The sequence below is a fragment of the Gemmatimonadaceae bacterium genome (genome assembly GCA_030647905.1).
GTDB lineage: Bacteria > Gemmatimonadota > Gemmatimonadetes > Gemmatimonadales > Gemmatimonadaceae > UBA4720.
Genome location: JAUSJA010000030.1, coordinates 57672 through 153703 on the forward strand (window position 1 = coordinate 57672; position 96032 = coordinate 153703).

Here is a 96032-nt window from a genome sequence, read left to right on the forward strand (position 1 = left end):
CGGCCGACGATCGCGGCGTCGCGTGGGACGATGCGCGCATCGCGATAGACTGGCCCGAGTCGAACCCGATCATCTCTCCGAAAGACGCGCGCTTCGCCGGGCTGTCGGACGATCGCACCGATCTTCCGCGCTATTCCTGATGCGCGTGATGATCACCGGCGCCAGCGGTATGACCGGATCCGAGCTCGCCCGGCAGGCCGTAGCCAATGGATGGGAAAGTTCGGCGTTCACGCACCGTGAGCTCGACATCGGAGACGATGCCGCCGTCTCCGAGGCCGTGGCGGCGGCGCAGCCGGACGTCATCATCAACGCGGCTGCGTTCACGGGAGTGGACGCCGCGGAGTCGGCCCGTGCCGAAGCGATGCGGGTGAACCGCGACGGGCCGGCGAATCTCGCGCGGTCGGCAAGGAAATCCGGCGCGACGATGATTCACATCTCGACCGACTACGTGTTCGACGGTACCTCTTCCCGCCCCTGCCTCCCTTCGGATCCGGTGCATCCCACCGGCGTGTACGGGGAGTCGAAGCTGGCCGGTGAGATCGCCGTGCGCGACGCATGCGAGCGCCACGCCATCGTGCGCACGTCCTGGGTGTACAGCCACGACGGTCGGAACTTCGTTCGCACGATGCTGCAGGCAGGCGCGGAGAAGCGGGAGTTACGAGTGGTGAACGACCAGCACGGATCGCCGACCGCGGCGGCGGATCTCGCGTCGGCGCTTCTGCGTGCGGCCGAGCGGGTGCACGCTTTCCCGGCGCTTGGCGGCACGTATCACTTCAGCAACGCAGGAATCACGACATGGTATGAATTCGCGAAGGCCATCTTCGAGCTGCGGGGCGGCGACGCGCCGCGCATCGTTCCGATCGCCACTTCCGATTACCCCACCGCCGCGCGCAGGCCGGCCTATTCCGCGCTCGATACCACCTCATTCCGCGAAACCTTCGACGTGACTCCCCGGCACTGGAGAGATGCACTGATTGAGACGCTGGAGAAGCTGAATTGAGCGATATCACGCACGCGCCGCGTTCTGTTCTCGTCACAGGTGGCGCCGGGTTCATCGGCGCGAATTTCGTCGAGCACATCCTTGAGAACGATTCGCAGATTCGAGTGACAACGCTCGACTCGCTGACGTACGCCGGCTCACTGGACAATCTGCGGAACGCGATCTCCGATCCGCGACACGCGTTCATCGAAGGGGACATCACCGACGCGGCGCTCGTCAACCGGCTCATCGCCGACAACTCGATAGATACGATCGTGCATTTCGCGGCCGAGTCGCACGTTGACCGCTCGATAACCGGCCCGGCCGCGTTCATCAGCACCAACATCGTCGGTACGTTTACGCTTCTCGAGGCCGCGCGGGCAGCGTGGCTGGCCGACTCGGCGCGAAAGGACGTGCGCTTTCACCACGTATCCACAGACGAGGTATTTGGCAGTCTCGCGGAGTCCGATTCACCCTTCAGCGAGACGACGCCGTATTCGCCGAACTCTCCCTATTCCGCGACCAAAGCCGGCTCCGATCATCTCGTGCGGGCGTATCATCACACGTACGGGCTGCCGGTGACGATCACCAATTGCTCGAACAACTACGGCCCGTACCAGCACGCCGAGAAGTTCATCCCCACCGTGATCCGCTCGGCGCTGGCGGAGAAGCCGATTCCGATCTATGGCGCGGGACTCAACATCCGCGACTGGCTGTACGTGAAGGACCACTGCGCTGCGATTGATGCGGTGGTCAGGCGTGGCCGCGAGGGAGAGACGTATCTCATCGGCGGCAGGAGCGAGCGGCGCAACAAGGACATTGCCCGCGAGATCTGCGGCATCCTCGACGAGCGATCTCCAAGGGCGCACGGAAGCTACGCGGAGCTGCTGACGTCGGTGACCGACCGGTTGGGCCACGATTTCAGATACGCCATCAACAGCGCGCTGATCGAATCCGAGCTGGGCTGGTTGCCAGGCGAGACGTTCGACAGCGGAATCCGCAAGACAGTGGACTGGTACGTGGCGAACCCGTCGCACCTGGAGCGGCACGGGTAGGATGGCATCGTCCCAGGCGCTTGCGCTTTCGATCGTTCTCATCGCGTGGGCAGCGTGCATGCGTGCGCTCTGCGGCACGTGGCTGCAGCCGGGAGCGTTCTTCGCGCTGTGGTGGTGCTTCGCGGGAATCCTGCCGCTCGTGTTCGCCCCCAACGAGGCAGTCGGCCCCAACGCGATGCTCTGGCTGATCGCCGCGAGCATCGCCGTCAGCGCGGGCGGCGTGGCCGGCAATGGCGGCTTCAGGACTCGAAGAATCGCATCGCCTGCACCCGCTACCGATCGCGAGCTTCGAATCTTCGGAATCGTCCTCGTTATCTCGGTGGTGCTGGGGATCGGGTCGAACGTCGCATTCATCGCGGCGTCTTCCATTCCGCTGTCCGACGTGCTCGACATCGAGAAGCTCGTCGTCGTCTCCAACTCGCTTTACGTGCAGCGGGCGGCCGATGCGGGAGCTCCTCCACCGCCCATGCTCGCCCAGGCGTTGCTGCCGTTTGTGTATCTCGCGCCGGCAGTCGGCGGAATCCTGTTCGAGCTGCGACGGGAAAAGGGATGGAAGCTTCTCGCGCTGTCGTCCTACCTGCCGGCGATCGCCGTGACAGTGCTCCAGACTACGAAGGCGGCCGTGCTTTTCGCCATCGTCCTCTGGCTTTCGGGCTATTTCGCGACGCGACTTCGTTTCGGCAAGCTCGCCGTATTCACGAAGGGGCACCTGCTGTTCGCGACCCTGGTCGGCGGAGTTCTCACGACCTTCTTCTTCGCCGTGGGTCTGGCGCGAATGGCGTCAACGGACGTCTCGCTCCTTAACGTCGTGATGCTCAAGCTGCTCACGTCGGCGTTCGGGCATATGACTGTTTTTTCGCAATGGCTCGCGGAGTATTGGTCGCAGCCGTTCGCTCCTTCGCTTGGCAAGGTCACTTTCGCGGGACCGCTCGAGATGCTCGGATTCGGCCAGCGGATACCGGGACTCTTCGATTCCATTGTGGATCTCGTCGCCGGAGAGTCGAGCAACATTTACACCGCCTTCAGGCCGCTCATTCAGGATTTCACGATCCCCGGCGCGCTTGCCACTCTTACGCTGCTCGGATTCGTCGGCGGGATCGGCTTCAGGAGCGTCGCGGCCGGGCGCTGGAGCGCCGTACCCCTGCTTCTCGTGGCATATGTGACGATCTTCTGGACGCCGATCACGTGGTTCTGGATCTACAACAGCTTGACGGCGACAGTCGTTGCTGTTGGATTGATTGTGATTTTCATACGATTGTTGCGGGGCACGCGGGCCGTGCCGATCACCAGGGAGAGAATTGTCAGCACAACTTAAGGAGCCGTACCTGGAGGAAGGGATGGACGCGCTCAACCTTTTGACGCCCCTGCTGGAAAAGCGGCGCCAGATCGTCGTGGGCGCAATTCTGATCAGCCTCGCGGTCGGCGGCATCGCCGCACTGATGCCGCGGAAATACAAGGCGGAGCTGTCGCTGGTGCCGGTAGTGAACAACAAGTCCTCCACCGCGCTGGGAGGAATCGCGGCGCTGGCCGGCGCGACCCTGAACACCGGGTATCAGCTCACACCCGCCCGCATGGTCGAGCTGCTCAAGTCGCGCACGGTCCTGGCCGGTGTCGGTGACTCGCGAGTGAATCCGAACGCAAGCGAGACCGTCATAGACCGCTTCCTCGGCGAGAAATACACGCGCAATGACGAGGAGGAAATCGAGAAGCACCTCGAGCGCGTGCTGACGGTGATAACGAACAAGGAGACGGGCACCATCACTGTCTCGGTGGCGTACAAGGACAGCGCTCTCGCCCGGATCATCGCGTCCCGCGTCGTGGACAGCGCGAGTCAGATCTTCGTCCGCACGTCGAAGGCCCAGGCCCAGCAGCTGCGGATCGCGCAGGAAGGCCGGGTCGAGGCGGCGCTCACTCAGCTCGCGCGCGCCGAGCAGCGGCTCCGCGATTTCAACTTCTCCAACCGGGCCGTACCCAACTTCTCCACGGCGAGCATGGAGCGCGAGCGACTGATCCGCGACAGGAGTCTCGCCGAGCAGGTTTATGCGCAAGCGGCGACGGACAGGGAGTCTGCCTACGCGCGGGAGCTGGAGGCCACTCCGACTGTAGTCGTGCAGGATCCCCTGCCCGCGCTTCTGCCGAAGGTGAGAAAGCGGATCATCATGAAGACCGCAGTCGCAATCGTCGGCAGCTTCATCCTGATCTCGTTCGTGGTGCTGATCGCTGACGTTACCACGCGACGGCTCGCGCGGCCCGATTCGGCATCCGACCGTTTCCGCCGCGCCGTCTCTACGCTACCACGTCTGAAGCGCCGATCGCCGACGGCGTAACGCTACCTTCGTCTCAATCCGTCCCACGCCGCGCCGGCGTACCGCCGCGCGACATCCGCGTCATACTGGTCACGCCGCACCCATGCGACGGCGCGGCGAACGCCGAACATCGCGAGGAGACTCGCACAGAATGCGGCGTAGGCAACGGGACTCCGACCGGTTCGGAAGAAATAGAGAGCGCCCTTGAGGTACTCCGGATAAAGGTTGCGCGATCCGTCGCGAACCGTTTGGCTCCCGTAGTGGATCACGCTCGCCTCGGGATAGTAGACGACCTTCCATCCGTTCTCGTGGAACCGGCGGTGCCACTCAGTTTCCTCTCCGCCGACGATTGCCACTTCGACCATCGGCCCGACCTGCCGCACCGCTTTCATTCGCATCGCTACGCACGCGCCCCGGAGAGTATCCACTTCGACCGTGCGGTCGTGCGCCCAGTAGCGGGACGAGCCTTCCTTCGACCGGAGTATGGGCGCGAGACGCCCGAGGATCGAATCGGTGAACGGCAGCTCGCGGAGACCGGAATGCGCGAGCAGGATCTGCGGCATGGATGGAAATCCGTACGTGGACGGCTGGAGGGACCCGTCAGGATTCAGCAGGCGCGGGCTGGCGACGCCAACGCGCGAATTCTCCGGCCTGTCGAGGAATTCCGTCACGAGGCGGATGGCGTCGGGAAGGATCAGGAGGTCGTCGTTCAGCAGCCAGACATACCGCGCCCGGGAGACCCTCAGCACGCGATTATGATTGGCCGCAAACCCTTTCGGTGTCTCGTTATCGAGCACCGTCGCCTCCGGGTAGCGCGCGCGAAGGCGCCCGGCCAGTCCACTGCCGGGGGTGTTGCAGGTCACTGTCACGCTCCATGCGTAGCGCGACCCCTTCATCGTCTTCGTCAGCGATTCGAGGCAACCGAACAGCATCTCCTCGTTGGAGCCGCTCACGATCGAGAATTCGATGTCCTTATCCCGCGATCCCATTGCTTCCAACGTCGGCCCCCGATAGCCTACCCCACGAAATGCACTCGGTCTCGATTCTAATCCCATGTTATCACGAACGGAACTTCATCCGTGCTTGTCTCGACTCAGTCAGAGCCTTCGAGATGCCTGACGGAGCGACGCTCGAGGTTCTCGTTCTGGACGGGATGTCCACCGACGGGACGCGCGAGATCGTTTCGAGTATCGAACAATCGGATTCGCGCATAAGAATGGTGGATAATCCGAGCCGCACACAGTCCGCTGCCCTGAACCTCGGAGTATCGATCGCCACGGGCGACTACGTGATGCGGCTCGACGCGCATTCAGTATATCCGCCCGATTATCTCGCGCTGACGCTGGAGACGGCGATCAGAACCGGCGCCGACAATACCGGCGGGGTGGTCGTCACGCTGCGCCGCGGGGAGGGTTACCAGTCGGCGCTCGTGCAGGCGATCACCACGCACAAGTTCGGCGTCGGCGACTCCGGCTTCAGGACAAACGCGGCCGAGGGGGAGGCGGACACTGTTCCCTACGGCTGCTTCAAGCGGGACGTGTTCGCCAAGGTCGGTCTGTTCGACGAGCGGCTTATCCGCGCCCAGGACTACGAGATGAACCGGCGGATAATCGCCGCTGGCGGAACTGTGTGGATGAATCCATGGATACAGGTCCGATACTTCCAGCAGCCGGACCTCGCGTCCTTCATCCGCAAGCAGGTCGTCTACGAGGCGCCGTATAACGCGTATCTCTGGTATCTCGCGCCTTACGCGTTTACCCCCCGGCACGCCATCACCGGAGTCTTTGCCGCAGGGGTGATCGCTGGTCTGGCCATTTCGCCCTTTTCGACGTTCGTGCGCTGGACTTTCGCGGCCGTCATGACGCTCTATCTGCTTCTGGCGATTCTTTCGGGCGTCCAGCAGGCAGTGAGGTACCGCGAGCCGCGCCATGTGATCTTCGCTCCCGTCGCCTTCTTTCTCTATCATTTTCTGCACGGGACCGGCGTTCTGATCGGGCTCGCCCGGCTGGCGACGGGCACGGCTCCAGTCCAGGGAAAGCCCGAGCCGTGGCCCGGCGCGGGCCGGTTTCGGGCCTGGCCGTGACTGCCAATGGCGGCACCCCTCTCCCGGCCCGATCCCGCCAGCCGTGGATCGCTGCCGCAAAGGCACTGGCACTCGGTGGCAAAATCGGGATAAATTGTACGCTGACAACCAGTTGGCGAACTCAGCACGATTCTCGTGGAGGCCAGCAGGCACTCCCCGTAATCTGACTCGTACCTGCGTATGACTTCCCCCGCCTCGACGTCGATGTCCGTACCGTTCTTCCGGTATCCGCATCTCTTCGCCCAGCAACGCGAAGAGATTTTGAGCGCGATGACGGCAGTCATGGATCGTGGCGCGTTCATTCTTCAGAGCGACCTCGTCGAGTTCGAGACGGCGATCGCCAACTTTACCGGGGCAAAGCACGCTCTCGGTGTTGCCAATGGGACCGATGCGCTGATCATCGCTCTCCGGGCGGCTGGAGTCGGGCCCGGCGACGAGGTCATAGTCCCCTCGCACACCTACGTCGCCTCGGCGGCCTCGATCCACTTCGCCGGCGCAACGCCTGTTCTCGTGGAATGCGGCGCCGACCACATGATGGATCCGGAGTCGGTCGCGGCGGCCGTCACCTCTCGCACGCGCGCGATCATGCCTGTGCAGCTGAACGGCCGCACCTGCGACATGGACGCTCTTCAGGCGATCGCAGACCGGCACGGACTCCTCATCATCGAGGACGCGGCGCAGGCGATCGGATCGAAGTTCAAGGGCCGGAACGCCGGCACCTTTGGCATCGCGGCAGCGATCAGTCTCTATCCCGCAAAGATCCTCGGCTGCTTCGGCGACGGAGGCGTCCTTCTCACCAATGACGCCGACATGGCGCGGAAGATGTCGCTGCTGAGAGATCATGGCCGCGACGAGACCGGTCTTGTCGTCACATGGGGGCTCAACTCGCGGCTCGACAATCTCCAGGCGGCTGTACTGAACGTGAAGCTTCCGCAGCTCGACGCCGAGATCGAGCGCCGCCGGCAGATCGCGCGCCTGTACCGCGAAGGACTGCAGGATATCGAAGACATTGTGCTCCCGCCGGGACCGGACAACGATCCCGACCACTTCGATGTCTATCAGAACTACGAGATAGAGTCCGGCAGGCGCGACGACCTGCGCGCGCAGCTGGAGAAGGGCGGCATCCGCACCATCATCCAGTGGGCCGGCAAGCCGGTGCATCATTTCGAAGGGCTCGGCCTTACCGGCTTCAAGCTCCCCTTCACCGACCGTCTTTTCACCCGCTGCTTCCTGCTCCCGATGAACACCTCGCTCAGCGATGACGAGGTCGCATACATCTGCGAGCGAATCCGGAAATTCCATGCGGGCTAGCGTGGAGCCAGGGGTGTATCGGAACGCTTCATCCCTTGGCAATCTTGCGGATGCGGACCGTTATCACGAGCCGCTTTCCATTGACGCCGACGACACGACTGCGTTGCTGAACGGGCTTCAGCGGATGATTCTGATCCGCGTCGTCGAGGAAAAAATCGGCGACATGGTTTCGCAGGGCGTAGTGAAATGCCCCTGCCATCTGGCGATCGGACAGGAAGCGCCGGCCGTTGGCGTCGCCGGATACGTGCGCAAGGGCGACCGTGTGTTCGGTGCGCATCGCTCGCACGGCCACTTCCTTGCGCTCGGCGGCTCGCCACACGGGCTGCTCGCTGAAGTCCAGGGCAAGGACACCGGCGTGTCGCGCGGCATGGGTGGCTCGATGCACCTGATTGACATCCCCAACGGGCTCTTTGGAACCGTGCCGATCGTCGGCGCGACGATTCCGATCGCGGTAGGCGCGGGAATCGCGGCGAAGATGGACGGGAACGGCGACATGGCAGTCTCGTTCTTCGGTGACGGCGCGACGGAGGAAGGCGCATTCCACGAGTCCATGAACCTCGCGGCGACGATGAAAGTGCCGGTGCTGTTCGTGTGCGAGAACAACTTCTTCTCGAGCCACCTGCACATCAACCTGCGCCAGCCCGACACGTCCGTCTGCAGGTACGCCGAAGCCCACCGCGTGGGCTGGGCGCGCGCCGATGGAAACGATCTCGCCGCCGTGCGCGCGGTAACGAAGGAAGCGGTGGAAGCCATTCGCGCCGGCGAAGGTCCGCGGTTCCTCGAGCTCGTCACGTACCGCTGGAGAGGACACGTAGGGCACCGCGAGGACGAAGACGTGGGCGTGAAGCGCAAGGACGATCTTGCCGCATGGAAGCTGCGCGATCCCATCAGCCGCCTCGCCGTAGCACTCGAATCTCTCGGGGCCCTCGACCGCCAGCAGCTCAAGCGCTACTGGACCGATGCGCACTCGGTGGTCGAGGAGGCGTGGGCAGCGGCCACACACGACGGCTATCCGCCGGCGAAGGCACTTCTCAGCCGCGTTTACAGCGGGACCATGGCACGCAAGCATTGAAACAGGCACCAGTAACCACAGGGTACGGAGCCGCGATCCGCGACGGCTTCGAGTATCTCCTCGCAAATCATCCATCGGTGTTCACCATCGGCCAGGGGTTGTGGAGCCCCTGGTACGTCGGCAACTCGATGACGGACCTCGACAGCCAGTTCGGACGCGAGCGCGTGATTGACACGCCCGTCTCCGAGCTGGGATGCACGGGTGCGGCGCTGGGCGCGGCACTGTGTGGCTACCGTCCGGTGGTCATTCACCCGCGCGTGGACTTCATGCTGCTGGCGGTGGACCAGATCGTCTCGCAGGCGGCGAAGTGGCGCTCGATGTTCGGCGGCCAGGTGTGCGCGCCGATCACCGTGCGCGCGATCATCAACCGCGGCGGCGAGCAGGGCGCGCAGCATTCGCAGTCGCTGCAGTCGTGGTTCGCCCACATCCCCGGCCTGCGGGTGGTGATGCCTTCCACTCCCACTGACGCGCGCGATCTCCTCATCGCGAGCGTGCTTTCGGACGATCCCGTTCTCTACCTCGACGACCGCTGGCTGTACGGGCTCGAAGAGGAGCTGCCGCCGATCGAGGAGAGGAATCTCGCGCTCGAGGGTCCGCGCCTCACGCGCACGGGCCAGGATCTCACGCTCGTCGGCTGCAGCTACAGCGCGCATCTCTGCCGCGAGGCGGCGGCACGACTCAGCGCCAACGGCATCGAGTGCGACGTGATAGACATCCGCGTTCTGAATCCGCTCGACGCGACGCTGCTCATCAAGTCGGCGAAGAAGACCGGACGCGTGCTCGCCGTGGATGGCGACTGGAGAAGCTGCGGAATGGCGGCCGAGGTGATCGCGTCAATCGTGGAGGCGGTGGATCCGCGGGTGATGCGTGCCGCGCCGCGCCGGGTGACGCTGCCAGATGCCCCAGCGCCCACGAGTAGTCCGCTCGAGCGCAGTTATTATCCCACGGTGGATTACATCGTACAGCGCGGCCTCGCGCTCGTCGGAGCGCAGCAAGAAACTTTCGAATGAAGCGTCTGCTGGACATCGTCGCGGCGGCACTGGGGCTCCTCGTCCTGTCGCCGCTGCTGGCAATTCTTTGCTTCGCCATCTGGCTTCAGGACTATCACTCGCCGTTCTACATCGCGAGCCGGATCGGCCGCGGCGAGCGCCCGTTCCGCATGGTGAAGCTGCGCTCGATGGTGATCCGCGCAGATCGCACGGGAGTGGACTCCACCGCCGGCGACGACCCGCGCATCACTTCGCTCGGCAGATTCATCCGGCGATTCAAACTCGACGAGATTCCGCAGTTGTGGAACGTGCTCGGCGGAAGCATGTCGCTGGTGGGTCCGCGGCCGAACGTCGAGCGCGAGACGGTACTCTACACGCCCGACGAGAAGCGACTGTTGAGCTCGCGCCCGGGCATCACCGACCTCGCTTCGATCGTCTTCGCCGACGAGAGCGAGATCCTGCAGGGCAGCGCGGACCCGGACCTCAGGTACAATCAGGTCATCCGCCCCTGGAAGTCGCGCCTCGGGCTTCTGTACGTTGACGCGCCGCCGAGTGTCGCGCGGGACCTCCGGGTGATCGCGCTGACCGTGCGCGGCGCGCTCGACCGTGGCGCGGCGCTCCGTGGCGTGCACCATATCGCGGCCGCCATTGGAGCCGATCCCGGACTACTGGAGATCATCACACGCCGGCACCCGCTTCCGGCCGGTGCGCCGCCGGGCGCGAGCGAGATCGTTCAGAGCCGGGCCGTCGTCGCGTAACGAGACCCGGCCGAGTAGTGAGTCAAATCCCCTGGCCGGCAAAATCGTCGCGCGGGCGCGCGACGATCTGCCCGCTCAGGATTTCCGGAGCACGGTAGTCATCTGTCCGACAGCCGGCGGGATCAGCGCCTGCACCGCGAAGTACAGCGACGGCGCATACCGCGACAGCGCACGGCCGAGTGGCGGGACGAGCGCTCCCTTCTCTCTCGCCACCACGCTGGTCGCGCCGCCGACGTCGAACAGCTTGGCGATGCGCCTCTTCGACATCGCCTTGTACACGTCGCTGCCGGGTTTGGAGTAGCGCCAGTCCACCAGCATCAGGTAGCCGCCGGGTTTCGTCACTCGCACCATCTCGCGGGCGATGCGGCTGGCCATGTCATCCGACGGAATCAAAACGAACATCGTTGACTCGAAGACGATGTCGAAGTCGCCGGCGCCGTAGCTCATCGCGTCGCCGCTCTCGCATCTCAGGTCGGCGAGCGGAAGAGCTCGCCTCGCCTGCTCGATCCGCTCCGTGCTGATGTCCACTCCCGACATCTGCTGCTGCGTGAAGCCGAGTCGAAGGAACTGGATGAGGCCGGCACCGGTTCCGCAGCCGACGTCGAGTATGCGCGCCGACTCGCGTTCGAGATCCATCCGCCGCAGCGCGCGTATGTTCGCCCTGTCGAAGGCGAACGTCTGGAAGGTTACTTCCGGATTGCCGAGGAGGTCGTTGCGGTCCGCCTTGTGCTCTTCATAGTATCGGCTGTACACGCCGTCACTTGGTGGAGCAAAAGTCGTCCGCAGCCGCGTTCGTCGTGAGCCGCGTTGGATTGCTTCCGTCCGCATTCATGATCCAGATGTCGTTGCTGCCGCCGCGGTTGCTCATGAAGCAGATCTGGCGCCCGTTGGAGCTCCACGCGGGACGACCGTCGGACGCGGGATTTTTCGTGAGGTTCACCTGGTTGGTGCCCTCGTACGGCAGATCGTGGAAGTCCATCGTGTAGATCTCGAAGTTGCCGTCGCGGAAGCTCGTGAACGCGATCCTGGTTCCGTCGGGCGACCACGCGGGCGACTGGTCGGCACCGCCCGCGGTGGTGTAGCGATACACCACGTTGGTGTGGTTCACCAGGACGTAGATGTCGTCGTTCACCGAGTTCCGGTTGGCCTGAAAAGCGATATATCGCCCGTCGGGTGACCACGTGGGATACGTGTCGGTCGCGAAATGGTCGGTGAGCCGAGTCACGTTGTTGCCTTCGTTGCTCATCACAAACAGCTCGAACTGCCCCAGCCGGTTGCTCGAGAACACGACCCTCAATCCGTCAGGAGACCACGCCGCGTTTTCGTCTGTGGACGGATCGTTCGTCAGATTCCTCAGCCCGGTCCCATCCGGGTTCATAACCTCGATGTCCATATTCCCGCTGCGATTGGACTGGAACAGAACGAAGCGTCCGTCGGGAGACCAGGCCGGATGCGTGTCCTGCGCGCCGTTGGTCGTCAGACGCGTTTGATTCGTTCCGTCCGAATTCATCGAGTAGATCTCGTCGTTCCCGTCGCCATTGGAGACGAAGAGAATCTTCGGCTCCATCTGCCGCAGCGACGGGCCGGTGGACTCGATGCAGCTTCCAATGGTGACCGCGACGAGGATCCACCCGGCGGCTTTGTACGCACGTCTCATTGAATCCATGCTCCTCGCGACGCCTACCATCCCAGCATGCTCATCGTTACGGACAGATAGTGGCTCGACCTGTCGCCGATGGCCGACGCGTCCGACCCGCACCCACTGGTGCGCTGAAAGAACGTGTTGTATCTCGTCAGCTTGGAGTAGTCGGCCTGCAAGCGGAAGAATCTCGTTCCGAACCCCGCGCGGGCCCCCGGGTAGACGGTGACGTCGTGAAAGCAGCGGTGCGGATTGTTCTTGGCGAAGAACGCGTCGTTGTTGAATCGCGTCCGGCCGAAGTTCGCTCCGAGAGCAAAACCTCCGCGCAGGTAATCTGCCGCGAACCACTGGCCCGAAGAGCCCGGCCCTATTCCGGCGCCGAGCATCTGCCCTTCGTTCGTGTATCCCTGTATCACCGCTCGACTGGTGTAGAACGATCCGTTCGGCCTGAACCTGTAAGTCGTGCTCTGCTCGACGTTCGTGAACTCGCTCTGGATGCGGAACCGTGCGGGCCCATTTCCAATCGGCCTGACCCACTGCAGTCCCGAGGTGTAACCGCGGCTGTGCATGGGCTCGAGCAGGAAGTCACGAATGGATTTCGGCATCTCTGCGCGTGCCCACTCGATATAGGTCTCGAGCCCGTAGCTCGGAAGCACCCAATGGGCGAACACGGAGAGAATCTGATCCGGTCCGGGCGTGAAGGTCGAATCGGTGACCGGAAGCGCATTGGGATGGCCGACGCTCGACAGAAAGTTGAAGGCCTTCGCGGCAACGCCGCTGTACCCGTCGACCGGAGCGAATACGGAGCGCGAGAATCCGAGTGTCAATCCGGAAGCCGGCGAGTGCTTCCAGATCAGGGAGATTGCGCTGATCGAGCGGACGTCGTTCGTGATGTCCTTGTCGAAATAATCCGACTCGTGGAGTCCACCGACGATCCACCGGCCCTCGAACTGGCCGATCGCGCTCCGCAGAGGGCGCGCGGTCCTCAGAAAAGCGTGAGGAAAGCCGGCGGCGTTATCGCTGAAGATGATCGGATTCCGGATCGCCGGGCCCCACCACTCGTTCTCGCTTGCGGCGCCGGCCTGGAACGCGCCGAACGATGCCGTCACCGACGATTGCCCCGGATGAATCCTGCTTATCGCCGAGCCGCCGAAGCGATACGGCAGATCGATCGAGTACGGAACGACGTTGAATGGCGACGAGAAGCCGCTCCGCGACGCGGGAATTGGCCTGGCGTACCGGAGATCGGTCGGGTCAATCGAAAGATTGTGGTTGGACGAATAGACGAACTCGGGAATCGCCACGACGCGCACAGGCCCGAACGTCGCGGTGAAACCAGCCATCACTCTCCCGTTGTAACCCTTCCCCGCCCACAGGGCCCCGTCGTTCTGGCCGAACGGCAGATCGCTGTTCGTCACTGATGTGATGCGCGGAAGCACGATACTGAACGAGCGCGGCACAAGCCCCGACGCGCGCGGATCGGTGAGCGACGACGTGGACCGCAGGAACAGGCCCTGATACGGAGCGTGGCCTTGCAGCTCAGCGAGACGCAGCCGGTCCACGGAATCGCCGCTCACCGTCACGACCACCTCTGTGAACGGGGCAATCACGGGCGCTGGAGCCGACACTGTCGGGGCAGCACCTGGCTCACGCTGCGATGCGGCAGTCCCGGCAACGCCCAACATGAGGACCGCAGGCAGCAGATAAGAAAGACGCTCGAATGGACGCATTAAATGATGACGTTTCGATGTGATGACTCGTGCGGCACGCGGAGCGATCGGAGACCCGGCACGCTTGCTCCGTACAGTTCGCGAGCGTAAATATAGTGTCTCCGCACGGGTACGCGCCGCGCCGATCTGTATTGACGGCGGATCCTGCAATTCTCTCGTCAGACTGCCAGTGATGAATAAAGATTGTCCCGCGGCCCTCCGTCGAATGGTCATCGCCGCGGTCGTCATGACTGCGGCACTAACCGGCACAAACGCTTCGGCCCAGACGCTGGGCGGGCGGAGTGAGGTCTACGCCGGCAGCGAGCTCGAGAGCTACCTGCGATATCTGCAGACTCTGGGCAAATCGCAGCCCACAGTCTGGAGCCTTCGCGGACTCTCGCCGTCGGAGATCGACGCCCTCGCTCCCATCGATTCGGCGCATCCGTGGTCGGCCAGATACGATTTTGGCAAGCAGACACGCACCGGTCTTCAGGTGGATTACGTCCGGCCGACCGTGGGCTTCGTCCTCAATTCCTCATACCCGTTCGGCGGAAATGATGGGCCGGTATGGGCGGGCAAGGGAGTGACGAGCTGGGCCCAGACCGGCGTTTCCGCACGCTGGGGGCCTTTCTCGGCGAAGCTCGCGCCGATCGCATTCCGTGCCGGGAACCAGTCATTCGCGCTGATGGCGAACGGACAAGTCGGGAATCTCATATTCGCCGACGGGCAGCTCCCGGGTGAGATAGACCGGCCGCAGCGGTTCGGAAACGCTCCCTATGCGCGCATTGATCCAGGCGAGAGCACACTCAGGGTGGACGTGGCCGGCATCGCCGCGGGTATATCCACGGCGAGCAACTGGTGGGGACCGACGGTCGAGTTTCCATACATACTCGGCAACAACTCGGGCGGGTTCCCCAGCGCATTCGTCGGAACCTCCAAGCCAGCCAACATCGGAATCGGCCATGCTCACGGCCGCGTGGTCTACGGGTATCTGGACCAGTCCCCGTATTCATCTGTCACCGGCAAGGATTACTTCGAGAGCTACCTCTCACCTGGCAAGAGGAGATTCATGGCGGGGCTCGTTGGAATCCTGCAGATCAGGGGTGCCCCCGGCCTTGAAATCGGCGGAATGCGGTTCTTCCATTCCGCGATGGACAGCAGCGGAATCACATCAAAAGACATATCGCTTCCATGGCAGAATCTGCTGAAATCGCGCATCAAGCCCGAGGATACCACCGTTTTCGGCGACGACCGAAGCCTTCGTGAGAATCAGCTGGCATCCATCTTCTTTCGCTGGGCGCCTCCCGGTAACGGACTCGACTTTTACGGCGAATACGGTCGCGAGGACTTCAGCGCCAACATCCACGATTTTCTCCTCGAGCCCGATCATTCTTCGACGGTCAATCTCGGATTCAGAAAAGCGTGGATGAAGAGCGGAGGGACGATGAACGCGGCTCGTGCCGAATTTTTCTCGTACGAAGCGCCCGCCGGTACTCGAACGAGAAGCGAGGGACTGATCTACCTGCATCAGCCGTTAAGGCAGGGCCACACCTACAGAGGCCAGATGCTCGGCGCCAATACTGGTGCCGGCAGCGGGTCGGCTCAACTGTTCGCGCTGGAGCGCTACACGACCGGCGGACGCATCAAGGGATTCTTCTCCCGCGTCACACAGCGCGAGGTTTCCGTCCGCGAGGAGCCGTATTCCAGCGGTCCAGCGCTCAAGAAACCCGAAGACGTGCAGTTCTCCCTTGGGACTGAGCTCGCCCGCTTCATCGGACCGTTCGACGTCACCGGCCGACTCGTGTTGACGTCAGAGGCAAACCGCTACTTCGCAAGCGACAAGTCGAACGCGAACTTCGTCCTGATCGTCAGGCAGGGATTCTAGGCGCCCGCATCGGCTGTCACGGCTGAGAACCGGAGAAATCCGCGCGTTCCGGCGTTGCGCGACTCGAGCATGCGCTGCCTGAGGAACGCCAGAACGATTCCCACGAGCAGTCCCACCGCCAGGCCGAGCAGCGTCTGTCGCGCCGCCTCGCGCCGCTGCGGCTCGGCGGGAAGATCGGCTGATTCGACGACGCTCAACTCGGTGGGGTCTCTCGCTTCCTCGATCTTCGCCTGCTCCAGCGACTCCGACAGCGCCGTGTAGACCTGCTGCTGCGCCACGACTTCGCGCGTCAGACGGTCGTGCTCGAGCCTGAGCTGAGGTGAGTTCTCGTACTCGCGATTCACGCTGAGAAAGTCCCTCGCCGCGGACTCCGCCTGGTGCAGCCTCGCCCGTGCATCCCCCACGAGGCCCTCGATGAACTTGCGCTCATCCACCGCTTGCCGGTGCCGTCGCGCGATGGAATACTCGTTGACCTCGACGAGAATGTTGGCCGCGATCTGCTGCGCCAGGAGCGGATCGACTGCCTGCACAGAGAGCCCGACGATGCCGCTGCGCGAGTAGATGTTCGACGATACGTCGGGAGCGAGCCGCTCCGCCGCGAGCACGGCGGCGACATCGGGATTCTTTTCCTCGATGCCGTAGATCTCGGCGAGAGTACGCTTCCGCCCCCGGCTGTCGGACGTCAGGTACGTTTCTTTTGCGGCAGCAACGAGGATCGTCCTCGCCGGCACGAGATCGGAGTAGAACACGATGGACTGCGAGAACTCGGCAGCCGCCGCGATGTTGATGCCGAACGCGCCGGCGCCACCGCCGATCTGCGCCGGCGCCCGGCTGCCTTTCACTACGAACGATGCGCGCGACAGGTACAGACTCGCCTGCGACGCGGCGAGCACGCCGAAGACCGCCATGCCGGCAAGAGCGCAGAGAGCGACGAGTCGCCTGTGGCTCAGGACTATGCTTAGAAACGCGAGTAGCGACGTCTCTTCGCGCGGGCCCTCGACATTCCCTGCCCTGGGAACCATCGGTGGCATGCGGGAGGTCTCGTGGCCTCCCGGCACGTCAGCGGACCCCACGCTCAATTGCGCGACTGCGCATGCATCGGCCGGATCCGCTCGACCGACATGTAGATGATGCTGAGAAGAATTGCCCCCGCGGCGATCGCGATCAGGAACAACGTCGGACGGAGCCATGCGACGATCGCAAGCACGGCGAGCGCGAGGTTGATGATCAATATCGTCGTGCTCACCTGCGCGTGGCTGCGGCCGGCCTGCACCATCCTCTGGTACGCGTGACTGTGGTGCGCATGATACCAGCGCTCGCCATGCGCGATGCGGCGGCAAAGCGTCACTGTCGCGTCGAACACGAACGCGCCGAGCAGCAGCACCCAGATCAGGAGCGGCACAGCCCCAGCGTTCTCCGAGGCGACCGCAAGCACCGCGAACAGGTAGCCGAGCATGCCGCTTCCGACGTCGCCCATGAACAGCTTCGCCGGGGCCCAGTTGAACGGAAGAAATCCGGCGCTCGCCGCGGCGATGAGGAACGACACCGTCGCCAGCCCGACCTGGCCCATCGCCATCAGGATCATTCCGCCGATCACGCCAGTGCTGATCGCTTCTCCCGCGGCGAGCCCGTCAATTCCGTCCACGAAATTGTAGAGGTTTATCGCCCACACGATCCCTATTACGCCGAGTATCGTTCCGAAGAGCCCGAGGTTCACGCTTGCGAATCCGATACTGAGAGACGGGAATCCACCGAGCCAGTACATCGCCCAGCCGGCGGAAAGAAATTGAACGGCGAATCGCGTGAGTGCCGGCAGATCGCGGTGATCGTCCACCCATCCGACTGTCGCGATCATCGCTCCACCGCCGGACAGCGCTATCGCCAGATTCCAGTCAATCCAGCCAAGCATGGCGGCAATGATGATTCCTCCGAGCGCCGTCACGGCGATCGCGAGTCCTCCGCCCCGCGGCGTCGGCGAGGAGTGGGAGCTCCGCTCGTTAGGAATGTCGAGGAGTCTGTCGAGGGCATACAAACGAACGCGGCTCGCCAGCAGCCAGCTCAGGATCGCCGCCGCGACGACGAATACGAGTCGCTGAACCATTATCTGATCACCTCCGAACGGGATCTGAACCATTCTGCGGTAAGGAGCATTCCCCTCTCTAATGATATTGGCGGTTTATAGCCGGTGGTCTCCCGGAGTCGGGAAGTGTCGACGAAGAGAGAGCCGAGCACCGCCGTAAGGGAATCACCTGTAAGATGGAACGGCGGAAATCGGGAGAGCAAGCCCCCGCTTCCGGCGACCGCCCGGAGCATCGCCCGGGGGAACGGAAAGAGCCTCGCCGGCCGGCCAAGCGCCCGCGCGATATGCCTGATGAGCTCGGGCGTGGAAACGTCCTGTTCGTCACTCACGTACACCGTCTCCCCGGCCGCCGCGGGGCTCGTCATCAGGCCGCGGATGGCGGCGACGGCATTGTCCACGTAGGCGAAGCTGCGGCGGTTCCTCACCGAGCGGAGTGGCAACGGGAGGCCGCGGTCCACCACGCGGAACAGCAGCCCCATGTTCGCCTTCATACCCGGCCCGTAGACGTTCGGCAGGCGCAGTATCGGTGCGCGAAGACCCTCACGCACGCCGACGACCCGCACCAGCCGCTCCGCCTCGAGCTTGCTCTCGCCGTAGGCGTCCACTGGCTGCGGTGGCGTGTCCGAAGTCAGCACCCGATCGCTCTGATCGGCGACCGCCTTCACCGAGCTGATGAAAACGAAGGTTCCAACGCCGGCAGCCACGGCCTCCTTCAGGAGCAGCGCGGTGCCATCCACGTTGATCCTGCTGCACTCGGAACCCGGATCGCCTATCCCCTCGGCCTTCGCATGCACCCTCGCGGCGAGATGGACGACGGTCGAGACGCCGGACAGCGCCGCGCGCAGCGCATCCCGGTCGGTGATATCGGCGGCGATGGCCGTCTCGACTCCGGGCACGTTCATCCCCGTCGCCGAGCGCGTGATGCCCCTGACGCGCACTTCATCGCGCGCGAGACTCTCGCACAGGCGCCGGCCGATGAAACCGCTGGCGCCGGTAACCGCGACGACTCCGGAGCCGAACCTCACTGCCGGGACCGTCATACGTTGCGCTCCAGCACATCGCACAGCCGGCCGACCGACTCCGCTTTCCCACCGCGACTGAGCATCACTTCGCGCGCCAGGCGGCCCTTGGCGCGCAGCTCCGCCGGCGGCATCGCCGCTATCTCGCGCAATACTCTCTCTGCGCCATCCACGTCCCCATGACGGACGTGCCATCCGATGTCGTTCCCGACGAGAATATCCGCGACATGATTCTCGGCCGGGCCGACGAGAAGGATCGGCCGGGCGACGGCCATCGCACCATACACCTTGCTCGGATGAACGATGCCGGGAATTGCGTCACCGACCGTGACGATGTGCACGTCGGCCGCGGCGAGCGAGTGGCGCAGCTCGCTCAGCGGCTGATATGGAAGCGACATGACGTTCGCGCCGCCCATCTCCCCGACTTCCCGCTTCCCCACTCCGCCGCCGATGAACATGAAGAGCAGCCGGGGATCGTCGGCGACGCGCCTTGCCGCATGGAGAATCGTGGTGACGGGATTGGAAGGCCCATGATTCCCGCTGTACATGAGGACGATGCGCCCTTCCGGTACGTGCGCTCTCCGGAACGGGTTCGCCTCGTGGGAGACGACTTCGGGCGGATCCTCGGCGGGCCACGGCGGGAGCACCGTCAGCTTGTCGCTCACGTTGCGCTTGCGATTGATGCGCTCGGCCATGAACCGGTCCAGCACGACGACGTCATCAGCGCGTCCGAGAATCCGCCGGTTGAGCCAGTTGAAGCCCCGCACACTGGCGGAAGTCGGCCGCGCCATGCCGAGAACCACTGTCTGATCCGGATTGACATCCATCACCCAGTACTTCACCCGCGCTCTCTTCAATGCTCCGATAGCGAGTGCACCGAGCGATGCCATCGGCGGGCACGTACTCACGACGACTGCGTCCACCCGTCCTGCCGAGAGACTTCTCGCAACTGCCTGCGCGACGAATGCCAGGCCGCCGACGACCCGGATGAGGATGGAGCTCTTGCCGAAACTCGCCAATGGGATTCTCCGCACGTCCACGCCGCGCACCATCTCGCGTCGCGGATATGTGGCGGAGGGATCGTCATACCCGCGGCTCGACGTATATACGATCACGCGATTGCCGCGCCGCGCCAGCTCTTCCGCGGCGTCGGCAAGGTGCTGGCCGACGGCGGCGGGATCCGGCACATAGACCTGTGATATGAAAACGAAGGTCCTGGGCTTGCCGGTCACGATGCGACTGCGGAGTAAACGCCGAGAGTCTCGCTTGCTGCTCGATCCCAGGAGAACCCCCGCGCGTTCTCGTAGCCCTTGGCGCGAAGACGGCTGCGCAGATCCACATCCAGCAGAGATCGCATGAGGGCAGCGGCCATGTCGTCCACCGAGTGCGGATCGAACAGGACGGCCCCTTCGCCGGCGACCTCCGGAAGTGCGCCCGCCGAGGAGCATGCGACCGGCACACCGGCGTGCTGGGCGTCGAGAATCGGAAGACCGAACCCCTCGTAGAGCGACGGGAACGCGAAGAGCGACGCGTTGTGCATGAGCGTCTCGACGTCGCTGTCGGGCAGATAGCCGGTGAAGTGAACGCGGTCGTCTCCCGCCGCCTCGATGTCCGCGCGAACCCCGGCTCTCTCGGGTAGGTGGCCGACGAGCACGAGCGCGTGCGGCACCGACGACGAAATGCGCGCGAAGGCCGCGATCAGTCCTCTGATGTTCTTGTGGGCGCTCAGACTGCTGAACGCCAGGATGTACGGCCGCGAAATGTTGCGGACGACGTCCACCGCCACCCCCGCCCTCGCCGGCATCGCTCCCACTTCCCTGCCGGCGCAGTGAATGACGGTCACCTTGTCTTCCGGCACTCCCATGTGCCGGATGATCTCGCCCCGCGAGAATTCGGAGATCGTGATGACACGGTTGGCGCGATTGACGGCCTTCTCCACGAAGAACTGAAAAGCCCGCCGCCCGATCGCCGTGCGCCGCCCCTTGTGCCCCAGGTAGTTGACGTCGTGCACCGTGACCACCTGCGGGCCGCGCGCCGCCAGTGGCGCGACGTAGCCGAGCGAGTGGATGACGTCGGGACTCTCACGGAAAAGCTGGAGTGGCAGGACGGCCTGCTCCCAGCTGTAGCGGAAGGCGCGCTTCATCGCTACGACGGGACACACGATTCGGCGAAAGTTTGGCGCGGGCGTGATGTCGAGATCCGCCGCCTCTCTGCTGACGAACACGGCATACTCGTTGTCCTCGTCCTGTCGCGCCAGCGCGTGTATGAGCGAGCGCGCGTATGTCTCGGTACCGCCGACGACACCGGGAATCAGATACAGCACGTTCAGAGCTATCAGCATCGTTCAGAAGTGGGGCAGCATCGCCGGCTCGGTGCCGGAAGGCCGCGGCGCCGAGGGCCACATGGCCTGGGCGCGCCTCGGAGCCCATCTGAGCCTCGAGACGAAGCGCATCAGGGCGTATGCTCCGCCCACGACGACCAAGGCGTACAAGGTCCCGCCGAAGTCGCCGCGATTGAAGTCCACGACCAGCGAGAAGGAGACGAAGTAGAGGCCGGAGTGCGTATCCGCGTTTCGCACAAGCTTCACCATGAGAAGCGAAAGGATCGAGAACACAATGAAAGGTCCGACCCACGAGAAGTTGAGAAACGCCTCAGTGACCGGCGTGTACGCGAATCCCATGAGCCCGGTAGTGCCGAACGCATCACGCATGAACTGCAGCGACAGGCTTTCCGGCTTGGCCGGCCATATGGCGCGGGGAACGAACAGTCCGGGTGCCGCGAGATAGGTGAAGCCCCACCGGAGCGGACGCTCGACGTTCACGTAATGCATGAGCGTGAAGATCGGAGACACGAACTCGCTGTTAGTGACGATCAGCTCGATGGGGTTGGTCCGCGCGAGAATGGAAGGATCCTGAAGCACCTGTCTCACGATTCCGATAGCCGTGAACGCCGCAAACGCGATGAACCCTATGACGACCGTTCCAAGCCGGATCACAGCATGGCGTCGCGTTGCGATCATCGCGGCGAGAAACACGAACATCGGCAGGAAATCGCGGCGATTCCCCATCGCGAGCTGGAACACCACGAAGAAGAGAACGGAGGCGACGAGCGCTATCCGCGCGCTCTTCGTGAGGCGGCTCCATCCGGCGAACATGAACATCACGAAGCCGTTCACCACGAACATGGACACCACCCACAACTGCGTTCCGAGAAATCGAACCTGGGAGCGGTCTATCGTGAGAGAGAGCCTGACTCCAAGCACCACGGCGTATGCACCGATGAACCCGAATGCGAGCAGGATCATGGCGGCGTTGCCGAAGGAAGGCCGGATGCGGGCGAAGACTGCCCTCGGGATGTCGTGCCACGGCTGCCGGTACCACCACTGCACCAGGTTGAATCCGAGAAATCCGGTGCCGTACATGAATGCGGCGCCGGCGATTCCCGTCCCCAGCCCGCTCAACCCCAGGAGCACCACCAGCGGGAGCGTGCCGCCATACAGGAAGAAGAAGATGACGAAGAAAAGCCGAATGTCCTGGAAGACCCACTTCCCGTCGTACAAACGAAGCAGAGCAAGCGACAGCGCGAACTGACCGAGGAGGAAGTAGGTCGCCGCGGCGAACATCGTTCCGAGTACAAGCTCGGTGAGCGCCGCGAGATGAAGCGCGGCGACCGCGCCAAGCAGAACGCCGGCGGTGGTGGGGAAGCGCGGCGACATCGGGGGGGCTGCGTCAGCCACTGTAGCTCGACCGGAATCTGCTGCGCGCAATCCGCCTGATCTGTGCCGCCTGCCGGCGCATGTAGTAGCGGATCGTCCACGCGGTGGCGCTGCCGCGCAGTCCATGCGCGCGCTTGAGGTAAGGCCAGTGCTTGTTCACCAGATATCTCGTGTTGCGCCACGCGAGGTACTCGAACCACAGGCGGTTGACTCTCTGCCCGCCAACCGCCGAGATGGGGCCTCTCAGGTGGAAACACACAGTGCTCGGCGAGAAATAGACCTTCTCGCCTGCTGCGTTTGCCGCGAGATAGAAATCCGTCTCCTCGCGCCATGAGTTGCCGGAGTACCAGGTGTCGAACCTTACCGACGAGAAAACGTCGCGACGGATGAGTGCGATCGAATGGACGTACGGCGCCCTGACCGGCGCGCCTACACGCTCGGAGAACTGCGCGTCCATCGCGTCGAGATCGAATACGTCGGCCGCATCCTTCACCGGCGACGGCGGATCCATGAGACAGCTTTCGTCGAACTCCCCGGGCACGCGCGCAGTCACTATCCTGCCGGCGATGATGGACGCGCCGAGCTCCCGCGCCTCGCGAAGCAGCGTCGAGCAGTAGTCGCCCGACAGCCAGACGTCATCCTCGCCGAACAGAACCCACTCTGTGCGCGCTGCCGCAATGCCAGCCATGCGCGACGCCGGCTGGCCCAGCTGCGATTCGTGGCGGATCACGTCCACGGGCACAGGCGAGCTTTTCGCCAGCTCACGAACCCTGTCGCTCGTTCCGTCGCTCGAGCCGTCGTCAATCACGACGATCCGCGCGACATCGGGGTGCACGAGGTACGACGGCCAGACGGCCTCGAGCGCTCTCACCCGGTTGAAGGTGGGAATGAGGATCGTGACAGACGGAGTCACGGGGTGCGCTCCGTCCGGGCGGCGCTCGCCGCGCGTGAGGCGTCCAGGCCCTTGTATCCTTCCCACCCGCCGCGCACAACGTTGACCGGGATTCGCGGGTCCATCTTGGCGAGACCCACCACACCCATCGCCGCGGCGTGCAGTAGCAGGCGCGTGGCGTATCGCAGCTGCCACAGGGGCTCGTCGCCGATCGCCTTCCACACGAACAGCACGCGCGACCGCTCGCGCTCGCGCATCTGCGCGTGGAGCGGCGGCCTGTTGATCGAGTTCGGATAGTGCTCGATCGCCACCTTCACCGACGAGATCGTTTTCCATCCCGATCTCGCGACGCGGTGCGCGACGTCCACGTCCTCGTGCCAGAAGCTGCCAAGCGCTTCGTCGAACCCTCCGACGTCGTTGATCGCGGACCGGCGGAACGACATATTGCATCCGCTGAGCCAGGCCGCGGGCTGGTCCTCGACCGGGTGACTCGCAGGACCGACGTTGAATCCGCCCCAGTCAATGCGATACCGGTCGGAGGTCAGCCCAAGCATGCGGTAAACCGCGTTGCGCGCCGGATTGTAGTGGCCAGGATGGTCCACGAATCCACCCACGCCGCCAATCTCCGGATCGTCGTAGAACGGGATCATCGAGCCAACCCACGTCTTCGGAAGACGCACGTCGTCGTCGAGAAAGGCGACGATATCCCCACGCGCCATCCGCAGCCCGGTATTGCGCGCGCACGACGTGCCGAGCCCTTCGTCGAATTCGGCAATCTGGAGCGTGAGCCGGCCGCCGAATCGCTCGCGGAGACGCTGCGCCGCGCCCGCCGGGTGCGCCTGAAGCACCAGGATCACCTCGAACGGACGCTCCGTCGCCTGCGCGGCGAGGTCCTCGATACAAAGCTCGAGCGCATCGCTTCGCTTGTACGAGGCAACAATGACGGAGAGGTCGAAATGCATGTAGGCGGCTATGAGCCTTTGAGCGCCCGCCAGTGACCGAGGAGGCCCACCCGGTCCAGCCAGCGGCGTGCGGTGTTACGGGGAATATCGTACAAATTTACCTGCCATACCCCCCTCAGTCGAGGAATCAGCGGGAACCGCCGGCGGATGACATCCTTCCGCTCCCGGCAGGAGCGCATGAACTGGTCTTCGCTCAGTCCGCCCATCCGCATTCTCGAGACGACGACGTCCACGAACCTCGTGGTCACCGGCGCGGCGAAGCAGCGCACTATGTGATCGTAGTCGCCGGCGATGGCATAGCCGGTGTCGAATTTCCCGATCGCATCGAACACCTTGCGCCTCACGAATGTCGCTGGGTGGCACAGCGTCTGGAGCGCGAGATCGTCGAGATCCACCCGGCGGCCGACTACCGCCGAGATGCTGTCATCGGCCAGCAGCATCTTCCCGTAAACCAGATCCTCTCCCCCGCTCTGGGAGATCACTCTCTCGATCGCTTCGGGCGAATAGAGGTGGTCGTCGGAATTGGCGAACAGAATGTAGGACTCGGGATCGCGCACCAGCTCGACGCCCTTGTTCATCGCGTCGTAAATCCCGGTATCCGGCTCGCTTACCCAGTAACCGATGGTCCCGTCGTAGCGGCGGAGAATGTCCAGCGTTCCATCGGTCGAGCCGCCATCCACGACGATGTGCTCGATGGCTTCGTACGTCTGCACCGCGACCGCCTGAATGGTCTGCTCGATGTATTTCGCGCCGTTGAGCACGACCGTCACGATGGACACGAGCGGGCACTCGACGGATCCGATGATCCGCTCACCGCGCAGGCGGCGTCCACCTTCAGTACAAGACATCAGCGGAATCGGAGAGCCAGTCATCCCGGAGAGCAAACCGTCGCCAGTGCTCGTCGCGGAGAAGGCGCGAGTCGTAGCGCGCGCGGTTGCGATGGTAGAACACGCGCGCCAGATCGACACGCCATTGGGTGTTCCCCGCGAGCCGGCGGGCGGCCGCCTTCAGCGCGGTGAGCCCCGCCAGCGCTGTGTGGGCGACGATTCGCTTCGCGAGCCGCCCCTTCCCCGGATGAATCGCGCGATAGTCGGTGTAGCTGTCGCAGTACCCCCGATCGGCCATGCGGCTGTTGAGATACCCCTGCGTCATGCGCGAGGCGGGTATCATGTGATGCGTGACGGCGGCGCCCACGTACGCGAATCTATAGCCGAGCTTGCGGATCTTGATGTTCAGTCCGGTCTCGTTGTCTCCGGTGAATGTTCCGGCGTTCGTGTCGGGATTGAAGCCGCCCGCCCGCACGAAGACGTCGCGCAGCACCGCCTGGTGACAGCTGAACACGCCCGGGTCGTCGTCGGAGACGATCAGAGACTCGCCCATGTCGTTGAGACTGAGGAGAGCATTCCTGCAGTGCTCGAGCACCCACACTGGCGGCTCCGTGTCCCATCGCGGCAGGACGCGCCCGGTGACTGACGCAACCTTGGGATCGGCGGCGAATCCCTCCACGATCCGCGTCAGAAGGTCGCGGTCTGCCAGCATGTCATCGTCAGTAAAATACAGAACCGCCCCCAACGCTGCCATCGCTCCGCTGTTGCGCGCGAAGTGAGCCCCCCGTCTCGGCTCCCGAAGAGGCCGCACGCGCCGGTCGCTCCCGGCAAGCCCGTAAATCACACTCCACGTGTCGTCCGTGGATTCGTTGTCCACGAGGATAAGCTCCCACCGCTCCGCGGGATACGACTGCGCGCGAAACGTCTCCACGGTCTGGCGCAGGAGCTCCGACCGGTTGTAGGTCGGAATGATCACCGAGATGAAGGGATGCTCTCCGCTCACGTGAGCGCCTCGACGATCTGCCGAAAGCGTTCCCGAAACTGCGGCGGGCCCCACCGCGCCGCATGCTCGCGACCGCGCCGCCCAAGCTCCGCGCAGAGGTCGTCGTCGGTCCACAGGCGCACGAGGTAATCGTGAATCTCATCCGCCGACGACGGATCGAAGAGGAGCGCGGCATTGCCGACCTGATCGGGAATCCCATAGATACGCGACGTGGCGACGGGACAGCCGAGGGCAAAGGCCTCGAGCTGAGGAATGTTGGTGGGACCGAAGTATGTCGGCATCACCAGCGCGCGCGCCGCGCGGTAGAGCGCTGCCATGTCGCTGTCCGGAGCATAGCCGAGGAACAGCACTATTCCGGTGAGACCAAGGCGCTCGACCTGTCGCTTTATATCGTCGTAGCTGTTCCGCTCCCTGGCACCGACCAGAACGAGGCGCACGTCGGGATACTGCTCCCGCATCCGGGCGACCGCATCAATCAGCGTCGCGTGATTCTTGTGCTGGTAGAACTGCGCCGGATAGAAGAAGAACTTCTCCGGCAGCGAGTACTTCGATCGCACCGCGGTATCATTGCCTCCGTCGTACTCGTATATGTACGATGGCGCGATGTACGGCAGCACGAATACTTTCTCCGGCGCGATTCCGTACGATTCCACGAGCTGGTTCTTGCCCAGCTCGGAGTCCACGAGCACTCCGCGCGACCACCGTGCCGTCTCGCTGAAATGAAATTCGCGGGATTCGAATTCGCCGTTGGCCGAGACTTCGGGGAACTGCCGCTCGTAGCGGTGCATCAGGTCGTGCACCGTGCCCAAGGCCGGTATCTGCGCGCGAAACGAATAGCGATCGTGATTGGGACAGATCCAGAGATCACATCCCTCCCGCTGAAGCGCCTTCACGTTCGAGTCGAGATGCGCGAGCGTCTTTCGCCATGCGGCAACAGGGAGGCGCGTCATGTGAGCGATGCGATTCAGCGCGCGATTCCACGCCGTATCGCGCAGCCGCATGATGGACATGCGCTCCGGCAGCACACCTTCCCACAGCGGATCGGCGATGGCCGCCGACAACGCGTACTCCTGCGGAAGCGCCATCGCCGCGTCCACGATTGCCTGCGAATATTGCAGCACTCCTCCCCCCGGCCCGGCGGAGAGCAGCACCCCGATCCTCTTCATCCGCGCGCCACGAAGCAGGCGCCCCAGGTCGTGAAGTCGGGTGGGCCATCCGACATCCATCCGCGCGAGTCAATCAGCTTCATGCCTGCCGTTGCGAGGGCAAGCTCGATCTCCGGAGTGAAGAGGTACCGCATGCTGTGCGTCTCTCGCAGCGTCTCGCTCACGCCGGTATTTCGATCGGTCACGACCATCGTGTAGTTCACGTCCACTACGTTCGACCCGGGATGCACCACCGGCTCGGCGACGCGCCTCACCTCGGTGGACTGGTCGGAGAGATACTTCTCGGTCGTGGCGGGCCACTGGCGCAAAACTGCCGGGCCGTACCAGCAATCGAACACGAACACGCCGCCGGGAGCGAGATGTTCGCGCGCCGTCGCGAATGCAGCAGCGAGATCCTCATTCGACGTTTGATAGCTCATCACGTGGAACAGCGATATCACCGCGTTGAACCGCCGGCCAAGCCGCACAGTTCGCGCATCTCCGCGGGCGAAAGAAAGACGCGCCGCCACGCCTGCCTGGAGCGACCGCCGGCGCGACTCGGCGCCATCAAGCATGCCCTCGCTCATGTCCACGCCGGTGACCTCGTACGACTGATCGGCGAGCTCGGCGGCGTGGGCGCCCGTCCCGCATCCAAGTTCGAGAACGGATCGCGCCGATGGCGCGTGAGTCTCGACGAGGCCGGCGACATAGCGGGCCTCAGCCGCGTAATCCTTGTCGCGGTAGAGAAGGTCGTAGTATCGCGAGTAGCCCGCGAAGACTGTCAAGCGAAGACCTCGTGCACGGCGGTGGACACTCTCTCCATCTGCTCGTCGGTGAGCGCGAGGCCGCTCGGCAGATAGAATCCACGCCGCGCGATTCGCTCCGCGTGCGGATACTTCTCTCCGGCGAAGAGCCCCATCTTCCGATAGACCGGCTGCTCGTGCATCGGCCAGAAGAACGGCCGCGTGCCGATACCGCGCTCACCGAGCCGGCGCATGGCTTCGTCGGCGTCGAACGGCGCATCGTCGGAGATCACGAGCCCGTACACCCAGTTGATGTTGGTCGCGTAATCGGTCGAGGCGACGGGCAGCTGGAGCGCGCGAATGTCCGCGAGCAGCTCGGTATAGCGCTCGAAGATGTGGCGCTTGCGCGGGATGAACTCGTCGAGCCGCTCGAGCTGAGCCAGGCCAACGGCCGCCTGCATGTTCGTCATCCGGAAGTTCCAACCGAGCTCGTCGTGCACGAACCGCCGCGGCGCTTTCATCGCCAGGTTGCGCAGTCCCCTGCACCGCTCTGCCAGAGCGTCGTCGTCGGTGACGATCATTCCGCCTTCGCCGGTGGTGACGTGCTTGTTGGGATAGAAGCTGAAGGTAGAGATGGTTCCGAGCGATCCGCAGGGACGACCGCGGTACGTCTGCCCGATCATCTCCGCGGCGTCCTCGATGACCTGGAGGCCGTGGCGCGCTGCGATTTCGAGGAGCGGATCCATGTCCACCGGGAGGCCGTAGATGTGCACCGGCATGATTGCGCGCGTGCGTTCCGTGATCCGCGCTTCGATCGCCGAAACGTCCATGTTCCATGTTGCCGGGTCGCAGTCCACGAGCACCGGAGTGGCGCCGAGGCGGGAGACGGCCGACGCACAGGAAATGATCGTGAAGGTGGGCATGATCACTTCGTCGCCCAGGCCCAGACCGAGGGCCGCCGCGGCGGCTTCCAGTGCCGCCGTCCCGTTGCAGACTGCAATGCCGTGACGCCGTCCGACGCGCCCGGCAAAGCGCTCCTCGAACTGACGAATGAACGGGCCTTCGGAGGATATCCAGCCCGTGTCAATGCATTCGCTGAGGTACTTTTTTTCGTTTCCGTCGAGGACCGGCTCGTTAACCGGTATAAAGCGGGGCATATCTCTGTAAGATACAACGCTGCGCCTATTTACCGCGACAGCGGGACCCCGCCAAAACCGTCGGCGCGATCTCGACGATGTCATAGAACTCGTCGCTCGTCGCCCGAGGAAAGGACGCCACCCGCACGCCCCTCTGGCGCAGCCGTTCCCGCTCGGCGGCGGTCCACCGGAAGACGGTGCCCGGATAGGCGGGGTGCGCCTCGCCCTGGGGCTTCCACGGCATCTCGGTGTTGCCAAGTGCGAGCAGCACGGGCTGGCCGTTGGCGCAGGCCACGCTGTCAGCGACGTCTATCAGTCGCCCGAGAGTCAGATCCTGCTGCCGGCGCTGGCCGCGGTCGAAATAGACCCGATAGTGGAACTCACCCTGCCGAGGCATGTACACGCGGTTCGGCACGTAATAGGGCATGGACTCCATGAGGTAATCGGGCTCCGAGGCCAGAATGGCGTCGCGAAACCGGGGGTTGGCCTCGATGAACTCGCCGTACGCCTTGCTGCCCGATACCGGCTTGGTGAAGTAACGATGCGCCATGACTGGGAGCGCGGCGGACTGCACGACGAACAGCGGAAGCAGTCCGAATGCCATCCGCCGACTGTCGCCGGCAGTCGACCGCCCCGGATTGCCCGCCACGGCGATCCAGCAGATGGAAAAGAGAAGGAATGCGATCATCCCCTCGTGTCTCAGGCCGCCGGAATAGACATGACGAAACAACACCTCGAAGCCGAGGATGGTGACGATCATCGCGGCCAGGCACGCGCGGTTGCGGCGGAGTGACCACGCCACGCTCAGGAGACAGATGTCCACGATCACGCGGGATGCCAGATCCCGGTCTATGTGGAGAAGGCGCCACGGGAGCTCACCCGCCGCTGCGACGTTGGCCCCCGTTACACCGCTTAGTGCCCATCCGGGGTCCGTGAGAATGGTTCGCACGATTCCCCCCGCACTCAGCTGCCCGGGCCAGAATGCCCACGCCATGTCGGGGGTCGGTCTCGCGCTCCAGAGAGCCAGCCCTGCACCAGAGAGTGACAACGCGATCGCCATGACGCCGCGCCACTCGAGTCGGCCCTGCTCGCGATCGAGAAGGTCACTCAGCCAGATGAAGACGAAAACGAGCGCGCCGAATGCGGCATGCACGCTCGTATTCGCCATGAGGGCGAGCACCATGCCGAGCATGAGGGGACGCTGCCGCCTCAACGGGAACACGATGCAGGCGACGATCATCAGCAGCACGCCGATGCCGTAGTTCCGCGCCACCACGCTCAGCTCGTAACCGAGGAATGCGCCGAACACCGCGAGCATCCGCAGCCAGACAGGAAACGGCGCGAAGCGGAGGATCAGGTATGCGGTCACCGTAGCGATGACGAGCGCCGCAACCGGAAGGACGAGATGCGAATGCGTCGCCGCGTATCCGATGCGCAGAATGGCGTACCACAGTATCGGGTGACCTTCGTGATGGAGCTCCGCGACGAGCTGGCCCCACGACGCCGTCCGTGTCGCGACGGAGAACGCGCGCACCTCGTCCCGCCACATCTCGTGACGGATCGCCAGGACGGAGATGAGCGCCACGTACGCGGCGAGCGATCCCCACAGCTGGCGGGGCGTGATTCCGCGCGCCGCGGTCCCCTCGCGCCCGGACGCCGGCACTACGAAGACGGACACTCCAGCTTGCGGCCATCGGGATCGAACAGCCGGTCGCGCGTGAACCCGGCGCGATGCAGGCGATAGCGGACCGACGTCGCCAATACGCCGACGCCGTAAACTACTGACCGCCTGAAGTTGATGGACGACGCCTCGGCGAAATACTTCGTCGGACAGGCGATCTCGCCGATGCTGAAGCCGAACATCGCCGCCTGGGCGAGAATCTGGTTATCGAACAGAAAATCGTCCGAGCACTCGTTCAGCGGCAGCGTCTCGAGAACCTGGCGCGTGAAGGTGCGATAGCCGGTGTGAAATTCCGAGAGCTTGATGCCAAGGAAGATGTTCTCAACCGCCGTCAGAAAGCGATTCGCCACGTACTTGTAAAGCGGCATGCCACCTTCCCTTGCACCGCGCCCGAGAATGCGCGAGCCGAGCACGACGTCGAACTCTCCGGATGCGGCGAGCGAAGCCATCGGACCGATGAGATTCGGCGAATACTGATAGTCCGGGTGGAGCATGATGACGATGTCGGCGCCGCGCCGCAGCGCTTCGGTGTAGCAGGTCTTCTGATTTCCACCGTATCCGCGATTCTCCGGATGCACGACGTACGGCACACCGAGACGCTCCGCGACCGCGACCGTGTCGTCGCCCGACGCGTCATCCACCAGCAGCAGATCGTCCACTACGCCGGCAGGTATCTCCGAGATGGTCCGCTCGAGCGTGCGTCCGGCATTGTACGCCGGCAGCACGACGACGACCCGCTTCCCGTTGATCACTTCACCACGACACGCTCGGCGGCGACTCCCTTGAAGCGCGTCTTGTCCTGGTCTCCGGCGTACGGCCCCTGCTTGACCTCGATCATCTCCAGCTCCTCGAGAACCTCGAAGCCATGCCCGCCCGTGGCGAGAAGGATGACGTCCCCGCCATGAAGAATCCGGCTCTCAAGGTAATTCTGGCCATTGTCGTAGAAATCAACGCGAAGCTTGCCACGCTTGATGAACAACACTTCCTGCGTGAAGTGGACGTTCCTGCTGACCGGATTGTGAACGTGAGGCTCGATCACTTTCCCGAGGGGATGGTGCATGTAGGCGAGCTGCTGCGACAGGTCGCTTGGAGTGAAGAAATGGATCCCGGGCTCGTCGAAGTCGCGGGAAACGATCACCGCGAGGAGCTGGTCACCGGATTTGAGCGTCTCGATCATAGGAGGAAGAAGATATCAGCTTCCGCACTCAATGCGGTAACGCCGCGGAGTCCTGCCGTCTCCGGCGTTCAGAACGATCACCTCGTCGAATCCCTTTGCGCGGGCCCTGGCGCAGACGGCGACACGGGTCGTGTCGCTCGGAAGCTGGGGCCGGGAGCGCGATGTGTAGACGGTCATGTTGTACTGCGTCGTCATTTTGCAGCCGGCCGCCGGCATGCCGTCAATCATCGCTACCGATGAGACCGCCGGGGCGACGAGCGAGACGAAGTCGCACCTGTCGTCGGCGTCGAACATCCCCCAGTAGAGGCGATTGGACTGGGGAATGAAGAGCGCCGCACGTCGCCGTTCGGCGAGAGGCAGCGCGCGGATCTCGCGGAGCGCGGACACGAGGGGATAGTAGGTCGTCCGGCGGAGGCCTTCGGCGAGAGTTACGCGATCCGCCAGAGCGCGGACACCGGACGATGCCGCACCTTTGCCGCCGAGTGCAAGAAGCTCGCGGCGAAGCGCCACGTTCGCACGGAGAACCCGGAGCGGCCATTGGAACGTGTTGAGAGCCAGCGTCACCGCGAACGGTGCCGCGACGACAATCGCGAGAAGCGTGGAGAGTCTGACGGCGCGGAATCCTCTCCCGGGCGCGGATGTCGCGCTACCTGGCTGAGTTGCGCGCCAGTGTCTCACCCAGATCCCCAGGCGGGAGAGGATGAAGCTGAGAGCCACCCACCGCTGCACGTCAGAGAAATAGATCGCCGATCCGCCGTGGATCGAAAATACCTCGCCCGGAAGGAAACCGAGCAGCGCGACGAGTGCGACGAATTCGACATCCAGAATACGCCTCGCGCGAAATGCCTCGCGAAGACCCGCGAAGTCGCGAATGCCCTCCTCCCACAGCCGGCCGGCGATGTATAGCCAGCTCCAGAGCATGTGCACCAGAGGAAAGAACTGCTGCCAGTTGGCCACCACCTCGAATCGCAGGAAGTTGAGCCACGACACGCCGCCATTATGACTCGCGAGGGAGACTCGCGAATAGGTAAACGAGACAGCGACGATACCTGCCACACACGCCGCAACGCCCATCCATCGCTTCCAGAGGCCCAGCCGAAGCGCGAAGTACAACGCGACGCCAAAGAGGATCAGCATCAGCGAGACCTTGAGGAATCCGAGCACCGCCAGCGACACCGGGATAAACACGAGAAGAAACACAAGCGCGTCGCCACGGGCCGGCCCGCTCTCCGCTTTGTCTGTATCGGCGGGTAACCGCGGCACAACCGCGCGCCGTGCATCGTTGAGCCAGAATGCCAGCGCCGCGCCGATCACGAGCAGAAGCACGGGAATCCCGATGAGGTACGACTCCGATACCAGGACGTTCGCGTTCCACACCGTGAGCGCGTCGAGCGCGCTCGTGGGGATGAGCCCGATGGTCGCGGCCGCAACAACCAGCCAGGTGCGGTAGTCGCCTCGAAGCGATGCTGACGCTTCATCACGGCCGAACGCGAATCGCAGCTCGACCGCAAGAAGCAGCAGCGCTCCGAGAAAGAGAGGGATGACGACGATCGGATAACCAAGCGAGTAGAACGTGAGCACGTCCGTTCCGATCAGGTCCGCCCACTTGGCGTAGAGCCACGCTGACCCGTAGTGGTAATGAATCACCGGAAGCCCGTCGAGACCGGTGCTCGCCACCCCATACGTCTCGAGCATGTTCGCCATGCTCGCGTAATAGAGAGGGTCGTGATGCACGTTTGCCCGGAACGACAGCGTTTCCCAGTAGAGCGGCATCTTGTAGCGCGAGCCCCATGTCACGCCTGCGCTCCAAATGGTGAAGAGCACCGAGCCGGCCAGAAACAGAATCGTGCTCGCGGGCCTGCCACGGGGGAGCCAGCGTACCAGCGTAAACGCGGCAAGGCCAAATCCAGCGAGCGCGATTACGAGCGCGAGGACGGTCCCGGCGCCGCGCGCACCGATTCCCGCAATCGCGGTCAACACGAGGCAGGCGAGCGTCAGCGCCGCCTGTGACGACCACCAATTCCCTTTGCCGACATGTTCGCGGCGCGCGATGCGCGTCAGCCAGAGCGGAGCAGCGCAGAGAAAAAGCGACAGGCCGAGTGAGAGGGCGACCGGGGCAACGGGATTGTCGAACCCGATTCGCGAGACCCAGTAGATAGCCGCAAGCACGATGGCGGCGACCGACGTTCCCACGACGATCGTCTCGCGGGCGTCGAGAAATTCGGAATCCGCGCGCGTCCCGTCCTTCACAAGCCACTCCCTCGGCACTCGATGGGATGTGCCGAGACACGGCCGGCGCTGTCGAAACGGAGACTCAGCACGCGATCGAATCCCATGCGTGTGGCGCGCGCGCAGAGCGTGGGCGGGATCGCGTCGTCAGTCGTCTGCGCGCGTGTCCGCGGCGCGAACAGACTGAGCCCGTAGTACGGACTGAGCCGGCAACCCTGGGGCGGCATGCCGTCAATCATCGCCATTCCCGTCAGCGCCGGCGCGACATAGCCGGAGAACGCGCACCCGCCATGCCTGCCGAGAATGGTCCAGTATCTCTGATCGGCCTGCGGAATGAACAGCGCCGTCCTTCGTTTCTCCTGGAGTGGCAGCAAATCCAGGCCGAGGAGACCCTGTACCGCCGCGTAATTGCGCGCTCGTCGCAGGCCTGCCTCGAGCTGATCCGGGTCGGCGAGCAGCGGCAGCGCGCGCAACCCCTCGGGTATCTGCGCTCTTCGTTCCGGCGAGTACAGCGCGTGCCGCGTGGCGGCGTTCGCGCGCATCATCCGGTTCGTCCAGAACGCGGTGTTCCGAATCATTGATATCGCCAGCGGCAGCGCGAGGAACGCAACTCCAACGATCCTCAGATCGGATTTCCGCCATCTCAACACGCGTGGAATCAGTGTCGTGCTTCCCGCCAGCAGCAGACTCAGGGCAAGCCACCGCTGGACGTCGGAGAAATAGAACGCGGATCCGCCGTCTATGTGGAGAAGGAGGCCCGGCACGACCCCCGCCAGCGCGACGACAACGACGACTTCCACATCGAGAACACTTCGCCCCCTGACTGCGGCGATCAAATCTCCGACAGTGCGCGTCCCCTCCTGCCTGAGCCGCAGCACGACGTACACAAGCGACCAGAAGAGATGCACCAGCAGGAAGAAGGGCCACCACACGACGGGTACGAATCCCTTGAGAAAATCGAACGGTATGACCCCTTCGCGATGCGCGAGCAGCGACACTTCTCCATATGTCACCACCACGACCGCCGCGGCGAGGAGGGCCGCGGCCCCGAGCTGCCAGCGCCGGTAGGCACCCACGCGTAACGCCGCATAGGCGGCCGCGCCGAAGCCGAGAACCATCAGCGAGATCTTGAGGTATCCCAGCACCGACAGCCCGCCCGGAACAAGCAGGAACAGCAGCGCATAGTCGGAGACACTGACGTGCCCGGCCATCACCGCTTCGCCTCTCGTTCTCCACCACAGGACAACCGTCGCCAGCAGAAGGAGCGCGACAGGAATCGCGACGGTGTAGGACTCCGAGATCATCAGATTGGAAGTCCATACGCCGAGCGCGTCCATGCCGGTGATCGGCATGACTCCTATCGTCGCCGCGAGAAAGACTCCCCAGAACGCCAGGTCTCTCGACGGATCGCGCCCTGCCGCGCTACGCAACTCGATGGCGAACGCGATCACGGCGCCGAAGAAGAACGGAATCATCGTCACCGGGAACGCGAGCTGATAGAACTGCATCAGCGAGAGCCCGGCGAGCTTCGACCACTGCGCGAACAGCCACGGCGTTCCCCAGTGATACGCCATGTGCGGAAGCCCGTCGAGCCCCACGCTCGCGACGTGATACGTGCGGAGCATGTTGCCGAGCGCAGCCAGCGTGACGCCATCGTGGTGAACCATTCCATCGAGCGTCAGCATCTCCATGAACAACGGGCTCTTGTAGATGCGGCCCCACACGACGCCGGCGGCCCAGGTCGAGAAGACCGCGCTCCCGAGGATCATCGCGATGCTGCTCTTCACGGAGCGCCTTCTCAGCCACCCGACGAGAACCAGCACGAACGTCAAAGCTCCCGCGGCTGCAAGCGGAACGAAGGGGCTGACACCGAGAAGCGGAACGATCCAGCCGAGCGCCGCGGTCGCCGCGATGGTGAGCAGCCACAGGAAGGAATACGAAGTCGCCCACCAGTATCCACCGAAGCGGCCGCGAAGCACGCGCCTCAGCGCATAGGGCGCGTTCAACAGGAGCAGCGCGAGTCCCGCCGCGCGCAGCACCGGGCTCAGGGGATTGTCGAACCCCGTTCTCGCGAACCAGTAGACGAACGCGAGACCGAGAGCCACGATGGACGAGCTGACGGCGACCGTCCCGAAGGCGGTAATGTCGTCAACCAGGAAGCTGAGCGGTACCAACCTTTGGCGATCGAGGGCAGGCTGAAGCACCCGTACCTCGCGAAGAAACATCAGAAGCCCGTGGATCGGCCAACTATATAAAGTGGCCGCTGCTTGACCTCGTCGTAGATGCGGCCGATGAACTCGCCGATCACACCGAGACAGATGAGCTGGACGCCGCCGAGAAAAAGAACGACGACGATTGTGGATGCCCAGCCCCGTGCCGCGTGCGAAGTCCCGGTGATCTGCTGAATGGCGAACGCCACACCCAGCACGAAGCTCGCCGCAGACACCATGAATCCCATGTAGGTCGCCAGACGGAGCGGTGCCTTGGACAACGCCAGTACGCCGTCCGTCGCGAGACCCACGAGCCGTCTGAAGGAGTACTTGGTCCGGCCGGCGAACCGTGCCGGCCGCTCGAACAGAATCGCCGTCTGCCTGAACCCCAGCCATGCGCGGAGACCGCGGACATAGCGGTTTCTCTCGGGCATCGCGTTGAGAAGATCCACAACCTTTCGATCCATCAGACAGAAATCGCCAGTATCGGGAGGAACCTCGACGTCCGTGAGCCGTCGCAGAATCCGGTAATAGACGTAGTACGCCGCGCGAAGCAGAGGATTCGGACCTTCGCGCCGGTTCTTCTGCGCGTAGACCACCTCGAAACCCTCGCGCCACTTACGGAGCATCTCAACAATCAGCTCCGGAGGGTCCTGCAGATCGGCATCTATTACCACCGCACAGCTCCCGGAGACCGCGCGCAATCCCGCCGTTACCGCGGCCTGGTGCCCGAAGTTTCGGGAGAAATGCAACGCCTTGAAGCGCGGGTCGCTGTTGCAGATGGAATCGAGGAGGTCCGGCGACCGGTCGTGGCTGCCGTCGTTGACGAAGATCACCTCGAACCGCTCTCCGCTGGGGACAAGCACCTGGAGAAGGCGTGAGTGGAGTGGCTCGATGACCACTTCCTCATTGAAGATGGGCACGACGACCGAGACCACCGGTGCCTCAGCGGCCGACAGACCCGCCGGCACGTTCGACTGATTTGAGTTGTCTTGTTGGAGCTGAGCCATCAGGATAGAGGTATTTGGAATGGGAGACCCTGGCCGGGTGCCCGGCATCGGCGCGCCTGAAAGTTAGAATCACGCAAGTCCGCCGCAAGCGCGGCAGGGCGCTCAACGAGTCACCTGTGCGCGCGGCGCCATCCACCAGAGCGACCATGGGCCGCGCGTGTATTTGCGTGTCGGCTCGTGCGTTCGGATGATCTGCTTCAGGTGATCTCCGAACCAGCGCACCGTGTCGGTCTGGTGCTGCACCATCCATCCGCCGATGGGCTTTTCCGCCGCGCGGTCTATATAGACCTGTCTTTGCTCCGGTGACAGCGTACCGATCATCTCGTAGGGCTTGGGGAGCCACGACCGGACGCTCATCACGCGCTCATTCTTCCCCGCCCCGCGCCACGCAGGGAGCACCAGCCGTCCGTCGGCGATACGCACGATGGGATCGTTCGGCGTCGCGCCGGACTCGCGGAGCAGCGTCTCGAGCTCGGGATCCATCAGCGGAAGCTGGTCGGTAAACCTCGCCGGCGTGAGCTGCGCGGTCCCGATATCCGCAAGCAACCCCGGATGCCCGAGCGTCATCGCAATCGGAACGGCGAACACCGGGACCATCGCCGCGCGAACGTAACGATGCCACGGACGCCGCGTCGCCGCGCGCAGCACGATCGCCAGCACCGCCAGCGCGAACAGCAGCGCGGGCGTGATGCTGAACAGATTCACCGGATGGCTGCGCGACACGAAGTAGCTGCTCAGCGACCACACACCGCCCCACACGCCGGCCGCCACCACCACGCGGAAGTCGCGCCAGTCCTCGACGAGAAAGTGCACCACCACGGTCGAGACAATGAAGAACACGAGCAGCAGATACCACACGGCTCCCGTCGTATCTATCGGAAGCGCGCCGAAGCCGCGGCTGTAGAGGAGTCCGTACTCGACGTACCCGGCGAGATCGGGCGGCGCGCCGACCGCCGCCATGTAGATCGCCCAGACGATTCCATAAAGCGCGATCGCCATCCCGACCGGGACGGCCACCGCTCCGATCACGCGCTGCGCAACGCTCGATGCGCTCGCCCCCTCCCTCCGCCACGCGTACGCGCTCTGAATGACATATACCGCGAACGCCGAGAACCAGATCGCCGAGCCGTAGATGGCTGCCTCGAAGGACCACGCGAGGGCGCAAAGCCAGATCAAGTGCCCGGTGAATGGGAAAGCCAGCCATTTCAGCGAGCCATCGCCATTCTTCCGCCGACGGTTGAAGCTGTAGAGCAGCCACGCCAGCATCACGAAGCACCACAGAAATCGCACCGGACCGCCGGAGGGCGTCATCTGCGCGGGGAGGATCAGCGTCGCCGTGCGTGGCCGGAAGAAGAGAGTCGTGAACACCGCTCCCGCCGCCAGCAGAACGTCTCCCGCCCCGCCGCGCATCTTCCGCAGAACGATGAACATGCCCGCCGCGACGACGGCATAGACCGCCGCCTGATAGAACCAGAACGACTGCCACGCGCTGCCGGGCATCGCGGCCGGAATGAGAATGCTCAGAAAACCGTACTGCGACGGCGTGTCTCTCAGCAGCCACCCACCCTGCCTGAGCTGTTCGATTGGTCCAGTCCAGAAACCCCAGTGGTAGAACTCGACCACCGGGTTGGTGCGGAAGCTGAACACGACCAGCGCCACCAGGAGCAGCGCGGACAGCACGCGCAGGGCGACGCCGTTGGCCGCGCGCGGCTCGTCCGGGAGATCGAGCCGCGGCAGTCCCCACAGCGAGATGCCTGTCGCGACCGCGAATGCGATGAGTCGGACCGGCGAGCCAGGAAACCACAAGCTTGCTCTGGTCCAGTACACAAGGCCGGCCGCGCACATCCACGCGATCAGGCTGACGACGATGAGAATCGCGATCTGCGCCAGCGTCGCGGGCGAGCGATCGCCCATGAGGCTCGGCGCACCGGTAAAGGTCGTCACAAGCGCGGGAACGAGCGCCAGCGCCGCGAGCCCGAGGCGACCGTCTATCGCGAACAACACCGCGTACCAGATGGCGAAAATCACGGTCGCCGCCTTGACCACGGTTGCCGCCTGTGCGCGGAACATCCGCGGCAAGACGACCGCGACGAGAATCGCGACGAGCGGGAAACCGGCGAGGAGCGACATGTACACCGCCCATTCCACCGTCTCGGTCTGGCCACCGCGGCCCATGAGCCGGATCAACCGGGGAATCCACTCGTAGCCCCAGAGAACAAACAGGGCAGCCGTCGAGGCCACCCAGAGCGGCTCGGCGCCGCGCGCCACTGCCGAAACGAGCGGGGGCAGGCGGCGCGGAACGGGCTCGCGAGTATCCACCGTCTCAGTCATCCACGACCGCGAGCAGGCCGACCTCGGCCAGTTTCTCCGCCGTCTCGACCGCTTCGTCAGCGCCCACGCCAATGTACTCCGCGAGATCCACCAGGTCGCGTGTCCCGTCGGCGTACGCGAGAACATTCGTCATCGCGCGCACCGCGTAACCCGCGCCGCGCGTGCTGAGCGTGGGATAGAGGCCGCGCTTTCCGAGCTGCGGCTCGCACGGGGTCGTCGCGCGATAGACGTGATTGTGCTCGATCAGCTCGATCGTCTTCCGGATCGCCTCGAAGCCTCCCTCGAGCCCTGACGGCGTGACGAGCTTCAGATCGTCGAGCGACGTGTGATACTCGGGATAGCTGTTGTACCGCGTGCGCATGATGGACGCGACCGGCAGGTCCACACCGGGGCTGCAGTACTGCCGCTCATCGCTCCTGCGGTCGAGAAACGAATACTCGACGTGATCCGGAGCGTGACGCCTGAGAACGAGCTTCGCCGCCCGGTCGGCGAGCGTGTTCCCGGCGCGCGACCTCAGCAGGGAGTACGCGCGGTCATCCCCCACGCACGTCACGACGTAGCCTGCCACGACCCTTTCCCTCAGATCGGCGAGGTGACGGCTGATGTACACTATCGCGCCGATCGTCTCGGGCACGAACACGATGCGATAGCTGAAGCGCCGCTCCGGGAGCGACGCGAGCCACCGCGCGAGAGCCGTCGTCACGACCGGGCCCGACAGCTCGTTGTTCGCCATGGACGGATGGCAGATATAGGTGGACAGCAGGACTTCCTTCTTCTCGCGCCCGGGAATCAGCACCTCTCCGTACGTGAGAGAGCCGTGCTCGAGAGTGCTGTCTATCACCGCGTGGTACTTCCCTTCCGGAAGCGCTTCGCGCTGCGCGTGGGCAAGGCAGAACCCCCAGCGCTTCGTGTAATACGAAGTGACGTACGGAATCGCATCCGGCTGCTCGGGGAGCGAATGCAGGTGCAGCTGCAACTCGGCAAGCGTCAGCCACTTGTCCACCGGCGTCGAGTATCCGACGACGTGCAGATTGCTCGCGGCGAAATCGATCACGCGATTGCCGCGCTCGTCCTCGATGTACGCGCCGCGAATGTTCCACTCGTCCGGCACCGTCCAGTCAAATGCCTGTGTTCCCGACCGAACCTCGTGCACGGTCAGGGCGGGGACGATCTTCTTCAAATAGGCCAGCGTTTCGCGAACACCGTTGCCCGTGAGACTGCGGCAGATCGGGAACAGATCCGATGCCCACGCATGCATCTCGCGCCCCGTCATGCCGGCCTCCACAGTGGCTCGGGCGACTCGAAGTCGCCGATATCGAAGCGGCGGCCCAGCTCCTCTATTGCCGGCTCCACCCACTTCCTCGTCTTCTCGTCGAGCAACGCGAACGGATCGGCGCGCAGCTCCGCGAGCCACAGCTCGGTCAGCGCGCGCGCAGAAGCGGCGAGAACCTCGGGATGCCCTTCCACGCGCCGGCACACACCGGCGTCGATCGCCTCGTCAAGCAGTCGCGGCCAATCGTAGTCGAGACCGGTGCCGAGCGGTCTCACATGGTAGTCGAGCGAGCCCTCCACCACTGTGCCGTCGCCCATCACGACCTTCCCCGGGAAAACCTTGTCATAGCGGTACACCGGCCCGCCCGCGACACGCTCGGCGAAATGCACGATCGTGTTGTAATGGAATGTGTCTCCGTAGTACAGCACCACGCCATCACGCCGCATGAGATCCGCAAAGATCGAGTCTCCGCCGAACGGGTCGGTGTCCGGCCCCCACGCCGGCGATGGAGCGGCGCCGAGGCCGGCGACCGAGAACATCGGGATCGGGGTCCGCCACTCCGCCGCGTGCGTGCGAAAGCGCTCGGGGATCGGCCCGAGCTGCGATTCGTTGGCGACGACGTCGAATACGTGCGTCTTCGGGAAATCGTAGTTGAACGACGGCAGCCACAACGCGCGATCGCCGGCGGCATCGCGAAGAACGGCAATGTGGGAATCAAGATACGCTTCGCGGTCGCGCACTGGCTCAACGAGGCGGGTGGTGCGGAACGGATCCGAATGCACGAACACCGGGCCGCTTCCCATGGAGCCGATCAGCTCGCCGATAAACGATGCCACGCTCACTTCTGCTTGAACCGGTGGCTCACCGCAACTTTGCCAATGATGACCCGGTGAGGCGAGAGCTGCTTCTGAAGGTGCGTGCGAAAGTGAGCCATGATGGCGCGGCGATCGAGCGACGCGCCATCGCGCGGCTCGACGGTGACTTCGATATGCTGGCCCGTGATCGGGTTCGGCACGCCCACCGCCTTGGCGCGCAGAACGTCGGGATGCAGCAGCGCCACACGCTCGACTTCACCGGGCAGGATCTTGAGCCCGCCGACGTTTACTATCTCCTTCGCGCGTCCGACGACCTTGATGAACTCACCGTCCTGCTCGACGATGTCGCCCGTGTCGTACCATCCGTCAACGAACGGTGACGGCGCGTTGAGATAGCCAAGCATCCGGTTGGCCGATCGCATTTGGAGCACGCCCTCCACGATCCGCGTCTCGATCCCCGTCCCGCCGATCCGCATCCACAGACTGTCGCGCGCCTTCGACTTGACCTGGAACACGCCAAGCTCGGAGAGACCGTACGTCTGCCTGAGATCCACCGCGGGCAGCTTCGCGGCGAGGCGGTCGAGTGTCCCCTGGTCCATCCGTTCGGTTCCGTAGGTGATGACGCGGAGATCGGGGAACTTCATCGCGTCGAACACGCCCGTGAGCAGCATCATGCGAAGAAATGTCGGCGTCGCCGGCAGCAGCTCTACGCGATGCTTCACCATTTCCGCGGCGATCGTCTCCGGCGTGCGCTCGGAGGGAACAATCACCACGCCCTTGTTGAACAGCGTGTGCAGCATCGTGTTGATGCCGCCGGCGTGATCGAACAGAAGGAAATTGAGCGCGCGGAGCGGAGCGCGCGGAACGGCGTAGCGCTCGAGAAAATTGTCAAAGTCGTGGAGGATCGCTTTGGGGCGACCGGTGGTTCCCGACGAGAAGAAGACAATGCCGGGGTGCCCGCTGCGGCGGAGCTCCTCGATCAGCCGATGCGCTGCGGCGGACTGCCCCCCGCGGTGCTCCAGGCGGCCACCGCGAATGATCCACTCGGCGCGACCGGTCTCGAAGAAATACTCATGGTCGGCGCTCGTCCCCTCAGTGAGAGGCATCAGGATCACGCCGCGGTCGAGCAGCTCCAGCATCGTCGCGATCGTGGGGCCGTCGAAGTCGCCGACAAGCGCCACCACCGCGCCCCGTGGAATGGCCGCGAGATCCACTCCCGGCTGCGCGGCCGCTCCGGCGATGTCATCGAAGGCGAGACTGCCGCCCGGGCCGATCAGGAAGGGCTCGTGGTTCCCGGCGTTCCGTCTGCCGAGCTCCTCGAGGATGCGCACTACGCGCCGCCGACGTGCATGATCTGTCCGCTGATCATCGAGCTCTCGTCCGAGAGCAGGAGCGAGAGGATGTTCCACACGTCTTCGGGTGTGCCCTGGCGCGGGATGATCTGCTGGCGGACCACTGCTTCGACCTTGTCCTTCGGGACCTTCGCGATGAGCGCCGTATCTATGGGGCCGGGGGCAATGGCATTGACCGTCACTCCGTGCGGCGCCATCTCACGGGCGAACGCGCGCGTGAATCCCTCGACCCCCGCCTTGGACGCGACGTAGATCGCTTCACCCTTGATGGCGAGCGGCACGCCAAGTGTGGAAAAGTTGACGATGCGTCCCGATCCGCGCTTGATGAGCGCGGGTGCGACCTGCTGGCAACAGAAGATGGTGCCGAGAAGGTTTGTCTCGACAATCCGTCTCACGGTCTCCGGCGGCGTCGTCACGACGAGATTCATGGACGCGATCCCGGCGCAATTGATCAACGCGAATACGCTTTTGTCGCGCCGAAGATCGCCGAGCGCGGCAGCGATGGATGCGGGATCCGAGACGTCGGCGGCGCGCATCTCGAAGGCCGCGTCGGCTGCCGGCGTCCGGCCGACGCCGACCACGCGGTAGCCGCGGGAGTGCAGCTGGTCGGCGCAGAAGCGACCGAGCCCGCGCGACGCACCGGTGACGATGACGGTGTCCATTTACGACTGCGGCAGCTCGGACAGATGACGCGCGAGAGTCCCGACGCTGCGCAGGACGCTGCGCGCCTCGGACATCGCGCTGTCGCTCGTCCAGTCGAAATGCGCCCCGAGCTGGTCGCGCGCGTACTCCTCGGCGGCGAGCAGCAGCATCACCAGATCGGCGGAGTCCACCACGCGGCCGGCGCCGACAAGGACTGTGTTGGCCGTGACCGACCCGGCCGACTGGCCGGTCAGCGATGCGACCTCATCGCGCACGAACTTCTCAACGTCTTCGTAAGCAGCTGCCATTCAGTGAGCCTCGGATTTCATGTTCGAATCTGTCATTTCGTGCAGATGAGCAGCGACCGCGTTTCGGGGTGCGACGCTACGACCTCGACGCTCCCGAAGTGCGACCCGAGCGCAGCCATGAGATTCTCCCGCGTGTACCACCCGAACGATCCCCGGGCCGCGTTCCAGGCCGGAAAGAACCCAGGATCGCTGGTGATCATCTGGTCGTCCATGTCCACGAACTCGACGCAAAGATACTTCGTCGAGAGGCGGCCGAGTATCGCGGCGATGGCCTCGAAGGTCAGGGCCTGGCCCAGCGCGAGGTGGTGGACGATCGCGAGGGCGAGGACCAACTCGCACTGGAGCCGCTCATCGGGGGGCGCGACGACCGGCGCGCCATCGCCGATGAGCGACAGCGATGGCTCGTTCTCGTACACCCTCGGATAGAGCGGCGGCAGCGGTGCGGTGAGATTCGCGACCAGCGGCAGGATGTCGAGCCGCTCCCGGCGGGCATCGCCGAACAGGCGGTCGATCGAGGCCTCGTCGAGGTCCACCGCGACGACCGAGCTGCCGAGCCTGGCGGCGAGCATCGAGAACCATCCCGTATTGCTGCCGAGGTCGAGGACAGTGCGCGGGTTGAGCCGCGTGAGCGTTTCGTGCACGCCGCGCTGCTTGTCCGTCCAGTCGTCGCTCGGGGTCGCCGCGAACACCTCCTTCTTGTCCTCGTAGTAGCTGCTGTATGCGCTGCCTTTCAGGGCCGCCTTTCTCGACGCGATGATGTGCCGCAGCCGGCGGAAGAAGCGCGGCTTTTGCGGCCCCTTCTCCACAAGAGTGACGAGAAGCCATCGCGCCTCGACCTCGTACATCACGCGGTCGGCGAACGATCCTTCGAACGCCTCCTGCCGCGTGATCACCGACTCCGACGCATTGAGCGTAGTCTCGTAGATGCGGCGCCTGGCCTGCGCGTGCAGGCCGCGATGCATCATCATCAACGGAAGCCCGAAGTACGGCTCGAACATCAGGCGGTACATCTCGTAGATCGCTTTCGACGTCTCGTCCCACAGGGCGCCGATCCCCTCGGGAGGCCGTCCCGACTGGAGATGGGGCTGCTTCGGCAGATCGGAGATCGGGATGATGGACGTGAAGTCCACGAACACCGGACGGGTCCCCGAGAACAGGATGTTGTGCGGGTGCCAGTCCTTGATCGTGAGGCCGTGCTCCTCGAGCCGCTCGTAGAGTGCAATGTGGAGCAGCGCCGCCTCGCCGAACATCGCGGCCGACCATTCGTGCGGATACGTGACGAACGGAATTCGCTCGTGCTCGAGCACCATTTCGTACGCCAGCCCGGGGTGCGGATTCTCCGCCAGCTCGCGCGTCGGGACGATGCCGTGGCTGAAGAGATCGTGCTCCTCGCAAACGCGGAGCACCCGGCGCACGGTGTCCGCGTGTCCGCTGTAGATGCCGCGAAGAACGCGGTCGCCGCTCACGAATGGCTCGCCGGCAGTATCGAATCCGACGAGGCGCGTCACCTGCGCGGATGTCCGGGCTGCGGTCACGCCGCTCCGACCTCGCGCTCGGAGAGGGCGACCAGATCCTCCGTCATGTTGAAGTCGCGGCCATCCACCAGCCGGTCGCAGACGAACTCGATGAACGCATCCTTCCCGGGCAGCAGCAGCTCACGCTTCTCGTGCTGGAGCCCCCACCACTCGGTGCGTGGATCGTGCACGATCTCGAGCGGGATCTGCCGCTGGATGAAGTGCGAGTATGCGTACTTGCGCACGTCACGCCGCTGCTGATCGGTAAGACGTCCGAGACGCGACGCGCCCTTCAGGAACCGGCGGTAGGTGATAGGCGTCATTCCTTCGTGCGCAAAGCCGAGCCCGCCGTAGTGCGCCTCGCCGGCGAGAATCACCGGCTTGCCCATGAGCGCGAGTTCGAGACCGGCAGTGCCGTACACCGTGACGCCGCCATCTATCAGCTCGAACATGTTGGCCGGGCTGATGTCCTCTTCCGCTGGAATGACCCGCACGTGGTCGGGCAGCTCGGGGAATTCCCGCTCGATCAGTCGCTGGACGCCGCTGGCGGGGTTATCCCACGCCTCGATCGGATGGATCTTGATCAGCCACTGAACGTCGGGGATCTCGATGGCGTGGCGAATGGTGTCTATCATCCAGTCGTCGAACGACGGATACGCCATCGGCGCGTAGTCGGACACGCTGTCCCAGTTGATATGGGCAAGCACGGCGAAAACGGGCTTGTCGGTGGGCGCGTACTTCTTCTTCAGCTCGCTGACGTCCTGGCGATAAGTCTTGATGTGCTTCATGTCGAAGCTGATCTGCCGGTGGTAGCGGTCCTCGAAGAACTTGTCGAGTCGGGCGTTCTCCCGCGGCGAGAGCTCGCGGCTCCTGATGTCCTCCCAGCAGGCGCGGCTCAGCTTCTTGAAATCAATGCGCGAGGGGTCCTCGACGTGGCGAAGGTAGAAATGCCACGAGAGATACGACGCCTTCCACCCGGTCACGGGGATGCCGCGCTCGAACGCGGTGTGAATGGCGGGGCCCCAGTCTATGTAAGTGCCGTGCGACATGAATACGCGCCACGGATTGAACCGGTCGAGCGCGCGGGCGGCGGCGCAGGCGGACACGAGCCCGCTGTACGCATACTCGCGCACGATCGCCTCGTGGCCCGTCAGCGCGGCACCCTGGAGGTATCGCACGACAGACGAACGCACGTTCTTCCCGACGTTCAGGCCGTTGTAGGAGAGCGTGTCGAGTGTGTCCCACGTCACGTCGGCGGTGCTCTGCCAGAGCTCGTCGCGCTCCGCGTCCGTCAGGAAATCACCGTTGTAAGAGTACGGAATTCCCATCTGCTCGAGCACAGCGCTCGTCTTGCGCGTGCAGGTCAGGCAGGCGTCGCGCCATTTCGCGATCGGCACTCCCTCCTGCACGGTGCGGATGGCACAGCCGCGGTAAGGCGCATTGCAGATGATGGCGTGGACGTCATACCCGCGCAGCTTCATCGCCGCGGCGATGGATGCCTCGACATGCAGAAGCAGCGGCATGCCCCCCGGTACCCAGAAGAGAAGCGTTCCCTTCGACTGATCAATGTCGCGGCCATGCTTGTACAGCTGAGCCATCTTCCGCGTGCGGTGCTCTTCGGTGTGCTTGAAGAGCGCCTGCACCAGCAGCGGCGATTTCTGGATTGCGATGTGCGCGGCCATCCGCGCATACCGGTTCAAGGATTTCAGAGGAGAGCGCAAATTTCAGTGGATTTGGTTGTGCGGGGCCAGGCCTCGAGCCCCGCGCATCGCGGACGGCTAAATCTGACTCAACCCTGCGGTACCCAGGCAATCACCGACGCCGCGAGAAGCGGGTTCGGACCGAAGGCAGGAGAACTCTCGGCGATGATCTTGAGCGAGCCCCGCGCCTCGTGATCGTGCAGAATGGTCACCAGATTCCGGTTGTATCCGTTGGCCTGAATATAACGCCGCCTGAGAAGGCCCAGCAGGGTGCTTTCGTCGCAATGTTCATAGACGGGCTCCACGTGCACCACCGCCGCCGGACGGAGCGCGGACAACCCCTCGACGAACGCGTCGCCGATGGGCTCGATGTACTGGGCCGCATAGGCCGTAAAGACGGTGCTGCCCTCGGGGATCGTGATCCCCGCCGTGCGACCCGAGGCGAGATCGCACCACCCGGTCGAGAGCGCCGTCCCCTCCCGACTCGCGATCGCCGCGGCAAGCTCGGGGCCGGTCGAAGTGCAGTCGGCGGCAAATAGCGGGATGCCGGCGAATTCGGCCCGCCGCGCGAGCCCCAGGATCACACTTCCGTAACCGCAACCGAGCTCGACCAGCCCGGCCGCATTCAGATGCGGCTGGAGCGCCCCCGCGACGATGTCCAGATAAGCCGCGTGCGATTCCTCCGGCGTCATCAGCACAAGGTCGTCGCCCAGCGCCACCAGAGTCTCCTTCGGATCCCCCGCCGCCCATCGGTCCACTTCGTCGAGCCCCGCCCCCGGATTCTTTCTGAATCGCTCGAGAAGCTCGCCCCATTTCTCCCGGCCGAACTCACGCTCGATCTCATCCGGAGTCCTCCGCTTCTCCGGCCATGGCTCAAGGCCGAGCAGCCGCGCCGGCCAGGGCGAATATTTCGGAAGATCGTCGAGCGGACGGAGCTTCATGATGACTACCGGGTAGCGGGTAGCTGGTACCGGTTCTCGTACACCTTCTCGAACGCGGTTACGACGTCCATCAAGTCCGCCTCAGTCATGCTGGCGTGGATGACGTCGGTGCACATAAGCTCCTTGTAGTACAGCCGCTCGATCACCGGGCAGATTCCCGGCTCGTAGCTGACCGTGCCCTTCCAGCCGGGATAGGTGAACGGAAACCCGTCCTTTCCGAAGGCAATGCGCTTCTGGTACATGGGCTCGAGATAGATCGGCTCGGTGTACCCCTTCACCATCGGGATCCCCTCGGCGTTGAGCGCATCCACGAACCGGTCGCGCGAAACACCGACGACATCCTCGTCGAACCTCAACGCGTACCGGTAATACCCGTGCATGACGCCCTCCTTCACGACCGGCGTGCGCAGTCCGGGGAACAATCTCAGCCGCTCCGTCAGAAACTCAGCGCACGCCACGCGCGGCGGATGCAGCGCCGGCAGCTTCCTGAGCTGCTCGATGCCGATCGCCGCCTCTATCTCCGTCATGCGATAGTTGAACCCGACGAGGTTCACGATGTCCTCGACACCCATGTCCTTCACCACCACTTCACCGTGGTTGCGGATCAGCGCCAGGCGATCGGCCAATCTTGCATCGTCGGTGACTACAACTCCGCCTTCACCGGTGTGAATCGTCTTGTGATAGTTGAGACTGAACACACCCATGTGGGCGAGCGTGCCGGCGTGCCGCCCGTTGTACGTCGCACCGGGAGCCTGCGCCGCATCCTCGATCACGACGAGGTTCCGCTCACGCGCGATCTCCATTATCCCGTCAATGTCGGCCGGATGGCCGAGCAGGTCCACGACGATGATCGCCTTCGTGTACGGACTGAGGCGCTGGCGGATCGTTTCGGGAGTGATGCAGAACGTGTCCTCGTCTATGTCGGCAAATACGGGAATCGCGCCGTAGACGATTGCCGCCGATGCCGAGGCCGTCATCGTGTACGGCGAGACGATGACTTCGTCTCCCGGCCCCACTCCCGCCGCGCCGACCGCGGCGTAGAGACCCGACGTCGCGGCGTTGACGGACACCGCGTGCTTCACGCCAAAGAACGCTTCCCAGTCGCGCTCCAGCCGCTGCACATTCGTCCCGCCGTGGAACGCGGGCGACCATGTGCCGAGAAATCCGGAAAGCTCTCCGCTGTCGAGCACCGCGGCGACCGCGCGCTTTTCCTCTTCGCCGATGGTGTTGTACCGTGGGAATGGCGTGGTGCGGACGGGTGTGCCGCCGTTGATCGCGAGCCGGCTCACGACGTGGCGCTCACCGCGCCCGCCCGCGTCAGGGTGACGACTTCCCCCTCGTTTCGCGCGGACTGGTGGGCCGCGAGTGCAATTCTCAGCGCTTCCAATCCGTCCTCGCCCGATGACTGCGGCGCCGAGCCGGTGGCAAGACACGCCACGATGTCTTCGACGGCGTGCAGCATCACGTCCTTCCGGTCGCCCATGTTCACCGATGATGGGGCGAGCTCGACATAGCCGCTGTAGCGCGGGCTCGGCATCGCCGTCGCGATATCCACGCGATACGACGAGTCCACTATCTGCGCTCTGCCGCGCGATCCCATGATATCCATCTCGCAAATGGTGAAGTTGGCGACCTCCGCCGCGCGCATGGTCGCGACCATGCCGTTCGACATGCCGAGCGCGACGTCGAGCGTCGGATCGGCGCCACCCTCGCGAAGAATGTCTTTCGCCGATACCCACTCGACTTCGCCCACGAGATAACGGAGGAGGTCGAACCAGTGCGTGCCGTTGTGCACCGTGCCTTTCGTGAGCCAGCCCGAAACGCCCCGCAGCTCACCGATGCCGCCGTCGCGCAGAAAGCGCCTCAGGTTCTGCATGTTCCGCGCGTAGCGGCGCAGGTGCATCACCACCAGCAGCGTGCCCCGCTCCCGCGCCAGCCCCACAAGGCGCTCCGCCTCGTACAGCGTCGAAGCCAGCGGCTTTTCACAGAGCATCGCGAGCGGCGCCTGTTCGGCCCTGAGAATCTGCGACGCCACGGTGAAGTGCGTCGGCGTTGGAGTGGCGACGCTCACGATCTCCGGACGTACCGATGCCATCAGATCCGCGACGGCGCTGAAACGCGCGCTCACTCCCCACCGCTCGCCGCAACGCTCGAGCGCGGCCGGGTCGGAGTCCGCGATCGCCACCAGGTCCGTCTCGGGGCATTGCTGATACGCCTCGGCGTGAGAGAACACGTCTCCTTTCATCAGCCGGTCGTCGGCGAAGTCGCTGCCGATCTTTCCGCAGCCGATCAGCGCCGCCCTGTAGGGTGGCCGGCCTGGCACCGTCATGAGCGAACGTCTTTCTGCCGGATGTTGCGGTTCAAATCAATCAGATCAGAACGGCGTTCGAGAAGATTCAGCACGTCGGCGAGAGTGAACGCGGGATTCGCGGGGTAGAGCTCGTCGTAGATCGCGCGCACGAGCTCGAGGTCTTCGTCCGTGTCCACGGTGAGTCGCAGCGATGCCGCAGCTTCGGGAAAATCGGTCCCGACGTTTCTGCAACGATAGCGCTCGGGATGCTCCCAGAAGTGAACCGAGACGTGCTCGTGATCCGCCGGATCTGTGGATGTGGCGTTGATCTCCGCGAGGTCGGCGGCGCGAAACACGCGCACGTCCGTGCCGCGCGGGGTCGTATGCGGCAGGATGTTGCTGACGAAATCCGCGCCGCCCATGAGAAAATTGCCGACGACCTTGTCCACCAGGCCGGGATCCACGAGCGGGCAGTCACCAGTCAGCTCGACGATGATATCCGCGGAGCGGGCGTCCGCCGCGCGGACTACGCGATCCAGCACGTCGTCTTCGCTTCCGCGAAAGACATGCGCGCCAATCCTCTGCGCGTATGCGGCGAGCCGGTCGTCCGCCGGGTCGTCTGTCGTCGCAATCACGATCTCGTCAATCGTCCTTGCGCGCCGCAGCCGCTCGACCATGCGGCCGAGCATCGGCTCGCCGAGGATCGGCATGAGGACTTTACCGGGGAGCCGGGTGGCGTTGAAGCGCGCCTCCACGATGCAGACGATCCTCATCGGGTCGGCGCCCATTCGATGCGGCTCACCCCTCGGTGACATGCTTCGGCCTCAGATGCGAGTTGATATCGGCCAGTTCCGGCTCGCGCTCGATGAGACTCACAACGTCGAGCCAGCTGAAGTCGTTGCCGCCGCCGAGCCGCGCGTAAACCCGCCGCGCAAACTCGAGATCCACCGGCGTATCCACAGTCCACCGCCAGGCGTGGCGATCAATGCCGGTCGTCACCGGGACGAGCCGGAACGCCGCCGGATTGTCGTACATGTACACGGTGACGTGCGAGCGCTCGAAACTTTCCGTCGCCTCGCGCCATGCGCGATCGAGCGCGCCACGCGAGAACACCTCGACGTCGAGCCCCAGCGGGAAGCTCGGCTCAAGCTTGTTGCTCGCATAATCCGCCGCGGGCTCGGCAGCTCGATAACTGGCGATGGCCTGGTCGCAGACGTCGGGATCCACGAAAGGCGAATCGGCGCAGATGCGGACGATGACGCCGGCACCGAGACTTTCCGCGGCATCGTGAAAGCGGCCGAGCACGTCCTCCTCGCTCCCTCTCGTTACGCGGACGCCGAGCAATTCCGCCGCCTCCGCGACCGCATCGTCGGCGGGGTTGACGGTGGTTGCCACTACCACCTCGTCCACGAGCCGGGATCGCCGGACTCGTTGCACGACCCTCGCCAGCATGGATTGGCCCGCAATATCGAGGAGGACCTTGCCGGGGAGGCGCGACGAAGTCATTCGCGCCTGGATGATAGCGATCGTGGGGAGCACGTCAGGCTTTCGATTCAAGATCAACCTGGGTTGATCTTCCGCTTGCAGTTACCGGCATGAGGTCCTCCCACTGAAGTACATGATCCCGCGACAGATCCCGTGCTGCGCACCGCCCGATCACCTCATCCCAGTGCACCGGGCTCACCCCCGTCCCCGGCCGCTTGTACGTGAGCATCTCCTCGCGCAATTCGGTCCCCGCTGAGACGTCCGCATCGAGCACGATGCTCCGCCGCGCGTTCAGCCGCGAGATCTCTTCCGTCTCGATTGATTCGACCTCCGCCTTCCTCCCGATCATCGAGTCGAGCCGCGCCACGTACACGCGGAACCGCTTGAGATCGTCCACGTCCATCGCGTGGTAATGGTCGTTTCCCGGCAGCGTCTTGTCGTGCGTGAAGTGCTTCTCGATCACCCGTGCACCCAACACGAATGCCGTGCACAGCGCGGTCATCCCGTCGTCGGGAACGGTGTGATCGGAATAGCCGATGAGCAGCTCGGGATACTCGGCGCGCAGCGCAGTGATCATCCCCAGATGCGCGTTCTCGTCAGCGGTCGGATAATTGAGCACGCAATGCAGCAGCGACAGCTCTTCGCACCCCGCGTCGCGAAGCGTCTTCACCGCATCCCGCACTTCGTCGGAAGTGGACGCGCCAGTCGAGAGAACGACGGGCTTCCCCGTCTCCGCCACCTGTCGCAGCAGCGGAGTATTCGTGAGATCGGCAGACGCAATCTTGAAGAACGGCATCAGCGGGTCCAGCAGCTCCACCGCCGACTTGTCGAATGGAGTGGAGACGAAATCGATCCCCACCTCCTCGCAGTGCTTCGCCAGCTCGCGATACTCGTCCGGCCCGAACGAATCGTACTTCTGGAAGAGCCGGAACTGGCTCGTCGTCGGCTCCCTCGTTAGATCCCAGTACGCCGGGCTGTGCTTCGACGCCAGCGTCTCCGCCTTGTACGTCTGGAACTTCGCCGCGTCCGCGCCGCCTTCCTTCGCCAGGTCTATCAGCCTCTTCGCCAGCTCCAGCGACCCTTCGTGATTCACCCCGATCTCGGCAATGACATAAGGCATCGAATCATCGGTCACAACCCGCGCCCCAAGGTGGATCTCTCTGCGCCTCTGCGTCTCTGCCCTCTCTGCGTTCTCGTCCCTACCCATGGCCGTTGACCTTCTCCAGTCCGTGCTTGGCCTCGAGCTGATTCAGATAGCCGTTCATCGCGCCGTGATCGTTGGTCATGTTCTCGTCGTGGCGGCGATAGCGGTACAGCGGCAGCGCGACCCGGTGGATTCTGTACTTCTCGAGGAAGCGGATGCGCAGGTCCTTGTCCTCGTGCAGCAGGAACTGCTCGTCGTACAGTCCGAGCTCCACCAGCTGGTCAATGCGGAACATAATGCCGCAGCCGATCGGCTTCTCCTCGCAGTTCATGCGCTCGATCACTTCGTCGTTGTCCTCCACGAGGTGATAGTCGCACGCCACCGCGTCCATCCACGGATTGAGCGTGAGATGCATCGAGAGAATGTTCAGGTACTCCGTGTGCACGTAGTCGTCGCCGTCAATCCGCACGACGAACCGGCCGCGCGCCGACCGGATGCCGATGTTGAGCGAGCCCGGAAGCCCCTTCCGTTCGTCGTTGTGAATCAGCCGGATCTTGTGCTCGAATTGCTCAAGTGCGAATCGCGTGCGGTCCGTGCTCGCGTCGTTCACCACGATCACTTCGTAGTCGCCGCTCGGGTACGTCTGGTTGAGGATCGACCGTATGCACCGGCCGATGTAATTCTCCTGGTTGCGTACTGCCACGACCAGCGAGACGGTTGGCATGTGTGTCATTCGATGTCGCTCAGCGAACGATTTGTGGGCGCTTCATTGGAGTACGGGGCTTCTCGCCGGACGCGCCGGGGAGCGGCTCCTCGACCGTCATGCGCGACGGAAGCGAGAAGACGCCGAGCGGCCTCGACGGGTCGAAGTTGTCGTGCAGCACGCGCGACCCCGCGACAATGACAAGGGGCGGCGTGAGATCGTCGAGCACGTCGTAATTCTTCGGAGACTGGAGAGATTCGCTCACGTGCAGGTACAGCGGATACTCGCCCGGCCGGATGTACACGCTCGGCAGGTCAACCACGACGGTCGAAGTCGTTCCCGGCGAGACGAGCGCCCCGGTGACGACGTGCCGCGCGGAGGTCACGAGCTCGCGCGACATCCCCGAGCGGATCCCGACGAATATCGCCAGCCCGCGCATCGGCGCGTGAACCGTGAACGTGAGGCGGAACCGCACAGTGTCGCCCATCGCGAACGTGTAGCGCTCGTTCCCGTCGAGATCCTCGACCGACACCGCCGTGAATCGCACCGCGCCGGAGCCGCGGCGGTTCTCCGGATTGTTCACCCCGGTCTCCGCATCCACGCGCAGCTCGCGCAGCCGCTGGTTGTAAACGGCGAGCGTTGAATCCGTGGGCCCGTCGGCGGCGACACGACCGTGCTCAAGCAGAATCCCGCGCGTGCAGAGCTGCCGCACCGCCTGCGTGTTGTGGCTCACGAAGAACACCGTGCGCCCCTCGCCCGCCACGTCCTCCATCTTGCCGAGGCATTTCTTCTGGAACTCGGCGTCACCTACCGCCAGCACCTCGTCCACAAGCAGTATCTCCGGCTCGAGATGCGCGGCTACAGCGAATGCGAGCCGCGTGTACATGCCGCTCGAGTAGCGCTTGGTCGGCGTATCTATGAACTGCTCGACCCCGGCGAAATCCACGATGGCGTCGAACTGCCGCGCGATCTCCGACTTCCGCATGCCGAGGATGGCGCCGCTCAGGAAGATGTTCTCGCGGCCCGTGAGCTCGGGATGGAACCCCGTCCCGACTTCGAGCAGCGCGCCGACGCGTCCGTAGATCTCGGCGCGCCCCCGCGTCGGCTCGGTGATCCGCGACAGGATCTTGAGCAAAGTGCTCTTCCCCGCTCCGTTGCGCCCGATTATCCCGACGACCTCGCCCTCCATCACCTCGAACGAGACGTCATCCAGCGCCCAGAACGTCTCCATCGTGTCGGACCGGCCAAGCGCGCGCTTCCACAGGTTCTTCGGCAGCGCGATGACTTCTTCCTGAAGCGTGCGGTACGGCTGGCGTCCGAGCGCCCGCGCTATGCGGTACGATTTCGCGAGCCCTTCGACCTTGATCGCCGTCTGGCTCATACCGCGTCCGCGAAGCCGCGCTCTACCCGGCGGAAGAAGAAGGCGCCGCCGACGAACACCGCCAGAGACAGAACGGTGGTGATCCCCACGATCGCCGGCGTTATGGAACTGGTGCCGAGCACCGACCAGCGGGCGCCTTCAATGAAGGCGACAGCCGGATTCAGACTGTAGTACAGCCGCCACTTCTCGGGCACGATCGTCGTCGCGTAGGCTACCGGACTGGCGAACATCCACACCTGGAGCAGGAACGGCAGCGCGTGCACGAAATCGCGGTACTTCACGTTGAGCGCGGACAGCCAGAGACTCACCCCCGTTGCCGTGACCGCGGTGAGCGCGATGAAGAACGGAAGCGCCAGCAGCCGCCACGTCGGCGATATGCCATAGAAGATCATGAACACCGCCAGCACGCCAAGCGATACCAGCAGGTCGAGCATCGCCGAGAAGGTGCTGGCGAGGGGAATCGCCAGTCGCGGGAAATAGACCTTGGTGATGAGCCGCTGGTCGGTGATGAGACTGTTGCCGGCGCGCTGCAGCACAGCGGCGAAGTAGTTCCACACCACCACGCCGCTGAAGACGAACACGAGGTAGGGGTGCCCGTCGCTCGGCAGCTTCGCGAAGCGGCCGAACATCACCGTGAAGATGAGCGCGGCCACAAGCGGCTGAAGCACCACCCACGTGATGCCGAGCCCGGTCTGCTTGTACCGCAGCTTGATGTCGCGGCCGGCGAGGATCATCAGCAGGTCGCGGTACGTCCACAGCTCGCGGAGGTTGAGGGCCGACCAGCCGCTGGTCGGCTCGATGACCACGGTCGGTCGGCGGACAGCGGCGGGCGGGCGGTTCTGGCCGGGGAACGTCGCAGGCGCCGTCACGCTTTGCGCCGCGAGCCGAAAGCCCGCGCAAGAGGCCGCCACGGATGCGTGAGGTCGCCCATCGCCTCATGCCTCAGTGCGGCAAACTCCACGAACTCGTCTGATTGCGACGCGCTGCCACGGGCCATCCGGTCGCGCCCGAACGCGAGAAGAGATCCGAGCACCAGCCCGATCAGAATGCCGATGGCGGTCTTCCGCACGCCGCCGCGCGAGTCGGGACCGATCGGCAGCTCCGGCGCCTCGATGACCGTGATCACCGGCAGGTCGCGCACCTCTTCGATGCGCGCCGTTTCATACGCGCTCAACAGGCTCGAGTAGATCTGGTTCCGCATGTCCACCTGCCGCTGCAGCCGTCCGTACTCAAGTACGAGCTGCGGCGAGTACCTGTACTGGCGGTTCCCCTCGAGGAAGCTCTCCAGCTCCGACTCCGCCTGGCGAAGCTCGGCGCGCTTCTCCCCGAGCTGCCGCTCGACGAAGGCGCGATCGAGCGATGCCAGGTTCTGCCGCTGCGACAGGTTGTAGATGTTAACCTGGTCCAGAAGGTTCTGCGCGATCTGGAGCGACAGCTCCGGATTCGCGGTGGCCACGCTGACGGAGATGACACCGGTCTTTGCCGCCAGTGTCGAGCGGATCGCGCCCTTGAGCGCGCTGATCACCTTCGCCTTCCGTACGGCAGGGCGAGGATCCCTGATGTTGAAGATCTTCTCCAGATCGCCGCTCACCACTCCCGTGTCGGTCCTCATCCGGTACGTCTTCTCCGCCACCGGCCACAGCAGCGACCTCGTCTCGAGCAGGTCGGTGTAGAGCTGCGGATTGCTGGACGGATCGCCGCTGCCAAGGTTGATGCCGAACTGCGCCGCGATACCGCCGAGCTGGCCCTGGCCTCGCGCGCCCCTGGGCATGAACTTCGCCTCAGTCGTGTAGTACCTGGACGACGTGACGCTCCGCGCGCCGGCGTACGCGCCGATGGCGAGCGCGAGCGTGACGATCATCACGCGATGGCGCAGCAGCACGTTCATCAGGCTCACCGCGGATATGTCCTTCTCGTTTTCTTCCGGAGCGCCGGCGATCTGCGGCGCCGCAGGAACGCTCAGCGGTTGCGTCGCGCGGGGGCTGGTCAACTGGCGAGCCTCGCCAGCTCGGCTTCGCGCGCGCCGAGGAACCATTCGTATGTCGAGCGGATGCCTTCCTCCAGCGGAATGCGTGGTTCCCAGCCGCGACTGCGGATCAGCGCGGAATCCATCAGCTTCCGGGGAGTGCCGTCGGGCCTGGACGTATCCCATTCCACCGGTCCGTCATAGCCGACAACGCGGGCAACAATCTGCGCCAGCTCCTTGATCGGCAGGTCGGAGCCGGATCCGACGTTGTAGAGTCCCGTGACTCCCGACTCCATCATCATGAGTGCAGCGCCTGCTGCGTCGTCCACATGCAGGAACTCGCGGCGCGCCGTCCCGTGTCCCCACAGCGTGACGACGGCATCCAGGCCCTCGGCGCGCGCTTCCTTCGCTTCGTGAAACTTTCGGATCAGGGCCGGAAGCACGTGCGAGCTCTCGAGGTCGAAGTTGTCGTTCGGTCCGTACAGATTCGTCGGCATCAGCGAGATCCAGCGCCGGCCGAACTGCGAGTTCGCGGCCTCAACCAGCTTCACCCCGGCAATCTTGGCGATGGCGTAGGGCTCGTTGGTGGACTCGAGCGGGCTCGTGAGCAGGTACTCCTCCCTGATCGGCTGCGGTGACATCCTCGGATAGATGCACGAGCTGCCGAAGAAGACTACACGATCCACTCCCGCGTCGAGCGACGCGCCGAGCACGTTGGTCTCGATAACCAGGTTCTCGAAGAGAAAATCCCAGCGATATGTATTGTTCGCCTTGATCCCGCCCACCTTCGCCGCGGCGAAGAAGACGACGTCGGGCTTCTCATCCCTGAAGAACTGGCGCACCGCGCGCTGGTCGAGCAGATCGAGCTCCGCACGCGTCCTCACGATCGGAGCCGGATAGCCCCCCGCCTCGAGGGCGCGGACCACCGCCGATCCTACCAGCCCGCGATGGCCGGCGACGAAACAGCGGCTCGCCGCCCGGTCCGTCACTTTACCAGCGCGTGCAGCGCCGCGTACGACGACTCGATCGTGAACGGCATGCCCGACTGCACCGACGCGAGATCGGCATCCACCATCATTTCCACGAGCTCCGTGAAGCTCACGCGCGGCGACCACCCCAGCTCGCGCTTCGCCTTGCTGGCATCACCGATCAGGAGGTCCACTTCCGTCGGACGGAAGTACCGCTTGTCAATCGCGATGACCTCGTTCCCCGTCGCGGTATCAATCCCCACTTCGTCCTCACCCGTGCCGCGGAACTCGATGTTCATTCCCACGCGGGCGAAAGCGGCCGAGCAGAACTCGCGCACCGTGTGCTTCGCTCCTGTCGCAAGCACGTAATCGCCCGGAGTCGCGTGCTGCACCATCTTCCACATCCCTTCCACGTAGTCCCCGGCGAATCCCCAGTCGCGCTCGGCGTCGAGGTTCCCGAGGAAGAGCTTGTCCTGCTGCCCCTCACGGATGCGGGCGACGGCCATCGTGATCTTGCGCGTCACGAATGTCTCGCCGCGAATGGGCGACTCGTGATTGAACAGGATGCCCGACGACGCGTGCGCTCCGTATGCCTCGCGATAGTTCACCGTGATCCAGTGCGCGTAGAGCTTCGCCACAGCGTACGGGGAGCGGGGATAGAAGGGCGTCGTCTCCGACTGCGGCACCGCCTGCACCTTGCCGTACATCTCGGACGTCGAGGCCTGATAGAATCGCACGCGATCGAGCATGCCGAGGATTCTCAGCGCCTCGAGCAGTCGCAAGGCGCCGAGCGCGTCGGCGTTGCCCGTGTATTCGGGCGTCTCGAAGGAGACCTGGACGTGGCTCTGTGCGGCGAGGTTGTAGATCTCGTCGGGCTGGGACTCCTGGATGATGCGGATGAGATTCGTGGCGTCGGTGAGGTCGCCGTAGTGCATCACGAACCGGGAGTGAACATCCTGCGGCTCGGCGTAGATCTGGTCCACCCGCTGAGTGTTGAACGACGAGGCACGGCGCTTGAGGCCGTGGACCATGTAACCCTTCGCGAGCAGGAGACGCGCGAGGTAGGCTCCGTCCTGGCCGGTAACCCCCGTGATCAGCACTGTTTTCATTGAGAACCCGTAAAGATGCGGCGAAGCCCGGGAAGCCCTCCGTCATGGCAGGAGCGTCCCCCCGGGATCGTTAATGACGATGGAAGGTTGAGCCGGAGAAATGTCACATAGGCTATGGCGTCAGTCAATCTTTTCCCGTAGTCTTGTCCCGTAGTCTTGTCCCGTAGTCTTCATAATGGTCGTAAGTTCGCATCAATGTGTGACATCCGGATTGTGCAGGAGTCGTTATTGCGTAGATTGGGACGGGCATGGGCCTTGCCGCTCGCAGTTCGGAGAAGATGGTCCCATGCCCATTTTGTTTGTGACGTCGAAATACCTCAAGCCAGAAACACGTCTTGACGCCTAAGCCAATCCGAAACAGGCACCTGTTCGTCGCCGACTTCCTGTCCGTTATCGCGGCGACACTGATTGCGTTTCTCGTTCGCTTCGAGCAGCCGCAGTGGATAAGTGAGAATCTCCGCCTCGTCACTTTCTACCTGGCTCTCTCGGTACCCCTCAGACTCTTCATATTCTTCATCGCCGGCATGTACCGGCGGCTCTGGCGCCACGCCAGCGTCGGCGAGCTCAGGCCGATCCTTCTCGCCGCCCTGGGCGGTGGGGTCGCCTGCGGGCTGATCGGGCTGATCGTCCTCCCCGCCACCGGCCTCACGCCGGCCAGGGTCCCGTTCTCCGTCATATTCATTGACACATTCCTGACCGGCGCCCTCATCTCCCTGCCGCGCCTCATGGCGAGGATCAACCGGGCGGGCTACACGCACCGCCGGAAGGACGACGGCGGAAAGCGCGTCCTCATTGCCGGAGCGGGCGACGCGGGCAAGCTGGTCGTGAAGGAGCTGTTCGCCACGTCGCAGCTCGGCCTCGAGCCGATCGGCTTCGTGGATTCGGACGCCACCAAGCACGGCCGCATACTGGCCGGCCTGCCGGTGTTCGGCCCCCTCGCGCACATCCCGGAGATCGTCGAGCGGCTCGGAGTCGCCGAGATCATCATCGCGATGCCTTCGGCTCCCGGTACCGTGATCAGGCAGGTCGTTCGCGCGGCGCTCAGCTGCGGCATCCCCACCCGCACCGTGCCCAGCCTCCCCGAGATCATCTCGCGGCAGGGCAACGCCACGGGCTTGCGGGAAGTCGAGATCCAGGACCTCCTCCGCCGCGATGCCGTCGAGACCGACCTCGCCGCGGTCGCCGAACTGGCGACGAGCGAGACCGTTCTCATCACCGGCGCCGGCGGGTCCATCGGCAGCGAGCTCTGCCGGCAGCTCGCCCGGCTTGCTCCGTCCCGCCTGATTCTCCTCGGTCACGGGGAAAACTCCATCTTCGACATCTTCCAGGAGCTGACGCTCAGCTTCCCGGACGTCGAGATGATTCCCGTCATCGCCGACGTCCGCGACCGCGGCCGCATCCAGTACATCTTCCAGCAGTACCGCCCGCACGCCGTCTTCCACACCGCCGCGCACAAGCATGTGCCGCTGATGGAGGACAACGTCCTCGAGGCCGTCACCAACAACGTCGCCGGCACGCGCAACGTCGTGGACGCGGCGATCGAGGTGAACGTCCAGCACTTCGTGCTCATCTCGACGGACAAGGCGGTGCGCCCCACCAGCGTCATGGGCGCCACCAAGCGAATCGCCGAACAGCTCGTGCAGCACGCGGCGACCAAGCACCACCGCAATTTCGTCTCGGTGCGATTCGGCAACGTCCTCGGCAGCCGCGGCTCGGTGGTTCCGACGTTCCTCCGGCAGATTCGCGCCGGCGGTCCCGTCACCGTGACGCACCCCGAGATGCGCCGCTATTTCATGACGATCCCGGAGGCCGTGCAGCTGGTGCTCCAGGCGGGCGCTCTTGGACGCGGCGGCGAGGTGTTCGTGCTCGACATGGGCGAGCAGATCCGCATCGTGGACATCGCCACCGATCTCATTCGCCTCTCCGGCCTCGAGGTCGGCGCCGACATCGAGATCACGTTCACCGGCGTGCGTCCGGGCGAAAAGCTGTACGAGGAGATGTTCTTCACCGCCGAGAACGTGCTGCCGACGGATCACCCCAAGGTGCTGCGCGCGCGCAACGGATTGCTCGCCGAGGGCACCGTGAAGCACATAGACGCGCTCATGCGCTCTACGGACAGCGGCCGTCCGGAAGACGAGATCCGGAAGCTGCTCCAGACGCTCGTGCCCGATTTCCACCCGCACGGGGCTACTTCTCACGAGGGCGAGGCGCCGGCGCGCGGGTCGGAGACAGTCCGGCGGGCGTAAGGCCGTGCGACGCAGGTGACCGCCACAGTGACTGAGCCCTTCAACTACTCCGGCACCGAGCTCACCTCCCTGGCCGAAGCGAAGAACTACTACGCCTGGGTCCTGAAGCAGTTCGAGCCTTTCCTCGGCCCGACGGTGATCGAGGCCGGCGCCGGGATCGGAACGTTCTCGGAATTCCTGCTCAGCGTGCCGCGCATCCGCCAGCTCATCGCCATCGAGCCCGCGGCGAATACGTTCCCAGCCCTCCAAAAGCGCTTCCAGGGCAATCCGCGGGTCCGGGTGACTCCCGGGTACCTCAGCCAGCATTACCGGTCCTTATCGGCGAATGCGTTCGTTGCGGTGAACGTCCTCGAGCATGTCGCGGATCATGAGGCGTTTCTGCGAGAGGCACGGGATGCCATTGTCCCCGGGGGCCATTTGCTCCTCTTCGCCCCCGCTCTTCCAGCGATCTACGGAACGCTCGACCGCGTCTTCGAGCACCATCGCCGGTACACGAAAGCCTCGCTGCGCGCCGTGATCGAGTCAGCCGGATGGAAGCCGCACCGCATCAGCTACATGAATCTCCCGGGAATCGCCGCGTGGTTCATGGCCGGCCGCGTCCTCCGCAAATCGAGCATTGCGGCTCGTGACGTGAAGGCCTATGATCGGCTCGTCATCCCCTGGCTGTCGCGCCTGGAGTCGGTATTTTCGCCGCCGATAGGCTCCAACCTCGTCGCGATCGCGACCAAGCCCTGACCATGAGCGAGCAGAATCCCATCAAAGTCTCGGTGCTGATGCCTGTGTACAACGAGCGCGCGACCGTCGCTCACGCGGTGAAGCGCGTGCGCGAGGTTCCGTTCGAGATGCAGATCATCTGCGTGGACGACTGCTCGACCGACGGAACGCACGATGTCCTGCGGGAGCTACGCGCGTCGGGTCGCATAGATGAGCTGGTCACTCACGAGGTGAATCGTGGAAAGGGCGCCGCGATCCGGACGGCGCTGGCGAAGGCGACGGGCGACGTGGTGGTGATCCAGGACGCCGATCTGGAGTACGATCCGTTCGACATTCTCCGCCTGCTCGGCCCCATCCGTGACGGTCGGGCCGACGCCGTTTTCGGCAGCCGCTTCAAGGGCGACGTGAGCCGCGTGCTCTACTACTGGCACAGTCTCGGCAACTGGGGGCTCACCACGCTCTCCAACATGCTCACCAACCTGAACATCTCCGACATAGAGACCTGCTACAAGCTGGTGAGGACCGATTTGATGAAGAGCCTGCCGCTCACGTCGAACAGATTCGGGTTCGAGCCCGAGCTGACGGCGCGGCTGGCGCAGTCCCGTGCGCGGATTTACGAGGTGCCGATCAGCTACAGCGGCCGGACGTACGCCGAGGGGAAGAAGATCAGGTGGAGCGACGGTGTGGCGGCGCTGTGGCACATCGTGCGGTTTAATCTCCTGTCGCCGAAGGCGCCCGTGTATCGCGCAGCCATCCGTCCTTCAGTCCCGCCGAGCGAAGCTCCTCTATCATCTTCAGAGTCCGCAGCCGCCGCCCTTCCCCGTTGAGGTGGTAGCGGGTGTCGAAGAAGAGATAGCCGGGATACACGAAATCGCGTGCCGTACCGACGATCGGTATGCGCATCCCCCGCGTCAGGCGTGACCTGAGCGAGTCAATCGCGGCGACGTTGATCGCGTACGAGCGATCTATATAGGATGGAAAGAGAAAGTAGGCATGCGCCTGCTCGTCCTTCGCTCGCTCGGCGATTCCGTTGAGATCGTCGAGAATGCGCTTGTTGAAGTCCTTCATCGGCGGCAGCGGCTTTACGAAGATCGAGTCGGGATCGTTGCCCTTCTTGCCGAGGTGGCTGACGACGTCGCCGTACTGGTTGAAGGAGCGCCGGTTGTAAACCGCGTTCGTGTCCGGCGGGAAGAACTGGCTCTCCTTCCCTACCGCTGCGGCGGCGGCGTGAAGGAACGCGCGCCTCGCGTTCTCCACGCGCGGTCTCAATACCACATCAATGATCGAGTACGATCGCACGAAGTCGCCAATGCGGTCCGCCGGCGCGTAGAGCAGCGCGGTGTTGAGGGTGTTGTCGCCGTTGGCGTAGTCGCCGTAGAACTGGTCGAACTCGGGGACGACGACGACGGCGTCGCCGGGCCTGATGTACGGCTTCACCTGCGCCAGCATGTACTTGAGGCCGAGCTTGGCGTAGAGCCCCATGTTGACGACGGGGAGGCCGAGCGAGTCCTGCATCATCCTGCTGTCAATTCCGAATGCGAGGTTCGATCCGCCGACGAGAATGATTTTGGGTGACGGCGTATTCCGAATTAGCCGATCCTTCTCGAGTACGGCCGCGACGTAGCTGTCGTCCGTCGAGCGGATGTCGTACTGCCCGATGATCAATCCGGTCAGCGTGATCGCGGTGGCGAGCGCAGCGATCCTGAGCGTGAGCTTCTTCACGGCGGCGGACATCAGAACTGGAAGTAGATGAATGCCTGCTCGGTGTTGATGCCGAGCAGCCAGACCGCCATGCACAACGCGTAGTATGCGGGCCATCGCACCCATGCCGGCTGGAGCCGGAACTGTTTCACCACGTCAACACGCGTGGAGACAACCTCCACAGTCATGAGCCCGGCGATGAGCACCAGCGAGTAAAGCACCTCGAGCCTGGAGATTCCCTCGGCGCGGAGAATATCCGGCAGGATCTGGTGAGCCGTCGGCCGCGCCAGGGCGGCGGACAGGATGTGGATTGCGTCCGTCGTCGTGTTGGCGCGGAAGAACACCCATGCGATGCAGCACAGGACGAACGTGATGCCGACGCTCATCACCATGCGGAGCCGGGGATGCGCGGCCAGTCCCGTCGCGCGTGCGACCGCTTCGCGCGCGCCCTGTGTGAAGAGCGAGAACATGAGGTAGAAGCCGTTGAGCGCGCCCCAGATCACGAACGTCCAGTTGGCTCCGTGCCACAGCCCGCTCAGGAGAAACGTGATGAAGATGTTCCAGTACCAGCGCGGCCTGGCGACGCGATTTCCGCCGAGCGGGATGTAGACGAAGTCGCGGAACCAGCTCGAGAGCGAGATGTGCCAGCGGCTCCAGAACTCGCTGATGGAGCGCGACAGGTACGGCCGGTCGAAGTTCTTCATCAGGCGGAAGCCCATCACCTCGGCGGCGCCGATCGCCATCTGCGAGTAGCCGGCGAAGTCGCAATAGATCTGGAACGCGAAGAAGACCGTGGCGATGACGAGCGTGAGCCCCTGAAAGCTCGTGGGGTCGTCGTAGACGATGTTGACGTAGCGCGCGAGGCGGTCGGCGATGACGACCTTCATAAACAGGCCCCACGCCATCTTGCGGAGCCCGTCGGTGACGCGCTCGTACTCAAAGGCGTGTTTCTCGTAGAACTGATGCAGCAGGTTCTGCGGCCGCTCGATGGGGCCCGCGACGAGCTGCGGGAAGAACATCACGTAGAGGGCGAATATCCCGAGGTGACGCTCGGCAGGATGGCGTCCGCGATAGACCTCGACCGTGTACGACATCGCCTGGAACGTGTGGAACGAGAGGCCGATTGGCAGGATGATGCCGAGCGGCACGAGGTGATAGGGCCAGTGGAAGACCTCGGCGATGGCGTGAGCGTTGGCGTTGAGGAAGTTGACGTACTTGAAGACCGCGAGGACGCCGACGTTGGCGACGATGCTCATCACCAGGAACCACTTCCGCTTCGATCCCGCTGCGTTCTCGATGAGGATTCCCGCTACGTAGTCAACCGCGATCGTGAAGAACAGGATCAGGATGTAGACGGGGATGAACGCCATGTAGAAGTAGCAGCTTGCGGCGAGCAGCCACGCCCAGCGGTAGCGGTGGGGCAGGACGAAATAGATCGTCGCCACCACCGGAAAGAAGATCAGGAAGGTGAAGGAGTTGAAGAGCACTTATTGGAATAAAATGGTGTCGCGGGGAATTTAACCGAAGGGGGACGGACCGAAATGCAGGACCGAAATGCACTGCAAGCGGGGAGCGAACGGTGAGCCTGGACTCAGTGAAACCAAGGGGACATTTCTACTTTGGCTGGACACGCCGCTATCATGGCGACAGCGCGCTCCACAAATTAGGGCACGTCGCTCCTGGGTGAAACTCAACCATCGCATCAATGACTTACGCAGGGCCTGTCGCCACAGCAGGAAACCCGAAGCGCGCCCTCATCTGCGGCGTGTCCGGACAGGACGGCGCCTACCTCACGCGCTTTCTCCTTTCGCGCGGCTACGAGGTATTCGGCACATCGCGCGACGCCCAGGTCTCCCACTTCACCAAGCTCCACAGGCTCGGCCTTCAGGGAAAGATTCAGCTCGAGTCCATGGCCGTGACGGATTTTCGCAGCGTTCTGCAGGCAGTGCGAAAGGCGGCGCCAGACGAAATTTACAACCTCGCCGGCCAAAGCTCCGTCGGCCTCTCATTCCAGCAGCCCGTCGAAACGCTCGAGAGCATCAGTCTCGGCACCTTGAACCTCCTCGAGGCAATCAGGTTCGTCGAGCACCCCATCCGCTTCTACAATGCGGGATCGAGCGAGTGCTTCGGCGACACGGGAGGCGCCGCGGCGAACGAGACGACACCCTTCAGACCGCGGAGCCCGTACGCGGTCGCAAAGTCAGCAGCATTCTGGGAAGTCGCCAACTATCGCGAAGCGTACGGACTCTACGCCTGCTCGGGAATTCTGTACAATCACGAGTCCCCGCTCCGCCCCGAGCGATTCGTCACCCGCAAGGTCGTCGCGGCCGCGTGCCGCATCGCCGGCGGCAGCGGCGAGACACTTCACCTCGGCAACGTCAATATCGAAAGGGACTGGGGTTGGGCTCCCGAGTACGTCGAGGCGATGTGGCTGATGCTGCAGCAACCGAGCCCGGACGATTTCGTGATCGCGACGGGACAGCTCAACTCGCTGGGATCGTTCGTCGAAATGGCGTTCCGCGAGGTGGGGCTGGACTGGCGGGAGCACGTACAGCTCGACCCCGCCTTTCTACGCCCCACGGATCTCGCCCGAGGAGTAGGCGATCCGTCCCTCGCCGCCCGCAAGCTGAATTGGTCAGCCCGCTACCGGATGCGCGACGTGGTGCGGATGATGGTCGAAGGAGAGCGGATTATCCTCGCCGGCGGCGCGCTCTGACCCTACTGCCCGAAAACCTTTCTCCAGAAACCGAGCTGCACCGGCTCCAGGGGATCAACGTCGATCGGATCTTCCGATCTCAGAATCCGCTCGGGATTCGTCACGGTGAGCGCGCGAAGCTGGGCCGCTCCACCCCTCTCGAGCATCGCGGCTGAGCACTGCTGAATGGTGCACCGCCCTCTCGAGTGATAGTCGCTCGAAAGATAGTGCGCCCATCCGCTTTCCAGGATCTGCCATGAAAGCCGTCTCGGGGTGGCGCCGTACTGCCCGACAAGCGACCCGCAGTTGACCTGGATCAGCGCACCCGCTTCGCGCCATGCCTCGATCAGCTCGACGTTGGAACCCATGTCCGCGTACCGCTCGGGGTGAGCGATGATGGGCGTCACCCCCTGCCCCACCACCGACCGGATCGGCATCGTGCTGTTGGGAGGCACGTTCATGAAGGGAAACTCGACGAGCGCAAATCGCGTTCCTGCGAGACGAAGTCGCGGGTCCGTCAATGATGGTGACGGAACGTCGAGCATCATCTCCACGCCCCTCTCCAGGCGCACCGCTGGGAACTCGGCGACGGAAAGTTTTTCGAGAGCAGCAAATGCTTCATCTAGCTGGCCAAGGTAACTCTCCAGCTCGCGGGGCCGACCGGTGAGCGATGCCCGAATGTGCGGCGTCGTGACGATCGTCGTGACGCCCTGCTCGAGCATGGTGGCCAGTCCGGACCGCGATTCCTTGATATCCACGGCGCCGTCGTCGACGCCCGGCATGAGATGGTTATGAAAGTCGAACATCAGGTTCGCAATCTAATTCCAGGAGTTCCCTGCTGATGAAACTCGACGCGATCACGCTTCCCGCACGGAGGTCGATACCCTATGTGCCCCCGTTTTGCTGAAGCGGTATTCACGATCCCGTTCCGCACAGCCGACACTCCAGGAAGGTGACTCATCTTGAGCCGCACCGTGAACGATTCCCCCGAGCCCGCGTCCCAGCTTACCTGTTCGGTCGTCGTACCGACCTTCGGAAGGCCCGATGAGCTGGACCGCTGCCCCGCGGCAAGCGCGGGGCAGGATTATCCACGCTTCGACGTCATCGTGGTGGACAACTTCGCCGGAGACCCAGCCACGGAGACGGTGAATCGTGGCTGCGTCCTGATGAAGAGAATGCAGGCAACCGCAGCCGCGCCGAGGAAGGCATGGGGCCTTGAGTTTACCGCCCCTTGGAGACTACGCATTATATAGTCGCGACTGGATCTCGCGGGCCTCAGACCGCCGCCGTAACCCCCGCGCCCGCCCTTCTCAGCCGTCCCGCCAGCACCTCGTCCAAACGCGCCGTCAGCACCAGTTCCTCACCCTCGTGCCGCTGCTCCAGAACCTCAGCCTCGCGATGAATCTCGGCGAGAAGCTTTCCGTCATGCAGCGGCAGCCTGATCTCCGAGAGAGCCCGGCGCGCCCTGGCCTGCGCCAGCAGCGCGCGCTTGAGCGGCTCGAGCCCGCCCTCCGTCACCGCTGACACGAAAACGGAGCCCGGTACGAGGTTCTGTATCCTCGTCTCCAGCGCGATGAGCTCGTCGTGCGGCACCCGATCGATTTTGTTGAACACGTAGAGCGTCGGCGTGTGGCTCGCTCCGATCTCGGCGAGCACCTGATTCACGACGGTGCGCTGATCCTCCCATGACGGATGGCTCGCGTCAATGACGTGCAGCAACAGATCAGCTTCGGCGACTTCCTCGAGTGTCGCGCGGAACGACGCCACGAGATGGTGCGGAAGCTTCCTGATGAATCCGACCGTGTCGGTGAGAAGCACCGACGTGTTCTCCGCGAGATGTATCTCGCGAGTCAGCGGATCGAGCGTGGCGAAAAGGCGGTCCTCGACGAATACCGATTCGGAGCCCGACAGCGCTCGCAGGATGGACGACTTGCCGGCGTTCGTGTAGCCGACCAGCGACGCGCGGAACTGGCCCTTGCGCGACGTGCGCCTCACCTCGCGGGACTTCTGCACTTCGCCGAGGCGCTGCTTGAGAAGGCGGATGCGATTGTTGATCAGCCGCCGGTCGGTCTCGAGCTGCGTCTCGCCGGGACCGCGCACTCCGATGCCTCCGCGAAACTTCTCCAGGTGGCTCCACATGCGCATCAGGCGCGGCAGCATGTACTCGAGCTGCGCAAGCTCCACCTGCGTTTTCGCTTCCGCCGACCTCGCGCGCGTGGCGAAGATGTCGAGAATCAGCTCGGCGCGATCCATCACGCGCTTGCCGGTCGCGTCCTCGATGTTCTTTCCCTGCGCGGGCGTGAGCTCGTCATCGAACACGATCAGCGTCGCCTCGGTGTCGGCGATGCGCTGAGTGAGTTCCTCGATTTTTCCCTTGCCGAGATATGTCGCCGGATTCGGCTTGTCTATCTGTTGCGTGAGCTGCCCGACGACGATTCCGCCGGCGGTGTCAACGAGTTCGGCCAGCTCCTCGAGGTGCTCGGACATGACCTGTCCGCGCGATGTGCCCGCGCCTGCGCCGGGTGTGAGCGCGTTACCATCATTACGGCCCGAAGGCCGCTTGAGCTGCGCCCCGACGAGGAATACTCTCTCGACAGGGGCCGTCAGCTCGATCAGTTCTCGCGACGTTGGCTACCTGCTCTGTGAAGGGCCGCCGAAGCTGGAGAAACGCCCCCGCTGATCGTACGGACGCGTAAAGCTGCCGATCGGCGTGCTCACTGTAAAGTCGCCGAGCACGCGGTAGTTGATCACGCCGCTCGTGAGCAGCTGCCTTCCCGCCGTGCCGAGTCCCGCATAGGTGAAGTCCACCGGAATCGTCACGTACGTCGAGTCATTGTTGTTCACCTTGAACGCGTGATCGAGCGCGCCGGTGCCGAGCTCCTTTTCCTCGACGAGAAGACGGTACGTCAACCGCGTCGCGTTGAGATCGAACCCGTTGGGGTTGTATACGCTCAGCACGATGTCCATGGCGCCGCCGCTAAGCCCGAGGCCGCGGATCTTCGCGTCGTTGAAATGCACGATCGGCTCCTTGAATCCGCCAAGTCCGAGACTCGCGCAGCCACCCAGCGCCAGCGCCGCCAGCGCTGCTACAGCAAAATGTCTTCGCATCATTAACCCCCGTTATCCGTTACCCGCTACCCGTTACCCGCTACCCGCTACCCGTTACCCGTTACCCGTTCCCGAAGCTCGGCCCACCATGCCAGCCGCTTCGCTATTTCCTTCTCGAATCCGAATGGACCGGGCTCGTAGAACACCGTCCCCTTCAGCTTGTCCGGCAAATACTCTTGCGGGATGTATGCCGCGGGGACGCCGTGAGCGTACTGGTACCCCTCTCCATACCCCAGTTCCTTCATCAGCCCCGTTGGCGCGTTGCGGATGTGCATCGGCACGGGCTCGCCCGGTGTGGCGCGCGCCGCCTCCAGCGCGGCGTTGAGCGCGCGGTACGACGAGTTGGACTTGGGCGCAGTCGCCAGATAGATGATCATCTCCGACAGCGGGAGATAACCTTCCGGCGGACCGAGCATGTGGTACGCATCGCGCGCCGCGATGGCGAGCTGGAGCGCATTCGGATCGGACAGGCCGATGTCCTCCGCGGCCATCGCGATCGCGCGGCGGAAGATCGTCATCGGATCCTCCCCGCCTTCGATCATCCGCGCCATCCAATAGAGCGCGCCGTTCGGGTCGCTGCCGCGTAGCGACTTGTGCAGCGCCGACAGCATGTTGAAGTGCGATTCACCGCTCTTGTCGTGGTGCGCGAACCGCTTCTGCATGGCATCGCGCGCGCCGGCCGCGGTGATTCTGCCCCCATTCCCCGCCTGGATCGCCGCCGCCTCGAGGACGGTGAGCGCGCGCCGCGCGTCGCCATCCGACTCGACTACGATCAGCTCGATGGCGTCATCGTCAACATCGAGGCCCAGCGCGCCGAGCCCACGATCGTTGTCGGTGAGCGCGCGGATCACGAGCTGACGCAGATCGTCAGGCGATATCGGCTCGAGCACGAACACGCGCATCCGCGAGAGCAGCGCGCGGTTCATCTCGAACGACGGGTTCTCCGTCGTCGCGCCAATGAGCGAGATCGTTCCGCTCTCGACATGCGGCAGGAAGGCATCCTGCTGCGCCTTGTTGAAACGGTGGATCTCGTCCACGAACAGAATCGTCTGCCGGCCGAGCTCGAGCCGTTCTTCCGCCGCCGCGATGATCTCGCGAATGCGCGGCACGCCTTCCGTCACCGCGGAGAACGGAACAAACTCACGGTCGGTGTACCGCGCGATCAGCCAGCCGATCGTTGTCTTACCCGATCCGGGCGGTCCCCAGAAGACCATGGAGCCGATCGCGCCCTTCTCGATTGCGTCGCGGAGCGTCTTGCCGGGCGCGATCAGATGCTGCTGGCCGACGACTTCATCGAGGTCGCGCGGACGCATGCGCGCGGCCAGTGGCTGAGCCGACGCCGGCGGCGTGAACAGCGACGCCTCTCGCTCGCCCGCGCCCGCGGGCGGCCGGCGGAATTTCTTCGGCATCAGGCCGACCCTGAAGGGTTCCTCACACGTAAATCCTTATCAGGTTCCGCGCCAGAATGTAGAGCGCGCACCCGGCGAAGAAGCTCCCCTGCAACCTCCAGTCGCGCTTGGCCTGAAACTCTGGCACGAGATTCGACGCCCCCACGTAAAGACTGACGCCGGCGGCGAGCGCGAGACCGTACGACGCGAGAGCAGACGAGAATTCGGTCAGGAGCCCGCCGACGATGGTCGCAACACCCAGCGACGCGCCGGCTAACAGCGCGCGCTTTCGCGATGCGCCGGACGCCAGGAACAGACTCGATATCGCCAGTCCCTCGGGCAGCTTGTGCAGCAGAATCGCGATGAAGACCAGAAAGCCGAGCGACGCGCGCACCTGGAATCCGCTGGCGATGGCGACACCGTCCACGAACGTATGCAGGAGAAGCCCGGCGAGCGCCGACATGCTCACCGCCCGCGTAACCTCGTGCACCTCTTCGCCGAAATGGAAATGTGGCACGAGCGTGTGCTGCGTGAGATGCACGAGCAGGAATCCGATGAGTATCAGCGGACCGGCGGCGGCGCCACGCTGCTCGATCGCTTCCGGTGCGAGATCGAGGAGCGCCACCGAAACCATGAATCCCGCCGAGAGAGCGATCAGCTTCTCGAGCGCGGGCACGCTCCACCGTGAGCGCGACGTGACCGCCGCGGACCCGGCGACGTTCGCCGCGGCCGCGATCAGCGTGTACGCGACCGCCGTGCGATTCACGCCTGAGTCAGGGAGAGTCGCTCAGCCGCTGCAGCGATTGCCGCCGAGAGCGTCGGCGCCGGCGCGCGATCCCAGGCCTGCGTTCGCCACGACCGGTCGGCGAGCGCCGCCCTTTCCTCCAGCCCCTTCCCCTGCAGGAGATAGAGCCACCGGTCGGAGCGCGCATAGATGAACAGCTCCAGCTGCGGCGTGAGAGTGAGCTGGTCGTCGGGAGTGTACAGCGAGATCTCGACGCCGCCGTACGTCGCGAGCGGCACCTTGAGCCGCGCGACCGCGTCGCGCACGTCAGGCAGGGCGATGCTCTCGCCCTTCCAAGTCGCCTCTGTGCGCATGTCGGAGACAACAGTATCAATCGCCGGCGGCAACAACTCGCTCAGCGTGTAAAAGAGGTCCACGACACGCTCGGCGTTGGCACCGATATAGGCTTCGTAGAACTCGCCTTCCTTGCCGAAGGTGAAGCCATCCACCCCCGATCGAAAGCGCTTCCACACGGTTGCATCGGGATTTCTGCCGCGAAAAAGCATTATCGTTTCACCATGTTCAGCAGACTCTCGCGCGAATTGGACGCCGGGTCATTGATAACCGTTTCCAGCAGAGTGCGTAACGTCTCTCCCACCGCCGGACCGGTGATCCCGATACGCTCGAGATCCCGTCCGTTCACCGCCAGATCACCGATCTCGATCGGATCGTGGTACGCAATGCGAATTGCCCGGCGATACACCGACGCCACATGTGCCTTCGAGGGCGCCAGGATGCCGGCATTGCGCTCGGCGTGCCAGCGGGCGTCGGCCAGCCGCAGAACAGAGGCAAGACGCGTGCGACCGGTCATCGCCGCCCATCGCCTCAGCACGGCATCGGAGGGAGTCGCTTCGGTCATCGCGAAACGCATCTCCGCCTCCATCGAGCTCCAGTGCGACACGATCGAGGATATCCACGCGGCGTCGGAATTCGAGAAGCGGAGCGCCTTGAGAGTCTCCAGCACGCTTCCCGCGGGAGCCGCCGAGAAAAGCCCGATCATCCGCATCATCCTCCGGCCCGGTCTCCCCCTTGGGCCGGGCATGCAGAGATGATCGAGAGTGGCGAGCTCCATGGGCGTGATGTCCGCAAGCGTCGGAATAAGCGTCGCGAACGCTCCGCTGGCCTGCCACTTCGCGAATGCCTCGCCGGGGAGCCGCACCTGGTCGAACGTCTTCTCGATCTCCTGCTTCACTCGCTCTGCCGACAGCCGGCCGAGAAGCGGCGCACTGGCGACGATCGCGTCCCAGGTGGCGGTATCAATGCGGAAACCGAATCGCGCAGCGAATCGAAGCGCGCGAAGGGCGCGAAGCCGGTCCTCGCGCATCCGTTCTTCCGGTTGCCCTACCGAGCGCACGACCTTGTGCTCCAGGTCCAACTGACCGCCGAACGGATCGCTCAGCAGTTTCCTGCTCGGTGAATAGGCGATTGCGTTGATCGTGTAATCGCGCCGCGCCAGATCTTCATCGAGTGATGCGCCGAACTCGACCTCCGCGTGCCTGCCGTCTGTGTGCACGTCTCGACGAAAAGTGGTGACCTCGTGCATGATGCCGGACTCATCGAGCACGCCGATCGTGCCAAACGCGATGCCTACCGGCACCGTGCGCGGAAAGAGATTGCGTATCTGCTGCGGGTGCGCGGCTGTCGCCAGGTCCCAGTCGAGATGGGGATGCCCGAGAAGTGCGTCGCGGACCGCACCGCCCACGCACCACGTCTCGTAGCCCGCTTTCTCCAGAGTCCTGGCGATGCGAAGTACGGCCGGCGGAGGCGACAGCTTCGAGATCAATCAGCCGTCCCTGAACAGGTCGCGTGTGCGTTCCATGGACATTCCGTCGCCGAGCGCGAGCATGAGATCAATGCGCGCCTGCTGGGCCCGCCGCGAGCCGCCGAATATCACGCCGATCTCCTCGAGGCGACGCCCGCCTCCGGCGTAGCCGTACGTGCGACCTACACGTCCGCCCTGCGTGCGCGAGGTGATCACTACCGGCTTGTCGTCGGCGATCCACCGCTCGATCGCGGGCACCAGCGCCGGCGGCACATTGCCGCGCCCCATCGCGGCGACGACCACGCCGCGCGCGACCTGTCGCGATGCATCGAGCAGCCGCGCGTCGGACCCAGCGGCGACGAAAATGATATCAACTGGCGTCGCAAGCTCGGCAGGACTGACGATGGGAGGCATCGGTGGCATCTCGCGATGCACGATCAGCTCGCCCTCATCGAGCACGCCGAGCGGGCCGAAGCCGGGACTTTCGAAGGCGTCGAGCAGATGAGTGTTCGTCTTCGTCGCGTCGAGCGCGGCGAAGATCTGTCCGCTGATCACGACCATCGCGCCGAAGCCGCGTGTCTCCGGGCTTGCCGCAACGCGCACCGCCTCGAGAAGATTCGCCGGCCCGTCCCATCCGAGATCACTCACCGTGCGCATCGCTCCGGTGAACACCACCGGCTTCTCGGCGGGCAGTGATCGCGCGACGAGATACGCCGACTCCTCGAGCGTGTCGGTGCCGTGCGTTACGACGACTCCGGTGACCTCGGGGCGCGCGATGTGCTCGCGGATGCGGTTGCGAAGCGCCCACATGCGCTCGACAGTCATGTGCGGACCGGGAAACGCCCCCCATTCCTCGGTCTCGACGCCGGTGACCGCGTTGATTCCGCGCGTCGCGTTGAGGATCTCGGACGCCGTGAGCGATGGCACAGCGCCGCTTCCGTCCGGATCGTTGCGCATGGCGATCGTTCCGCCGGTGAAGAGGATGACAATCATTTACAGCGAGACGCAGAGAGAGCAGAGACGCAGAGAGTGGCAATCGCTTCAACATCACCGCAATCGTCTGCGGCCACTTCCATCGCATACGTGATCAACGCGTCCGCTGCGAGAAGATCAGGCGCAGCGGCGCGGTCGTCGCCCAGGTGCGTCATAAGATGCTCGGCGGCTTCGACGAGAGACGACGAGACGCCGGCCATATCTTTTTCGGTGCGATCTCCGACGACCTGGGCGAGGCGACGCGCAAGTGCCGGCGGCGGAGCGGGCGATCGCGACGCAAGCCAGTCACGCACCCGGATGGACGCACGCGCGTCAGGCATTCGACTCAGCGCGCGAGGTGAGCCTGCACCACGCCGGGAACCGCCGCGAGAGCTTCAGGAAGTCTCTCCGCATCCGGGATCCCCGCCTGCGCCATGTGCGGCTTGCCGCCACCGCGCCCGCCCGCGATAGCCGCCACGTCGCGGATGATCGCATCCGCGCGCAGGCCGCGCTCGCGCAGATCGTCGGTGACGATTCCAAGCAGCGAGTTCTTCCCATCGTCGAACGACGCGGACAGCACCGCCACTCCGCTTTCCATCTTCTCACGAAGCGCGTCGCCGAGCGCCTGGAGCGATTTCATGTCCATCGCCGGCACGGCAGCCGCGACAACCGTCACGCCGTCCACTTTCGTGGCGCGATCTATCAGTTGCTGCATGCCGCTCGATCCGCCGCTCTTCATCGCCTCGTCGAGCTTCTTTTCCAGCGAGCGGCGCTCGTCGAGAACACCCTGGAGCCGCTTCACGATCGCCGCGGGCGACGAGCGCAGCAGCCCGGCGACGTCGTGGAGCGTCCTGCGGCGCCCGGTAACCATCTCGTACGCGCGCGGACCCGTCACGGCTTCGATACGCCGCACGCCTGCGGCGACTCCCGTCTCGCTCACCACCTGGAACAGCGTGATCTCCGCCGTGTTGCGGACGTGAGTGCCGCCGCAGAGCTCGGCCGATACGCCCGGGATAGTGACCACGCGTACGACGTCGCCGTACTTCTCCCCGAACAGCGCCATCGCGCCGCCCGCCACCGCCTCGGCGTAGGGCCGCTGCTGGACGCCGAGGGGAATTGCGGCGAGCACGCCGCGATTGACCATGTCCTCGACCTCTTCGACCTGCGCGTCCGTCATCGGGCCGTGATGCGTGAAATCGAAGCGGAGCCGATCGGGAGCAACAAGCGAGCCTGCCTGATGCACGTGCTCGCCAAGCACCGCACGGAGCGCCGCGTGGAGGAGGTGCGTGGCGGTATGATTGCGCTCAGTGTCCAGCCGCGCATCGCGCGGAACAGTCGCGGTGGCGGGTCCCATGGAGACGGCACCTTCCGCCTTGCCTATCGCGGTGGCCTTTCCCGCGATTCGCCTCACCTCGTCCACATCAATCCTCCATCCCTCTCCGACTATCGAGCCGCGGTCCGACACCTGCCCGCCCGATTCAACGTAGAACGGTGTCTCGCGCAGCATCACCGCGACGCGTCCTTCCGGCAGCTCGCGAATCGCCGTGACCTCTGTATCCGCGGCGATGCGATCGTAGCCGACGAACGTGACCGGATCCGCTGGAACCCAGCTCGTGTCGGCGAGGTCATCCGCGGTGATTCCGATTTTCTTCGACTTGCGCTCCTGTTGCGATTGCGCGCGCTGCGCGGCGAGCGCCGACTCGAATCCGGCGAAGTCCACCGTGTAGCCGCGCTCGCGCGCCATCAGCTCGGTGAGATCAATCGGGAAGCCGAACGTGTCATACAGCTTGAATACGTCCTCGCCCGGGATCGTGCCCTTCACCTCGGCGGACCCCTGCGTAGTGTCTTCGGGCGCGAGCTCGTCGAACCGACGCATTCCGCCGTCAATCGTGGCGAGAAAGCGCTGTTCTTCGGCGCGGGTCGTATCAATGATGTGGCGCTCGCGCTGGCGCAGCTCCGGATACACGTCGCTCATCATCTCGATGACACGCTGAACCACGTCCACCAGCGTCGGCGACGCGCGTCCGAGGAGCCATGCGTGGCGCACGGCGCGTCGGAGAATGCGGCGCAGCACGTAGCCGCGTCCCTCATTCGACGGAAAAACTCCGTCCGCCAGCAGAAACGCCACCGCGCGTGCGTGATCGGCGACGACGCGGAACGAAGCCGGGTCCACGTTCACGCGATTGCCGGTCTTCACGGCGGCCGAGCGCGCGCCGTCGGACTTGGCGGTGGGGCCGAGGTCGAACCAGTACGATTCGTCTGATTCCCTGCCGCGATAGGCAATCCCGCTCACCGACTCCAGTTGCGATATGAGCGGCGCGAAGAGGTCGGTGTGGTAGTTGTTGGTGACACCCTGGAGCACTGCGGCGACGCGCTCGAGGCCCATGCCGGTATCAACCGATGGCTTGGGGAGCGGAACGAGCGTTCCGTCCTCCTGCCGGTCGAACTGCATGAAAACCAGATTCCAGATCTCGAGGAACCGTCCCGCCTCGGCGCCTTCGACGAAAGCGTCGCGCGAGAATTCCGTTCGCTCGAGATCGGTCCACTCGCCAGCGGCACCCGCGGGGAAGCGCCAGTCTGCTGCAACGTGCGCGAGGTCCACGTAGATCTCCGAGCACGGTCCGCACGGTCCCGTGTCGGCCATTTGCCAGAAGTTGTCGTGCGCTCCGAGCCCATAGATGCGCGAGTCCGCCAGCCCGGTGATCTCGTGCCAGAGGGAGCGCGCTTCGTCGTCCTCTTCGAAGACCGTGACGCGGATGTGCTTCGGGTCTATTTTCAGGTCGCCGCTGAGGAACTCCCAGGCGTAGCGAATCGCGTCGCGCTTGAAGTAGTCGCCGAACGAGAAGTTGCCGAGCATCTCGAAGAAGGTGTGGTGGCGGGCGGTGTGGCCTACCTGCTCGAGGTCGTTGTGCTTACCGCCGGCGCGGACGCATTTCTGCGAAGTCGTGGCGCGCCTGCCGAAGGCGGGGGTCTCGAGGCCGAGGAAGAGGCGCTTGAACTGCACCATCCCGGCGTTGGCGAAGAGGAGCGTCGGGTCGTCGGAGGGCACGAGCGAGCCGCTGGGGCGAATGGCGTGGCCCTGGCGCTCGAAGTACTGAAGGAATCGTGTGCGAATTTCGGATGCCTGCATGGCTCCAAATATAGCCGGGGCGAAAAGATGACTCACCTGCTAAAGCAAAAGCGGGGACCCGAAGGTCCCCGCTTTTGCTCTCAGGATGTTGCGGTCGATCAGCGATCGGCCTTCAGGATGATGTTGTCGAGGCCCCAGCTTTCGTCGTAGTTCGACTGCTGGCCCGGGGCGGTGGTGCTGAACACGAACGTCGGCGCAGTGCCGGTAGCGCCCCCGCATTCGTTCGTGAGCGTATAGGTGAAGTGATAGGTCACGTCACCGAAGCTGCGAAACGTCGGTGTGTTCGAAAGCAAATTACCATCGGCGTCAAGCGCGTCCCTGTAGCCAAGCGCGTCAATGCTGTTCGGGACTGAGCCCGTACCAGCCTTGAAGCCGCCCAAGCCGTACGCGTTCGGGAAGTCCTGCTGTACCGTGTACTGATTAGAGAACGTCGTTGTGAAGATCGGATGGACGGTCGGATCTAAGCCACAGCGATACGCAACCTGGAAGACGTTCGCCAGGAACACGCCATGCTGGGCCTGCTTGCCTTTTCCGTCCCACGAGCCGATGACGTACAGGTCGAAATCAGCCGTGTATTTTGATCCGGCCGTAGGGAAAACGACCAGCGTCCGCGTATGGGTGTTGTTGTATCGGCCAATGAAGCCATTTAACGAGTTGCTCGGCGCGTACTGGATATCGGCCGACGACGACGCTAAGGTGGCGTTGTCCGTGTCTTCACCGATTCCGGTGCCAGCCGAAACATCGACGGTGCCGGAGGTGAAGCGGTACACAGCGTCGGTGAGGTTACCAATCGCTGGCTCCACCGTCGTCGGGGGAGCCGGCTTCGCGTAGCTGGGACTCAGATCAGGCTGATTTGCTGGCGCAGTGGAGTCACTGCAGGCGGCGAAGAAAAGCACCGCAAGGGGCAGAGTAAAAATCTTTTCATACATCCACTCCCGAATCGTAAAAGGTTGGTCGGCTTTCGCCGATCGATCCTTTTCGACGGCCAGGCAGTCTCCGAATGAGATCCTTGGCTTTGCGGACCGGCCTCGCGACCGGGGTGCCCTTATCGTAGGAGAATAACGCGCGAGATCAGTTACATCCTTGGCTCAGCAGCGCCGATCCCCCGCGCGCCTCGCTCCATGCGTCGCCTGCACGTTTCCCGACCGACTGAACCGGACCACCCGGACAGCCGCTCGTGCAAGCCATTTTAGTTCTGCTTCCCTTTCGAAAATTTCTCGCCCTCCGACGAGTCTGGTCGAACAAGGCAACGAGCAAACTTTTACTGACCCACCGTTTGGCTGTCAATACGCAAACTGATGAATGTTGTTGCAAGCAACCTTGAAAAGACGTATTAGCCCATATTTGTGATGGGGAAAACCGACTTCCCTGTAGCTACAACAATATCCGATCGATCGCGGCGTTTATTTCGTTGAGCTCGAAACCCCGGCGCGCGAGAAACGCGAACACCCTCCGACGCTTCACCACGGGCTCCAGATCGCCCAGCGAGGCAAGCTTTTTTTGAGCCGCCCTGAGCACCGCCACGGACGTGTCAATGGCTTCCTCGTCCATCACAGAGGCCGCCGCGCGCTTCGCCAAGTCGCGGGCGACTCCCTTCCGCGCCAGGTCCTGCTCGACCCGCCGAACTGACGCGCCCCCATGCACCAGCTTCTGCCTCGCGTACTCCGCCGCGTACCGCGAGTCGTCGAGCAGGCCGCTCGAGATCAGCCGCTCCATCGCGGCTTCCACCGCCGTCGCATCGAATTGCTTCTGCACGAGCTTCCGCCGAAGATTGCGGGTCGTGTACGCGCGCGCCGAGAGGAGGTTGAGTGCGTAGTCGTAGGCGCTGCCGGCCATCTCTCATCCACGAAAAAGAGTCGGGGCCGAATGAGACGCTCTTACCTGCGGAAACACCGGGCCTCCGCAGATCCGAACTCTCATCCGACCCCTCGCGGACGCCAATTGGTAGCCGTGACCTCCAATGGGCGCCGCTATCTACTCTTCCGTCGTGTCCGGCTCGCTCTCGCTATTTCCGGAGCGAATCCCGAGCACGGTCTTCACTTTCTCTTCCACTTCCGCAAGCAGCGCAGGGTTGTCCTTCAGGTACATCTTGGCGTTCTCGCGGCCCTGCCCGATCCGCTGGGAGCCATAGCTGTACCACGCACCCGACTTGTCGATGATACCAGATTCCGCGGCAATGTCCAGCACCAGACTCGCGTGGCTGATCCCTTCCGAGTACATGATATCGAATTCGGCCTGCTTGAACGGGGGGGCCACCTTGTTCTTTACGACCTTCACCCGGACGTGCGAGCCGATGATTTCCTCCTTCTCCTTCACCTGCCCAATCCGCCGGATGTCCAGCCGGACGGAAGCGTAGAACTTGAGCGCCTTTCCGCCGGTGGTCGTCTCGGGGTTCCCGAACATCACGCCGATCTTCTCGCGGAGCTGGTTGATGAAGATAACAGATGTTTTGGAGCGCGCGATGGCTCCCGTCAGCTTCCGGAGCGCCTGGCTCATGAGGCGGGCCTGGAGGCCTAAATGCGAGTCGCCCATGTCGCCCTCGATCTCCGCCCGCGGAACGAGCGCCGCCACGGAATCGATCACCACCACGTCCACCGCACCCGAACGCACGAGGATCTCGCAGATCTCCATCGCCTGCTCGCCGGTATCCGGCTGCGACACGAGGAGGTTGTCAATGTCCACCCCCAGCCGCTGCGCATAGTCAATGTCCAGCGCATGCTCGGCGTCTATGTACGCGGCGACACCGCCCGCGCGCTGCGCGTTCGCGACGACGTGCAGGCAGAGCGTCGTCTTGCCGCTCGACTCGGGCCCGTAGATCTCCGTCACTCTGCCACGCGGAATTCCGCCCACGCCGATCGCCGCGTCGAGGTTGATCGCCCCGGTGGGAATCGCATCAATGCGCACTCGCGCGTCCGAGCCCATCTTCATGATCGAACCCTTGCCGCAGGTCTTCTCGATCTGCGCGATAGCCAGGTTCAACGCCTTTTTCTTGTCTTCCCCCATCACCGAAACCGCCATCTCATCCGTCCTCTCGTTGTCGTTGAATACCGTGGCGCATCAGGCTCGAACAGTCGTCCGCGGGGCCCCCAAAGTGCCCTCCGAACACCCAAAACTGCTACCCGAATAAAATACGAAGATCGCGCCGATAATCAAGATTCATCTCACCTGAAACGCGTTTTCGATGTGCACGATCTCGGGGGTCCCCGATCCGTACACGATCCCAACGACATCGAACCGGAAAACGTCCCCCGCCTGCCGCGACCGGCCGATCCAGTCACGTGCGGCCCGCACCATCTCCCGCTGCTTTCGCCAGTGCACCGCCGCGAGCGGGCCCCCGAATGCCGCTGACACCCGCGTCTTGACCTCGACGAAAGCGATCATGCGTCCCTCACCGCCGACGCGCTCGACGACAAGATCGATGTCGCGGTGTCCGCTCCTGAATCTACGCTCGAGAACCCGCCATCCGCGTGCGACCAGCCATTCCTCCGCTATCCGCTCCCCTCGCTCGCCCAACGCCTGACGCGCCGCTGTCATGGCTGTCGAACGTAGCTTCCAGTTTTAGTGGCGAGACGCCAGCCTGTTGCTCGCGTGATCGAAAGCTTGCATCCGTGTTTGGTCGTCGGGCGCCGGGACCCCTTCGCTACCCGCTACCCGCTACCCGCTACCCGTTGCCCGCTGCCCGCTGCCCGTTGCCCGTTGCCCGCTACGCGCTACCCGTTGCCCGCTACCCGCTGCGAGCGAACAACGCAGTGAAATCCTGCTCGGTCATCATTTCAAGATTGCGCCAGCTTCCCTCGACGATGTCCGTCGGCACGCGACAATCTGACATTCGGGCAACGGGCAACGGGCAGCGGGTAACGGGAAACGGGAAACGGGAAACGTGCAACGGATAGCGGGCAGCGGGCAGCGGGCAGCGGGCAGCGGGTAGCGGGTAGCGGGTAGCGGGTAGCGGGTAGCGGGCCATTGCCGCCCTAAACGCGGGGCCCGCAAATACGGTCGAGATCGTCGAGCCCGGCCAGGACATCACGAGGCCGCGATCCATCAGGCGGTCCAAGCACGCCCGCCGACTGGAGCTGATCAATAATGCGAGCGGCGCGACCATATCCGACCTTCAGGCGACGCTGCAACAATGATGTGGATCCCTGCTGGTGCTGGATCACCACCTCGGCCGCCTCGCGGAACAGCTTGTCGCGATCGCCGTCCTCGTCTCCGGAGTTACCGCCGCCCACCGCTTCCTCCGCCTCCTTCTTCCGGATCATCTCGAGAATGTCCGACTCCGTCGGCTCCTCGACCAACAGACCCCGCGCCTCGGCCATCGCGCGACGACGGGTCTTCTTGTCCTCGTACCACTTCATCAGCCGCTCCGTGTCCTCGCTCGAGATGAACGCACCCTGAAGACGGGCCGGCTCCGACTTGCCCGGGGGAACGAACAGCATGTCACCGTTGCCGAGCAGCGACTCCGCGCCCATCGTGTCGAGAATCGTGCGGCTGTCTATCTGCGACGCGACGCGGAAGGCAATGCGGCTCGCGAAGTTCGCCTTGATGAGGCCAGTGAGCACGTTCACGCTCGGCCGCTGCGTCGCGAGGATGATGTGGATTCCGATGGCGCGCGCTTTCTGCGCAAGAATCGCCAGCGGAGTCTCGATCTCCGCCTGCACCGTCATCATCAGATCGGCGAGCTCGTCAATGATGAGCACGATGTACGGGAGAATCCCCCCCTTGTATTCCGTATTCTCGAACGCGACGCTCGGGTCTTTCGGGTTCCGGAGCGGGATGCCGTCTTCGACCTTGCGATTGAAGTCCTGGATGTTTCGCGCACCGTTCGCGGCCAGGAGCTCATATCGCTCCTGCATTGTATCCTTCGCCCACCGGAGCACCGCAGCGGCGTCTCGATTATCCGTGACGACCGGATGTCGCAGATGAGGAAGCGCGTTGTACACCGACAGCTCCACCATCTTCGGGTCCACCATCAGGAGACGCAGCGTCTTCGGCGTGTGGCGGTAGATGAGACTGGTGATCAGCGTATTGATGCAGACGGATTTCCCCGACCCGGTCGCGCCGGCAATGAGCAGGTGCGGCATCTTCGCCAGATCGGCGATGACGGGCTTCCCCTCGAGATCCTTGCCGAGCGCGATGGGCAGCGCCGCCGGCATCCGCTGATAGTCACGCGATTCGAGCATCTCGCGGAACGCAACCATCTCCGCTGTAGGATTCGGAATTTCGACTCCCACCGCTCCCTTCCCCGGGATGGGCGCGACGATGCGGATGCTCGGCGCGCGCATCGCCAGTGCGAGGTCGTTCGCCAGTGTCGCGAACTGCCGCACCTTCACTCCGGCCGCGGGCACGATCTCGAACTGCGTGACGACCGGTCCCGTCGTGCGGCCAACCAGCTCGCCCTCGACCCGAAACGTGCGCAGCGCGTCCATGAGCTTGACACCCATCGCGTCGAGCTCGCGGTTGCCGAGATCAACGTAGCGCGGCGGCGCCGGTGTCAGCAGATCCGGCGATGGAAGATCATCGTCGGCACCGGGCACGCTGCCGGCGGTGGATTCGATCGCGGCCGCGATCCGCTCGTCATGCTCGGTCGCGAGGTCCGCCTTGCTCTTCTTCTCACGCTTCTTTCTGTCGGCCCGCAGCGCGGAGGATTCATCCTCGGGCCCGGCGCCGTTCATCAATGCGATGTCCAGCGCCGGCATCTCCTCGGGGGTCGGCTCGGGCGGGAGCTGCGCACGATCGCGGCGTGGCGAAACCGGTTCGACGTTCGCCTCGGGCGTCTCTGCATTCTCATCAGAGGCAGCCGGACGATCTGGACTGCGCCCGACAATCGCCCGGATCGGATTCCACGACAGCGTCGCCGCCATGAGAGCGCTCAGCGACAGCGCGACCAGTATCCACGCCCCCGCGGTACCGGCGAACTGGAGCAGATAGAACGCTGCGAAGCTGCCCCACAATCCGGACAGAGCTGTCGCGTCGCGCAGGCCGCCCTCGGCCAGTCCGAGCCCGACAGGCAGCAGCACGACGAGTCCGAGAAGGAATACCATCCACGACCTGTCCGTTCTCTGATCGAGCCGTCCGAACAGCCGCAGCGCGTGCGCCGCGAGGGCGATGGGAATGAGAGCCGCCGAAGGCCAGCCGAGGAGGCGGGCCATCGGATATGCAAGGAGACTTCCCGCCCATCCGAAGCTCTGCCGCACGTCAACCTGCCCGCGCAACATCGCGACGCCCTGCATCGCCAGTGCACCGCCGAGGAATATTGCGAAGAGAATGAGCGCGATTCCCCAGAGCTCGCGCCGCAGCACAGACGACGAGGTCGTCCCCGAACCCTGCTTCAGCGAGCGCTTTTCCGTGGGACGAGTCTTTGAAGATCTTCGCGATGTTGTCGCCATATCAGTCCTCGAGCTTCACTTCTGCTTCACTTCTGCTTCACTTACGCCGGCTCGCGGAAAAGATCGGTCTCGCGCTCGAGGAACTTCGTGTCCACCTCGCCGGCCTGGAAATGCTTGTTGGCCATGACGCGAGCGAGGAACGGAATCGTCGTCGTCACCCCTTCGATGATGAACAAGTCCAGCGCCACCTGCATTCGTTTGAGCGCCTCGGCGCGATCCCGGCCCTGGCAGATGAGCTTCGCGATGAGCGAATCGTAGAACGGAGGAACGACGTAGCCGGTGTACACATGCGTGTCGAGTCGCACCCCCGGTCCTCCGGGCGGATGGAACACTTCGAGCTTGCCCGGTGACGGCTGGAAGTTGCGCGCCGGATCTTCGGCGTTGACGCGGCACTCGATGACGTGCCCGCGGAATGCCGGCGTCCCGGTGATGGAGAGCCTTTCTCCTGCGGCGACGCGGATCTGCTCCTTCACCAGATCCACTCCAGTGAGCATCTCCGTCACGGGATGCTCGACCTGTATGCGCGTGTTCATCTCCATGAAGAAGAACTGGCCGTCGTCGTTGAGCAGCATCTCGATCGTGCCGGCTCCGACGTAGTCTATCGCCTTCGCGCCGCGCACTGCCGCGTCACCCATCGCCGCTCGCAGCTCCGGCGTCAGCGCCGGGCTCGGCGCCTCCTCGATGAGCTTCTGGTGCCTGCGCTGCACGGAGCAGTCGCGCTCGCCGAGGTGGATCACGTTTCCGTGGCTGTCGCCGAGAATCTGGAACTCGATGTGTCGCGGTCGCGCGAGATACTGCTCGACGTACACCTCTCCGTTACCGAACGCCGACAGGGCTTCCGATCGCGCGAGCTGAAAAGACCGGATGAAGTCGTCGGGCTCGGTGGCGACGCGCATTCCCTTGCCGCCGCCGCCTGCCGCCGCCTTGATGATGACCGGGAAGCCGATCTCGCGCGCGAAGCGCAGCGCTTCTTCGGGATCCTCGACACCTCCCGGCGTGCCGGGAATGATGGGCACTCCGACTGCTTTCATCGCGTTGCGGGCGGCCGCCTTGTCGCCCATGACGCGAATCTGCGCTGCTGTCGGCCCAATGAACACGATGTTGCTCGCCGCGCACGTCTCGGCGAACTCGGCGTTCTCGGCCAGAAAACCGTAGCCTGGATGGATGGCGTCGGCGCCGGCAATCTCGGCGGCGGCGATGATGCGCGGAATCTTGAGGTACGAGTCACGCGCCGGCGCGGGGCCGATGCAGACGTCGTCGTCGGCGAAGCGCACGTGCAGCGACTCGCGATCCGCTTCGGAATAGACGGCGACCGTCTGGATCCCGAGCTCGCGGCAGGCGCGAATCACGCGGAGAGCGATCTCTCCGCGGTTCGCGATCAGGACTTTCTTGAACATTTCCCGGAGACCGTCAGGTCGTCACGTCCTGGGTGATGTTATCCCACTTCGTATCGCTGGCGCTGGCGACGCCCTGAATGCGCAGCGCGAATTCGCTCGGATTGGTGGCGTAGTATATCGCGTTCTCGTACGAGATCACGCCCTTCTTGTACCAGTTCATCAGCGACTGGTCGAAGCTCTGCATTCCGTACTGCACGGTACCTTCGGCGATCAGTTCCGGAATGTTGAGCGACCTGGACATGTCGCGGATGTTGTCGCGTACCGCCGCGGTGTTCATGAGAATCTCGGCGGCAGGCACGCGCCCCGGTTTGTCGGCCCGTGGCACGAGGCGAAGGGAGATGACGGCCTCGAGCGCGCTCGCGAGAAGGAAACGAACCTCCGACTGCTGGTGCGGCTGATAGAACGACAGCACGCGGTTGAGCGTCTGCGTCGCATCCGTCGTGTGGAGCGTGGAGAACACGAGGTGGCCCGTGTCGGCGGCCTTCATCGCCGTGTCCAGGGTGTCGAGGTCGCGGATCTCTCCCACCAGCAGGATGTCGGGATCCTGACGGAGCACGCGTCGCAGCGCCTGCGCGAAGCTGGCGGTATCGGTGCCGACTTCGCGCTGGTTGATGTGCGCCTTGTTGTCGCGATGGAGGAACTCGATCGGGTCCTCGATCGTGATGATGTTCGCGTTACGGTTCTGGTTGATGTGCTGGATCATCGCCGCCAGGGCGGTTGATTTTCCGGAGCCGGTGATTCCGGTGACGAGAACGAGCCCGCGCGGCTTGGCTGCGATCTGCTCCACGACGGGCGGCAGATTCAGCTCGGCGATGGTGCTCGCCTGGAACGGGACAATTCGAAATGCGTAGGCGATGGTTCCGCGCTGCTGGTATGCGTTGACACGGAACCGGCCGATGCCGGGAACGCCGAGGGCGAAATCCGCTTCCTTCATCTCCGCGAATTCCTTCTGGCGCTTGGGCGGCATGATCTGTTCGGCGAGCGTCTTCATGTCGTCCGAGCGCATCGGCGCCATCGGCAGATTGCGCAGCTCGCCGTTTACCCGGAGAGTCGGCGCACATCCGACCTTGAGGTGAAGGTCGGAGGCTTTCTGCTCGAGCATCTGGCGCAGGACGTTGTGGTAGTCGAACAGCGGCTCGGCAGAGGTGATTCCTTCAGCGGGAGTGTTAGCCATTTGGGTCTATCCGGAGAAGCACCTGTCCGTATTCGACAGGATGCGAGTTCTTGGCGAGCATCTCCTTCACGACACCATCGAATTCCGATTCGATCTCGTTCATGATCTTCATCGCTTCGATGATGCAGAGGATCTGGCCCTTGGAGATTCTGTCACCGACGCTCAGATACGGCTTTGCGCCGGGCTCCGGGGCGGCATAGTAGGTGCCGACCATTGGAGACTTCACTTCCAGATAGCGCGACTTGGCGGCTTCCGCGGCCTTCGCCGGCGACTCAGGAGGAGCCGCGGGTGCGGGTGCAGCGGGTGCAGCCGCCGCCGCCTGCATCGGCGCGGCGATCTGCACGGGCGCGCGCTGCCCCTTCGAGATGCGGATCTTCAGACCCTTGTCCGATGTGATCTCGATCGAATTCGCCGACGAGGCGTCAATCATGTCGAGAAGCTTCTTCACGTAGCGCAGGTCGATCATCCGAGGCTCTCCGCCGACCGCTGTCGCGGGTGCGCGTTTCGCGCTCCGCGACTGACGATGGATACATGTCTCATGCGACCTCTATTAGTTCCCGGGAAAAATTCGTAAGGATCTGCGGACCAATCGCTGAGAGATGGACGTCATCCTCAATACGGACTCCTCCCCACCCTGGCCGGTAAATACCTGGCTCGATCGTCACCACCGCGCCGGCGACCAGCGTCGCTTCGGCGGTACGGGCGAGGCGCGGAGACTCGTGCACCTCCAGCCCCAGCCCGTGACCGAGGCTGTGGCCGAAGGCCTCGCCGTGCCCGCAGCGCTCAATGTAGCTCCGAGCGAGCGCGTCGGCAGCCATTCCCGTCATTCCAGCCCTGACCGAATGGGACGCGATATGGTTCGCGTCCCGCACGACCTCGTAGACCTCGCGTTGCTCTGCCGTCGGAACGCCGATGACGAAAGTACGGGTCACGTCGGAGCAGTAACCCCTGTGCTGGGCGCCGAAATCGAGGAGAAGAAAGTCCCCCGTCTCGATAGTGCGCGACGATGCGCGCGCGTGCGGAAGTGCGGAACGGGGACCGGAAGCGACGATCGGCGCGAACGGCGCCTCTTCGCTGCCTTCGTCGCGGAGTGCCTTCTCGAGAATTCCGGCGATCTCGAGCTCGGTCTGCCCGGCGGTGACGAGAGGTATCGTGCGGGAAAGCGCGTCCGTGGCGATACGAGCCGCCTCGGCGATGAGCGCGACCTCATCCTCGTCCTTCGACTCGCGCAGCGCTTCCACCATGTTGATCTGCGGCCTCCACTGCCAACGCGATCCGTCAGCAAGCAACCGTTGAAAGTCGCGATGATACAGATGCGCCGACTCGAAGCCGATTACTTCGATGGACGGAATCCTCTGCAGCAGGTCCCAGAGGCCGGTCCACAGACTGACCGGCTCGATGCGAACCTTCGCCGTGTCTCCGACTTCGTCCGCCACCTGTGTCTCGTACCGGAAATCGGTGATCAGACGAATGTCAGATGCAGTGGCGAGGGCGAGGGCGCTCGTGCCGGAGAATCCGGTGAGATAACGAATATTCGGCAGGCTCGTGAGCAACAGTGCATCCACCTTTTCGGCGGCGAGGCGGGCGCCGAGGGTGGCGAGTCGGTCCCGGCGGCGATCAGCCACTGGTCTGCAGTTTCTTCACGAGGCCGCGAAGGGCGAGCTCGTAACTGTCGGCGCCGAATCCGCACACCACGGCGACCGCCGCATCGGCCAGTGCCGACCGGCGACGCTCGGGCTCGCGAGCGTAGATGTTCGTCATGTGAACTTCGACGAACGGCACGGCCACTCCAGCGAGCGCGTCGCGGATGGCGAGACTGGTGTGAGAGTACGCGCCGGCGTTGACGAGTGCGCCATCTGCCTTTCCGCGGAGAGCATGTACGGCCTCTACAATCTCCCCTTCTCCGTTCAGTTGTGTGAACGACAGCTCGGCGCCGATCTCAGCGCCGACTTCCCTCAATCGCTCGTTGATCTGAGCCAGCGTCGTGGTTCCGTAAAGCGATGGCTCGCGAAGGCCGAGAAGATTGAGGTTGGGGCCGTTGATGACGGCGATTCTCACGACTCCGCCAGACCGTCCAGCCATTCGCGGAATCGCCTGATGTCCTCTTCGGACTCCCGCGAGGATTCGGGAATCGGAGGAGCGGGTGGGGGTGTGCGCGTGGCGGCATCACGAGGCGCCTGCACCTGAGGAGCAGGTGCCGGCGTGGCAGCCGCTGGCTCCGGCGTAGACGCCCCGAGTGCACCGCTCAGAGCAAATGCGGCCCGGCTGTCTTCCTCGCTCACAGGCGAATCGGGGAACAGCTCGGAGAACGCATCGGTCGCCAGCGGATATTCCGCGGGCTGATCTCCGCTTTCGGACGCCTCGGGCTCCACGTCAGGAACAGCGGCGCGCGCTGTGAACGATCTCCACGGATGTCCTTCGGGCGGTCTGTGGGCGCCAAGCGTGGCAAAGAATTCACGGACCGTCGGTCCTTTTGGCACGAAGTGCGGAAGGTCGTCATCGTCGGGCGGCGGCGGCGAGTATGCGACAAGGTGGGAGTCATCCGCCTCGGGCTCCGCCTCGGGCTCCGCCTCTGCGGCGGCCTCGGCCTCTGATGCGAGAGTCTCCGCTTCCGCCGGGCTCTCCGGCGCGGTCTCATGAGCCATGGTGTCGGGGGCCTCGAACTCCATCGCCGTTGGCTCGTCGGGGGTGAACCCGGCGCCCCACGAGTCGGTGTCCCACGTATCGCCGCCCTGCAGCTCAATCTCGGTGAAATGGGTGTCGCCGGAGATCGGGGTCTCGGGTTCTGGCTCGATGTTCAGATCCTCGCTCGACGGAGCATACACGATGTCGTTACTCGCTTCGGCGTATGAGACTTCCACGGTCTCGATTGCGGGCTCGTCGGGGGCGGTCATGGATCCTCCGCTCGCTTCTGTTTCCGGGGACGACGCGGGCTCGGCGGAAAGCTCCTCGATGCGGCCGAGGATCTCCTTGTCGTCGGGATGATCGAGCGCGAGCTGTCTATAGACGTCGAGTGCCGCCGCCCGGTAACCCTGCCGGGCGTAGAGCTCGGCCATGGTTCGGGTCACGAACGGCGATTCCTCGCCGGGAGGAGTCTTGCGCCAAGCGACTTCGGCGTCGGTTTCCGCCGCGGGCTCGGGCAGCGGGACTTCAACGTCTGCGTTTTCGGGCGCCTCCGGAATACTGTCCAGCGCCTTGGCCTCGGCAGGCGGAGGAGCGGTTTCTTCGGTGACCGGCTCGGTCAGCTCCGCGATGTAAGCGGCGGTCTCCGCATCGTGCGGGTCGGCGTCGAGCGCGCGGCCATACCAGTGGCGGGCCTCCGCCGTTTCCCCGTGCCGGCGCGCGATGTCACCGAGCTGCTTCAGCACTATCGCGTTGTCCGGGTCAAGCGAGAGGGCCTTCTCGAACACTACTCTGGCTTCGTCTATCCGGTCGGCATCGTACAGCGCCTGCCCATACACGACATGGCCGCTCATGTGGCCCGGCTGCTGGGCGAGGTGCGCGCGGCAGATCGCAATCGCCTGCTCGGGATCTCCCGCCTTCCTGTATTCATTGGCGAGGGGCGCGAAGTAACGTCGCGGATTCTCGTGAAATTTTTGTCTGAGCTCGTCGATCCGGGGGGATCCTTGCATCGTTGGACCTCTGTGTTGTGCCATCCCCTGCATCATTCTGGACAGAACGGCTGAAGATACCGTGTTTGCTGGACGGGCGTCAATCGCACGAAGTGCCTGCGCGGCTTGCTTTTACGCGTGAGAAACCGGTAGTTTGTCAGGCCGTATCCCCTCAATCGAAGCGCACTTTTTTCTGGTCCGCCAGGAGTTAAGCCCCGTGCTGCAACAAATGCGGAGCTCCGCAAAGTACATCTGGATCTTCCTCGTCATTTTCTTCGTCGGAGGATTCCTGCTCGCCGAGACTTCCGGCCTTCTTGGCCGGGGTCCGCTCACGTCCACCACGACCGTCGCCACGGTCAATGGTGAGGATATTCTCGCGACCACGTGGTACAACGCGGTCAGCGCTCTCGAGCAGCAGGCCACCCAGCAGACTGGTCGCGGCATCACGCTCGACGAGCGCCGGCGCCTCTCCGATGAGGCCTTCGAGCAGCTCGTTGGCGACGCTCTGCTCCGGCAGGAATTTCGCCGTCGCAAGATCCGCGTGACGGACGACGAGATCGCCGAAGCCGCCCGCTACGCTCCGCCGCCGCAGCTCGCGCAGAGCCCCGAGCTGCAGACCGAGGGACGGTTCGATCCGGAGAAGTACCAGCGGTTTCTGTCCAGTCCCGCGGCGCGCCAGGAAGGCATCCTGCTCCAGCTCGAGGCGTACTATCGCGACCAGATTCCCCGCGAGAAGCTCTTCGAGCAGGTTGCGGCCGACGTCTACGTAAGCGACGAGCGCCTCTGGAGCATCTGGCAGGACACGCGCGACACGACCCAGATGAGCTATGTGGTGTTCCGGCCGGAGCTGATTCCCGATGCCGACGTTACCGTGCCCGAGTCGGAGATCAGCGACTACTACGACAAGAACAAGAAAGACTTCGAGCGGCCCGCGCACGCGGTCGTTTCAGTGATCGCCATTCCGCGCGCCGTCAGCGCCGCCGACAGTGCGGCCGTGAGAACGCGGCTGCTCGCGCTCCGCGATCGGATCATCAAGGGAGAGAAGTTCGAGGACGTCTCCAGGGCGGAGTCGAGCGACTCCGCGTCGGCATCCCAGGGCGGCTCGCTCGGCAAGGGCGGCCGCGGCAGGTTCGTGCCGGCGTTCGAAGACGCCGCCTACGCGCTCAAGCCGGGCGAGCTGTCGCAGCCCGTGCTCACGCAGTTCGGCTACCATCTCATCCGCGTGGATGAGCGGAAGGGTGATACAATCTCGCTGAGACACATCCTCCTCCCGATTCAGCAGAGCGATTCCGCCGCGACGGCGACCGATCGCCGCGCTGACGAGCTCGCGCGCATCGCGGCATCGAGCGACAAGCCGGAGGTGCTCGATGAAGCTTCCCGCAAGCTTGGGATTCCGATCAAGCGCGCTTCGGTTCTCGAGACCGACGCGCTGACGATTGGCGGCAAGTTCGTTCCGAGCGTCGGTCCGTGGGCGTTCCAGGGAGCGAAGCCGGGTGAGACAAGCGATCTCTTCGACGCCGAGGACGGATACTATCTTGGCCGTCTCGATTCGCTGACGAATGGCGGCATTCCGTCGCTCGAGCAGGCGACTCCCGAGATCCGGTCCATACTCGCGATTCAGAAGAAGCTCGACAAGCTGATGCCGCGCGCACAGCAATTCGCCTCACAGGCGGCGAGGACGTCGCTGGAGGACGCGGCGAAGGCCGCCGGGCTCGCGGTGATTCACAGCGAGCCGTTCACGCGCGTCGGTGGGGCGGCCGGGATCGGCCGATTGAATCAGGCGGTGGGCGCGGCGTTCTCTCTTCCGATTGGCGCTGTGAGCACGCCGATTCGCGTGTACGACGGAATCTTCGTCGAGCGCGTTGATCAGCGCGTGCTGCAGGACCGGAGCGAGTGGGAAAAGGTGAAGGCGGCGCAGCGGGCGCAGGTGACCCAGCAGCTGAAGCAGCAGCGGGTGCGTGACTTCCTTCAGAACCTGCGTGAGTCGGCGAAGATCACCGATCGCCGCAAGGAGATCGAGGCGGCGAACAGGCAGACAGTGCAGTAACCCGCTGCCCGCTACCCGCTATCCGTTTCCTAAATCAGCCTTTTCGGCTCCGGCCGTGTCTCCTCGGACTGCGTCGTTTTCCGCTGCTCGAGATCGGGCGGGTTGAGACGGTTGTCGTAGCGCGGCGGTCCGGTATCGAGATCGCGCGTCGCCTCGTTGATGTTCTTCTTGAACTCCTTGATTCCCTTCCCCATCGATCCGGCGATCTCCGGGATGCGTTTCGCTCCGAAGAGGAGAAGCACGATCACGAGGATGATCATGATCTCCGGGAAGCCAAGATTGCCTAGCATTGTCTGTGTCTCCTAGAAGAGCGAACGCGCAATCAGATAGGCGATAAGTACGCCGACCAGACTGAGCAGTGATACATCGAGCGCCACCGGCCCAAGCGCGAACTTGATGATTACCATGTCGATCGGCAGGGGCCCTACCGAAGGGGTTACACCGGTCGTGAAGAATTCCTTCGCGGCGCCTGGCGGAAGGAATTTTCGCGCGACCTCCGTGAGCAGGCCGCCGGCGATGAAACCGCTTGCCAGAACGATACCGTGAAACACGGCTCCGCGCCTTACAGCTCCGCGTGGTGGCGGCATTATGCGTGTCGCTCCATTACATATGAAATAGACTCGAGGAGCGCCTGTCGCGCTACCGTTTCGGGGAGAACCGTGAGGGCTTCGCGGGCTTGCTGGGCGAAAACCGCACCCTGCTGGCGCGCATACTCCAGACCGCCGTTGATGGTAACGATCCGGACCACCTCGGCGATGTCCGCTTCGCCTGGATTGTCGTTCGCGAAAAGAGCTTCAACCCTGGCCCGCTCCGCCGGCGTCATGACGCGGAGGGCGGCGACGAGCGGAAGCGTGACCTTGTGCTCCCTGAGATCGAGACCGGCGGGCTTGCCCGTGGTCTCCTCGCCTTCCGTGTAGTCAATCAGATCGTCCGCGATCTGGAACACCATCCCGAGAGCATCGCCGTAACGGAGAAGCGGCTCGCGGTATTCCCGCGCCCCGCACAGCGCGCCGACGTCGCACGCCGCCGACATCAACGACGCGGTCTTCGAGCGGATGAGGGCGTAATAATCGGCCTCCGAGAAAGCGAGCGCGTCCACCACCGCCAGCTGTCGCATCTCGCCGACGCTCATCTCCGTCGAAGCTCGAGTCAGCGCGCGAAGGACATCTATGTCGCCCAACGCCACCATCTTGGCGAGCGCTGTCGAATAGAGAAAATCTCCCATGATGACGGAAATCTGATGGCTGAACAGCGAGTTCAGTGTGGGCATTCCGCGCCGAAGCACGGAGTGATCCACGGCATCGTCGTGCACGAGCGTCGCGAGATGCACCAGCTCGACCGCGGCAGCGATCGTTATCGCCTGCGGCTCCGGCTTGCCGGCGACCTCGCTGCAGAGCAGCACCAGTGTCGGACGGAACATCTTGCCGCGCATTCTCATCAGGTGGCGGCCCATCTGCGCGACCAGGGGTGCCTCGTGCGACACCGACGCGACCATCTCGTCGGTCACCGCGTCGAGTGAATCGCTGACCGACGCCTGGATTCTTCTGAGGGCGTCCTTCTCGTTCGATCTCTCGGGAGCAGCCGGAGCGGCGAGTCCCGAAGCGCTCATGTAGACGCCTGGGCCAGCGACGCGAGTCGGCCCGCCGCGTCGCGGAATCCGATTTGCACCGCGAGAACGCGCTGAAAATACCCCGCCGCTTCTGCCGGGCGGCCGAGCGCTTCGGCGGCGCGACCAAGGAGATAGAGAACCCCGACGAGCCGTGCGTCCGACATCTCGGGCTCCTTCAAGAGGCGCTCGAGGACGGTCATCGTGACGCCTGCCGCACCCTTGTCCATGAAGCACTCGCCGATGGCCTCGGATGCCCGTACGCGCTGCGCCGGACCGCGCGCCGCCTTCTGGAACGAGCCGATCGCTTCGTCGAGGAGGCCCATCTCGCGGAACGCGATGCCGAGATCGTAGTGACTCCCGAAATCTTCCTCGTCCACGTTGCGGGAGATGCCTTCCTTGAACTTTTCGAGCATCTCGCCGAAGTCTTTCTGCTCCTCGTTCTCCGGCTCTTCGTCGTGCGCGACCATCCGCGTGGATGACGGAGTCCGGTTGCGCTCGAGCCATTCGCCGAGGTCAATGAACTCGTCGTCAGGAGTCGCGTCGGAAGTGATCTCGACCGTCGGGGCGAAATCCATCGGGGCGATCGCCAGCATTGGTGACGATTCTTCTTCGGCGGGAGTGATGAACCGAAGCTCGCTGCGCTGCGCGGGCTCCTCGGACAGCGACGTGAGCTCGAACCCCTCGGGAACGTCGGCATCCGGTTCCGGCTCGGGCGCGGGTTGAGCGGACGCAGGTTGAGCGGACTCAGGTTGAGCGGGCGCGGGCGCCGGCGACTCGTCGAAATCCAGGTCAAGGAATACCAGCCCTGCCTTCTTCTGCGCGCGCGGCGTGACGGAGCGCCGCGGCTTGAACGCCGGATCGAGTATCTTCATGCGCTCGAGCGTCGCCACCGCCTCACTCGTCCTTCCTTCCACCTGAAGCGTATCGTACAAAAGCTCGAGCTGCTCCAGCGCCTCCGTCTTCCTGTCGGCACGTGAAAGCTGCTCGGCGAGCATCAGCCGGACGTCGTCCTGGCCAGGACAGAGATCGGCGAACTCCTTCAGCGCGCGGAATGCCTCATCCATTTTCCCGATGCGCTGCATCCGGTCGGCATACTCGAGGAAGCTCTGCTTCGCGTCGCTGTTGAAGCCCTTCTTCGCGCTGATGATGCCGAGCTTGTAATAGACGATCGTTCTGCCCGGCGAATAGCGCAGGATCTTGTTGCAGAGGGCGATTGCGTTGTTGAAGAAGCCGCCCTCGGCGTACAGATCGGCGGCCTGCTCGAAGTAGCCCATCGCCTGCTCGTTATTGCCGATCCGGTAATGCAGGTCTCCCACGCGATTGTACAACGGCACGTCGCGTTCCTCGTCGCTCGCGCGGGTGCCGTTAAGAACCTGTTCGTAGAGCTCGAGGGCCTTGTCGTACTGCTTCCTGGCCTCGAATTCAGCGGCCTTCTGTTTCAGCTTGGCGGTATTGGACATCTGGTCTGCTGGGCGGTGGCGCGCGCACGCCGGCCGACTCCGGCTAGCGCGGGAGATTCAAGTTATCCGAGGGCTTCCGCGAGTAACAGGGTTTCCCCGACATCCACGTGCCCATACAACGACGATCACCATACCAATACGGTATCTCACGAACATCTCCGGCGTCCCAGATCGCCATGTCGGCGGAGTACCCCGTGGCTATCTGGCCGACCCTTCCGGCCAGGCTCAGCGCCGCCGCGCCATTGACGGTCGCGGCAAGGAATACCTCAGCGACAGTCATCCGGAGCTGGCTCACGCCAAGCGTGAGAATC

The 96032-nt window shown here is 64.1% G+C and carries 87 protein-coding genes and 1 riboswitch (1 of these 88 only partly in view); of the genes, 16 read left to right on the forward strand and 71 right to left on the reverse strand.

What is annotated here, in order from left to right; translation table 11 throughout:
• The 5 genes in view from rfbC to Q7S20_10685 are tightly spaced (at most 8 nt apart) and all read left to right on the forward strand, a layout consistent with a single transcriptional unit that may run on beyond the window.
• Nucleotides 1–140 carry the 3' portion of a dTDP-4-dehydrorhamnose 3,5-epimerase gene (gene rfbC, locus Q7S20_10665; GenBank protein ID MDO8502293.1) on the forward strand. 412 nt of this gene lie to the left of the window's left edge, so the window shows 140 of its 552 coding nt (coding positions 413–552); the start codon falls outside the window, past its left edge; it ends in the stop codon at nt 138–140.
• An 8-nt stretch (nt 141–148) separates the two neighbouring features.
• Nucleotides 149–1000, forward strand: coding sequence for a dTDP-4-dehydrorhamnose reductase (gene rfbD / locus Q7S20_10670; protein MDO8502294.1), 852 nt, complete (start codon nt 149–151; stop codon nt 998–1000).
• The gene (gene rfbB / locus Q7S20_10675; GenBank protein MDO8502295.1) at nt 997–2034 is read left to right on the forward strand and encodes a dTDP-glucose 4,6-dehydratase; all 1038 of its coding nucleotides are present in this window, start codon (nt 997–999) and stop codon (nt 2032–2034) included. The genes rfbD and rfbB overlap by 4 nt, the downstream gene beginning before the upstream one ends.
• A 1-nt stretch (nt 2035) precedes the next feature.
• A complete protein-coding gene (locus Q7S20_10680) occupies nt 2036–3349 on the forward strand; it encodes an O-antigen polymerase (GenBank protein ID MDO8502296.1) in 1314 nt (437 codons plus the stop codon).
• Entirely contained in the window at nt 3333–4361 is a 1029-nt protein-coding gene (locus tag Q7S20_10685) for a hypothetical protein (protein ID MDO8502297.1), read from the forward strand. Before Q7S20_10680 ends, Q7S20_10685 begins: the two co-directional genes overlap by 17 nt.
• A 2-nt stretch (nt 4362–4363) precedes the next feature.
• On the opposite strand, the gene Q7S20_10690 is transcribed toward Q7S20_10685, so the two are convergent.
• Complete coding sequence (locus tag Q7S20_10690; GenBank protein ID MDO8502298.1) at nt 4364–5329, reverse strand: glycosyltransferase; 966 nt, start codon at nt 5327–5329, stop codon at nt 4364–4366.
• Between the two features lie 38 nt (nt 5330–5367).
• Here Q7S20_10690 and Q7S20_10695 point away from each other — a divergent pair, with 38 nt between their 5' ends.
• From Q7S20_10695 to Q7S20_10715, 5 genes are all read left to right on the forward strand, one after another.
• On the forward strand, nt 5368–6423 hold the full coding sequence (locus Q7S20_10695) for a glycosyltransferase family 2 protein (protein ID MDO8502299.1): 1056 nt from the start codon (nt 5368–5370) through the stop codon (nt 6421–6423).
• A gap of 180 nt (nt 6424–6603) precedes the next feature.
• The gene (locus Q7S20_10700; protein MDO8502300.1) at nt 6604–7734 is read left to right on the forward strand and encodes a DegT/DnrJ/EryC1/StrS family aminotransferase; all 1131 of its coding nucleotides are present in this window, start codon (nt 6604–6606) and stop codon (nt 7732–7734) included.
• A 13-nt stretch (nt 7735–7747) separates the two neighbouring features.
• Nucleotides 7748–8806, forward strand: a complete 1059-nt coding sequence (locus Q7S20_10705; protein MDO8502301.1) for a thiamine pyrophosphate-dependent dehydrogenase E1 component subunit alpha — start codon at nt 7748–7750, stop codon at nt 8804–8806.
• Complete coding sequence (locus Q7S20_10710; protein ID MDO8502302.1) at nt 8803–9816, forward strand: transketolase C-terminal domain-containing protein; 1014 nt, start codon at nt 8803–8805, stop codon at nt 9814–9816. The genes Q7S20_10705 and Q7S20_10710 overlap by 4 nt, the downstream gene beginning before the upstream one ends.
• Nucleotides 9813–10553 carry a sugar transferase gene (locus tag Q7S20_10715; GenBank protein ID MDO8502303.1) on the forward strand — a complete coding sequence of 247 codons (741 nt, stop codon included), beginning with the start codon at nt 9813–9815 and terminating at the stop codon, nt 10551–10553. Before Q7S20_10710 ends, Q7S20_10715 begins: the two co-directional genes overlap by 4 nt.
• 75 nt (nt 10554–10628) lie before the next feature.
• Here Q7S20_10715 and Q7S20_10720 read toward each other — a convergent pair whose 3' ends face one another.
• The 3 genes from Q7S20_10720 to Q7S20_10730 are packed head-to-tail and all read right to left on the reverse strand — an operon-like array spanning nt 10629 to nt 13820.
• Entirely contained in the window at nt 10629–11306 is a 678-nt protein-coding gene (locus tag Q7S20_10720; GenBank protein ID MDO8502304.1) for a class I SAM-dependent methyltransferase, read from the reverse strand.
• Between the two features lie 4 nt (nt 11307–11310).
• On the reverse strand, nt 11311–12210 hold the full coding sequence (locus tag Q7S20_10725) for a DPP IV N-terminal domain-containing protein (protein MDO8502305.1): 900 nt from the start codon (nt 12208–12210) through the stop codon (nt 11311–11313).
• Between the two features lie 23 nt (nt 12211–12233).
• Complete coding sequence (locus Q7S20_10730) at nt 12234–13820, reverse strand: hypothetical protein (protein ID MDO8502306.1); 1587 nt, start codon at nt 13818–13820, stop codon at nt 12234–12236.
• A 274-nt stretch (nt 13821–14094) separates the two neighbouring features.
• On the opposite strand from Q7S20_10730, the gene Q7S20_10735 reads away from it, so the two are divergent.
• Nucleotides 14095–15786 (forward strand): hypothetical protein, encoded by a 1692-nt coding sequence (locus tag Q7S20_10735; GenBank protein ID MDO8502307.1) that lies wholly within the window; start codon nt 14095–14097, stop codon nt 15784–15786.
• Here Q7S20_10735 and Q7S20_10740 read toward each other — a convergent pair.
• The 39 genes from Q7S20_10740 to gmd all read right to left on the reverse strand — a co-directional run bounded on the left by Q7S20_10740 (nt 15783) and on the right by gmd (nt 59537).
• Nucleotides 15783–16817 carry a GNVR domain-containing protein gene (locus Q7S20_10740; GenBank protein ID MDO8502308.1) on the reverse strand — a complete coding sequence of 345 codons (1035 nt, stop codon included), beginning with the start codon at nt 16815–16817 and terminating at the stop codon, nt 15783–15785. The genes Q7S20_10735 and Q7S20_10740 overlap by 4 nt on opposite strands.
• 44 nt (nt 16818–16861) lie before the next feature.
• Nucleotides 16862–17887 carry a glycosyltransferase family 4 protein gene (locus Q7S20_10745; GenBank protein MDO8502309.1) on the reverse strand — a complete coding sequence of 342 codons (1026 nt, stop codon included), beginning with the start codon at nt 17885–17887 and terminating at the stop codon, nt 16862–16864.
• A complete protein-coding gene (locus tag Q7S20_10750; protein ID MDO8502310.1) occupies nt 17887–18906 on the reverse strand; it encodes an NAD-dependent epimerase/dehydratase family protein in 1020 nt (339 codons plus the stop codon). The genes Q7S20_10745 and Q7S20_10750 overlap by 1 nt, the downstream gene beginning before the upstream one ends.
• Entirely contained in the window at nt 18903–20117 is a 1215-nt protein-coding gene (locus Q7S20_10755) for a glycosyltransferase family 4 protein (GenBank protein ID MDO8502311.1), read from the reverse strand. Before Q7S20_10755 ends, Q7S20_10750 begins: the two co-directional genes overlap by 4 nt.
• Complete coding sequence (locus Q7S20_10760; protein ID MDO8502312.1) at nt 20114–21226, reverse strand: glycosyltransferase family 1 protein; 1113 nt, start codon at nt 21224–21226, stop codon at nt 20114–20116. Before Q7S20_10760 ends, Q7S20_10755 begins: the two co-directional genes overlap by 4 nt.
• 3 nt (nt 21227–21229) lie before the next feature.
• Nucleotides 21230–22621 carry a hypothetical protein gene (locus tag Q7S20_10765; protein ID MDO8502313.1) on the reverse strand — a complete coding sequence of 464 codons (1392 nt, stop codon included), beginning with the start codon at nt 22619–22621 and terminating at the stop codon, nt 21230–21232.
• Complete coding sequence (locus Q7S20_10770) at nt 22614–23513, reverse strand: glycosyltransferase (GenBank protein ID MDO8502314.1); 900 nt, start codon at nt 23511–23513, stop codon at nt 22614–22616. Before Q7S20_10770 ends, Q7S20_10765 begins: the two co-directional genes overlap by 8 nt.
• Nucleotides 23510–24454, reverse strand: a complete 945-nt coding sequence (locus Q7S20_10775) for a glycosyltransferase family 2 protein (GenBank protein ID MDO8502315.1) — start codon at nt 24452–24454, stop codon at nt 23510–23512. The genes Q7S20_10770 and Q7S20_10775 overlap by 4 nt, the downstream gene beginning before the upstream one ends.
• Before the next feature lie 8 nt (nt 24455–24462).
• Nucleotides 24463–25302: a glycosyltransferase family 2 protein gene (locus tag Q7S20_10780; GenBank protein ID MDO8502316.1), complete on the reverse strand. Its 840-nt coding sequence runs from the start codon at nt 25300–25302 to the stop codon at nt 24463–24465.
• The gene (locus tag Q7S20_10785) at nt 25289–26284 is read right to left on the reverse strand and encodes a glycosyltransferase family 2 protein (protein MDO8502317.1); all 996 of its coding nucleotides are present in this window, start codon (nt 26282–26284) and stop codon (nt 25289–25291) included. Before Q7S20_10785 ends, Q7S20_10780 begins: the two co-directional genes overlap by 14 nt.
• Nucleotides 26281–27450, reverse strand: coding sequence for a glycosyltransferase family 1 protein (locus Q7S20_10790; protein MDO8502318.1), 1170 nt, complete (start codon nt 27448–27450; stop codon nt 26281–26283). Before Q7S20_10790 ends, Q7S20_10785 begins: the two co-directional genes overlap by 4 nt.
• Nucleotides 27447–28214, reverse strand: coding sequence for a class I SAM-dependent methyltransferase (locus tag Q7S20_10795; protein MDO8502319.1), 768 nt, complete (start codon nt 28212–28214; stop codon nt 27447–27449). Before Q7S20_10795 ends, Q7S20_10790 begins: the two co-directional genes overlap by 4 nt.
• Complete coding sequence (locus Q7S20_10800; protein ID MDO8502320.1) at nt 28211–29329, reverse strand: DegT/DnrJ/EryC1/StrS family aminotransferase; 1119 nt, start codon at nt 29327–29329, stop codon at nt 28211–28213. The genes Q7S20_10795 and Q7S20_10800 overlap by 4 nt, the downstream gene beginning before the upstream one ends.
• Before the next feature lie 25 nt (nt 29330–29354).
• A complete protein-coding gene (locus tag Q7S20_10805; protein MDO8502321.1) occupies nt 29355–30986 on the reverse strand; it encodes a hypothetical protein in 1632 nt (543 codons plus the stop codon).
• Complete coding sequence (locus Q7S20_10810; GenBank protein ID MDO8502322.1) at nt 30971–31741, reverse strand: glycosyltransferase family 2 protein; 771 nt, start codon at nt 31739–31741, stop codon at nt 30971–30973. The genes Q7S20_10805 and Q7S20_10810 overlap by 16 nt, the downstream gene beginning before the upstream one ends.
• Entirely contained in the window at nt 31738–32166 is a 429-nt protein-coding gene (locus Q7S20_10815; protein MDO8502323.1) for a hypothetical protein, read from the reverse strand. Before Q7S20_10815 ends, Q7S20_10810 begins: the two co-directional genes overlap by 4 nt.
• A gap of 15 nt (nt 32167–32181) precedes the next feature.
• Nucleotides 32182–34416 (reverse strand): hypothetical protein, encoded by a 2235-nt coding sequence (locus tag Q7S20_10820; protein ID MDO8502324.1) that lies wholly within the window; start codon nt 34414–34416, stop codon nt 32182–32184.
• Entirely contained in the window at nt 34413–36569 is a 2157-nt protein-coding gene (locus Q7S20_10825; protein MDO8502325.1) for a hypothetical protein, read from the reverse strand. Before Q7S20_10825 ends, Q7S20_10820 begins: the two co-directional genes overlap by 4 nt.
• Nucleotides 36570–36619: 50 nt before the next feature.
• Nucleotides 36620–37543 carry a glycosyltransferase family 2 protein gene (locus Q7S20_10830; protein MDO8502326.1) on the reverse strand — a complete coding sequence of 308 codons (924 nt, stop codon included), beginning with the start codon at nt 37541–37543 and terminating at the stop codon, nt 36620–36622.
• A 174-nt stretch (nt 37544–37717) separates the two neighbouring features.
• On the reverse strand, nt 37718–39946 hold the full coding sequence (locus tag Q7S20_10835) for a hypothetical protein (protein ID MDO8502327.1): 2229 nt from the start codon (nt 39944–39946) through the stop codon (nt 37718–37720).
• Nucleotides 39939–41219 carry a DUF4910 domain-containing protein gene (locus Q7S20_10840; protein ID MDO8502328.1) on the reverse strand — a complete coding sequence of 427 codons (1281 nt, stop codon included), beginning with the start codon at nt 41217–41219 and terminating at the stop codon, nt 39939–39941. The genes Q7S20_10835 and Q7S20_10840 overlap by 8 nt, the downstream gene beginning before the upstream one ends.
• Nucleotides 41216–42055, reverse strand: coding sequence for an AAC(3) family N-acetyltransferase (locus tag Q7S20_10845; protein MDO8502329.1), 840 nt, complete (start codon nt 42053–42055; stop codon nt 41216–41218). The genes Q7S20_10840 and Q7S20_10845 overlap by 4 nt, the downstream gene beginning before the upstream one ends.
• Nucleotides 42056–42057: 2 nt before the next feature.
• Complete coding sequence (locus Q7S20_10850) at nt 42058–43365, reverse strand: fatty acid--CoA ligase family protein (protein MDO8502330.1); 1308 nt, start codon at nt 43363–43365, stop codon at nt 42058–42060.
• Nucleotides 43365–44048 carry an SDR family oxidoreductase gene (locus Q7S20_10855; GenBank protein ID MDO8502331.1) on the reverse strand — a complete coding sequence of 228 codons (684 nt, stop codon included), beginning with the start codon at nt 44046–44048 and terminating at the stop codon, nt 43365–43367. Before Q7S20_10855 ends, Q7S20_10850 begins: the two co-directional genes overlap by 1 nt.
• On the reverse strand, nt 44049–44336 hold the full coding sequence (locus Q7S20_10860) for a hypothetical protein (GenBank protein ID MDO8502332.1): 288 nt from the start codon (nt 44334–44336) through the stop codon (nt 44049–44051).
• A gap of 32 nt (nt 44337–44368) precedes the next feature.
• Nucleotides 44369–45871, reverse strand: coding sequence for a hypothetical protein (locus tag Q7S20_10865; GenBank protein MDO8502333.1), 1503 nt, complete (start codon nt 45869–45871; stop codon nt 44369–44371).
• Nucleotides 45868–47532, reverse strand: a complete 1665-nt coding sequence (locus Q7S20_10870) for a hypothetical protein (protein MDO8502334.1) — start codon at nt 47530–47532, stop codon at nt 45868–45870. The genes Q7S20_10865 and Q7S20_10870 overlap by 4 nt, the downstream gene beginning before the upstream one ends.
• Before the next feature lie 107 nt (nt 47533–47639).
• Nucleotides 47640–48491, reverse strand: a complete 852-nt coding sequence (locus tag Q7S20_10875) for a hypothetical protein (GenBank protein ID MDO8502335.1) — start codon at nt 48489–48491, stop codon at nt 47640–47642.
• A 5-nt stretch (nt 48492–48496) separates the two neighbouring features.
• Entirely contained in the window at nt 48497–49780 is a 1284-nt protein-coding gene (locus Q7S20_10880; GenBank protein ID MDO8502336.1) for a DegT/DnrJ/EryC1/StrS family aminotransferase, read from the reverse strand.
• On the reverse strand, nt 49777–50820 hold the full coding sequence (locus tag Q7S20_10885) for a Gfo/Idh/MocA family oxidoreductase (protein ID MDO8502337.1): 1044 nt from the start codon (nt 50818–50820) through the stop codon (nt 49777–49779). Before Q7S20_10885 ends, Q7S20_10880 begins: the two co-directional genes overlap by 4 nt.
• A complete protein-coding gene (locus Q7S20_10890; GenBank protein MDO8502338.1) occupies nt 50817–51596 on the reverse strand; it encodes a glycosyltransferase family protein in 780 nt (259 codons plus the stop codon). Before Q7S20_10890 ends, Q7S20_10885 begins: the two co-directional genes overlap by 4 nt.
• A complete protein-coding gene (locus Q7S20_10895) occupies nt 51580–52338 on the reverse strand; it encodes a glycosyltransferase family protein (protein ID MDO8502339.1) in 759 nt (252 codons plus the stop codon). Before Q7S20_10895 ends, Q7S20_10890 begins: the two co-directional genes overlap by 17 nt.
• On the reverse strand, nt 52322–53386 hold the full coding sequence (locus tag Q7S20_10900) for an N-acetylneuraminate synthase family protein (protein ID MDO8502340.1): 1065 nt from the start codon (nt 53384–53386) through the stop codon (nt 52322–52324). Before Q7S20_10900 ends, Q7S20_10895 begins: the two co-directional genes overlap by 17 nt.
• A gap of 79 nt (nt 53387–53465) precedes the next feature.
• Nucleotides 53466–54143 carry a glycosyltransferase family A protein gene (locus Q7S20_10905; protein MDO8502341.1) on the reverse strand — a complete coding sequence of 226 codons (678 nt, stop codon included), beginning with the start codon at nt 54141–54143 and terminating at the stop codon, nt 53466–53468.
• 10 nt (nt 54144–54153) lie between these two features.
• The gene (locus Q7S20_10910; GenBank protein MDO8502342.1) at nt 54154–55494 is read right to left on the reverse strand and encodes an ABC transporter ATP-binding protein; all 1341 of its coding nucleotides are present in this window, start codon (nt 55492–55494) and stop codon (nt 54154–54156) included.
• The gene (locus Q7S20_10915) at nt 55491–56363 is read right to left on the reverse strand and encodes an ABC transporter permease (GenBank protein ID MDO8502343.1); all 873 of its coding nucleotides are present in this window, start codon (nt 56361–56363) and stop codon (nt 55491–55493) included. The genes Q7S20_10910 and Q7S20_10915 overlap by 4 nt, the downstream gene beginning before the upstream one ends.
• Nucleotides 56360–57484: a hypothetical protein gene (locus Q7S20_10920; GenBank protein MDO8502344.1), complete on the reverse strand. Its 1125-nt coding sequence runs from the start codon at nt 57482–57484 to the stop codon at nt 56360–56362. The genes Q7S20_10915 and Q7S20_10920 overlap by 4 nt, the downstream gene beginning before the upstream one ends.
• On the reverse strand, nt 57481–58449 hold the full coding sequence (locus tag Q7S20_10925) for a GDP-L-fucose synthase (protein ID MDO8502345.1): 969 nt from the start codon (nt 58447–58449) through the stop codon (nt 57481–57483). The genes Q7S20_10920 and Q7S20_10925 overlap by 4 nt, the downstream gene beginning before the upstream one ends.
• Nucleotides 58446–59537: a GDP-mannose 4,6-dehydratase gene (gene gmd, locus Q7S20_10930; protein ID MDO8502346.1), complete on the reverse strand. Its 1092-nt coding sequence runs from the start codon at nt 59535–59537 to the stop codon at nt 58446–58448. Before gmd ends, Q7S20_10925 begins: the two co-directional genes overlap by 4 nt.
• Before the next feature lie 335 nt (nt 59538–59872).
• Between gmd and Q7S20_10935 the strand changes: the two genes are divergently transcribed.
• The 3 genes from Q7S20_10935 to Q7S20_10945 are packed head-to-tail and all read left to right on the forward strand — an operon-like array spanning nt 59873 to nt 63324.
• Nucleotides 59873–61783: a nucleoside-diphosphate sugar epimerase/dehydratase gene (locus Q7S20_10935; protein ID MDO8502347.1), complete on the forward strand. Its 1911-nt coding sequence runs from the start codon at nt 59873–59875 to the stop codon at nt 61781–61783.
• Nucleotides 61784–61810: 27 nt separating this feature from the next.
• Nucleotides 61811–62518: a class I SAM-dependent methyltransferase gene (locus Q7S20_10940; GenBank protein ID MDO8502348.1), complete on the forward strand. Its 708-nt coding sequence runs from the start codon at nt 61811–61813 to the stop codon at nt 62516–62518.
• Between the two features lie 2 nt (nt 62519–62520).
• The gene (locus Q7S20_10945) at nt 62521–63324 is read left to right on the forward strand and encodes a glycosyltransferase family 2 protein (protein ID MDO8502349.1); all 804 of its coding nucleotides are present in this window, start codon (nt 62521–62523) and stop codon (nt 63322–63324) included.
• On the opposite strand, the gene Q7S20_10950 is transcribed toward Q7S20_10945, so the two are convergent.
• The gene (locus tag Q7S20_10950; GenBank protein MDO8502350.1) at nt 63209–64231 is read right to left on the reverse strand and encodes a hypothetical protein; all 1023 of its coding nucleotides are present in this window, start codon (nt 64229–64231) and stop codon (nt 63209–63211) included. The genes Q7S20_10945 and Q7S20_10950 overlap by 116 nt on opposite strands.
• Entirely contained in the window at nt 64231–65685 is a 1455-nt protein-coding gene (locus tag Q7S20_10955; protein ID MDO8502351.1) for an MBOAT family O-acyltransferase, read from the reverse strand. The genes Q7S20_10950 and Q7S20_10955 overlap by 1 nt, the downstream gene beginning before the upstream one ends.
• Nucleotides 65686–65903: 218 nt before the next feature.
• On the opposite strand from Q7S20_10955, the gene Q7S20_10960 reads away from it, so the two are divergent.
• A complete protein-coding gene (locus Q7S20_10960) occupies nt 65904–66914 on the forward strand; it encodes a GDP-mannose 4,6-dehydratase (protein ID MDO8502352.1) in 1011 nt (336 codons plus the stop codon).
• Nucleotides 66915–66916: 2 nt separating this feature from the next.
• Here Q7S20_10960 and Q7S20_10965 read toward each other — a convergent pair whose 3' ends face one another.
• The 21 genes from Q7S20_10965 to Q7S20_11065 all read right to left on the reverse strand — a co-directional run bounded on the left by Q7S20_10965 (nt 66917) and on the right by Q7S20_11065 (nt 90626).
• Complete coding sequence (locus Q7S20_10965; GenBank protein ID MDO8502353.1) at nt 66917–67699, reverse strand: CpsB/CapC family capsule biosynthesis tyrosine phosphatase; 783 nt, start codon at nt 67697–67699, stop codon at nt 66917–66919.
• A 469-nt stretch (nt 67700–68168) separates the two neighbouring features.
• Entirely contained in the window at nt 68169–69380 is a 1212-nt protein-coding gene (gene hflX / locus Q7S20_10970) for a GTPase HflX (protein ID MDO8502354.1), read from the reverse strand.
• 144 nt (nt 69381–69524) lie between these two features.
• Nucleotides 69525–70004 carry an LEA type 2 family protein gene (locus tag Q7S20_10975; protein MDO8502355.1) on the reverse strand — a complete coding sequence of 160 codons (480 nt, stop codon included), beginning with the start codon at nt 70002–70004 and terminating at the stop codon, nt 69525–69527.
• A gap of 44 nt (nt 70005–70048) precedes the next feature.
• Complete coding sequence (locus Q7S20_10980; protein ID MDO8502356.1) at nt 70049–71410, reverse strand: replication-associated recombination protein A; 1362 nt, start codon at nt 71408–71410, stop codon at nt 70049–70051.
• 22 nt (nt 71411–71432) lie between these two features.
• Nucleotides 71433–72155 carry a ZIP family metal transporter gene (locus Q7S20_10985; protein ID MDO8502357.1) on the reverse strand — a complete coding sequence of 241 codons (723 nt, stop codon included), beginning with the start codon at nt 72153–72155 and terminating at the stop codon, nt 71433–71435.
• Complete coding sequence (locus tag Q7S20_10990; GenBank protein MDO8502358.1) at nt 72152–72679, reverse strand: hypothetical protein; 528 nt, start codon at nt 72677–72679, stop codon at nt 72152–72154. Before Q7S20_10990 ends, Q7S20_10985 begins: the two co-directional genes overlap by 4 nt.
• Entirely contained in the window at nt 72679–73956 is a 1278-nt protein-coding gene (locus tag Q7S20_10995) for a hypothetical protein (protein MDO8502359.1), read from the reverse strand. Before Q7S20_10995 ends, Q7S20_10990 begins: the two co-directional genes overlap by 1 nt.
• The gene (locus tag Q7S20_11000) at nt 73957–74928 is read right to left on the reverse strand and encodes an asparaginase (GenBank protein MDO8502360.1); all 972 of its coding nucleotides are present in this window, start codon (nt 74926–74928) and stop codon (nt 73957–73959) included.
• Nucleotides 74925–75248 carry a hypothetical protein gene (locus Q7S20_11005; protein MDO8502361.1) on the reverse strand — a complete coding sequence of 108 codons (324 nt, stop codon included), beginning with the start codon at nt 75246–75248 and terminating at the stop codon, nt 74925–74927. The genes Q7S20_11000 and Q7S20_11005 overlap by 4 nt, the downstream gene beginning before the upstream one ends.
• 5 nt (nt 75249–75253) lie before the next feature.
• Nucleotides 75254–78037 carry an alanine--tRNA ligase gene (gene alaS / locus Q7S20_11010; GenBank protein ID MDO8502362.1) on the reverse strand — a complete coding sequence of 928 codons (2784 nt, stop codon included), beginning with the start codon at nt 78035–78037 and terminating at the stop codon, nt 75254–75256.
• A 98-nt stretch (nt 78038–78135) separates the two neighbouring features.
• Nucleotides 78136–78933: a hypothetical protein gene (locus Q7S20_11015; protein MDO8502363.1), complete on the reverse strand. Its 798-nt coding sequence runs from the start codon at nt 78931–78933 to the stop codon at nt 78136–78138.
• An 81-nt stretch (nt 78934–79014) separates the two neighbouring features.
• Nucleotides 79015–79091, reverse strand: a riboswitch (cyclic di-GMP riboswitch).
• Between the two features lie 320 nt (nt 79092–79411).
• Nucleotides 79412–79873: a regulatory protein RecX gene (locus Q7S20_11020; GenBank protein MDO8502364.1), complete on the reverse strand. Its 462-nt coding sequence runs from the start codon at nt 79871–79873 to the stop codon at nt 79412–79414.
• 138 nt (nt 79874–80011) lie between these two features.
• Nucleotides 80012–81055, reverse strand: a complete 1044-nt coding sequence (recA, locus tag Q7S20_11025; GenBank protein MDO8502365.1) for a recombinase RecA — start codon at nt 81053–81055, stop codon at nt 80012–80014.
• Nucleotides 81056–81193: 138 nt separating this feature from the next.
• Nucleotides 81194–81571 (reverse strand): YraN family protein, encoded by a 378-nt coding sequence (locus tag Q7S20_11030; protein MDO8502366.1) that lies wholly within the window; start codon nt 81569–81571, stop codon nt 81194–81196.
• A 437-nt stretch (nt 81572–82008) separates the two neighbouring features.
• Complete coding sequence (locus tag Q7S20_11035) at nt 82009–84423, reverse strand: DNA translocase FtsK (GenBank protein MDO8502367.1); 2415 nt, start codon at nt 84421–84423, stop codon at nt 82009–82011.
• A 41-nt stretch (nt 84424–84464) separates the two neighbouring features.
• On the reverse strand, nt 84465–85820 hold the full coding sequence (accC, locus tag Q7S20_11040) for an acetyl-CoA carboxylase biotin carboxylase subunit (GenBank protein ID MDO8502368.1): 1356 nt from the start codon (nt 85818–85820) through the stop codon (nt 84465–84467).
• Nucleotides 85821–85833: 13 nt separating this feature from the next.
• The gene (locus tag Q7S20_11045) at nt 85834–86994 is read right to left on the reverse strand and encodes a type IV pilus twitching motility protein PilT (protein ID MDO8502369.1); all 1161 of its coding nucleotides are present in this window, start codon (nt 86992–86994) and stop codon (nt 85834–85836) included.
• A complete protein-coding gene (gene accB / locus Q7S20_11050) occupies nt 86987–87460 on the reverse strand; it encodes an acetyl-CoA carboxylase biotin carboxyl carrier protein (GenBank protein ID MDO8502370.1) in 474 nt (157 codons plus the stop codon). Before accB ends, Q7S20_11045 begins: the two co-directional genes overlap by 8 nt.
• Nucleotides 87461–87530: 70 nt before the next feature.
• A complete protein-coding gene (locus Q7S20_11055; GenBank protein MDO8502371.1) occupies nt 87531–88619 on the reverse strand; it encodes an aminopeptidase P family protein in 1089 nt (362 codons plus the stop codon).
• Nucleotides 88612–89076, reverse strand: a complete 465-nt coding sequence (gene aroQ / locus Q7S20_11060; GenBank protein MDO8502372.1) for a type II 3-dehydroquinate dehydratase — start codon at nt 89074–89076, stop codon at nt 88612–88614. Before aroQ ends, Q7S20_11055 begins: the two co-directional genes overlap by 8 nt.
• Entirely contained in the window at nt 89049–90626 is a 1578-nt protein-coding gene (locus Q7S20_11065) for a tetratricopeptide repeat protein (protein MDO8502373.1), read from the reverse strand. The genes aroQ and Q7S20_11065 overlap by 28 nt, the downstream gene beginning before the upstream one ends.
• Nucleotides 90627–90834: 208 nt before the next feature.
• On the opposite strand from Q7S20_11065, the gene Q7S20_11070 reads away from it, so the two are divergent.
• Entirely contained in the window at nt 90835–92652 is a 1818-nt protein-coding gene (locus Q7S20_11070) for a peptidyl-prolyl cis-trans isomerase (protein MDO8502374.1), read from the forward strand.
• A gap of 29 nt (nt 92653–92681) precedes the next feature.
• Here the strand turns inward: Q7S20_11070 and Q7S20_11075 are convergent, their stop codons facing one another.
• The 5 genes from Q7S20_11075 to Q7S20_11095 all read right to left on the reverse strand — a co-directional run.
• Nucleotides 92682–92942, reverse strand: coding sequence for a twin-arginine translocase TatA/TatE family subunit (locus Q7S20_11075; protein ID MDO8502375.1), 261 nt, complete (start codon nt 92940–92942; stop codon nt 92682–92684).
• A 12-nt stretch (nt 92943–92954) separates the two neighbouring features.
• The gene (locus Q7S20_11080; GenBank protein MDO8502376.1) at nt 92955–93239 is read right to left on the reverse strand and encodes a DUF4321 domain-containing protein; all 285 of its coding nucleotides are present in this window, start codon (nt 93237–93239) and stop codon (nt 92955–92957) included.
• A complete protein-coding gene (locus Q7S20_11085; protein ID MDO8502377.1) occupies nt 93239–94261 on the reverse strand; it encodes a polyprenyl synthetase family protein in 1023 nt (340 codons plus the stop codon). The genes Q7S20_11080 and Q7S20_11085 overlap by 1 nt, the downstream gene beginning before the upstream one ends.
• Nucleotides 94258–95721: a tetratricopeptide repeat protein gene (locus Q7S20_11090; protein ID MDO8502378.1), complete on the reverse strand. Its 1464-nt coding sequence runs from the start codon at nt 95719–95721 to the stop codon at nt 94258–94260. Before Q7S20_11090 ends, Q7S20_11085 begins: the two co-directional genes overlap by 4 nt.
• Before the next feature lie 43 nt (nt 95722–95764).
• Nucleotides 95765–96032, reverse strand: a 268-nt coding sequence (locus tag Q7S20_11095; protein MDO8502379.1) for an amidohydrolase family protein, incomplete at its 5' end; no start/stop codon positions are given.

Coding starts and splice junctions, on each gene's coding strand:
- rfbD (MDO8502294.1), top strand. CDS start 149: ATGATCACCGGCGCCAGCGGTATGACCGGATCCGAGCTCGCCCGGCAG.
- Q7S20_10680 (MDO8502296.1), top strand. CDS start 2,036: ATGGCATCGTCCCAGGCGCTTGCGCTTTCGATCGTTCTCATCGCGTGG.
- Q7S20_10690 (MDO8502298.1), bottom strand. CDS start 5,329: ATGGGATCGCGGGATAAGGACATCGAATTCTCGATCGTGAGCGGCTCC.
- Q7S20_10695 (MDO8502299.1), top strand. CDS start 5,368: ATGCACTCGGTCTCGATTCTAATCCCATGTTATCACGAACGGAACTTC.
- Q7S20_10700 (MDO8502300.1), top strand. CDS start 6,604: ATGACTTCCCCCGCCTCGACGTCGATGTCCGTACCGTTCTTCCGGTAT.
- Q7S20_10715 (MDO8502303.1), top strand. CDS start 9,813: ATGAAGCGTCTGCTGGACATCGTCGCGGCGGCACTGGGGCTCCTCGTC.
- Q7S20_10725 (MDO8502305.1), bottom strand. CDS start 12,210: ATGAGACGTGCGTACAAAGCCGCCGGGTGGATCCTCGTCGCGGTCACC.
- Q7S20_10735 (MDO8502307.1), top strand. CDS start 14,095: ATGAATAAAGATTGTCCCGCGGCCCTCCGTCGAATGGTCATCGCCGCG.
- Q7S20_10740 (MDO8502308.1), bottom strand. CDS start 16,817: ATGCCACCGATGGTTCCCAGGGCAGGGAATGTCGAGGGCCCGCGCGAA.
- Q7S20_10745 (MDO8502309.1), bottom strand. CDS start 17,887: ATGGTTCAGCGACTCGTATTCGTCGTCGCGGCGGCGATCCTGAGCTGG.
- Q7S20_10750 (MDO8502310.1), bottom strand. CDS start 18,906: ATGACGGTCCCGGCAGTGAGGTTCGGCTCCGGAGTCGTCGCGGTTACC.
- Q7S20_10760 (MDO8502312.1), bottom strand. CDS start 21,226: ATGCTGATAGCTCTGAACGTGCTGTATCTGATTCCCGGTGTCGTCGGC.
- Q7S20_10775 (MDO8502315.1), bottom strand. CDS start 24,454: ATGCATTTCGACCTCTCCGTCATTGTTGCCTCGTACAAGCGAAGCGAT.
- Q7S20_10780 (MDO8502316.1), bottom strand. CDS start 25,302: ATGTCTTGTACTGAAGGTGGACGCCGCCTGCGCGGTGAGCGGATCATC.
- Q7S20_10790 (MDO8502318.1), bottom strand. CDS start 27,450: ATGAAGAGGATCGGGGTGCTGCTCTCCGCCGGGCCGGGGGGAGGAGTG.
- Q7S20_10800 (MDO8502320.1), bottom strand. CDS start 29,329: ATGCCCCGCTTTATACCGGTTAACGAGCCGGTCCTCGACGGAAACGAA.
- Q7S20_10815 (MDO8502323.1), bottom strand. CDS start 32,166: ATGATCGAGACGCTCAAATCCGGTGACCAGCTCCTCGCGGTGATCGTT.
- Q7S20_10835 (MDO8502327.1), bottom strand. CDS start 39,946: ATGACTGAGACGGTGGATACTCGCGAGCCCGTTCCGCGCCGCCTGCCC.
- Q7S20_10840 (MDO8502328.1), bottom strand. CDS start 41,219: ATGACGGGGCGCGAGATGCATGCGTGGGCATCGGATCTGTTCCCGATC.
- Q7S20_10855 (MDO8502331.1), bottom strand. CDS start 44,048: ATGGACACCGTCATCGTCACCGGTGCGTCGCGCGGGCTCGGTCGCTTC.
- Q7S20_10860 (MDO8502332.1), bottom strand. CDS start 44,336: ATGGCAGCTGCTTACGAAGACGTTGAGAAGTTCGTGCGCGATGAGGTC.
- Q7S20_10870 (MDO8502334.1), bottom strand. CDS start 47,532: ATGGCCGCGCACATCGCAATCCAGAAATCGCCGCTGCTGGTGCAGGCG.
- Q7S20_10875 (MDO8502335.1), bottom strand. CDS start 48,491: ATGAAGCTCCGTCCGCTCGACGATCTTCCGAAATATTCGCCCTGGCCG.
- Q7S20_10885 (MDO8502337.1), bottom strand. CDS start 50,820: ATGACGGTGCCAGGCCGGCCACCCTACAGGGCGGCGCTGATCGGCTGC.
- Q7S20_10890 (MDO8502338.1), bottom strand. CDS start 51,596: ATGTCACCGAGGGGTGAGCCGCATCGAATGGGCGCCGACCCGATGAGG.
- Q7S20_10900 (MDO8502340.1), bottom strand. CDS start 53,386: ATGCCTTATGTCATTGCCGAGATCGGGGTGAATCACGAAGGGTCGCTG.
- Q7S20_10905 (MDO8502341.1), bottom strand. CDS start 54,143: ATGACACACATGCCAACCGTCTCGCTGGTCGTGGCAGTACGCAACCAG.
- Q7S20_10910 (MDO8502342.1), bottom strand. CDS start 55,494: ATGAGCCAGACGGCGATCAAGGTCGAAGGGCTCGCGAAATCGTACCGC.
- gmd (MDO8502346.1), bottom strand. CDS start 59,537: ATGAAAACAGTGCTGATCACGGGGGTTACCGGCCAGGACGGAGCCTAC.
- Q7S20_10945 (MDO8502349.1), top strand. CDS start 62,521: ATGAGCGAGCAGAATCCCATCAAAGTCTCGGTGCTGATGCCTGTGTAC.
- Q7S20_10950 (MDO8502350.1), bottom strand. CDS start 64,231: ATGTCCGCCGCCGTGAAGAAGCTCACGCTCAGGATCGCTGCGCTCGCC.
- Q7S20_10960 (MDO8502352.1), top strand. CDS start 65,904: ATGACTTACGCAGGGCCTGTCGCCACAGCAGGAAACCCGAAGCGCGCC.
- Q7S20_10965 (MDO8502353.1), bottom strand. CDS start 67,699: ATGTTCGACTTTCATAACCATCTCATGCCGGGCGTCGACGACGGCGCC.
- hflX (MDO8502354.1), bottom strand. CDS start 69,380: ATGTCCGAGCACCTCGAGGAGCTGGCCGAACTCGTTGACACCGCCGGC.
- Q7S20_10975 (MDO8502355.1), bottom strand. CDS start 70,004: ATGATGCGAAGACATTTTGCTGTAGCAGCGCTGGCGGCGCTGGCGCTG.
- Q7S20_10980 (MDO8502356.1), bottom strand. CDS start 71,410: ATGCCGAAGAAATTCCGCCGGCCGCCCGCGGGCGCGGGCGAGCGAGAG.
- Q7S20_10990 (MDO8502358.1), bottom strand. CDS start 72,679: ATGCTTTTTCGCGGCAGAAATCCCGATGCAACCGTGTGGAAGCGCTTT.
- Q7S20_11000 (MDO8502360.1), bottom strand. CDS start 74,928: ATGATTGTCATCCTCTTCACCGGCGGAACGATCGCCATGCGCAACGAT.
- Q7S20_11005 (MDO8502361.1), bottom strand. CDS start 75,248: ATGCCTGACGCGCGTGCGTCCATCCGGGTGCGTGACTGGCTTGCGTCG.
- alaS (MDO8502362.1), bottom strand. CDS start 78,037: ATGCAGGCATCCGAAATTCGCACACGATTCCTTCAGTACTTCGAGCGC.
- Q7S20_11020 (MDO8502364.1), bottom strand. CDS start 79,873: ATGGCCGGCAGCGCCTACGACTACGCACTCAACCTCCTCTCGGCGCGC.
- recA (MDO8502365.1), bottom strand. CDS start 81,055: ATGGCGGTTTCGGTGATGGGGGAAGACAAGAAAAAGGCGTTGAACCTG.
- Q7S20_11030 (MDO8502366.1), bottom strand. CDS start 81,571: ATGACAGCGGCGCGTCAGGCGTTGGGCGAGCGAGGGGAGCGGATAGCG.
- Q7S20_11035 (MDO8502367.1), bottom strand. CDS start 84,423: ATGGCGACAACATCGCGAAGATCTTCAAAGACTCGTCCCACGGAAAAG.
- accC (MDO8502368.1), bottom strand. CDS start 85,820: ATGTTCAAGAAAGTCCTGATCGCGAACCGCGGAGAGATCGCTCTCCGC.
- Q7S20_11045 (MDO8502369.1), bottom strand. CDS start 86,994: ATGGCTAACACTCCCGCTGAAGGAATCACCTCTGCCGAGCCGCTGTTC.
- accB (MDO8502370.1), bottom strand. CDS start 87,460: ATGATCGACCTGCGCTACGTGAAGAAGCTTCTCGACATGATTGACGCC.
- aroQ (MDO8502372.1), bottom strand. CDS start 89,076: ATGGCTGGACGGTCTGGCGGAGTCGTGAGAATCGCCGTCATCAACGGC.
- Q7S20_11065 (MDO8502373.1), bottom strand. CDS start 90,626: ATGCAAGGATCCCCCCGGATCGACGAGCTCAGACAAAAATTTCACGAG.
- Q7S20_11070 (MDO8502374.1), top strand. CDS start 90,835: ATGCGGAGCTCCGCAAAGTACATCTGGATCTTCCTCGTCATTTTCTTC.
- Q7S20_11075 (MDO8502375.1), bottom strand. CDS start 92,942: ATGCTAGGCAATCTTGGCTTCCCGGAGATCATGATCATCCTCGTGATC.
- Q7S20_11080 (MDO8502376.1), bottom strand. CDS start 93,239: ATGCCGCCACCACGCGGAGCTGTAAGGCGCGGAGCCGTGTTTCACGGT.
- Q7S20_11085 (MDO8502377.1), bottom strand. CDS start 94,261: ATGAGCGCTTCGGGACTCGCCGCTCCGGCTGCTCCCGAGAGATCGAAC.
- Q7S20_11090 (MDO8502378.1), bottom strand. CDS start 95,721: ATGTCCAATACCGCCAAGCTGAAACAGAAGGCCGCTGAATTCGAGGCC.